This is a genomic window from Acidimicrobiales bacterium (assembly GCA_025455885.1).
In the GTDB taxonomy this organism is placed as follows: domain Bacteria; phylum Actinomycetota; class Acidimicrobiia; order Acidimicrobiales; family Acidimicrobilacustridaceae; genus Rhabdothermincola_A.
This window is the reverse complement of the sequence record JALOLR010000003.1, coordinates 172,164-272,018: the sequence shown is the minus strand read 5'-3', so window position 1 is coordinate 272,018 and position 99,855 is coordinate 172,164. Positions and strand designations below refer to the sequence as shown.

At 71.9% G+C, this 99,855-nt stretch carries 96 protein-coding genes and 1 pseudogene (1 of these 97 cut by a window edge); 26 read left to right on the top strand and 71 right to left on the bottom strand.

The annotated features are described in order from the left end of the window. Positions 1-112 precede the first annotated feature (112 nt). On the top strand, positions 113-1,603 hold the full coding sequence (locus MUE36_04335; protein MCU0310156.1) for an HNH endonuclease: 1,491 nt from the start codon (positions 113-115) through the stop codon (positions 1,601-1,603). An 81-nt stretch (positions 1,604-1,684) separates the two neighbouring features. Here the strand turns inward: MUE36_04335 and MUE36_04330 are convergent, their stop codons facing one another. From MUE36_04330 to MUE36_04305, 6 genes are read right to left on the bottom strand one after another with little or no spacing between them, the layout of a single operon-like run. Next, on the bottom strand, positions 1,685-2,149 hold the full coding sequence (locus tag MUE36_04330) for a MaoC family dehydratase (GenBank protein ID MCU0310155.1): 465 nt from the start codon (positions 2,147-2,149) through the stop codon (positions 1,685-1,687). An 11-nt stretch (positions 2,150-2,160) separates the two neighbouring features. Next, positions 2,161-3,258 carry a nitronate monooxygenase gene (locus MUE36_04325; GenBank protein MCU0310154.1) on the bottom strand — a complete coding sequence of 366 codons (1,098 nt, stop codon included), beginning with the start codon at positions 3,256-3,258 and terminating at the stop codon, positions 2,161-2,163. Between the two features lie 14 nt (positions 3,259-3,272). Next, complete coding sequence (locus MUE36_04320; GenBank protein MCU0310153.1) at positions 3,273-4,049, bottom strand: CoA-transferase; 777 nt, start codon at positions 4,047-4,049, stop codon at positions 3,273-3,275. Then, positions 4,046-4,915, bottom strand: a complete 870-nt coding sequence (locus tag MUE36_04315; protein ID MCU0310152.1) for an acyl CoA--acetate/3-ketoacid CoA transferase subunit alpha — start codon at positions 4,913-4,915, stop codon at positions 4,046-4,048. The genes MUE36_04320 and MUE36_04315 overlap by 4 nt, the downstream gene beginning before the upstream one ends. Beyond that, positions 4,915-5,712, bottom strand: a complete 798-nt coding sequence (locus tag MUE36_04310) for an enoyl-CoA hydratase family protein (protein MCU0310151.1) — start codon at positions 5,710-5,712, stop codon at positions 4,915-4,917. The genes MUE36_04315 and MUE36_04310 overlap by 1 nt, the downstream gene beginning before the upstream one ends. 52 nt (positions 5,713-5,764) lie before the next feature. Beyond that, on the bottom strand, positions 5,765-6,934 hold the full coding sequence (locus MUE36_04305) for a hypothetical protein (protein MCU0310150.1): 1,170 nt from the start codon (positions 6,932-6,934) through the stop codon (positions 5,765-5,767). Between the two features lie 685 nt (positions 6,935-7,619). Between MUE36_04305 and MUE36_04300 the strand changes: the two genes are divergently transcribed. Continuing rightward, positions 7,620-8,378: an SDR family oxidoreductase gene (locus tag MUE36_04300; GenBank protein ID MCU0310149.1), complete on the top strand. Its 759-nt coding sequence runs from the start codon at positions 7,620-7,622 to the stop codon at positions 8,376-8,378. A 21-nt stretch (positions 8,379-8,399) separates the two neighbouring features. On the opposite strand, the gene MUE36_04295 is transcribed toward MUE36_04300, so the two are convergent. Together MUE36_04295 and MUE36_04290 are read right to left on the bottom strand one after the other, a co-directional pair. After that, the gene (locus tag MUE36_04295) at positions 8,400-9,593 is read right to left on the bottom strand and encodes a cytochrome P450 (GenBank protein ID MCU0310148.1); all 1,194 of its coding nucleotides are present in this window, start codon (positions 9,591-9,593) and stop codon (positions 8,400-8,402) included. Positions 9,594-9,595: 2 nt separating this feature from the next. Next, complete coding sequence (locus tag MUE36_04290) at positions 9,596-10,438, bottom strand: SDR family oxidoreductase (protein MCU0310147.1); 843 nt, start codon at positions 10,436-10,438, stop codon at positions 9,596-9,598. A 157-nt stretch (positions 10,439-10,595) separates the two neighbouring features. On the opposite strand from MUE36_04290, the gene MUE36_04285 reads away from it, so the two are divergent. Next, positions 10,596-11,945: a phosphotransferase family protein gene (locus MUE36_04285; protein ID MCU0310146.1), complete on the top strand. Its 1,350-nt coding sequence runs from the start codon at positions 10,596-10,598 to the stop codon at positions 11,943-11,945. A gap of 69 nt (positions 11,946-12,014) precedes the next feature. Here the strand turns inward: MUE36_04285 and MUE36_04280 are convergent, their stop codons facing one another. From MUE36_04280 to MUE36_04265, 4 genes are all read right to left on the bottom strand, one after another. Continuing rightward, on the bottom strand, positions 12,015-12,848 hold the full coding sequence (locus tag MUE36_04280; GenBank protein ID MCU0310145.1) for an enoyl-CoA hydratase/isomerase family protein: 834 nt from the start codon (positions 12,846-12,848) through the stop codon (positions 12,015-12,017). Between the two features lie 31 nt (positions 12,849-12,879). Then, positions 12,880-13,470, bottom strand: coding sequence for a GNAT family N-acetyltransferase (locus tag MUE36_04275; protein MCU0310144.1), 591 nt, complete (start codon positions 13,468-13,470; stop codon positions 12,880-12,882). 46 nt (positions 13,471-13,516) lie between these two features. Beyond that, positions 13,517-14,353: a thioesterase family protein gene (locus tag MUE36_04270; GenBank protein ID MCU0310143.1), complete on the bottom strand. Its 837-nt coding sequence runs from the start codon at positions 14,351-14,353 to the stop codon at positions 13,517-13,519. Positions 14,354-14,461: 108 nt separating this feature from the next. Continuing rightward, positions 14,462-15,700 (bottom strand): phytanoyl-CoA dioxygenase family protein, encoded by a 1,239-nt coding sequence (locus MUE36_04265; protein MCU0310142.1) that lies wholly within the window; start codon positions 15,698-15,700, stop codon positions 14,462-14,464. 63 nt (positions 15,701-15,763) lie between these two features. Here MUE36_04265 and MUE36_04260 point away from each other — a divergent pair, with 63 nt between their 5' ends. Both MUE36_04260 and MUE36_04255 read left to right on the top strand, forming a co-directional pair. After that, positions 15,764-16,486, top strand: coding sequence for an IclR family transcriptional regulator (locus tag MUE36_04260; GenBank protein MCU0310141.1), 723 nt, complete (start codon positions 15,764-15,766; stop codon positions 16,484-16,486). Between the two features lie 129 nt (positions 16,487-16,615). Further along, entirely contained in the window at positions 16,616-18,271 is a 1,656-nt protein-coding gene (locus MUE36_04255; GenBank protein ID MCU0310140.1) for an HNH endonuclease, read from the top strand. Positions 18,272-18,290: 19 nt separating this feature from the next. Here MUE36_04255 and MUE36_04250 read toward each other — a convergent pair whose 3' ends face one another. From MUE36_04250 to MUE36_04200, 11 genes are all read right to left on the bottom strand, one after another. Continuing rightward, positions 18,291-19,058, bottom strand: a complete 768-nt coding sequence (locus MUE36_04250) for an SDR family oxidoreductase (protein MCU0310139.1) — start codon at positions 19,056-19,058, stop codon at positions 18,291-18,293. Continuing rightward, positions 19,055-20,239 carry an acyl-CoA dehydrogenase family protein gene (locus MUE36_04245; GenBank protein MCU0310138.1) on the bottom strand — a complete coding sequence of 395 codons (1,185 nt, stop codon included), beginning with the start codon at positions 20,237-20,239 and terminating at the stop codon, positions 19,055-19,057. Before MUE36_04245 ends, MUE36_04250 begins: the two co-directional genes overlap by 4 nt. Further along, the gene (locus tag MUE36_04240) at positions 20,239-21,147 is read right to left on the bottom strand and encodes an SDR family oxidoreductase (GenBank protein MCU0310137.1); all 909 of its coding nucleotides are present in this window, start codon (positions 21,145-21,147) and stop codon (positions 20,239-20,241) included. Before MUE36_04240 ends, MUE36_04245 begins: the two co-directional genes overlap by 1 nt. A gap of 172 nt (positions 21,148-21,319) precedes the next feature. Continuing rightward, positions 21,320-22,216 (bottom strand): amidohydrolase family protein, encoded by an 897-nt coding sequence (locus MUE36_04235; protein MCU0310136.1) that lies wholly within the window; start codon positions 22,214-22,216, stop codon positions 21,320-21,322. A 96-nt stretch (positions 22,217-22,312) separates the two neighbouring features. Continuing rightward, positions 22,313-23,812 carry an arylsulfatase gene (locus MUE36_04230; GenBank protein ID MCU0310135.1) on the bottom strand — a complete coding sequence of 500 codons (1,500 nt, stop codon included), beginning with the start codon at positions 23,810-23,812 and terminating at the stop codon, positions 22,313-22,315. Between the two features lie 126 nt (positions 23,813-23,938). Then, positions 23,939-24,121, bottom strand: a complete 183-nt coding sequence (locus MUE36_04225; GenBank protein ID MCU0310134.1) for a hypothetical protein — start codon at positions 24,119-24,121, stop codon at positions 23,939-23,941. Positions 24,122-24,179: 58 nt separating this feature from the next. After that, entirely contained in the window at positions 24,180-25,436 is a 1,257-nt protein-coding gene (locus MUE36_04220; protein ID MCU0310133.1) for a cytochrome P450, read from the bottom strand. A gap of 174 nt (positions 25,437-25,610) precedes the next feature. Beyond that, a complete protein-coding gene (locus tag MUE36_04215) occupies positions 25,611-26,534 on the bottom strand; it encodes a cyclase family protein (GenBank protein ID MCU0310132.1) in 924 nt (307 codons plus the stop codon). 38 nt (positions 26,535-26,572) lie between these two features. After that, entirely contained in the window at positions 26,573-27,328 is a 756-nt protein-coding gene (locus tag MUE36_04210; GenBank protein ID MCU0310131.1) for an SDR family oxidoreductase, read from the bottom strand. Between the two features lie 78 nt (positions 27,329-27,406). After that, positions 27,407-28,516, bottom strand: coding sequence for an alcohol dehydrogenase catalytic domain-containing protein (locus tag MUE36_04205; protein ID MCU0310130.1), 1,110 nt, complete (start codon positions 28,514-28,516; stop codon positions 27,407-27,409). 70 nt (positions 28,517-28,586) lie between these two features. Further along, on the bottom strand, positions 28,587-30,056 hold the full coding sequence (locus MUE36_04200; GenBank protein MCU0310129.1) for an aldehyde dehydrogenase family protein: 1,470 nt from the start codon (positions 30,054-30,056) through the stop codon (positions 28,587-28,589). Between the two features lie 255 nt (positions 30,057-30,311). On the opposite strand from MUE36_04200, the gene MUE36_04195 reads away from it, so the two are divergent. Continuing rightward, complete coding sequence (locus tag MUE36_04195) at positions 30,312-30,974, top strand: Crp/Fnr family transcriptional regulator (GenBank protein ID MCU0310128.1); 663 nt, start codon at positions 30,312-30,314, stop codon at positions 30,972-30,974. A 36-nt stretch (positions 30,975-31,010) separates the two neighbouring features. On the opposite strand, the gene MUE36_04190 is transcribed toward MUE36_04195, so the two are convergent. Beyond that, entirely contained in the window at positions 31,011-31,901 is an 891-nt protein-coding gene (locus MUE36_04190; protein MCU0310127.1) for a TIGR03619 family F420-dependent LLM class oxidoreductase, read from the bottom strand. 127 nt (positions 31,902-32,028) lie between these two features. Between MUE36_04190 and MUE36_04185 the strand changes: the two genes are divergently transcribed. Then, positions 32,029-33,750 (top strand): amidohydrolase family protein, encoded by a 1,722-nt coding sequence (locus tag MUE36_04185; protein MCU0310126.1) that lies wholly within the window; start codon positions 32,029-32,031, stop codon positions 33,748-33,750. Positions 33,751-33,807: 57 nt separating this feature from the next. On the opposite strand, the gene MUE36_04180 is transcribed toward MUE36_04185, so the two are convergent. From MUE36_04180 to MUE36_04160, 5 genes are all read right to left on the bottom strand, one after another. Next, positions 33,808-34,227, bottom strand: a complete 420-nt coding sequence (locus MUE36_04180; GenBank protein MCU0310125.1) for a VOC family protein — start codon at positions 34,225-34,227, stop codon at positions 33,808-33,810. Positions 34,228-34,341: 114 nt separating this feature from the next. Then, a complete protein-coding gene (locus MUE36_04175; protein ID MCU0310124.1) occupies positions 34,342-35,004 on the bottom strand; it encodes a glycosyltransferase family 2 protein in 663 nt (220 codons plus the stop codon). Then, positions 35,001-35,666: a glycosyltransferase gene (locus tag MUE36_04170; GenBank protein ID MCU0310123.1), complete on the bottom strand. Its 666-nt coding sequence runs from the start codon at positions 35,664-35,666 to the stop codon at positions 35,001-35,003. The genes MUE36_04175 and MUE36_04170 overlap by 4 nt, the downstream gene beginning before the upstream one ends. Before the next feature lie 5 nt (positions 35,667-35,671). Beyond that, positions 35,672-36,739: an NAD-dependent epimerase/dehydratase family protein gene (locus MUE36_04165; GenBank protein ID MCU0310122.1), complete on the bottom strand. Its 1,068-nt coding sequence runs from the start codon at positions 36,737-36,739 to the stop codon at positions 35,672-35,674. A 40-nt stretch (positions 36,740-36,779) separates the two neighbouring features. Further along, on the bottom strand, positions 36,780-38,051 hold the full coding sequence (locus tag MUE36_04160) for a hypothetical protein (protein ID MCU0310121.1): 1,272 nt from the start codon (positions 38,049-38,051) through the stop codon (positions 36,780-36,782). A 263-nt stretch (positions 38,052-38,314) separates the two neighbouring features. Here MUE36_04160 and MUE36_04155 point away from each other — a divergent pair, with 263 nt between their 5' ends. The 4 genes from MUE36_04155 to MUE36_04140 are packed head-to-tail and all read left to right on the top strand — an operon-like array spanning position 38,315 to position 42,269. Further along, entirely contained in the window at positions 38,315-39,448 is a 1,134-nt protein-coding gene (locus MUE36_04155; GenBank protein ID MCU0310120.1) for an acyl-CoA/acyl-ACP dehydrogenase, read from the top strand. A 40-nt stretch (positions 39,449-39,488) separates the two neighbouring features. Next, positions 39,489-40,310, top strand: coding sequence for a PhnD/SsuA/transferrin family substrate-binding protein (locus MUE36_04150; protein ID MCU0310119.1), 822 nt, complete (start codon positions 39,489-39,491; stop codon positions 40,308-40,310). A gap of 43 nt (positions 40,311-40,353) precedes the next feature. After that, positions 40,354-41,346 carry a radical SAM protein gene (locus MUE36_04145; GenBank protein ID MCU0310118.1) on the top strand — a complete coding sequence of 331 codons (993 nt, stop codon included), beginning with the start codon at positions 40,354-40,356 and terminating at the stop codon, positions 41,344-41,346. 14 nt (positions 41,347-41,360) lie between these two features. Then, positions 41,361-42,269 (top strand): hypothetical protein, encoded by a 909-nt coding sequence (locus tag MUE36_04140; protein ID MCU0310117.1) that lies wholly within the window; start codon positions 41,361-41,363, stop codon positions 42,267-42,269. A gap of 43 nt (positions 42,270-42,312) precedes the next feature. Here the strand turns inward: MUE36_04140 and MUE36_04135 are convergent, their stop codons facing one another. Beyond that, positions 42,313-42,951, bottom strand: coding sequence for a GNAT family N-acetyltransferase (locus tag MUE36_04135; GenBank protein MCU0310116.1), 639 nt, complete (start codon positions 42,949-42,951; stop codon positions 42,313-42,315). A gap of 124 nt (positions 42,952-43,075) precedes the next feature. Between MUE36_04135 and MUE36_04130 the strand changes: the two genes are divergently transcribed. Further along, entirely contained in the window at positions 43,076-44,002 is a 927-nt protein-coding gene (locus tag MUE36_04130) for a calcium/sodium antiporter (protein MCU0310115.1), read from the top strand. Positions 44,003-44,010: 8 nt separating this feature from the next. Here MUE36_04130 and MUE36_04125 read toward each other — a convergent pair whose 3' ends face one another. Further along, positions 44,011-44,721 carry a pirin family protein gene (locus MUE36_04125; protein ID MCU0310114.1) on the bottom strand — a complete coding sequence of 237 codons (711 nt, stop codon included), beginning with the start codon at positions 44,719-44,721 and terminating at the stop codon, positions 44,011-44,013. Between the two features lie 97 nt (positions 44,722-44,818). On the opposite strand from MUE36_04125, the gene MUE36_04120 reads away from it, so the two are divergent. Next, positions 44,819-45,595: a sulfite exporter TauE/SafE family protein gene (locus tag MUE36_04120; protein ID MCU0310113.1), complete on the top strand. Its 777-nt coding sequence runs from the start codon at positions 44,819-44,821 to the stop codon at positions 45,593-45,595. A gap of 125 nt (positions 45,596-45,720) precedes the next feature. On the opposite strand, the gene MUE36_04115 is transcribed toward MUE36_04120, so the two are convergent. Continuing rightward, positions 45,721-46,782: an acyl-CoA/acyl-ACP dehydrogenase gene (locus MUE36_04115; protein MCU0310112.1), complete on the bottom strand. Its 1,062-nt coding sequence runs from the start codon at positions 46,780-46,782 to the stop codon at positions 45,721-45,723. 39 nt (positions 46,783-46,821) lie between these two features. Then, positions 46,822-47,997, bottom strand: a complete 1,176-nt coding sequence (locus MUE36_04110) for an acyl-CoA dehydrogenase family protein (protein MCU0310111.1) — start codon at positions 47,995-47,997, stop codon at positions 46,822-46,824. A 125-nt stretch (positions 47,998-48,122) separates the two neighbouring features. Here MUE36_04110 and MUE36_04105 point away from each other — a divergent pair, with 125 nt between their 5' ends. Genes MUE36_04105 through MUE36_04095 form a run of 3 tightly spaced genes read left to right on the top strand, consistent with a single transcriptional unit; the run spans position 48,123 to position 50,581 of the window. Next, the gene (locus MUE36_04105) at positions 48,123-49,139 is read left to right on the top strand and encodes an alpha/beta hydrolase-fold protein (protein ID MCU0310110.1); all 1,017 of its coding nucleotides are present in this window, start codon (positions 48,123-48,125) and stop codon (positions 49,137-49,139) included. 54 nt (positions 49,140-49,193) lie between these two features. Beyond that, a complete protein-coding gene (locus tag MUE36_04100; GenBank protein ID MCU0310109.1) occupies positions 49,194-49,823 on the top strand; it encodes an SDR family oxidoreductase in 630 nt (209 codons plus the stop codon). Then, positions 49,820-50,581 carry an SDR family oxidoreductase gene (locus tag MUE36_04095; protein ID MCU0310108.1) on the top strand — a complete coding sequence of 254 codons (762 nt, stop codon included), beginning with the start codon at positions 49,820-49,822 and terminating at the stop codon, positions 50,579-50,581. The genes MUE36_04100 and MUE36_04095 overlap by 4 nt, the downstream gene beginning before the upstream one ends. A 283-nt stretch (positions 50,582-50,864) precedes the next feature. Here MUE36_04095 and MUE36_04090 read toward each other — a convergent pair whose 3' ends face one another. Further along, a complete protein-coding gene (locus MUE36_04090) occupies positions 50,865-51,254 on the bottom strand; it encodes a type II toxin-antitoxin system VapC family toxin (protein MCU0310107.1) in 390 nt (129 codons plus the stop codon). Beyond that, on the bottom strand, positions 51,251-51,481 hold the full coding sequence (locus MUE36_04085) for a hypothetical protein (GenBank protein MCU0310106.1): 231 nt from the start codon (positions 51,479-51,481) through the stop codon (positions 51,251-51,253). The genes MUE36_04090 and MUE36_04085 overlap by 4 nt, the downstream gene beginning before the upstream one ends. Positions 51,482-51,591: 110 nt before the next feature. On the opposite strand from MUE36_04085, the gene MUE36_04080 reads away from it, so the two are divergent. From MUE36_04080 to MUE36_04050, 7 genes and pseudogenes are all read left to right on the top strand, one after another. Then, positions 51,592-52,149: a CDP-alcohol phosphatidyltransferase family protein gene (locus MUE36_04080; protein ID MCU0310105.1), complete on the top strand. Its 558-nt coding sequence runs from the start codon at positions 51,592-51,594 to the stop codon at positions 52,147-52,149. Positions 52,150-52,295: 146 nt separating this feature from the next. After that, positions 52,296-53,207, top strand: coding sequence for an LLM class flavin-dependent oxidoreductase (locus tag MUE36_04075; GenBank protein MCU0310104.1), 912 nt, complete (start codon positions 52,296-52,298; stop codon positions 53,205-53,207). 198 nt (positions 53,208-53,405) lie between these two features. Next, positions 53,406-54,215: a hypothetical protein gene (locus MUE36_04070; protein ID MCU0310103.1), complete on the top strand. Its 810-nt coding sequence runs from the start codon at positions 53,406-53,408 to the stop codon at positions 54,213-54,215. Next, positions 54,212-55,141 carry an NAD(P)-dependent oxidoreductase gene (locus MUE36_04065; protein MCU0310102.1) on the top strand — a complete coding sequence of 310 codons (930 nt, stop codon included), beginning with the start codon at positions 54,212-54,214 and terminating at the stop codon, positions 55,139-55,141. The genes MUE36_04070 and MUE36_04065 overlap by 4 nt, the downstream gene beginning before the upstream one ends. A gap of 3 nt (positions 55,142-55,144) precedes the next feature. Then, positions 55,145-56,071 (top strand): NAD(P)-dependent oxidoreductase, encoded by a 927-nt coding sequence (locus MUE36_04060; GenBank protein MCU0310101.1) that lies wholly within the window; start codon positions 55,145-55,147, stop codon positions 56,069-56,071. Continuing rightward, positions 56,068-56,871, top strand: coding sequence for an SDR family NAD(P)-dependent oxidoreductase (locus tag MUE36_04055; protein ID MCU0310100.1), 804 nt, complete (start codon positions 56,068-56,070; stop codon positions 56,869-56,871). The genes MUE36_04060 and MUE36_04055 overlap by 4 nt, the downstream gene beginning before the upstream one ends. Positions 56,872-57,407: 536 nt before the next feature. Beyond that, positions 57,408-57,503 (top strand): annotated as a pseudogene (locus MUE36_04050) (polymer-forming cytoskeletal protein). 312 nt (positions 57,504-57,815) lie between these two features. On the opposite strand, the gene MUE36_04045 reads toward MUE36_04050, so the two are convergent. The 33 genes from MUE36_04045 to MUE36_03885 form a co-directional block, all read right to left on the bottom strand. Further along, positions 57,816-58,616: an SDR family oxidoreductase gene (locus MUE36_04045; protein MCU0310099.1), complete on the bottom strand. Its 801-nt coding sequence runs from the start codon at positions 58,614-58,616 to the stop codon at positions 57,816-57,818. A 2-nt stretch (positions 58,617-58,618) separates the two neighbouring features. After that, positions 58,619-59,005 (bottom strand): hypothetical protein, encoded by a 387-nt coding sequence (locus MUE36_04040; protein MCU0310098.1) that lies wholly within the window; start codon positions 59,003-59,005, stop codon positions 58,619-58,621. An 11-nt stretch (positions 59,006-59,016) separates the two neighbouring features. Then, the gene (locus tag MUE36_04035; protein MCU0310097.1) at positions 59,017-59,781 is read right to left on the bottom strand and encodes an ABC transporter ATP-binding protein; all 765 of its coding nucleotides are present in this window, start codon (positions 59,779-59,781) and stop codon (positions 59,017-59,019) included. Further along, a complete protein-coding gene (locus MUE36_04030; GenBank protein MCU0310096.1) occupies positions 59,778-60,521 on the bottom strand; it encodes an ABC transporter ATP-binding protein in 744 nt (247 codons plus the stop codon). The genes MUE36_04035 and MUE36_04030 overlap by 4 nt, the downstream gene beginning before the upstream one ends. Next, the gene (locus MUE36_04025) at positions 60,508-62,772 is read right to left on the bottom strand and encodes an ABC transporter permease (GenBank protein ID MCU0310095.1); all 2,265 of its coding nucleotides are present in this window, start codon (positions 62,770-62,772) and stop codon (positions 60,508-60,510) included. The genes MUE36_04030 and MUE36_04025 overlap by 14 nt, the downstream gene beginning before the upstream one ends. A 152-nt stretch (positions 62,773-62,924) precedes the next feature. Further along, positions 62,925-64,508: an AMP-binding protein gene (locus MUE36_04020; GenBank protein MCU0310094.1), complete on the bottom strand. Its 1,584-nt coding sequence runs from the start codon at positions 64,506-64,508 to the stop codon at positions 62,925-62,927. Between the two features lie 76 nt (positions 64,509-64,584). Then, positions 64,585-65,067, bottom strand: coding sequence for a MarR family transcriptional regulator (locus tag MUE36_04015; GenBank protein MCU0310093.1), 483 nt, complete (start codon positions 65,065-65,067; stop codon positions 64,585-64,587). Positions 65,068-65,193: 126 nt separating this feature from the next. Next, positions 65,194-66,297, bottom strand: coding sequence for a phosphotransferase family protein (locus MUE36_04010; GenBank protein MCU0310092.1), 1,104 nt, complete (start codon positions 66,295-66,297; stop codon positions 65,194-65,196). A gap of 52 nt (positions 66,298-66,349) precedes the next feature. After that, on the bottom strand, positions 66,350-67,048 hold the full coding sequence (locus MUE36_04005; GenBank protein MCU0310091.1) for a TetR family transcriptional regulator: 699 nt from the start codon (positions 67,046-67,048) through the stop codon (positions 66,350-66,352). Between the two features lie 4 nt (positions 67,049-67,052). After that, positions 67,053-68,405 (bottom strand): amidohydrolase, encoded by a 1,353-nt coding sequence (locus MUE36_04000; protein ID MCU0310090.1) that lies wholly within the window; start codon positions 68,403-68,405, stop codon positions 67,053-67,055. 15 nt (positions 68,406-68,420) lie between these two features. Next, positions 68,421-69,203, bottom strand: a complete 783-nt coding sequence (locus MUE36_03995) for an acetoacetate decarboxylase family protein (GenBank protein ID MCU0310089.1) — start codon at positions 69,201-69,203, stop codon at positions 68,421-68,423. Between the two features lie 83 nt (positions 69,204-69,286). Further along, complete coding sequence (locus tag MUE36_03990; GenBank protein MCU0310088.1) at positions 69,287-70,531, bottom strand: amidohydrolase; 1,245 nt, start codon at positions 70,529-70,531, stop codon at positions 69,287-69,289. Positions 70,532-70,635: 104 nt separating this feature from the next. Beyond that, positions 70,636-71,781 (bottom strand): acyl-CoA dehydrogenase family protein, encoded by a 1,146-nt coding sequence (locus MUE36_03985; protein MCU0310087.1) that lies wholly within the window; start codon positions 71,779-71,781, stop codon positions 70,636-70,638. A 51-nt stretch (positions 71,782-71,832) separates the two neighbouring features. After that, on the bottom strand, positions 71,833-72,867 hold the full coding sequence (locus MUE36_03980) for an acyl-CoA dehydrogenase family protein (GenBank protein ID MCU0310086.1): 1,035 nt from the start codon (positions 72,865-72,867) through the stop codon (positions 71,833-71,835). A 114-nt stretch (positions 72,868-72,981) separates the two neighbouring features. Continuing rightward, positions 72,982-73,662, bottom strand: a complete 681-nt coding sequence (locus tag MUE36_03975) for a CPBP family intramembrane metalloprotease (protein ID MCU0310085.1) — start codon at positions 73,660-73,662, stop codon at positions 72,982-72,984. Positions 73,663-73,728: 66 nt separating this feature from the next. Beyond that, on the bottom strand, positions 73,729-75,474 hold the full coding sequence (locus MUE36_03970; GenBank protein ID MCU0310084.1) for an alpha/beta-hydrolase family protein: 1,746 nt from the start codon (positions 75,472-75,474) through the stop codon (positions 73,729-73,731). After that, positions 75,471-77,072 carry an acyl-CoA synthetase gene (locus MUE36_03965; protein ID MCU0310083.1) on the bottom strand — a complete coding sequence of 534 codons (1,602 nt, stop codon included), beginning with the start codon at positions 77,070-77,072 and terminating at the stop codon, positions 75,471-75,473. Before MUE36_03965 ends, MUE36_03970 begins: the two co-directional genes overlap by 4 nt. 78 nt (positions 77,073-77,150) lie before the next feature. Next, entirely contained in the window at positions 77,151-77,930 is a 780-nt protein-coding gene (locus MUE36_03960) for an enoyl-CoA hydratase-related protein (protein MCU0310082.1), read from the bottom strand. Between the two features lie 13 nt (positions 77,931-77,943). After that, positions 77,944-78,954, bottom strand: a complete 1,011-nt coding sequence (locus tag MUE36_03955; GenBank protein ID MCU0310081.1) for an LLM class F420-dependent oxidoreductase — start codon at positions 78,952-78,954, stop codon at positions 77,944-77,946. Positions 78,955-79,061: 107 nt separating this feature from the next. Then, positions 79,062-80,183, bottom strand: a complete 1,122-nt coding sequence (locus MUE36_03950) for a cupin domain-containing protein (GenBank protein ID MCU0310080.1) — start codon at positions 80,181-80,183, stop codon at positions 79,062-79,064. 99 nt (positions 80,184-80,282) lie between these two features. Continuing rightward, positions 80,283-81,080 carry an SDR family oxidoreductase gene (locus tag MUE36_03945; protein MCU0310079.1) on the bottom strand — a complete coding sequence of 266 codons (798 nt, stop codon included), beginning with the start codon at positions 81,078-81,080 and terminating at the stop codon, positions 80,283-80,285. A 147-nt stretch (positions 81,081-81,227) separates the two neighbouring features. After that, positions 81,228-82,214 carry a glycine-rich protein gene (locus MUE36_03940; protein ID MCU0310078.1) on the bottom strand — a complete coding sequence of 329 codons (987 nt, stop codon included), beginning with the start codon at positions 82,212-82,214 and terminating at the stop codon, positions 81,228-81,230. A gap of 141 nt (positions 82,215-82,355) precedes the next feature. Next, positions 82,356-83,027, bottom strand: a complete 672-nt coding sequence (locus tag MUE36_03935; GenBank protein MCU0310077.1) for a TMEM175 family protein — start codon at positions 83,025-83,027, stop codon at positions 82,356-82,358. A gap of 109 nt (positions 83,028-83,136) precedes the next feature. Next, positions 83,137-84,345 carry an amidohydrolase gene (locus MUE36_03930; GenBank protein MCU0310076.1) on the bottom strand — a complete coding sequence of 403 codons (1,209 nt, stop codon included), beginning with the start codon at positions 84,343-84,345 and terminating at the stop codon, positions 83,137-83,139. A gap of 130 nt (positions 84,346-84,475) precedes the next feature. Beyond that, positions 84,476-85,966, bottom strand: coding sequence for a hypothetical protein (locus tag MUE36_03925; protein MCU0310075.1), 1,491 nt, complete (start codon positions 85,964-85,966; stop codon positions 84,476-84,478). Continuing rightward, positions 85,963-86,970: an alpha/beta hydrolase gene (locus tag MUE36_03920; protein MCU0310074.1), complete on the bottom strand. Its 1,008-nt coding sequence runs from the start codon at positions 86,968-86,970 to the stop codon at positions 85,963-85,965. The genes MUE36_03925 and MUE36_03920 overlap by 4 nt, the downstream gene beginning before the upstream one ends. Then, complete coding sequence (locus tag MUE36_03915) at positions 86,967-88,190, bottom strand: CoA transferase (GenBank protein ID MCU0310073.1); 1,224 nt, start codon at positions 88,188-88,190, stop codon at positions 86,967-86,969. Before MUE36_03915 ends, MUE36_03920 begins: the two co-directional genes overlap by 4 nt. 95 nt (positions 88,191-88,285) lie before the next feature. Continuing rightward, the gene (locus MUE36_03910) at positions 88,286-89,257 is read right to left on the bottom strand and encodes an alpha/beta hydrolase (protein ID MCU0310072.1); all 972 of its coding nucleotides are present in this window, start codon (positions 89,255-89,257) and stop codon (positions 88,286-88,288) included. Between the two features lie 54 nt (positions 89,258-89,311). Further along, a complete protein-coding gene (locus MUE36_03905; protein ID MCU0310071.1) occupies positions 89,312-89,719 on the bottom strand; it encodes a hypothetical protein in 408 nt (135 codons plus the stop codon). A gap of 74 nt (positions 89,720-89,793) precedes the next feature. After that, positions 89,794-91,146, bottom strand: coding sequence for a hypothetical protein (locus MUE36_03900; protein MCU0310070.1), 1,353 nt, complete (start codon positions 91,144-91,146; stop codon positions 89,794-89,796). 58 nt (positions 91,147-91,204) lie between these two features. After that, positions 91,205-91,720, bottom strand: a complete 516-nt coding sequence (locus MUE36_03895; protein MCU0310069.1) for a VOC family protein — start codon at positions 91,718-91,720, stop codon at positions 91,205-91,207. Between the two features lie 60 nt (positions 91,721-91,780). Beyond that, positions 91,781-92,131: a DUF952 domain-containing protein gene (locus MUE36_03890; GenBank protein MCU0310068.1), complete on the bottom strand. Its 351-nt coding sequence runs from the start codon at positions 92,129-92,131 to the stop codon at positions 91,781-91,783. Continuing rightward, a complete protein-coding gene (locus tag MUE36_03885) occupies positions 92,128-92,811 on the bottom strand; it encodes an SDR family oxidoreductase (protein MCU0310067.1) in 684 nt (227 codons plus the stop codon). Before MUE36_03885 ends, MUE36_03890 begins: the two co-directional genes overlap by 4 nt. A gap of 172 nt (positions 92,812-92,983) precedes the next feature. Between MUE36_03885 and MUE36_03880 the strand changes: the two genes are divergently transcribed. Together MUE36_03880 and MUE36_03875 are read left to right on the top strand one after the other, a co-directional pair. Further along, positions 92,984-93,706 (top strand): potassium channel family protein, encoded by a 723-nt coding sequence (locus MUE36_03880; protein ID MCU0310066.1) that lies wholly within the window; start codon positions 92,984-92,986, stop codon positions 93,704-93,706. Between the two features lie 29 nt (positions 93,707-93,735). Then, positions 93,736-94,629, top strand: a complete 894-nt coding sequence (locus tag MUE36_03875) for a phytanoyl-CoA dioxygenase family protein (protein MCU0310065.1) — start codon at positions 93,736-93,738, stop codon at positions 94,627-94,629. Between the two features lie 118 nt (positions 94,630-94,747). Here the strand turns inward: MUE36_03875 and MUE36_03870 are convergent, their stop codons facing one another. After that, a complete protein-coding gene (locus MUE36_03870) occupies positions 94,748-97,549 on the bottom strand; it encodes a vitamin B12-dependent ribonucleotide reductase (protein MCU0310064.1) in 2,802 nt (933 codons plus the stop codon). A gap of 638 nt (positions 97,550-98,187) precedes the next feature. On the opposite strand from MUE36_03870, the gene MUE36_03865 reads away from it, so the two are divergent. After that, positions 98,188-98,931, top strand: a complete 744-nt coding sequence (locus MUE36_03865) for a pyrimidine reductase family protein (GenBank protein MCU0310063.1) — start codon at positions 98,188-98,190, stop codon at positions 98,929-98,931. An 85-nt stretch (positions 98,932-99,016) separates the two neighbouring features. Here the strand turns inward: MUE36_03865 and nrdR are convergent, their stop codons facing one another. Together nrdR and MUE36_03855 are read right to left on the bottom strand one after the other, a co-directional pair. Continuing rightward, entirely contained in the window at positions 99,017-99,484 is a 468-nt protein-coding gene (gene nrdR, locus MUE36_03860; GenBank protein ID MCU0310062.1) for a transcriptional regulator NrdR, read from the bottom strand. Positions 99,485-99,551: 67 nt separating this feature from the next. Then, positions 99,552-99,855 carry the 3' portion of a hypothetical protein gene (locus MUE36_03855; GenBank protein MCU0310061.1) on the bottom strand. It continues 206 nt past the right edge of the window, so the window shows 304 of its 510 coding nt (coding positions 207-510); its start codon lies beyond the right edge, outside the window; its stop codon occupies positions 99,552-99,554.

Here is a 99,855-nt window from a genome sequence, read left to right as displayed (position 1 = left end):
CGGTCACACCCAGGGTCAGACCAGGCCTCCACGACGCCGAACGCATCCTCACCGACCCCAACGGGCCAGCACCGGATCCTCGATGTCACACCCCCTGCGTAGTGTTCCGTACATGAGTTCTGGGCCGGCCACCGTCACCGCTCCCGACGACAACCGGCTCCGAGTCGGGGCGGCCGTCCGACCGGCTCTGGACCTGATCGACCAGCTCCACCACGTGGTACGTGACCTCGACCCGGCCCAGCTCCCGGCCCGCGACGCGGTCGACATGGTCAGGGTCCTCGATCGCCTCGTCCGAGTGGCCGAGGCCGGCAAGGCGCTGGCCGCGGCTCGGGTCGCCGAGTCCTCGCTGTGGACTCGCGGGGGTCATCGCTCCCCCGCCCACTGGGTCGCGGCCGAGACCGGCGTACGGGTGGGCGACGCCGCCGACCTGCTCCACACCGCCGAGACGCTCGCCGGTGCTCCGAGGACGAGGGAGGCCCTCACCGACGGTCGCCTCTCTCGCCGTCAGGCCGCTGCGGTCGGCGACCTCGAGAAGGTCGCTCCGGACGACGCCCGCGACCTGATGGCCCGCGCCGGTCGGCTGTCGGTGGGAGAGCTCGAGACCGAATCGCGCCGCCTCGTCAACGCCCACACCCATGAGAACGACGGCGCCCGGATCGCCCGGCATCGACGGACCCGGAGCCTTCGCACCGGCACCGATCCCGACGGCATGGGGTGGGGGCACTGGAAGCTCCCGCCCGCCGAGCACGCCCGGCTCGTGGCTCGTCTCGAGGCGCTCCAGGGTCGCGTCTTCGTCGAGGCGCGGAGACGGGGTGACCGTGAGCCCACCCACGCCCTCGCCGCCGATGCCCTCTGTCGCCTGGCCGAACGGCGCCCTGAAGAAGGCGAGTCCACCGGCCCGGCTCGCGACGCCGAGATCACCGACGACGACCCGTCGTTCGTTCGCCAATCCCTGCGTCCGGCTGGCGCCACCACTCGGACCCGACCCCGACGTGGGGCCCGTCGCTCCGAGTCGGGGTCCACGACCGAGGAGATCCGTTCCCGGATGGAGCCCTCGACCGAGGATTGGAGCTTCGCCAAGGTCATCGTTCGCGTCGATGCCTCAGCTCTGCACCGCGGGTCGGTGGCACCGGGGGAGGTCTGCGAGATCGCGGGCCACGGGCCCATCGCGGTCGGTGATGCCTGGCGGGTCGTCGCCGGCGGCGCGCTGGTGGCCCTCCTCGACGAGCGGGGCACCGCGGTCGATCGCATCGTCCACCTGGGTCGGCGACCCACCGCACTCCAGCGCACCGCCATCGAGTGGACCACCGGAGGGACCTGCGCCATCGAGGGGTGTTCGTCCACGGCCCGCTACGAGATCGATCACGTGGCCGAGTGGGCGACGACGTCTCGCACCGAGCTGCGCCACCTCGCCGGGGTGTGCGGCCACCACCACGACCTCAAGACCCACGGGGGCTACCGCTTCAGCGACGCCCTACCCAGCGGCAAGCGCCGGCTCCTCCCGCCGGGTGCCGGGCCACCGCCTGCGGACCTCGCCCTCGACCCGATCCCGCGCCACCGCAGGGACGGTCCCGGCATCGACACCCTCTTCGACACCGGCTGATCAGCGCTGGTCGAGTGCGGGCGACCGTTCCAGACCACCCTGCGGGATCGGGGGGCCACCCGACCCGGGGCAGTCGCGTCCTCAGACCAGCCAGCGGCTGAGGGAGTCGATGACGCAGGCCGGCTTGGTGCCACCCTCGATCTCGATGGTGATGCGCACCAGCGTCTGGATGCCGCCGTTCACGTCGGTCACCTCGACCAGCTCGGCGCCGCCCCGGATGCGGTCGCCGACCTTGACCGGGGAGATGAACCGCACCTTGTCGGCGCCGTAGTTCACGCCGGCCGAGAAGCCCCTGGTCTCGACGATCTGGGGCAGGAAGAGGTTCGACAGCGACAGCGTGAGGTACCCGTGGGCGATGGGCGCCCCGAACGGGCCGTCCTTGGCCCGCTCCGGGTCGACGTGGATCCACTGGTGGTCGCCGGTGGCGTCGGCGAAGAGGTTCACGCGGTCCTGGTCGACGGTGAGCCAGTCGCTGTACCCGAGGTGGGTGCCCACGGCCGCTCGCACGGCGTCGGGCCCGTCGAGCACGGTGGTGGGGGTGGCCATGGGTCCCTTCCTCAGATCCGGTCCGGGCCGGAGCGGGTGACGACGGGGGCGCCGCTCAGGCGCTCGAGCGTGGCGCCGGCCTCGGCGATGATCCGCTCGACGAGCTCGGCGGCGCTGGGCAGGTCGTCGATCACGCCGACCACCTGGCCGGTCGGCAGGATGCCGGCGTCGAGCTGGCCGTCGACCAACGTGGCCTTGGTGAGCATCGGGGTGTTGCCGGCCATGATGACCTCGGCCCACGACAGGTCCATGCGCTTCTTCATGTCGAGGCCCTCCCGGGCCATCTGCACCCACGAGAGATCCGTGTACTTGCGGAACCTCGCGGCGTTGGCGACCGCCTTGGGCACGGCGGTGACCGGCGAGGCGGAGTCCATCTCCTCGACCAGGTCGGTGCGGATCACCCGGTGGGGGGCGCCGTCGATCTTGGTGGTGACGAGCGTGCCGGTGACCGGCGTGCCCAGGTAGGCCTTCTTGACCTCGAGGGGCACCGACGAGTCGGAGGTGAGCAGGAACCGGGTGCCCATGGCCACCCCGCCGGCGCCGTAGGCCAGCGCCGACACCAGGCCCCGACCGTCGAAGTAGCCGCCCGCCGCCACCACCGGCACACGGCCGTCGACCACGTCGACGACCTCGGGAAGCAGCAGCGAGGTGGGCACGGAACCGGTGTGCCCGCCCCCCTCGCCGCCCTGCACCAGCACGGCGTCGACGCCCCACTCCATGACCTTCTCGGCGTGGCGCTTCGCCCCGATCGACGGCATCACCTTCACCCCGTGGTCGTGGAGGTGGTCGATGAGCTCCTTCTTGGGGGCCTGCGCGAACGAGGCCACCGGGACGCCCTCGCGGATGATCAGGTCGAGGCGGGCCCGGATGTCGTCGGCGTCGGCGCGGAAGTTCACCCCGAACGGTGCCGAGGTGCGGGCCTTGACCGCGGCGACGGCTCGCACGAGCTCGTCGTAGGTCATGGTCGCCGAGGCGATGATGCCGAAGGCGCCGGCGTTGGAGGTGGCCGACACCAGGCTGGGGCCGGCCACCCATCCCATGCCGGTCTGCACGATCGGGTACCGGGACCCGAGCACGTCGAGGAGGGGGGTGTGGAGGGCGGGGTGCATCGGGGTCTCCGGTCTCAGCTCGGCAGTTCCCGTTCCCGGAAGCCCCGGGGATCGAGGACCTCGCGGAGGATCCGCAGCTCCTCGGCGGTGGGCAGCCGGGTCTCGGGCACGGTGCCGTCGATGACGAGGGTGAACCCGGTGGCGGCGACCACGTCGTCGACGGTCACCCCAGGATGCACCGAGGCGAGGCGCATGCGGTGGTCGGGGGACGCGAAGTCGAGCACCGCCAGGTTGGTCACGACCCGACGGATCTCGTGGTGGGCGCGCACCCACTCGCCGAGCTCGGCGGCGCGGTCGTAGCCCACACCCGACACGGTGTCGACCTTCTCGACGAACACCCGGTCGCTGTGTTTCGGCACGAAGTAGGTGGTGGTGTGGTTGATGGTGTTGCCGGGGCCACCGCGCACGCCGAGCAGCTGCGCCTTCGGCTTGGCCCACGGGCCGATGTTGGCGATGTTCTGGTTGCCGTGGGCGTCGATCTGGCTGGCGCCCATGATGACGTGGCGGCGACCGCCCCAGAGCGTGTCGAAGACGCTGCGGAACGGCACCCACCCCTCGATCTCCTTGTCGGTGCCGCCGATGGCCAGGTCGTTGGCCACGAAGAACGCCTCGCCGTCGCTGATGAGCAGGTCGGGCTCGGCGGTGGCCCGGGCCAGACGGGCGCCGAGCATGGGGATGGTCCCCATCCCCGACGCGAAGATCTCGCCGTCGCCGACGAAGGCGTCGGCCAGCGCGGCGACGCAGATCTCGGCCAGGGTGACCCGCTCGGTGGTGGGACTGGCATCGCTCATCGGTTCTGCACCGCCTGCTGGTAGTCGGCCTCGGAGCCGGAGAGGTAGGTGTCGACGAAGGCCGCCCACGCCTCCGGGTCGCCGGCGGCGGTGGCGTACTCCTTCTGGAATGCCTCGTCGCGCTCGTAGTCGGGCTGGCAGTTGGTGAAGTGGGCCCCGTTGGGGGCCTCGATCACGCCGTCGACCATCGACCGGTTGACCTTCATGGTGTGGAAGGTGCCGTTCTCGAGCAGCTCGGAGGTGGGGACGACCTTCTCGACCGACAGGAACCGCCGACCCGGCGTGGCGGCGGCCAGGAACAGGTCGTCGAAGTACAGGTCGGGCCCGAGGAACTGGGCGTTGCCGCGCTCGTCGGACCGGTTGAGGTGCACGAGCGCGGCGTCGAGGTGCAGCGCGGGGACCGCCAGGAGCTCCTCGCCGTCGGCGTACGGGCTGGTGACGGTGCGCAGGTCGGGCGAGTTCTTCACGACGTCGGAACCGAGTCCGGCGCGGGTCGGGAGGAAGGGCAGGCGTAGCGACGCCGCGTAGAGGCCCCACTGGAGCATCCCCTCGTCGTACTCGACGACCTCGGCGATGGTGCCGTTCTGGCGGGCGGCCCGGAAGTGGGGCTCGAGGGCGATCGAGTCGAGCGACACGAAGCCGTAGACCAGTTTGCGGACCTTGCCGGCGGCGCAGAGGAGGCCCACGTCCGGACCGCCGTAGCTGACGACGGTGAGGTCGGTGAGGTCGCTGCGCAGGAGGGCCCTGACGAGCGACATGGGCTTGCGGCGGCTGCCCCAGCCGCCGATCCCGATCGTCATGCCGTCGGCGAGGGTGGCGATCGCCTCGTCCTCGGTCATGCGCTTGGTCCTCGGCGCAGCGGCCATCAGCTCTCCTTCGGGTCGGTGTCGGTGCCGGCCGACTGGCCGGAGGCGCTCGTGTGGCCGTGCTCCACGAAGTCGTCACGCAGCTCGTCGGACACGCCGCTCAGGTTGAGCTCGAACGTGAACCCCTGCTCGAACCGGTAGCTGCGCTTGACGTCCCACAGGTCGATCCCGTTGAGGCTCTCCTTGGCGGCACGGATGACCGTGGGCGACTTGGCGGCGATGGTGCCGGCGATCTCGAGGGCGGCGGCGAGGAGCTCGTCGCGGGGCACCACGCGGGCCACCGATCCCCAGGCGTGCAGCTCGGCGGCGGTGGCGTTGGCCGAGGTGTAGACCATCTCGCGCATCTTGTGCTGGGGCACGAGGCGTGAGAGGTGGGTGGCGGCGCCGAGGGCGCCGCGGTCGACCTCGGGCAGCCCGAAGAAGGCGTCGTCGGAGGCCACGATCACGTCGGAGTTGCCGACGAGGCCGATGCCGCCCCCGACGCAGAAGCCGTGGACGGCGCTGATGACCGGCACCGGGCAGTCGTAGACGGCCGCGAAAGCGGCGAAGCAGCCCTTGTTCGCGCCGATCAGGGCGTCGAAGCCCTCGGTGTTCTGCATCTCCTTGATGTCGACACCGGCGTTGAAACCCCGGCCCTCGGCGCGCAGGACGACGGCCCGCACGGCGCGGTCGTCACCGAGGCGTCGGACCTCGTCGGCGAGCTGGAACCACTCGGCGACGGTGAGCGCGTTCACGGGCGGGCAGTCCTGGACCACCTCGGCAATGCCGTCGTCGTGGACGGTGACGTCGATCCCCATGGAGGGCGACGCTAGCCGTCGATCTGACGGTCAGTCAGATTGCGGTCGGTGGTCAGCGAGGCCCGGGGCTCGACGTGACCGGGCCTGCCGCCGGCTCGGCCGGCGGGTCGGCGGCGTCGTCGATCCCGGCCCGCAGGCGCCGCCGGTGGCCGACGGTGCACCACACCCAGAACCCGACGGCGAAGCCCACGAAGGCCAGGACGAACCAGAGGTTGGCCCAGCTCTGCTGGCCCTCGTTCGGACGCACCACGAGCTGCAGGTAGATGGCCAGCGACCCGGCCAGGAGCCCGAACCAGGCCAGGCGACTCCAGCTTGCGACCTTCTCGCCGTTGACGTAGCGGGTGGGCAGGAGTTGCACGATCACGGCCTGGAGGCCGCCGATGAAGAGCGCTGCCGCTGCGGTGTCGACGACGATGACGAGCAGGCCGGGCGATGTGCCCGAGGCGGCGTCGGCGACGATGCGGTGCACGCCGTAGGCCCCCAGCGCGACGGCGATCAGCGCCAGGCTGGCGCGGGCGTAGGCCTTCCCCTGGAGCCGGATCTCCACGGTTCCGGCGAAGATGACCCCCGCGAAGAGCCCGTACAGGACGCCCGGGGCCACGTCGAACACCCGGGAGAGCGCGAGGGAGAGGAAGGCCACACCGATGGCGATGGGGTACAACCGGTAGCGGGGGGCGAGCCCGGTCGCGCGGGCGATGGACCTGGCCGCCACCCCGTCATAGACGGCGATCATCACCCCGATGGCCACGGCCATCCCCAGCATCTGGCCCAGCGTGACGACGCTGAACCCGACGCTCGGATCGGCGAGGAGCCCGAGCACCGCGGCCACGACCGCGAAGCTGACCACCGCGGGCGGCTGAGGGAGTGCCGCCAACCACTCCCGGGCCCGACCGATGACCCCGGCGCGGGTGCTGACCTGGCGGACGAGGTGGTCGTGGTTCATCTTGAGCGCGTCGTTGAACAGCTGTGCAGCAGCCACCAGCAACAGCATGATCAGCATCCCGAGGCCCACGTTGCCGGCCACCCAGACCGGCGAGAAGTCGACGTCGTCGGAGAGCGCGGTCGCAAAGCTCGATCGGTCGTCCAGCTCCGGGACGGGTTCACCGGCCCGGGCTGGCGATCGCTCGAAGGGATCCTCGGCCACGGCCAGCTCGATCTCGCGGCTCTCGGTGATCCCCAGGACCTCTGCCTCTCCGACCGGAGCGAGGACAGGGCCGGTCACGGCCTGAACGGCGGCAACCGGCGGGAGGGGCGCCGCCTCGGGGATCGCCACGGGCAGCGGTGGCTCGGGGATGTCGGCGAGAGGCGCGGGCGACTCGAGGATCGGCTGGACGGGTGCGGGCGGCGAGGGAGGCGGAGCGGGCGGCGGGGGCGGGGGCGGGGGCGTCACGACCACCGGATCCGGACCCGGCACGGTCACCGGGGGGTCCGTCACGCATCCCCGGCCGCGCTCTCCGGGGACCGCCGGCGGGCCCGGAACCGCGGGCAGCCCGCAGGCTGCTCCGGGAGGATCGGGCATGCCACAGGGCGGCCCGGGCGGTGAGGGCTCGCAGCCCTTGCCGGGCGCAGGGAACGGCGGGGCGGCGTCGGCGACGGGAGCGAAACCGGCGAACAGCGCGGCCGTCAACATCGTCGCGATGGCCACGAGCACGATGCCCCCGAGCACCCGCGACCCCGACCGCACCTGCTGCCCCACGCTGCGACTCCTCGCGTTCCACGAACCGATCGACGCCGGCAGTTGACCAAGGCGCGAGCAGCGCGGCAAGCGACGTCAGCAAGCCTTCACCCCGCCGAAACACAGCCGGGAAAATTCTCGACGGACCGCGTCGACTGGACCGCTCAGCGCGCGATCCGCACGGGCTCCTCACCGTCGGTGCCGCCCGTGCCATTGGTCTACCGTCGGGGCCGTGGCACTCCAGATCGATCTGAGCGGCAGGGCGGTGCTGGTCACCGGCGGCACCAAAGGGGTCGGGCGCGGCATCGCGCAGCGCTTCGCCGACGCCGGCGCCGACGTCGTGGTGTGCGCCCGCCGCGAACCCGAGGTCGCGCTTCCCGACGGCTGGTCGTTCGTCCCCGCCGACCTGCGCGACGGCGAGGCGGCGTGGGCCGCGGTCGACGCCGCCCACGCCGTGCACGGCCGGCTCGACTGCGTGGTCAACAACGCCGGCGGCTCACCCCCGGCCGACTCCGCCGAGGCCTCCCCCCGGTTCTCCGAGCGCATCGTGGCGCTCAACCTCCTGGCCCCGCTCTACGTCGCCCAGCGCGCCCACCACCACATGGTGGGTCAGCCCGGCGGGGGGTCCATCGTGAACGTCGGGTCGATCGTGGCCCAGCGCCCCTCCCCCACCACCGCTGCGTACGGCGCGGCCAAGGCCGGCCTCAAGCAGCTCACCACCACCCTGGCCATGGAGTGGGCGCCGACCGTGCGGGTCAACTCGATCACCTGCGGCTACATCCTCACCGAGCAGGCCGAGCTGTTCTACGGCGAGGGGGAGCGACGTGCCGAGGTCGAGGCGCTGATCCCGCTGCGCCGACTGGCGACGCCCACCGAGATCGGTGACGTCGCGGTGTGGCTGGCGTCGGACCTGGCCTCCTACGTGACCGGCGCCGACGTGGCCGCCCACGGCGGCGGCGACCGGCCACCGGTCATCGACGACGCCGGCTGACCCGGCGCCGCCGACCCGCGGTCAGACGAGGATGCCGACCTCGGAATAGCCCCGCACCGTGCTGGTGTGCTGGCGGACCACCCGATCGGGCACGACGTCCCACTCGGGGAACCGACTCAGCGTCTCCTCGAGGGCGATCCTGCCCTCCAGCCGGGCCAGCGCAGCGCCCACGCAGAAGTGGATGCCGTGCCCGAACGACACGTGGCCGGCGAGGTCGCGGCGCACGTCGAAGCGGTCCCCGTCGGGGTAGGCGCGCTCGTCGCGCCCGGCGCTGCCGGTGAGCAAGAGCACCTTCGACTCGGCGGGGATGGTGACGCCGTGGAGGGTGACCTCCCGGGTGGTCCAGCGCCCCTGGACCGGCGAGGGGGCCTCGTAGCGCAGCAGCTCCTCGACGGCGTTGGGGATCACCGAGGGGTCGTCCAGCAGGACCCGGCGCTGGTCCGGGTACCGGGCCAGCAGCACCGCGGCGTTGCCGAGGAGGCGCATCACGGTCTCGGTGCCGGCGCTGAACAGCAACAGGGTGAAGTCGGTGATCTCCTCCTTCGTCAGGCGGCGCAGCACCCCCGACTCGTCGGTGATCTCCGCGGCGGCCAACCCCGACACCAGGTCGTCGGCCGGCTCGAGGAGGCGCCGGTCCACGAGGCCGCTGAGGTACTCGTTCAGGCGGATGCGGGCCATCAGCGAGACGTCGTTGATCATGCCGACGCCCGGCTCGATGTGGAAGGTCTCGTCGATGTTGCGACGCTGCTCCTCGCGGTCCTCCTCGGGGACGCCCACGAGGCGGGCGATCACCATCGACGGGAGCTGGGCGGCGAAGTCCTGCACGTAGTCGAACTCCGCCGCACCCACGAACGGGTCGAGCAGGTCGGCGCAGATCTCGCGGACCTCGGCCTCCATCTCCGCCATGCGCCTCGGCGTGAAGGCCCGCGAGACCAGCGCCCGCAGGATGGTGTGCTCGGGCGGGTCCATGAAGATGATGAGCCCGGTGCTCGACATGTCCGGTCCCATGATGTCGAGCACCGTCCCGTGGGCCGAGCTGAAGGTGCCCGGATCACGGTGGGCGGCCTCGACGTCGGCGTGGCGGCTCAGCGCCCAGAAGTCGTACCGGTCGTTGCGGTACACCGGCGCCTCGTCGCGGAGGCGACGCCAGACCTCGTGGGGGTGGTCGTCGAGATCGGTGTCGAAGGGGTCCCAGTACAGGTCGGCGCCGGACACGTTCAGTAGTCGCCGCGCAGGAACCCGACCACCGGCGTCGCGTCGGGGAACGAGCCGGTGATGCCGGCGCTCACGTAGCCGGCGTCGGTGACCACGGTGAGGCCGTTGATGTAGCGGGCGGCGTGGCTGCAGAGGAACACGAGCACGTCGGCCTGCTCCTCGGGGGTGGACGCCTCGATGCCGGCGGCGGCGCGGAAGTCCTGGCCGAACGAGAGCCACAGTTCGGCGTTGGCCTGGGCCAGCGGCGTGTCGGTGGGCCCGGGGAGAATGGCGTTGAGGCGGATCCCCTTCTGGAGCATCGGGAAGGACTCGCGGGCCACGTAGGCGCAGATGGCCTTCTTCGACCACATGTAGTCGGCGTGGCCGGGGTTGGCCTCGTGCCAGGCGACGGCGGCGTCGAAGTCCGGGGTGTCGAGGTACTCCTTCAGCTGGTCGAGGTCCTTCTCCCAGCCCAGGCCGGCGGCCGAGGAGATCATCCCGATGGCCGAGCCCTTCGGCATCCAGCCGTTGCCCACGACCCGGTCGATGAGGTGGCGGTGGCCGATGAAGTTGATCTTCTCGATCCCTGGGGTGCCGTCGGCGACCCCGGCGCAGGAGAACAGCGCGTGGATCGGGCCGCCGCACTCGTCGACGGCGGCGTCGATGCCGTCCTTGTCGCGCAGATCGACCCTGATCGACTTCACGCCCTCGACGTCGACCTCGACGTGGTCCATGACCACGACCTCGGCACCCAGGTCGCGGGCGACCACCGCGGTCGCGGCACCCATGCCCGTCGCACCCCCCACGACCAGCGCCCGCTTTCCATCGAACCGGAAGGCCTCGACACCCATGCTGTTGTCCCCCATGTCAGTGGGCCCGACCGGGGATGGGCTCCCCATCCGGACGGCCGAGCACGTCGTATGACGCCGACGTTAGTTCGTGCGGTGGGGGTGCGGCACTCGGGTCGTGGGCCCCTCGCCGAACACGGCGCCCCCTGCCGTCCCGGCGACGCAGACTGGTGTGATGAGCGACGATTCGATCGACGAGCCCACCGATCGGGTGCGGCGGTGGTTGGAGGACGAACTGGGGGGCACCGTCGTGGCGCTGCGCCGCCAGCCCCGGTGGCGTCCCGTGTGGTTCACCGACGTCGAGCGCGCCGGCGAACGCCTGGAGCTGGTGGTGCGCGGCGACCGCACCGACATGCCGCTCATCTTCCCCCTCGACCACGAGATGCGCCTCCAGCAGGTGCTGTACGACCACGGGATCCCGACGCCGCGGGTGCACGGCATGATCGACGAGCCGCTGGCCTACGTGATGGACCGCGTCGGCGGGCAACAGGACTTCACGGGCACCTCCGACGAGGACCGCCGGGCTGCGGTCGACGACTACCTGCAGATCCTGGCCCGGCTGCACACGCTCCCCCTCGAGCCGTTCGTCGAGGCGGGCATCATGCGGGCGGCGTCACCGGAGGAGTCGGGCACCTTCGGGCTGTCCCGCTACGAGGCCGTGTACCGCGCCACCAAGAACGGCCCGGACCCCTTCATGGAGTTCTGCCTCGGGTGGCTGCACCGTCATCCGCCGCGATCACAGGGGCGGGAGGCGGCGATCGTCTGGGACTCCGGCCAGTTCCACCAGGCCGACGGGCGCATCGTGGCCGTCCTCGACCTCGAGATCGGTCACATCGGCGACCCGATGATGGATCTCGCCGCCTGGCGCATGCGCGACACCATCGTGGGCTACGGCCCGTTCCCCGAGCTGTACGCCCGCTACGAGGAGCTGGTCGGTGCGCCGGTCGATCTCGAGGCGCTGATGCGCCACCACTTCGCGTTCACCCTCACGAACCAGCTGGCGTTGGGCCAGGCGGTGCGCCGCCCGAACGCCCAGACGGACCTCATGACCAACATGCAATGGTGCCTCGAGACGAACCTGTTCGCCACCGAGGCGCTCGCCGAGATCCTCGACGTCGAGCTGCCCACCGTCGACCAGCCCGATCCGGTGCGGTCGCGGGCCGCGACGTCGATCGACCACATGGCCGACGTGCTGCGCACGCTCTCGCCCGAGGACGAGTGGCTTCGCTACCGCCTGCGCACCCTGTTCCGCACCGCCCGTCACGCCTTGCGGGCCGACGAGGTGGGCGCCCAGCTGAGCGAGGACGACCTCGACGACCTGCAGCCGCTCCTCGGGTTCCGCCCGACCGACTGGTTCGCCGGGGAGGCCGACCTCGAGGCGTTCGTGGTGGCCGACGCCCCGAGCGGCGCCCACGACCGCGAGCTCCTCGCGCTGTTCCACCGCCGCAACCTGCGGGCCCACAGCCTGCTCGGCCCGCCGGGCAGCGCCATGGCCACGCACCTCCCCATCCAGACGTTCCGCTGACCCCGCGACAGCGTGGGGCCGGGGAGCCGTCGGCGGCGGGCTCGGCCAACCCTCGAGGGGCGGCCGGGATCAGGCGTCGCCGAGGGCCGCCACCGCCGCGTCGAGGGTGGCGACGAGATCGGTGGTCTCCCCGGCACGGGTCTGGCCGCCGGCGGCCAGGAACCGCCGCATCGGCTCCTGGTGCTGGCCGGTGACCATGAGCCGGGTGAGGGCGTCGTTCTCGACGGTGAAGGGGTCGTCGGCACCGTCGAGGGTGGCGTCGACGACGGCCTTCACCGCGGCGATCGAGCGTCGCGGGAGCCGGGCGACCCGCCGGGCGAGGTCGGCGGCGTGGTCGTGGAGGTGGGCGGCCGGGAGGAGGGCGTCGACCCATCCGAGGGCCAACGCCTCCTCGGCGGGGATGTCGCGACCGGTGAGCAACAGCTCGAGGGCCCGGGCCCGCCCGACCCGTCGGGTCCAGCGCACGGTCCCGCCGGCACCGGGCAGGATCCCGAGGAGGGTCTCGGGCTGGCCGACCACCGACCCGAACGACGCGATGCGCAGGTCCAGCGCCGAGAGGAACTCGCACCCTCCGCCCCGCGCTGCGCCGTCGAGCACGCCGATGGTGAAGAACGGGGCGCGGTGGAGCCGGTCGAAGGCCACCTGCGCGATGTTGGGCTCGATCGGGTCGTCGCCGATCTCGGGCACCGACCCGAGCAGGTGGTTGACATCACCGTGCATCAGGAAGAAGTCGGGGTCGGCGCTGTGGAAGACGACGGCCCGGACCGACTCGTCGGCTTCCGCCTCGGGGAGCCACTGCAACAGCCCGATCATGAAGTCGGCGCCGACCAGGTTCAGCGGAGGGCAGTCGATGGTGACGGTGACGACGCCGCCGTCCTGTTCGACCTTCAACGCGTCGCTCACGGTGCTCTCCTTCGTCGGGACGGGAGGGTGGTCATCGACCGGGGCGGACCATCGCCCACATCGGCGGGCTGTCGTCGACGACGAACTCGGCGGTGACCGCGAAGCCGTGCCGTGCGTAGAGCGCCGCGCTGAGCGGCGTGGTGGCCTCGAGGTAGGCGGCCTCGCCGGCGGCATCCACTGCGGCGAGCGAGTGGGCGAGCACCGCACCCCCGAGGCCCTGACCGTGAGCCTCGGTCCGCACTCCGATGGCCGGCAGGTACCAGTGCCGTTCGGGCGGATGGTGGGCGGCGGTGGCCCGGCCGAGGGCGATGGAGCGCTCGACCTGGCCCTCGACGGCCCGGGCGAAGGCGTCGCCGTGGTCGGCCCAGAACTCCTCGCTGTCCTCCCCGGGCGCGTCCGGTGGTTGCCACAGGGCGACCGCCCCGCGGTCGTCGACCACGCTGGCCCCGACCGGCAGGTAGAGGTGCTCGGCCACCAACGCGAACATCGCCCGCAGGACCCGGGGGCGGGACGCCTCGTCGGGGAACGCCCACGCCATGATCGGGTCAGGGGTGAAGGCCTCCGCCAGCACCGATGCGACGAGGTCGCAGTCGTCGGCCTGGGCCGTCCGTGGTCCGCTCACCACCGCATGATGGCAGGCCGGCCGGGCGGAGCTCCGAAAGCCGGTGTCAGATGCGGGCACGGCGGAACATGGCGGTCTGCGTCGCCGAGGCCACCAGGCTGCCGTCGCTGTTCCAGACCAGGGCCACGCCGCTGGCCAGCGATCCCCGGTTGTCGTGGCAACGCGAGTCGATGCCCAGCCACTGGCCCCGGGCCGGGACGAAGAGCTGGAGGGAGATCTGCAGCGACGGCGCCGTGAGCCGTCCCATCACCTCGGTGACGGGCGGTCCGGCCGCCATGCCGAGGGCGTCGGCGGGCACGGCCAGCATGGCCGGTACCCAGGTGCCGTCGGGCCGGAGGTGCGGGTCGGCGAAGGAGAACCAGGAGAGGTGGCGCATCGGGTCCGTCGTCTCGCCGGCGTTGCGCCAGTCGGTCTTGCGGAAGAACGCCATCGGCGCCCCCGGCTCCTCGGTGCCGATCCTCGGCATGCTCCCGTCGGGCGGGCGCAAGAACGCGTCGGGCATGGTCGCGCCCGCGACCTCCGGCCAGCCGGGCGACTCGGCCGCGCACACCACCGTGGCGACGGCGTTCGGGGAGGGGTCGGGGTCGCCGGTGACGTGGAGCACCACGTGCACCTGAGCACCGTGGCGCCCATTGCGCAGCACCGTGACGTCGAGGTCGACCGGGCCGCACGGAACTGGGCGGCAGAACGTGGTGGCGACGGTGACCAGTCGGAGGTCGTCTCGGGCCAGGACCGTCTCCGCGGCCTGCATCATGACCGCCATCACCACGCCGCCCTGGACGTAGAGGATCCCCCAGTCGTCGTCGATGCGCGCCGAGAGGTGGGCGCCGGTGTCGGTGGTGGTGACGATGGCCAGCTCGTCGAGCAGGTGGTCGGAGCTCACAGCCCGCCGACCCTACCGACCGCCGACGCCCGCGCCGGCCACCAGCCGACCCGGCCGGCGGTCACCCCCGCCCCTCCGACCGGCATCCGTTCGGATCTGCGCCGTCGGTCAGGACGCGGCCCGGTTGGCGCTGCGGCCGTCGGCGCCGACTCGGAACAGCGCGTCGTTGTAGTGGCAGCCGGCTGGTACCCACTCGAAGGTCTTGGGCAACGAGAACTTGTAGTACAGCGCCCGGCGGCCGGCACCTGGTGCGGTGGGGGGCGGGGTGGTGTGCATGGTGTCGCCGAAGTGCAGCGTGAGGTCGCCCGGCTCCGTCACCAACGCCACCGCCGGGAGGTCGCCCTCGTCGCCCCACTCGATCCAGTGCTTGGCGTAGCGGTGCGATCCGGCGAGCACCAGGAGTTGGCCGTTCTCGGGGGTGGCGTGGTCGAGCTGGATGCCGGTCTGGATGAGCGGGCACATCACCGGATGGCCACCGATGCCGTCGTCGACGTGCCAGCCGAGGTCGCCGTTGCCCTTGACCACGTCGGAGTGCTTGACGAAGACCATCGGCCCGTCGAGGCGGTCGTCGCACACCCGCATGTCGGGGTCGGCGAGGCGGGCGTACTGCAACAGACGCGGATCGAACGAGAGCTGCTGGAGGTCGTCGGAGAACCGGCCGAGGTAGTTGATGCGGGTCACGACCTCCTCGTCGGCGGCGTTGACTGACCACCACGAGAACGGATCACCAGGCGTCGAACTGGCCATGGCACGGGCGACCTCGGCGCCGTAGTGGGCCACCTGCTCGGCATCGAAGATGCGCTTCAGGTGGAGGAAGCCGGCGGCGTGGAGGAAGTGCCGCATCTCCTCGGGATCGTCGTCGGCGGTGAAGGTGCGTGAAAGGTCGAGCGGTGCACCCGACCGATCGACGAGCGTGTCCCACACGGCCGGCGAGTAGATCGACCGACCGGAGCACAGCGACTGGAACGCAGGCTCCCAGCGCTGCCACCCGGTGAGGTCGCCCCGGACCACCGTGGCGCGGCCGGTGCGGAACGCGCCGTTGGCGGTGAGCAGCTCGTCGACCCACTCCGAGAAGGTGGGGCCCGACAGCTCGACGAGCGTGACCGCACCGTCGTCGCCCGGGCTGACGGCCAACCCCTCGGAGGTGGCGTACCAGGTGTAGGTGTGATCGCCGGCGCGGAAGGCGATGGACGGCACGCCGTCCAGATCGCGGGCGACCACGTGACCGCGTCGGAGCACGTGGCCGGGCAGCGTGTGTTCGTGGAACTCCACGAAATCGTGCTGTGCGAACGACGCGTTGATGGCGTCGACCCACGGCAGCCCGGTGCCGATGACGTCGGTCCCCATGCCACCCTTCCCCGTTCGTGTCACTGTGCGACACGGCTGTTTCTCCAACGATATGGTGGTGCGGTGTCGACGGTCAAGACCATCCAGTCGGTCCGACGGGCCACCGAGGTCGTCGCGGCCATCGCCGCGCACCAGCCGGTCGGCGTGAGCGAACTGAGCCGGCTCACGACCATCGACAAGAGCGCCGTGCACCGCCTCGTCGTCACCCTGCACGGCACCGGCTGGCTCGAACCCACCGGCGACGGCCGGTGGCGGATCGCGCCGTCGCTGCCCGAGCTGCTGCGCCCGGCCGGACACGACTCGCTGGTCGGCAGGGCCCGCCCGGTGCTCGACGACGTCCGGGACCGGACCGGCGAGACCACGATGCTCGTCGTCATCGACCACGGCCGCCTGGTCGTGCTGGCCCTTTCCGACTCCCACCACAACCTCCGCATCACCGCGCCGGCGGGATCGGAGCTGCCGTTGCGCAACAGCTCGGCCCTCCGGGCCATCGCCGCGAACCTCCCACCCACCGAAGTCGACGAGCTGCGCCGACTCGACCCCTCGCTCGACGATCGCCTCTTGGCCGAGGTGCGGCGGCGGGGATGGGCCCTCAACGATCGGGAAATCGTGCCCGAGGCCGTGGTGGTCGGTGCGGCAGTGACCGACGGAGGGGGGCGGCCGCTGGCCGCCATCATCGTGGCCCTCCCCTCCACCCGGGCCGACGACGCCACGATCGAGCGCACCGGAGCCACGCTGCGCGAGGCGGTCCGTGGCCTGTCGCCGGCCGCGCTGCCGAACCCCTGACGCCTCCTCGACAACGGCTCGTCTGCCTGGCGTAGTGCGGTCGAGGCTCGTGTCGGGCTGAGGCGAAAGATCAACGAATTCCTCTGCCATCCGTTGTGTATCGAACGTGTGTATGATATCCTCAGCGGCATGACGAACGGGATCAAAGCGCTGAAGGAGGAGTTGGAGCGCCTCGACGTCGGGTCGGGTCACGCCACCGTCGACGGCGACCTCGTGCGCGAGCTGGCCGAGCTGCGCGACCGCGTCGACGCCAAGCTGGCCGAGGCGTTCGGCGGGTTCGTCGCCCACGGCGGCCACCAGGTGGAGGGATGGCGCTCGCCGGCCGGGTGGGCCGCCGCCAACCTCCCGGTCACGCGCGAGCGGGCCGGCGCCATGGCGAAGCAGGCCGACCGGCTGCGGGCCTGGCCGATCCTCGCCGGCCTGTGGTTCGACGGTCACCTCAACGGCGGCCAGGTCGACACCGTCGTGGCCCGCGTGGGCAGGGCCCACACACACCTCTACGGCGAGCACGACCATGCGGTCAGCCCGCTGCTGGTGGGGCTGTCGGTGCTCGACACGAAGATGGTCGTCGCCGACTGGGACCGCAAGGCCGACGCCGTCACCAGCGTCGACCCGACCACGGTCACGTCCGACGAGGTGGACGCCCGACTCGACCTCTCCCGGGTGGGCGACCGGGGCCGCGTCGACGGCGACCTCGACCCCGACACCACGGCCACCGTCGAGAAGGCGCTCGAGGTGTTCTCCCGTCCCCTCGACGACGGCTCCGGGCTCACCGCCGCCCAGCGGCGGGCCGAGGCGCTCGGCCGCGTGGCCCGCTTCGCCCTCGACCACCGCGCCCGGGGGCGCCGGCGCCCGGCCCGCCAGCACCCCCACGTCGACGTGGTCATCGAGCTGCGCGACCTCTACGCCGACCTGTGTGCCGGCCTCGGCATCCGCACCGCCGACGACCTCGAGCGGTTCCTCGAGTGGCGACCCACCTCCACCATCGAGGAGGCGCTCATCCGCGCCGCCTTCGACCACGCATCCGGGCGGGCCCGCACCCGCGACGGGCACGCCCTCACGCCGACCGCCGTCGCCACTGTGTTCGGCACCGGCACCCTGCTGTCACGCCTCCTCCTGGCCGACGGCCGGGTCCTCGACCAGGGGCGCGACGTGCGCTTCGTGCAGGACAACCTCCGCGACGCCATGCTCGCCCGCGACCTCGGCTGTCGCTTCCCGGGTTGCGACGCCCCGGTGGCCTGGATCGACGGGCACCACCTGCGGTCCTGGCGCCAGGGCGGGGCCACGTCGCTCGACAACGCCGCCGCCCTGTGCAGCAGCCACCACGGGGTGGTGCACTCCGCCGGTTGGGCGCTCGCCGCCGCCGACGACGGCACCCTCAGCTTCCATCGCCCCGACGGCACGACCCTCACCAGCCCGCCGCCGCGGCCGGCGCGGCCGGCCGGGCTCCCCCTCCCCCGGCCCGGCGGAACCGCCTGCCGTCCCGTCCCGCCACCCGAGCCCCACACCGGCGCCGACCGCGACCACCCGCCACCGACGAGGAGCGACGAGACGTGCGGGACGAGTGACGACGGGCAGGCGCCTTGGGTCGTGACGCTCGACGACCCCGACGAGGGGCTCCCCGTCGAGGGCCACCTCGGTCACCACCGGTTCCACATCGACTGGGACACCCGCACACCGGCCGAACGCCGCGCCGATCGGGCGGGCATGCACCGCCGGCTCGCCGACCTCACCCGCCGTGAGCCGCCGACACCCCCCTCCGCGCCACTGACCGAGGCCGCCTGACGACCGGACGGTGCCGACCTCAGGGGTGCTGGCTGCTGACGGAGACGACCTCGCCGGTCATGTAGGTCGAGTAGTCGCTCGCCAGGAACACCATCACGTTGGCGATCTCCCACGGCTCGGCGGCGCGCCCGAAGGCCTCGCGGCTCTCGAGCTCGGCCAACAGTTCGTCGGTGGTGACCTTGGCCAGGAAGGGATGCATCGCCAGCGACGGGGCCACGGCGTTGATGCGCACGCCGTGCTCGGCGGCCTCGATGGCGGCGCACCGGGTGAGGGCCATGACCCCGGCCTTCGCCGCGGCGTAGTGGGCCTGACCGTGCTGGGCCCGCCACCCGAGCACGGAGGCGTTGTTCACGATCACGCCGCCCGTCCCCTGGGCGTAGAAGTGCTGCAGCTCCGCCCTCACGCAGCGGAAGGTGCCGTTGAGCGTCACGTCGAGCACGAGGTTCCACTGGTCGTCGGTCATGTCGACGATCGGCACCTCGCCACCCAGGCCGGCGTTGTTGATGACCACGTCGAGCCCTCCCAACTCGGCGGCCGCACCCGAGATCAGGGCCCGGACGTCGTCCTCGACGGTGACGTCGCACGGGATCCCGGCGACGCCGAGGTCGGCCGCCGACTCACCGCAACGGCGCTCGTGCTTGTCGGAGATCACCACGGTGGCGCCCTCCTCCACGCAGCGCTTGGCGGCGGCGAAACCGATGCCGGTACCCGCCGCCGCGGTGACGAGCACCTTCTTGCCGGCGAGAAGGCCGTGGGGCGCGGGGTAGTCGGGCGCAGCGGGGCTCACGAGGGGTTGGGCTCCTTGGGCAGGCCCAGCACTCGCTCGCCCAGCACGTTGCGCTGGATCTCGTTGCTGCCGCCGTAGATGGTCTCGGATCGGGTGAACAGGAACAGCTTCTGGTCGAGGGTGAGCTCGTAGGGGAAGCCCTCGGCGATCATCGCCTCGGCGCCGTGGATGTCCATGGCCAGCTCGCCGAGGTCGGAGTGCCAGGTGCCCCAGAACAGCTTGGAGATCGACGCCTCGGGGCCCGGCACCCCCGAGCCCATCGAGCGCAGCCCGTTCCAGCGCATGAGCTGGAGGCCGATGTGGGCCTGCACGAGCCGCTGGCGCAGCACCGGGTCGGCAGCACGCCCATTGGCCTGGGCCAGGGCGATGAGGTGCTCGAGTTCGCGCTCGAAGCCGACCTGCTGGGCGAGGGTGGAGATGCCCCGTTCGAAGGCGAGGAGGTCCATGGCGACCCCCCAGCCCTTGCCCGGCTCACCGATGATCATGTCGGCGGCGGTGACGGCGTCGCTGAAGAAGACCTCGTTGAACTCGCCGCCGCCGGTGATCTGCTCGATGGGCCGAACCTCCACGCCGGGCTGGTCCATGGGCACGAGCAGGAACGACAGACCCTTGTGCCGGGCGGTACCGGGCTCGGTGCGGGCCACCACGAAGCACCAGTGCGAGACGTGAGCCAGCGACGTCCACACCTTCTGGCCGTTGATCACCCACTGGTCGCCGTCGAGCTCGGCCTTGGTCTGCACATTGGCCAGGTCGGAACCGGCGTTGGGCTCGCTGTAGCCCTGGCACCAGCGCTCTTCGCCCCGCAGGATGCCGGGCAGGAACCGCTCGCACTGCTCGGGCGTGCCGTGCTCGATGAGGGTGGGGCCCATGAGGTTCTCGCCCATGTGGTTCACCCGGCCCGGGGCCTGCGCCCGGGCGTACTCCTCGGCCCAGATGATCTGCTGGCCGACGGTGGCGTTGCGCCCGCCGTGCTCCACCGGCCACCCGAGGCCGATCCACCCGGCCTCGCCGAGCACACGCTCCCAGCGCTCGCGGATCTCGAAGCCGATCTCCTCGTCGCCGGGGCCACCCCGGCCCTTCAGCGAGGCGTACTCGCCGACGATGTGGTCGGCCAGCCAGGCCTTGGCCTCGGCGCGGAAGGTCTCGTCGTCCACGGTGGCGACGTCGACCGGCAGTCCCATCAGGCGTTCGGCTTCTCGCCGGCTGCGGCGGCGAGGCGGCTGGCCTCGGCCATCTGGATGGCCTTCAGCGGCTCGGTGCCCACGGTGCCGGGGAGGGACGCGGCGATCTCCTCGGGCGTCCAACGGCCGTCCTTGTACATGGCCCGCACCTCCTGCGGCTGGTCCCAGACGGCGATCTTGCCGCCGACCACCGAGTACACCTGACCGGTGACCTCGGATGCGGCATCGGAGAGCAGGTACACCACCATCGGGGCCACGTCCTCGGCGTCGCCCATCTCGGCGAGCGTCTGGGGCACGTTGGCCGACATGCGGGTGCGGGCCACCGGCGCGATGGCGTTGGCCCGCACGCCATAGCGGTGCAGGCCGGCGGCGGCCGAGTAGGTGAGCGACACGATGCCGCCCTTGGCGGCGGCGTAGTTGGCCTGGGCGGTGGAGCCCAGCGACCAGACGCCGGAGGTGAACGAGACGAGGGAGCCCCCGCCGTTCTTGCGCATCCACGCCGACGCGGCGCGGAACACGGTGAAGGTGCCCTTGAGGTGCACCCGCACGACGTCGTCCCACTCCTCCTCGCTCATGTTGAACAGCATCCGCTCGCGGAGGATGCCGGCCACGCACACCACGCCGTCGATGCGCCCGTAGGTGTCGAGAGCGGCGGTCACGATGCCCTCGCCGCCCTCCATGGTGGACACGTCGCCGGCGAGGGCCATGCCGGTACCGCCGGCGGCGGTGATCTCGGCGACCACGCCGTCGGCCACCTCGCTCGACGGCTCGGAACCGTCGGCGGCCACGCCGTAGTCGGCCACGATCACGTTGGCGCCCTCGGCGGCCGCGGCCAGGCAGACCGCCCGGCCGATCCCCCGACCACCGCCGGTCACGGCGATGGTCTTGCCCTCGAGGTAGCTGGTCATGGTGGGTCTCCTGGTGTCGGCCGGGAGCGTCGCGGCGCGAGCCGGACCGGCTGGCGCGGCATCTGACGCTCCATCAGATCAGCCGACGACAGTACCGCGCCCCGCCCGAGCCCTCCCACTCGCCGGCCGACGGAGCCGTCCGACTCATCGATCGTCGCGGCGGTGGGGCCCGCTAGAGCTTGAGGACCCTCTCGGCGTTCTGGTGGAGGAACTTGGGCCAGACCTCGTCCTTGAACGGGACGTTCTTCATCTCGGTCATGATCCGCTCGAGCGACAGGCCCATCGGGAAGTACCCGGCGTAGATGACCTTGTCGGCGCCGCGGGTGTTGGCGTAGTCGATGATGCGCGGGTCGTAGTGCTTCGGGGCGAACGCCGACGTGGAGTAGTAGAGGTTGGGCCACTTGAGCATGAGCTTGACCATGAGCTCGGTCCAGGGCTGGCAGCCGTGGCGGCTCACGTAGGTGAGCTCGGGGAAGTCGTACATGACCTCGTCGATGAGCTCGACGTGCTGCACCGCGAACTTGATGCGGGGCCCGGGGATGCCGGTGCACACGAACACGGGGATGTCGAGCTCGCAGGCCTTGGCGTAGATCGGGTACATCTTCTTGTCGTTGATGGCGACCTGCGGGAACGTGCCGGCGGGGAACATGCCGATCGAGCGCACCCCCCAGGTCTCGTAGGCCTTCACGATGGCCTCGATGCCCTTCATGCCGTCGTTGGGGTCGGCCCCGCACGACGGGATGAACCGGTCGGGGTAGCGCTTCAGCGCCTCCTCGCCCGACGACTCGACGCCCTCGCCACCGTTGCCCCCACCGACGCCGACCATCCCCCTGGCCACGCCCCAGGCGTCCATCTGCTCGAGGGTGTAGCCGACCGGGTCATCGGTCTCCTTCAGCGCCTTCTCCTTGTCGGGCGGCGCCTTGAACATGTACTCGACGGGGAACTCGAAGTCCTCCTTGGACTCCGAGTCCTTCGTCTGCTGGGTGATGAAGGCGTACTGCGCCTTCATGTCCTTGGCCGGGAACCCGATCATCGTGTCGATGACGGGCAGGCCCTCGGGCATCGCCATGGTGCACTTCCCCCTGGAGCGTGGTTGACCTGGTCAACCTAGCCGCTCACGCCCGCGCGGGCGTTTGGGCGGTGCGGCGACCGGGGGCGACGGCTGCTACGCGCTGGGGATCCCCGCCTCGAGCTTGGCCCTGACCTTCTCGAGGCTGAAGCTGGCCGGCGCCTGGCGAGGCGGGAACTCGAGCAGCGTGAGCAGCATCTCCCCCACGAACGCCTGGGCCGGCATGAGGATCCAGGCCCGGTCGAGCATCCAGTCGTAGTAGGTGTTCGACGTGATGTCGGCCCGTTCGAACGGGTCGGTGCGGAGGTTGAAGATCTTCGGGACACGCAGCACGGTGTAGGGCTCGGCCCACACCGCGAGCGTGCCGGTGGCCCGTTGCTCCAGGAACACGAGCTTCCAGTTGTCGAAGCGCAACGCGGTGAGGTCACCGTCGTCGGAGACGTAGAAGAAGTGCTTCCGAGGGCTCTCGTCGACCTCTCCCGTGAGGTAGGGGACCTGGTCGTGACCGTCGAGGTGCACCCGGTAGGTGGTGCCGTTCAACTCGGCGCCGGCCTTGAGTCGGTCGGCGATGTCGGTCGCACCCACCGCGGAGAGCAGGGTGACGAACCAGTCGTTGTGGCTGAAGATGCCGTTCAGCACCCGTCCCGCCGGGATGCGGGCCGGCCACCGCACCACCGCCGGCACCCGGTACGCCCCCTCCCAGTTCGAGTTCTTCTCGTTGCGGAACGGGGTCATGCCCGAGTCGGGCCAGGTGTTGAGGTGCGGGCCGTTGTCGGTCGAGTAGAGGACGATCGTGTTCTCGGCGACGCCGAGGCGATCGAGGGCGTCGAGCAGGTCGCCCACGATGTCGTCGTGGTCGAGCATCGTGTCGTGGTACTCGGACTGCCAGCGTCCGGCCCGGCCCTTGCTCCCCGGCTTCACGTGGGTGCGGAAGTGCATGTGGGTCGAGTTGAACCAGACGAACCACGGCGTCTCGGCCGCCTGCTGGCGCTCCATGAAGTCGACGGCCGCGTCACGGAACTCGTCGTCGCAGGTCTCCATGCGCTTGCGGGTGAGGGGCCCGGTGTCCTCGATGCGCTGTGTCCCGTCGCCGTTGGCCCACGAGCGGATGACCCCCCGCGGCCCGTAACGCTCCCGGAAGTTCGGGAAGTCCTCCGCGTCCGGGTAGTCGTCGAGCTCCGGCTCCTCCTCGGCGTTGAGGTGGTAGAGGTTCCCGAAGAACTCGTCGAACCCGTGCATCGTCGGGAGGAACTCGTCACGGTCGCCCAGGTGGTTCTTGCCGAACTGCCCGGTGGCGTAGCCCTGGGCCTTGAGGGCGGTGGCGATCGTCGGGTCCTCGGGACGCAGGCCGATGTCGGCGCCGGGCATGCCCACCTTGGTGAGTCCCGTCCGGTACGGGTTCTGCCCGGTGATGAACGCGGCGCGACCGGCGGTGCAGCTCTGCTCGCCGTAGTAGTCGGTGAAGCGCACCCCCTCGGCTGCGATCCGGTCGATGTTGGGCGTGCGGTAGCCCATCAGCCCGTCGCTGTAGCACGAGAGGTTCGAGATCCCGATGTCGTCGCCCCAGATGACGAGGATGTTGGGCTGGTCGCTCACGTCGTGCCTCCTGGCGCAGGTCGTCCACCGGATCGGTGTTCTCGGGCCGTCATCCTCCCACGACGGTCAGAGCCCGAGCGGCGACACGCCACCTCGCCCCGGACGACGCCCAAGCCGCCGGGGGGGTCAGGCACCCAGCGCGGCGAATCCCTCGTAGACCATCCATGCCGGCCAGAGCAGACCCTGGAAGAACACGAGCACGAACGCCCAGAACGAGTCGGCCTGCTGCCAGAAGTACACCCAGGCCCCGAAGACGCCCAACCCGTAGATCGCCCCGCCGCCCGCTGCCGCACCACCGTTACCGGCCATGCGACCACCATCGGCGATCGGCGGTGGGGACACCAGGGTCGAACGACCTCGCGACGGCTCAGCTCTCGGGCGTGAACACCACGGGAAGCGACTCGACACCCCGCACGAAGTTGGCCCGCGAGTACACCGGCTCGGCGCCCTCGCGCACCCGCATGTCGGGGAACCGGCGAGCGATCTCCTCGAAGACGGTGCGCACCTCGAGCCGGGCGAGGTGGATGCCCAGGCAGAAGTGGTTGCCGATCCCGAAGGCGAGGTGGTCGTTGGGCGAGCGGTCGACGAGGAACTCGTCGGGACGGTCGAAGTGCTCGGGGTCCCGGTTGGCCGACTGGTACAACATGAGGACCTTCTCGCCCTCTCGGATCAGGGGGCCGAGCATGTCGGTGTCCCGGGTGGCGGTCCGAGTGAAGTTCATGACCGGCGACACCCACCGGATCATCTCGTCGACCGCGGTGTCGAACAGCGACGGGTCCTCGACGAGGCGACGCCACTGGTCGGGGTGGTCCGAGAGCACCTTCATGGCCCCGCTCATGGCGTTGCGGGTGGTCTCGTTGCCGGCCACGACCAACAGCACGAGGAAGCCGAGGAGCTCGTCGTGGTGGATGTCCTGGTCCTCGGCGAGCACGCCCTCGGCGGACGCCGTCACCAACTTCATGACCAGGTCGTCGGGCAGCGGCGCCGCTTCGGCGCCGGCCTCGACGGCCCGCTGGTGCTCGGCCAGGAGCGCCCGCCGGGTCTCGAGCATGCCGGTGAGGTAGGTCGTGTACTCGACGAACGCCTGGGCCCCGGCGGCCATGGCCGGATCCGCCGGGTCGTCGACGGCGGAGGCCAGCATCATCGCGTCGGACCACTTCCACAGGCGGTGGCGGTCCTCGACGGGCAGGCCCATGAGCTCGGCGATGATGACGATGGGCACCGGCACCGCGATGTCGGCGACGAAGTCGCACTCGCCCCGGTGGGCGACGGCGTCGAGGGTCTCGGTGACGATCTCGCGGAGGTGGGGCTCGAGAGCCCGGATGGCCCGCGGCGTGAAGCCGCGGTTGATGAGCCGGCGCTGCTGGAGGTGACGGGGCTCGTCGAGCCCGATCAGCGACAGGTCGTAGTCCTGCTTGGGGCGCACGCCCTGCCCGGAGCAGAAGATCTCGTTGTGCAGGGAGACCTGCATCACGTCGGCGAACCGGGAGATGACCCAGAGCTCGTTCTTCGGATCCCAGTGGACCGGGTCGTTCTCGCGGAGCCATGCGTACACCGGGTACGGGTCGCCCTGGTAGAGCTCCGGGTCGAGCACGTCGATGTGGGCCGGGTCGATGACGGTCATGGGTCCCCTCGCGTTCAGCCGTGGTCGTGTGACGGTCCTGTAGTCACAGACTCATGAACCTAGAGAAGCACTGGGGGGCGAGCCAGGGTCGAAGGACCCTGCCGGGTCCGGCACGGCCGAACGACCGGCACCGCCGGCACGGCCGAACGACCAGCACCGCCGGCACGCCAGGGGCTACTTGACGGCGACGGGGTTGACCGGGGAGCCCGTGGCGTTGGTGATGGGCTGGGGCGGGGCAGAGAGGAAGAAGCTGTACTGGCCGTCGTCGGCGCAGTCGGCGGCGAGCGCCTCGAGGTCGAAGTGCTGGCCCTGGGTGAGGCCCATGTCGACGAGGTGGATGAGGTGCACCGGCAGGGGCATGTCCTCGTACTCGCTCGGGAACACCTCGAAGGTCCCGTTGTCCACGGCCACCGCAGCGATCTCGTTGCGGTGGAACCACTCGGCGCTCTGCAGCGACGGGCCCGCGGCGGTCATCGTGTAGCTCATCTTGTCGCCGGCCTTGAGCATCTGCATGGCCCCGGTGCGCAGCAGCACGATGTCGCCGGAGGCGATCTCCACCTTGGCCATCTCCGCGGCGGCGTCGAGGTCGTCGCCGGTCACGGCGTAGCCGCCCTCGAGCTTGTCGACGCCCTTCAGGCGGGCGATGTCGAGCAGCACGCCGCGCCCGGTGAGCGTGCCGACCCGCTCGATGCCGAGCACGGTGGCCCCGTCGACGGTGATCGAGTCGGCGGGGACGCCGTTGTAGAGGTGGCCCTCGTAGCTCACGTGGCTGAGGCCGTCCCAGTGGGTGCCCGCCTGGAGGCACAGGACGATCATGTCGTCGCTCGACCGGAACACCGGGTCGAGCACGCCGGGGCTGTTGATCTCGAGCATCGTGTGCTGGGGGTTCTGGCGTCGGCCGATGAACCCGAGCTGGGGTCCGTCGAAGTCGAGCGGGATGGCGAGCGAGAACGACTTGCCGCTGCGCACCGAGGCCGCGGCGTTGCGACGGGCCTCGGCGTCGATGAAGTTGAGCGTGCCGAGGCGGTCGTCGTCGCCCCACCGGCCCCAGTTGCGGACCTTGGCGGAGAGCTCACGGAAGTGGTCGTTGAGCGGCATGTCGGTTCCCCCGGGGGTGAGCGTTGGTCGGTGACGGACTAGATCGAGATGCCGCTGTCGCAGACCACGACGGCGCCGGTCATGTTGGAGGCTTCGGGGCTGGCGACGAAGGCGAAGGTGGCAGCCAGCTGCTCGGGCTTGGCCGGGGGGATGTTGTCCCGGCTCATCTTCTTCATGCGCTTCCAGTCGACGCCCTCGGGCGGCAGGAACTGCCCGTACAACGGCGTCTCCACCCCGCCCGGGGCGACGGCGTTGATGCGCAGCGGCAGGTCGTACTCGGTGGCGAGGGCCTTGGTGAGCATGATGACGCCGCCCTTGGAGGCGCAGTACGCGGCGCTCCACGGCTGGCCCATGATGCCGGCGGTCGAGGCGGTGTTGACGATCGACCCCTCGCCTCGGCCGACCATGTCGGGAAGGACCGCCCGGCACATGTGGAAGGTGCCGGTGAGGTTGATGGCGACCATCCGGGCGAAGTGCTCCGGGTCGGCGAGATGGGTCTCCTGGAAGCCCCCGATGCCGGCGACGTTGCACAGCACGTCGATGCGACCGAACTCGGCGAGCACACCGGCCACCGAGGACTCGACCGCCGTCCACGAGCTCACGTCACAGGTGGCGCTGACGGCGGTCCCCCCGTCGTCGGCGATGAGCGCCGCGGTCTCGGCGACCGCATCGGCCACCACGTCGAGGCAGGCCACCGTGGCCCCCTCGGCGGCGAGGCGCCGGGCGGTGGCCCGTCCGATGCCGGACGCCGCGCCCGTGACGACGGCGAACTGGTCGGTGAAGCGGGTGTCCATCGTCGTCCTCTCGGATGCGGCGGAGTCGGTGGGGGGCGCCCGGCGGGTGGGTGGGGAGAACCGGCGGTCAGGAGGCGGTCAGGAGAAGGTGAGCACGCCGCGGGCCACGCCGCCGCTCTCCATGTCGTGCACGGCGTCGTGGAAGCCCTCGAGGGGGTAGGTGTTGGTGACGAGCTCGTCGAGCATGAACTCGCCCCGCCGGTACAGCTCGACGATCTGCGGCATGTGCACGTGAGGGCTGTAGGACCCGGCCCGCACGCCGATGACACCGCGCTCGTTCTGCGTGAACGGCTGGTACGGCAGCTCGAACCTGGCGTCACCGCCGGGCGTGCCGATGATGACGACGTTGCCCCCCCAGTCGAGCATGTTCAGGGCGTTGAGCGTGACCTCGGGTCGGGCCACCACGTCGTACACCCAGTCGACCCCACCGGCACCGAAGGGGCCCGACAGCACCCCGTCCTCGTAGGGGACCAGCGTGCGCACCTGGTCGACGATGTCGCCGGCCCGGCCGTCGAGGAAGTCGGTGGCGCCGAACTGGCGGGCCAGGTCCTCCTTCTGCGGATCGACGTCGATGGCGATGATGCGGCTGGCGCGGCGAACCCGCAGGGCCTGGATGGCGTTGAGGCCCACCCCGCCGCAGCCGTACACGACGGCGGTCTGGCCGACCTCGACGTTGGTGCGGTACATGACGGCGCCGGCGCCGGTCATGACCCCGCAGCCGACGAGGCAGGCCGACTCGAAGGGCACGTCCTTGGGGATCTTGACGGCCTGGATGGCCCGGATCACGGTCCGCTCGGTGAACACCGAGGCGGCGGCGAAGTTCCAGCACGCCTCACCGTTGAGGGTGAAGGGCTGGGCCATGTTGCCGAGCGTCTGACGACAGCGGGTGGGCTTGCCGGCGCCGCACGCCTTGCACATCCCGCAGGCGGCGAGCGTGGAGATGATGACGTGGTCGCCGACCTCGACGTTGGTGACCCCGGTGCCCACCTGCTCGACGATGCCGGCGCCCTCGTGGCCGAGCACCGCCGGCGCCGGCCAACCGAAGGCCCCCGAGGCGGCGGTGATGTCGGAGTGGCACACCCCTGCGGCCATGATCTTGACGATCACCTCGCCCGGGCCCGCGTCGCGCACCTCGAGGCCGTCGAGGACCTCTGCGCCCTTGTCACCGGTGTAGACGATGCCCTTCATGGATCCCCCCGGGGGTGGGCCCGGCGCTCGTGCGCCCGGCGTTGGTTCGTGGTGGAGTGCGTCGTGGTCGTCAGGCCGGCCAGATGACCGACTGGAGCTCGGTGTAGGCCTCGAGGCCGTAGTCGCCCCCGTCGCGGCCGACGCCCGACAGCTTGAAGCCGCCGAAGGGCACCTCGTGGTGGCGCTGCACGGTGTTGATGCCGACGGTGCCCGAGCGGATCTGCTTGGCCAGCTCGTAGGCCCGGGGGCCGTCCTCGCAGAACACGTAGGAGAGCAGGCCGAAGTCGCTGTCGTTGGCGATGCGGACGGCCTCGTCCTCGTCGTCGAAGGGGACGACCACCACGACGGGGCCGAAGATCTCCTCGCGCACGGGGCTCATGCCGTTGTTGCAGCCGGCGAGCAGCGTCGGCGCGACGTAGTACCCGGTGTCCATGCCCGGGTCGCGCCCGTCGACCACCAGCTCGGCGCCCTCGCTGATGCCGTTCTCGATGTGGGCGAGGATGCGGTCACGCTGCACGGCGGAGATGACCGGACCGACCACGGTGTCGGCGTCGAGGGGGTCGCCGACCTTGAGGGCCTTGGCCGCCTCCGCCAGGCGGCTCACCAGCTCGTCGTAGCGGCTGCGGTGCACGATCACCCGAGTGGGGGCGGTGCAGATCTGACCGGAGTGGAACGCCCACACCGAGGCGATGCCGGTGACGGCCTTGTCGAGGTCCGCGTCCTCGGTGACGATGCAGGCCCCCTTGCCGCCGAGCTCCTGGAGCTGGCGCTTCATGGTGCGGGCGCCCGCCTCCATGATCTTGATGCCGATGGGCGTGGAGCCGGTGAAGCTCACCATGTCGACGTTGTCGTCGTCGACGAGCACCGCGCCCACGTCGGGTGCCGAGCCGGTGACGATGTTGACCACGCCGGGCGGGAAGCCGACCTCGTCGAGGATCTTGGCGAGCTCGATGACGCAGAGCGGGTCTTGCGGCGCCGGCTTCATGACGACCGTGCACCCGACGGCGAGGGCCGGCGCGATCTTGCCGACCATGTTTGTGGTGGGGAAGTTGTAAGGCGAGATGCAGGCCACGACGCCGACAGGCACCCGGTTGACGACACCGCCCATGAGCGCTCCGGGGGCGAGGGGCGTGGAGGCGATGGGCTGGGGCGGCACGCCCTTGGTCAGATCGGTCATGGCGCCACGGGCGTAGCGCTCGAAGCGGCTGATGGCCACGGGGATCTGCATGAGCGACCCCACCGAGGACGTGGCGCCGGCCTCGGCGATGACCAGCGGGATCAGCTCCGGGGTGCGCTCGGCCAGACGGGCGCCCGCGGCCCGCAGCAGCGCAGCGCGCTCCTCGGGGGCGGTGCGGCTCCACGCCGGGAACGCCTCGGCGGCGGCGGCGGCGGCCGCTCGGACGTCGTCCGCGGACGCCTCGGGCGCCTCGGCCACGACGCCTTCAGTGGCCGGGTTGACGATCTCGTAGGTGCCGTTGCCGCCGGGGGACCACTCCCCTCCGATGAGCTGTCGGTACGCGTCGGTCGTCGTCGTTGCCATGGATCTGACGATACGTCAGAGCTGCGGCGCCCGTCACAACGACGCGGACCGGGGCGCGTCGACGGCCCCGGTCCGCCACCGGGGCCGTCGATCCCTGGTTCCCGCCAGGTCGGGTCCCGGTCCGGGGGCGCTCCGGGAACGTCCTCCAGCCTCGTGGCGAAGGGCGCCGGCATCTGTGCCCGCCGACACGCGCCGGACGTGCCGGTCGGCATCGACGCCACGCCGGCAGGGCCGGGCCGCTAGGTTGCGCGGCTCATGAGCGACGCGGGCTCGCTGTTCGAGGTGGTCGGCGACGAGGAGCGCACGGCCCTGTTGAAGATCATGCGGCGGCGGCGGTTCGCCCGCGGCGAGGTGATCTTCCACCAGGGCGACCCCGGCGACGCCGTCCACGTCATCGAGAAGGGCTTCGTGAGCTTCCAGGTCGCCTCCCCGCTCGGCGACCAGGTGATCCTCAACGTGCAGCAGCCCGGTGACGTGTTCGGGCTGGGCGGCATGCTCATGCCCGATCACCACCGCATCGGATCGGCCATCGCCCTCACCCCCGTGGAGAGCCGCTCCCTGGCCTGGAGCCAGTTCGAGGAGCTCCGCCGCAGCGACCCCCGCGTGGAGCGCTTCATGTCGCACGTGCTGGCCATGCAGATGCGTCGCCTGATGGGCTACGTCCTCGAGTCGCTCTACGTCCCCGTCGAGGTGCGGGTGCTGCGCCGCGTCGACGAGCTGTGCGACATCCTCGGCCGCGTCCAGGGGCACGTCATCGAGATCCGGGTCCGCCAGGACGACATCGCGGCGATGGCCGGCACCACGCGGCCCACCGCCAACCGCGCCCTGCGCGCCGCCGAGGCGAGGGGCCTCATCCGGCTGTCGAGGGGCTGCGTCGAGGTCCTCGACCGTCCGGCGCTCGCCGCCCGGGCCCGCTGAGGCGGGGCGCGCCGAAGCCGGGCGCGCCGGGTCGCCTCAGCCGGCGAGCGGAGCGATGACGTCCTGGCCGAAGCGGGCGACCGCCGCCAGTCGGGCCTCGAGGGTGACGGCCTCGCCCTTGGCCTCGGCGTCGTAGCCGGCCAACATCGCCGGGGCGGCCAGGAATCCCGTGACCCCCCGCTCGGCGAAGCGGCGGAAGTCGTCGGGGTCGAGCGAGTAGATGCCGAGGATGCACTCGTAGCCGTCGCCGAGGTGCCGGCCGTTGGCGCGCAGATGGGCGTCGAGTCGGTCGAGGACGGCGTCGGCCTCGTCGAGGGGGTAGGCGTTGCCCACCCATCCGTCGTTGCGGGCCGAGCGGCGCAGCGCCGGCTCCGAGTGCCCGCCGATCCAGATCGGCATCGACCCCCCCGGAGGGGCGGGGGACATGGTGACCGGCGGGAACGAGTAGAACTCGCCGTCGTGGCTGACCTTCTCGCCGGTCCACAGCTTGCGGCACACCTCGAAGCCCTCGTCGGTGCGCCGTCCCCGGGTGGTGTAGTCCTCCCCGAGGATCTCGAACTCCTCGGCCATCCAGCCCACCCCCGCGCCGAGGGCGACGCGGCCCCCGGACATCACCGCCGCCGATCCGGCCAGCTTGGCCACCTCCACGGGGTTGCGCAGCGGGAAGACGTAGATGCCGTGGCTGAACCGCACCCGTTCGGTGACCGCGGCCATGGCGGCGATGGCCACCCACGAGTCGATCCACGGGGTGTCGGCGGTCCAGAACGCCTGGCCGTCGTCCTGGTAGGGGTACGCCGACGCGATGGTCTCGGGATAGAGCAGGTGGTCCGAGACGAGCAGGCCGCCGAAGCCGGCGTCCTCGCAGGCCACGGCGAGCGCCGGCAGCTCGGTCGGGTCGATGAAGGCCGTGCTGTGCCAGAACTCCATGAGCTGTCCCCCTGTGGTGCCTCGGCGGGTCGGCCGCGCGAGGTGGCGTGATGACCGCCGCAGTGTAATCTGACGATTCGTCAGAAACGTGCGCCGACGCACGCCGGCGTCAACGAAGGGGTTCGCCATGCTCGACGAGATCATCAGGGGCGGCACGGTCGTCGACGGCACCGGGGCCCCGGCCCGGGTCGCCGACGTCGGCATCCGCGACGGGCGCATCGTCGCCATCGGCGACATCGCCGAGGACGCCACCACCGTCACCGACGCCACCGGCCGCATCGTGATGCCGGGCGTGGTCGACCCCCACACCCACTACGACGCCCAGCTCATGTGGGACCCGGGCGCGTCGCCCTCGGCCAACCACGGCGTCACGACGGTGATCGCCGGCAACTGCGGCTTCACCCTCGCCCCTCTGCGCCCCGATCCCGCCGAGACCGAGTACCTCCAGGAGATGATGTCGAGGGTCGAGGGCATGCCGCTCCCGGCCCTGCGCCAGATCGACTGGGACTGGGAGACCTTCGCCGACTACCTTTCGAAGTTCGAGGGCAAGATCGCCGTCAACGCCGGGTTCCTCGTCGGGCACTGCGCGCTGCGCCGCTACGTGATGGGCGCCGACGCCGTCGGCAACGAGGCCAGCCCCGAACAGATCGAGGCGATGGTCGCCGAGCTGCGCACGGCCATCGAGGCCGGCGGGCTGGGGTTCTCGACCACGCTGTCGGGCTCGCACAGCGACGGCGACGGCCAGCCGGTGCCGAGCCGCTGGTCGACCACCGAGGAGCTCATGGCGCTGTGCACCGAGACCGGCCGGCACGAGGGCACCACCCTCGAGGGCATCGTCCCGGGGTGCCTCGACCGCTTCGAGGACCACGAGATCGAGCTGCTGGCCGAGATGAGCGCCGCCGCCAAGCGACCACTCAACTGGAACGTGCTCACCATCGACAGCCGGGAGGCCGATCGGGTACCCCGCCAGCTGTCCGCCGGCGACCGCGCCGCCGAGTTGGGCGGACGGGTCGTGGCGCTCACCATGCCGGTACTCGTGCCGATGAACATGAACTTCCTCACGTTCTGCGGCATCTGGCTGCTGCCCGGCTGGCAGGACATCCTCCAGGTCGACGTCGAGGAGCGGATCACCCGCCTCCGCGATCCCGAGGTCCGGGCCCGGATGCTCGAGGCCTCGCACTCCCAGGAAGCAGGCGTGTACCGACGACTGGCCGACTGGGACGAGTACGTCATCGGGGACACGTTCTCGCCGGAGAACGAAGGCGTCTCCAACCGCACGGTCGCCGACATCAGCGCCGAGCGGGGCACCGAGCCCTTCGACACCCTGCTCGACATCGTGACCGCCGACGAGCTGCGCACCATCCTGTGGCCGGCACCCAAGGACAAGGACGACGCCACCTGGAAGATGCGGGCCGAGGCGTGGGACGACCCCCGGGCGATGATCGGCGGGTCCGACGCCGGCGCCCACCTCGACCGCATGTGCGGCGCCACCTACCCCACCCGCTTCCTCGGCGACATGATCCGGGGTCGCAAGCTGGTGCCGCTCGAGCGGGCCGTGCAGCTCATCACCCAGGTGCCCGCCGAGCTGTTCGGCCTGCGCGACCGCGGCACCCTCGAGGTCGGCAAGGCCGCCGACATCGCGGTGATCGACCCCGAGACGGTGGGCAGCGAGAACGCCCACATGGTGGCCGACCTCCCGGGGGGGTGCGAGCGCCTCACCGCCGGCTCCTTCGGCGTGGAACGGGTGCTGGTCAACGGCACGACCGTCATCGTCGACGGTGAGGCCACCGGCGCCGTGCCCGGCACCCTGCTGAAGGCCGGGCGCGACACCTACACCGTCGAGGTCTGACCCACCCGACGCCGAAGGGGATCGACCACACCGCAGCAGCGGCGTCGACCCGCCGCGTCAGCCGGCGTCCTCGACCTCGCCGCTCAGCATCCAGGACACGCCGAAGCGGTCCACGCACGCCCCGAACAGCGGCGACCAGAAGACCGGCGCGAGCGGCATCTGCACCTCGCCGCCGTCGGCGAGGGCGTCGAACACGCGACGCACCTCGTCGAGGTCCGTGAAGCCGAGGTGCAGGGCCACGCCCTTCACCCCGCCGCCGTCGCCGGTCGGGTCGTCGGACCCCATGATCATCGTGGCCTCGTCCAGGGTGAGGGCGGCGTGCATCACGGCGTCCGGCGCCATCTCCATGCCGGGATCCTCACCGTCGGGGATCTCCGAGAACGCCATGATCTCGAGCTCGCCGCCGAGCACCTGCTGGTAGCGGGTCATGGCCTCGCGGGCGGTGCCGGAGAAGAACAGGTACGGGTGCAGCGACATGGGGCCTCCTGGGGTCGGGGTGTGTCGGTCGTCGTCGATCATGACGACGCGAGCGGCCCGAATCCATCGGTCGCCTGCGCCCCGCCCCGCATGCTCCCACGGAGGGCCGACGCGTCAGGCGCGGCGGATCTGGCGCCGCATGTCCCGCACCGCCTGGACGGTCCCCCGGACCGTCCCGGTCACCTTCGACCGGCCCTGCCGGGGGGCGTAGGGCACCACCACCTCCCCGACCGACCACTGCTCCTGGCCGGCCCGCACCAGCATCTCGAGGGGCCACCCCGAGCGGCGGTCCCGGAGTCCGAGCGACAGCAGCCTCTCCCGGTCGGCGACCCGCATCGGGCCCAGATCGGTGATCCCGAAGCCGAACCGGCGCCGCAGCCGCCGAGCCAGGTACCGGTTGGCCAGGCGGGCATGGACCGGCCACGCGCCCGGAGCCGCGTCGCGGGCCCCCAGGACCAGGTCGAACGAGCCGTCGAGGACGCCTCCGGCCACCGCCGTGAGATCGCCGGGATCGAGGGACGCGTCGCAGTCCATGAAGGCCACCCAGGGGGCCTCGGCGGCGCAGAGTCCGGCGTAGCACGCTGACCCGAAGCCCCGGCGGGGCTCCTCGACGACCCGGGCGCCCAGGCCTCGGGCGACGTCGGCCGAGCCGTCGGTCGAGCCGTTGTCGACCACGAGGGGCCGGAACCCGGGGGGCATCCGCTCGAGCACCCACGGGAGGGCGTCGCGCTCGTCGAGCACCGGCAGCACCACGTCGACCTCCGCCGGAGCGGTCACCGCGCCGGTCCGAGCCTCGCCAGCGCACGGGCGAAGCCGGTGCCGGGGGCGGCGTCGGCCACACGACGGGCGGAGACCGCGTCGTCGACGTCGGTCAGCTCGTCGATCAGCACCGTCCGACAGCCCAACTCCTCCAGTCGGGCGAGCTGGGCGGCACCGGTCGTCGACGCGCTCATCAGGACCCCCGCGAACGCGCCCGCCACCGGACGGGAGAAGCCGATCAGCCAGTACCCGCCGTCGGTCGCCGGACCGAGCACCGCTCGGGTCGAACCGCTCTCGTCGCCGGTCGAGCCGTCGCCCGGATCCAGCGCCCGCCGCGCCCGGACGAGCAGCGTGGGGGTGACCTGGGGGGTGTCCATCCCGATGACCACGACCGGGCCTCCGGGGAGACGCCGGAACCCCTCGTCCACGGCCGCTTGGAGGCGGTCACCGAAGGCGCCGTCGACCTGGGGGACGCAGCCGGTCCCGCTGCGCAGCCATGACCCGGGGCGCCCGTCGAGCACGACGAGCGGCACCGAGTCGGGCGTCGCGGACACCGCGTCCATGGTGTCGTGCAGGCAGGCCTCGGCGAGCTCGGCGGCCTGGTCAGGGGTGAACGGGGGGCACAGGCGGGTCTTGACGAAGCCCGGTCGAGGCTCCTTGGCGAGCACGCAGACGATCACCCCGGTCAGTCCCTCAGCGGCGCATGGGCGAACTCGGCCATCCCCTCGGCGAAGCCGATCCCGGCCCGGAAGCCGAGCACCTCGGCGGCCCGCACCGGGGAAGCCACGATGTGGCGGACGTCGCCGGGTCGATGGCCGCCCACCACCCGGGGCGGGGGCGGGAGCGGACCGTCGTCGCGGGCGGCGATCGCCGACACGAGGGCCTCCGCCATGTCGAGCACGGTGTGCGGCTCGCCCGAGGCCACGTTGAAGGCGCCGGCCACGTCGGGAGGGGCCTCGACGGCGACGACGTTGGCCCGCGCCACGTCGCGCACGTGCACGAAGTCGCGCCGCTGACCGCCGTCTTCGAAGACCAGCGGGGCCTCACCGCGTTCGGCCGCCGACCGGAAGATGCTCGCCACCCCCGCGTAGGGGGTGTTCCTCGGCATCCGTGGGCCGTAGACGTTGTGGTAGCGCAGCGCCACGAGCGTGCCGTCGTGGTCGGCGGCGTAGCTCTGGCAGAGGTGCTCCTGGTGGAGCTTGGTGGCGGCGTACACGTTGCGCGGCTCGAGGGGGGCGTCCTCGGGCACGTCGACCGACTCGAGGGGCCCGGCGCACGCCGGGCACGGTGGTTCGTAGACGCCGGCCGCCAGGTCCTCGGCCCGACGACGGCCGGGCCGCACCACACCGTGGGCCGGGCACCGGTAGCGACCCTCGCCGTAGACGACCATCGAGCTGGCCAGCACGATGCGCCCCGCGAACCGGTCGCGGTGCAGCGCCCGCAGGAGGTTGGCGGTCCCCAGATCGTTGTCGGCCACGTAGTCGGCGACGTCGTCGAAGTCGACCCCGAGGCCGACCATCGACGCCTGGTGGCACACGACGTCGATGCCCCGCACGAGACCGTCGAGCGCGTCGCCCTCACGGAGGTCGACCCAGTGGTAGCGCACCCCGGGCGCGAGGTGGTCGGGGTGGCGGTGGTGGGCGAGGGGATGGAGGTTGTCGATCACCGTCACCTCGTGACCCCGTTCGACGAGGAGATCGACGACCGTCGACCCGATGAAGCCCGCCCCACCGGTCACCAGGACGCGGCTCATCCGACTCGCTCCGCTACCCGGGCCCGGCCTGCGCCCGGCTTCACCAGTTGGCCCCGATGACACCGGTGAACACGACGGCGGAGCCGACCTGGACGAGCAACCACCCGGTGGCCTGGCGTCGGCTCCGCCAGAGGCACGCCGCCGCCGGGAGGACGAGCAGGGTGAACGGGAGCCAGATCCGCTCGACCTCGCCCTCGGAGAGCCCGCTCACGCCGGCCAGCACGGCCGCCGCCAGGCCTCCACCGACGATCACCCACATGCGCCGGTCGCGCAGCAGCGCCAACCCGGCCGCGGTGGCAGGACCGAGGGCCAGCGCCCAGGCCCCGAAGTTGGCGAACAGGAAGTACCCGTAGGGGCGCTCCACGTCGAGCGTGTGGTACTCGCGCAACGTGGCGTCGAGCCCGTCGAGCAGCCAGAACCCCCACCCGGCGACGGCCAGCACCACTCCTGCCGCTGCGGTGCCGGCCACCAGCAACGGTCGCCACCGACGCTGGTGCCACGCCACCGCCAGGACGGGGACCGCGGCGAGGGCCATGCCGTAGGACTGCAGCACCGCCGCCGCCGACAGCACCCCCGCCCCGACGGCGAGGAGGTCCGCCCGGTGGGTGCGAGCACTCCGGCCGGCCAGCGCCAGGAGGGCCACCGCCCACGCCACCGTCGCCATGGTCACCCCGTCGGTGGACGTCACGATCCAGGTCGCCGCCGGGGTGAGGGCCACGAAGGGAGCGCTGCGGCGGGCCCAGTCCTCCCCGGCGATCGTCCGGACGGCGACGAGCACGGCCGGCACGGCGGACAAGGAGACGACGATGACGACGACCGCCGCCCACCGCTCGCCGCCGAGGCCGATCGCCTCGAGGGCGCCGAAGAGCAACGCGAACCCCGGGGGGTGCCCGCGCAGGGCGATCGGCTCGCCGGCGAGGGTGGGCACGTAGTCGGCCAGGAACGCGCCCGGACCGGAGGCGACCCGCTGCACCGCCGCCGCGTAGTCGGCGTCGAAGTACAACCCGCGGGTCAGCCCCGACGGTCCGTCGACCAGCGCCAACCCGACCCACCACGCGACGGCGCCGGCCGTGGCCGACGCCACGACGGCGGCCCAGCGCGCCGCACCGGCGGCGCGCGGGAGCACCACCGCCAATCCGATCCCGAGCGCGACGATCGGGACCAGCGCCACGGGGACCTGCTGCCGGTAGCCCCCGAGGACCGGGGGGGTGAACAGCACCAGCTTCGTGCCCGTCGCCTCCAGGTGCAGGCCCCACGCCCGGGCGACGACGACGAACAGGACCCACACCGCGAGTGCGGCGACCGTGGGCACGACCAACCCGATCCCGGGCGCCCCGACGACCGGCGCGACGTCGCGGGCTGCGGGCCGATCGCGGGGTCCGGTCCCGGCCGGGGCGGGCGAGGCGAGCACGCCTCATTCCACCATGCACGCCTGCGAGCCGTGGCCGAACAGATCACAACAATCCCGAAATCCGGTTCCTGTCCCCTTCCGCGAAGCCGGGGCCCTCACTACGTTCGGCGGCCATCGCCCGACCCGCTTCGACGGGCCCCACCGACGACGAAGGAACGACCGCCATGGACGACGTTGCCCTCCGCGACCGCCTCGACCGGGCGCTGCCCGTGCTGGTGACCGAAGCCGACAGGGTCGACGCCGATGCGGTGTTCCCCCGGGCGTCGATCGACGCACTGACCGAGGAGGGCCTGCTCGGGCTCCTGCTGCCCGAGGACGTCGGCGGGCTCGGGGCGACGCCTGCGCAGTTCGTGACGACGATGTCGTCGGTCGCCCACGCCTGCGGATCGACGTCGATGGTGCTGCTCATGCACCTCGTGTCGAGCGCGGTCATCGACGCCACCGCGGACGGCGGGCGTGAGGACCTGCGGCGAGAGCTCGCCGAGGGTTCGGCACTGGCGACCCTGGCCTTCTCCGAGGCCGGATCGCGCAGCCACTTCTGGGCTCCGGTGTCGCAGCTCCAGCCCACCGACGGCGGATGGCTGCTCGAGGCCAGGAAGAGCTGGGTGACCTCGGCCCGGGAAGCCGACGTGTGGGTGTCGTCGGTCCGGCCCGCCGACGTCGGTGGGCCGATGGAGTCCGAGCTGTACCTCGTGCGCCGCACCCAACCGGGCGTCTCGGTGGACGGGCGCTTCGACGGGCTCGGCCTGCGGGGCAACGACTCCGCCCCGGCGAACCTCTCGGCGACCGTCACCGAGGCCGACCGCCTCGGGCCGGCGGCGAGCGGCTTCGGGCAGATGATGCAGATCGTCCTGCCGTGGTTCGCGCTCGGCAACTCGGCGGTGTCGGTCGGGTTGGCCCGGGCGGCCCTCGACCGGGCGGTGGCCCACGTCAGCGGGTCCCGCTTCGACCACCTCGACACCGCGATCGCCGACCTGCCCACCGTGCGGGCCTACGTGGCCAAGGCGTGGACTTCGCTGCGAGCCCACGAGACTCTCCTCGCCGACACCGCCCGGCGGGTGGCCGAACCCGACGAGGGGACGGTGCTCGCCGTGCTGGCCACCAAGGCGGGCTGCAACGAGATGGCGTTGTCGGTCACCGAGACCGCCCTGAGGGTCGCGGGGGGCGCGGCGTTCTCCAAGCAGGTGGGCATCGATCGGCCCTACCGTGACGCCCGGGCGGGGTTCGTGATGGCGCCCACCTCCGATGCGTTGTTCGACTTCGCCGGGCGGGCCCTGTGCGGCATGGACCTGTTCTGACGTCCCCGACCGACCCGACCGACCCGACGAGGATCCCCCGATGACCGAACCCGAACCGATGGTGGTGGGCGCCGTGGCCTACTCCCCGAACGTGGTGCCGATCTGGGAGGGGATGCGCGACTACTTCCGCGACGCCCCCGTCCCCATGGACTACGTCCTCTACTCGAACTACGAGCGTCAGGTCGACGCACTGCTCGCCGGCCACGTCGACCTCGCCTGGAACACCAACGTGGCCTGGATCCGCACGCTGCGCCGCACGGGCGGATCGGCCCGGGCCCTGGCCATGCGCGACACCGACCTGGTGTTCACGACCCTGATGATCGGGCGCAAGGGCGGAGGTCGCGACGGTCTCACCGGGGTGCGGGGCGCCCGGGTGGCGTTGGGGTCGCGTGACTCCGGCCAGGCGCGCATCCTCCCGCTGTGGTTCCTCGAACGGGAGGGCATCGGGACCGACGAGGTCGAGTTGATCCTCTTCGACAGCGACGTCGGCAAGCACGGCGACACCGGCCGCTCGGACCTCGATGCGCTCAGGGCGGTCGCCGAGGACGAGGCCGACGTCGCGGCCGTGGGCGTCAACACCTGGCAGGCCCTCTCTGCAGCGGGTGATGCGGGCATCGCCGACTTCGAGGTGATCTGGGAGTCCGAGCCCTACAACCACTGCAACTTCACGGCACTCGACAGCCTCGACGACGGTCGTGCCGAGGCCTGGGTTCGACACCTCCTCGCCATGTCCTGGGACGACCCGGACCACCGGCGGGTGCTCGAGCTCGAAGGGCTGCGGGAGTGGAAGCGCGCCGAGCTCGACGGCTATGCCTCGCTGGACGAGGCGATGACCGCCCAAGGGATCGCCGACCACTGGTGATGGCACCGCGCCCCGACCCACGCGCCGACGCGCCGCCACCGCGATGAGCTTCGAGCTCGTCAGCCGGCTCGTCGAGGAGGTCGGTGCGACCGCCGCCGGGTCGACGTGCATCGTGGCCGTCGACGGACCCGCCGAGGTCGACGTCGTGGCCGAGTGGTGCCGGGCGACCTCGAACACCGTGCTGGCCGTGCACGCCGAGGGCGTCGAGGTCCACCGCGGGCCCATCGACGATCCGATCGCCGCGCTGCCACCGGAGCGCCGGCCCGGGCACCGCCTCTGGGTGTACACGAACTTCCACTGCAACCTGGCCTGCGACTACTGCTGCGTGGCCTCGTCCCCGCGGGCCGCGCCCCGGACCGTCGGTGTGGGGGACTTCGCAGCGCTCGTCGACGCCGCGCTCGACCACGGTGTCGCCGAGCTCTACGTGACCGGCGGGGAGCCCTTCCTCCTGCTCGACCTCGACGACCGCCTCGGGCACGCCGTGGGCCGGATCCCCACCACGGTGCTGACCAACGCCATGGTCTGGACCGGCGAGCGCCGACGCCGCCTGGAGGCGCTGCCCCGCGACGGACTCACCCTCCAGATCAGCCTCGACTCGGTCGACGCCCACCTCCACGACCGCCACCGCGGCGCAGGGAGCCACGCCCGGGCCGTCGCCGGGATCCACCTCGCCCTGGAGCTCGGCTTCGACGTCCGGGTGGCGGCGACGCTCGGCGCAGACGCCGGCCCGGAGGCGGACAAGCTCGACGCCTTCTTCGACGAGCTCGGGCTCACCGATCGCCAACGGGTCGTGCGCCGAATCGCCCGACAGGGCGCCGCCAACGCGGGGCTCACGGTGTCCCGGGCGTCGCTGCTGCCCGAGGTGTGCGTCACGGCCGAGGGTGTGTGGTGGCACCCGGTGGCGGCCACCGATCCCGCCATGCGCGTCGGTGACGACTGGCGCCCGCTGGGCGCGGTGATCGAGGCGGTCACCGACGAGCTACGCGAGCACCGACTGCGGGGGGACGTGCTGGCCAGCACGTTCCCGTGCGCCTGACCGGACGGGACCACATGGCTGGATCGGACGTGGGAGTCGAGGACGACAGCTGGTGGGCCCGCCGAGACCGGGTGGCGGCCACGGTCGACCACGCCGTGCGCGACGTCGGGCCGATCGTCGTGCGATGGCTGCTCGGCCTGATGTGGCTGTCGAACGTGAACTGGAAGGTGCCGACGGAGTTCGGGGGCCTGCGCAACTTCGTGCAGGCCGGTGTCGACCACCCGGTGGTCCCCGGGTCGGCGTGGGTGTTCGAGAACGTGGTGCTGACCCAGATCTCGGCGTTCGGGTGGATGACGCTGTTCGTCGAGGTCTTCGTGGCCGCCGCGCTGCTCAGCGGACGGGCGCTGCGCACCGCCGCGGTGGTGAGCGGGCTCCAGGCGCTGGGCATCGGCCTGGCCGTGGCCAACGCCCCCGAGGAGTGGTACTGGTCGTACCTGCTGATGTTCGGGTTGAGCATCGCCGTGCTCGTCCAAGCCGGTCGCTCCCACCCGCACTCCGCCCGTTCGATGGGCGTCGTCGCCGCCGTCTACGGCGCGGCCGTCGCCGTCACCAACCTCGCGGCCGGGTTCACCGGTGACGACAACATCACCCGGACGCTGTTCACGGGGCGCAACGACATCCCCGACGAGTTCGGCGTCTCGGTGTTCCCCGGCTCCGTCGCCCTCGGGCTCGTCTTCATCGCGGTGGGCATCGGCACCTGGCTGCTGGCCGGTGCCGGCGCCGCAGCGCGACGAGCGGTGGGCGGGGGGACCATCGCGCTCGCGGCCGTGCTGTTGTTCACGTACCGGGCCGCCCCGGACACGCTGGTGATCGGACTCGGCTCCCGGGCCGTCCACTGCGCCGTGCTCGCCGCCCTCGGGCTCTCGCTGCTCCCGCACCACGCCGAACAGGGGGCCACAGCGTCGGGGCCGTCGACACGCTGAGCGGGACCGGGAACCCGTCGACACGGCGGGACCCGTTGTGCGGTCACGACGCTTCGGTGACGTCACCTCCCCCCTCTCCCGCCCCACGGCGCCGGAGCTGTCGTGGGCCCGACCCTGCGGCAGTCCTGCCGCCGGGCGACCGATCGCTCGGCTCGTCCGTCGGCGCCCGGTCAGCCGACGCCAGCCGGCGGCGCATGGCCACCCTCGGCGACACCTCGAGGCCGCCGATGCGCTCCATCTCGCGGACCGCCGCCAACTCGGGACCGAGCTCCGCCTCGTCGAGGATCGAGAACCCTCGCCGCGAGTAGTACGGGGCGTTCCACGGGACATCCCGGAAGGTCGTCAGGGTCACCCACTCCGAGCCCACGCCGCTCGCCCACGCGCACACCCGGTCGAGCAACGCCGTCCCCACTCCCCTCCCCGATGCCATCCGCGTGACACTGACCTGGTCGAGGTGTCCGTGGTCGTCGACGATCGACGCGACCGCGTACCCGATCACCTCTCCGTCGAGCTCCGCCACCCACATCGTGCCGGCGCGGACGTGACCGGCGAGCTCGTCCGCCGATGGCGGGTCGTCCTCGGCGACCGGGCCGAGACCGACCTCGTGGAACCGTCGACCGGCATCGACCTCGATCACCCGCGCCCACTCGACGTCGCCCTCGACGGCCGCTCGAACGGTCACCACTGCCCCATTGGACCACGGAGGCTCCGCTCCACGCCCGTTGCCCTCCCGGAGGCTCGCTATCCTCGGGCTCCGGAGCGCCGGGAAGCCTGGTCGGCACACGCCGAACCACGCCCGGAGGATCATGACCACCGCCGTCACCCTGCTCGCCGGCATCGCCGCCGCAGCCGCCGGAGGGGAGCTCTTCGTCCGCGGCGCGGTCGGGATCGCCGCATGGGCCCGCGTGCCGGCGGCCATCATCGCCGTCACGGTCGCCGCGTTCGCGACCTCGAGCCCGGAGTTCTTCGTGGCCCTGAGCGCGGCCGCCGACGACACGTCGGCCATCGCCTTCGGCGACGCCCTCGGCTCCAACGTCGCCAACGTCGGCCTCATCCTCGGGCTCGCACTGTTGATCCGGCCGCTGACCGCCGAACGGGCCACCGTCCGCCGCGACCTCCCGGTGGCGGTCGCCGTGCCCTTCCTGATCCTCGCGCTCGTCGCCGACGGCACCATGTCCCGCCTCGACGGCGCCGTGCTGCTCACCGTGTTCGCGATCTGGCTCGGCGTCACGGTGCGCCACGCCCGTCGCGCCCGCGCCGACTCCGTCGAGGTGCTCGGCGAACGGAAGCGAGGGCGGGCGGTGGTGGTCACGCTGGTCGGCCTCGGGCTCCTCGTCGTCGCCGGGCGGCTGATCGTCGTCGCCGCCGAGGCGATCGGCGACAGCCTCGGTCTCGACCCGTTCGTGGTCGGCGCCACGTTCGTCGCCTTCGGCACCTCGATGCCCGAGTTGGCCACCGTCCTAGCCGCCGGGCTCCGGGGCCACGAGGAGATCGGGCTCGGCGCCATCGTCGGGTCGAACATCTTCAACGGGCTCTGGATCGTGTCGGTGCTCACGATCCTGCGTCCCTTCGACGTCGCCCTCGGCGAGGTCGCGCTCAGCCTCGTGATGGGGGCGGTGAGCATCCTGTTGCTGGTCCCGAACCGCCGCCTCACCCTCGACCGCTGGCGAGGCGGCGTCCTCGTCGGCACCTATGTGCTCTTCACCGTCCTGGTCGTGGCCGGCGGGCCCTGACCACGCCCTCAGGCAGTGGCCCAGACGAGCACCTCGGCGCCGCTCGGCCCGGCGGTGAGCGACGGCGAGCCGGCGGCGGTGAGTCGTACGGCGTCCCCCTCGGCCAAGGGCCCGGCCCCTTCGAGCCCGGCCTCGCCGAGGGCCACGAAGAGGTGGACGTGCCGGGCGTCAGGCACCGCGACGGTCTCCCCCGCCTTCAACCGGCCGCCCCAGAGGACGGCATCTCGTTGGCGGATGGTGATCGCGGCGTCATGACCCTGCCCCGAGGCGATCGGCTGGAGCCCACCCCGGTCGAGCTCCGAGTTGATGTCGCGTTGCTCGTAGGACGGGTCGACGCGCTCGGTGTCGGGCGGCACCCACATCTGCACGAAGTGCACGTCCTCGCCCCGCGACGGGTTCATCTCCGAGTGCCAGATACCGGTCCCGGCGCTCATCCGCTGGGCCAACCCGGGGTACAGCTCGCCGTGATTGCCCTCGGAGTCCTTGTGCTCGAGCCGGCCCGACAGCACCCACGTCACGATCTCCATGTCCTGGTGGGGGTGGGTGCTGAACCCGGTGCCGGCGGCGACCCGGTCGTCGTTGGAGACCAACAACAGCCCGTGGCCGGTGTTGGTGGGGTCGTAGTGGCGCCCGAAGCTGAAGCTGTGGCGGCTGTCGAGCCACCCGATGCGGGTGTGGGGCCGGGTGTCCGCTCGACGGACATCGATCGCAGCGTCCATGACGGTGTCTCCTCGCGTGTCGTTCACACTCCTCAACATCGGGGCATTCCCGGACGACATCGCCCCGACGGTCGACGCGGCTGGGCGAGGATGAGGCGTGAGCCCGATCGAACTGCTCCTCGTCGCCGCCGCCGGTGCAGCCGCCGGGTTCGTCAACGCGGTCGCGGGCGGCGGGACCCTCATCTCCTTCCCGGCGCTCACCGCGGTCGGCCTGCCCATCGTGTCGGCCAACGTCACGTCGACCGTGTCGCTCTCCCCCGGCTACGTCGGCGGCGCCTACGCGCAGCGAGGCTCCGTGCGCGCCCAGCGGGACCGGCTGCGGGTCCTGGCCCCGGCCGGGGCCTTCGGCGGGCTCCTCGGCGGGCTGCTGCTGCTGGCCACCGGCGACGACCTGCTCGAGCGGCTCATCCCCTTCCTCATCCTCTTCGCCTGCGCCCTCCTCGCCGGACAGGACCGGGTTCGTTCCGTCATCGAACGCCGCCGGACCCGATCCGGGGCGGACCGGTCCGTCGCCGATCACGGCCTGACGACCGCGGCCGTGGCGATGGTCTTCCTCGCGTCGATCTACGGCGGCTACTTCGGCGCCGGACTCGGCATCGTGTTCCTCGCCGTGCTCGGCGTGTTCCTCCCCGACGACCTCACCGACGTGAACGCCCTCAAGCAGGCGATGTCGGTGGTCGTGAACGTGACCGCCAGCCTCTTCTTCGTCTTCTCGGGACGGGTGTGGTGGGGAGCTGCCGCGGTGATGGCCGTCGGGGCCCTGGTGGGCGGCAACCTCGGCGGCCGGCTCGCCGGTCGGCTCCACCCGGCGGTGTTCCGGTGGATCGTCGTCGCCATCGGCATCGTCGTGGCCATGGTCTACCTGGTGCGCTGATCCGTCGACGGGGCCCGGACGCAGATCGGTCCCGGCCGGGGCCGGGACCGATCTGGATTCCCCCTCCGTTGACCTCGGACCGGGTCCCACCACCCCCCGACGGTGGGACCCGGCCGGCGCCGGCGCTAGACCGGCGTGTCGGCGAGCAACCGGCCGAGCCTGAGCAGGCTGGGAGTCGTGCCGCCGAGGAAGAGCTCGTGGTACTTGGTCCAGAGGTAGTAGCGGTGCAGCGGGTAGTCGCGGTCGACACCCACGCCGCCGTGGAGGTGCACCGCGGCGTGCACGACGCGCTGCCCGCCCTCGGCCGCCCAGTACTTGGCGGAGGCGACCTGCTCGGCGGCCGGCTCGCCCTCGTCGATGAGCGCCACGGCCTGCCAGGCCGTGAGCCAGATGGCCTCGCTGTCGATCCGGGCGTCGGCGGCCCGCTGGGCGACGGCCTGGAACGTGGCGATCACCCGGTCGAACTGGACCCGCTCCTTCACGTAGGCGGAGGTCAGCTCGATGGCCTGCGCCGTGATCCCGGCCATCATCACGCACTGGCCGGCGAGCCCCCGCTCGACGAGGGACCGGAGGCCCTCGGGCCCGGTGAGCTTCTGGCCGGGCGCACCGGCGAGCTCGACCATGGCGTCGGGGATGTCGTCGACGGTGTCCTGGCGGGTGACGGTCACGCCGTCGGCGTCGGCGGGCACGTAGTAGAGGCCGTCGGCGGCCGACACCACGAAGGCGTCGGCGACGTGACCGAAGGGTGCGCACACCTTGACCCCAGTGAGGCGTCCGCCGTCGGCGGTCAGCGCAGGCTCCATGACGTCGCCGACCATCTCGTGGAGGGCCACGGTGACGACGCGCTCGCCGGAGGCGAGACCCGCCCACTGCTCGGCGGTGCCGTGCTCGGCGAGGAGCGGGCCGACCATGGCCATGACGGGCAGCGCCGGAACCGGGGCCACGAACCGGCCGACCTCCTCGAGCACGATGGCCGCCTCGGTGAAGCCGAGGCCGCCGCCGCCGACCGACTCGGGCAGGCCGATGCCCACCAGGCCCAGCTCGGCCATCTCGCGCCACAGCGCCAGGTCGACACCGGTGTCGCTCTCACGGACGGCGGTGAGGTGCTCGGGACCGGCCTTGTCGCTGAGGAGCCGGTTGGTGAGGCCGCGCAGCTCGTCCTGATCGGAGGTGAAGGAGAAGTCCATGGGTGCTTTCGTCCGTGCGTTCGTGGATGGTTGGACGGCTCAGCGCGCCGAGCGCGGGAAGCCGAGGCCGAACATGGCGATGAGGTCGCGCTGCAACTCGTTGGTGCCACCGCCGAAGGTGAGGATGATCGATCCCCGGATGCCGCCCTCCAGGCGACTGCGCAGGATCGACTCCGGGGCATCGGCCTTCAGGTAGCTGCGCGGCCCGAGGACCTCCATCAGGAGCCGGTAGGCCTCGAGGTAGAACTCGGTGCCGAACACCTTGACGCTCGAGGCGTCGGCCGGGTGCAGGGCGTGCTCCTCGGCCGACCACGCCACCTTCCAGTTGGCGAGGCGGAGGTACTCGAGTCGGGCGTGGACGCGAGCCAGGTTGAGCTGCACCCACTCCTGGTCGATCACCCGGCGCCCGTCGGGCAGGGTCGTCTCCTGGGCCCACTTGCGCACGTCGTTCAGGATGCCCTCGGGCATGCCGCTCGAGCACAGGGTGACCCGCTCGTGGTTCAGCTGGTTGGTGATGAGCCCCCAACCGCCGTTCTCCTCGCCGACCAGGTACTTGGCCGGCACCCGCACGTCGTCGAAGAACGTGGCGTTGATGTCGTGCTCGCCCATGAGGGTGAGGGGCTGGATGGTGATGCCGGGCGTGTCCATCGGAACGATGATCACCGAGATGCCCTTGTGCTTCTTGGCCTCGGGATCGGTGCGGACCGCCAACCAGCAGTAGTCGGCCCCACCGGCGAGGGAGGTCCACATCTTCTGGCCGTTGATGACGTACTCGTCGCCGTCACGCACCGCCCGGGTCTGCAGCGCAGCGAGGTCGGTGCCGGCCTGGGGCTCGGAGTACCCGATGCAGAAGTGGATGTCGCCGGCGAGGATCTTCGGGACGAAGAACTCCTTCTGCCAGTCGGTGCCGTAGTTCATGATCGTCGGGCCGACCGTGTTGATCGTGAGCATCGGCACCGGAGCCCCGGCCCGCATCGACTCGTCGAAGAAGACGAACTGGTCGATGGCCTTGCGCCCCTGACCACCCCACTCCTTCGGCCACCCGACGCCCGCCCAACCGTCCGCGCACATCTGCTTCCACACTCGCTTGGTGGCGTCCCCGATGCCGTGGCTGTGGGAGAGCTCCTCGACCGTCTCGTCGTCGAGCAGCTGGTCGTAGTAGGCCCGCAGCTCGCCGCGGAAGGCTTCCTGTTCCGGTGTGTACCCGATCTCCATGGGGCGAGACAGTAGCCAAAGGTGAACACGGTCACACATCCGGGGGACGATCCCGCGCCCGGCATCCGACCGGCCGGGTCGGGCCGGTTCAGGCGACCGTCAGGGTGAGCCAGGAGACTTGCTCGGTGGTCACACGCCGCACCGCCGTCATCGTCGTGCTCGCCGTGATGGTCCTGGCCTCGTGCACGGCGGACACCGCAGACCGCGACGGGGCCGAATCGACCGGAACGACGGAGCCGGCGGTGCGGGCCGCGGTGGATCCCACCGGGGAGACCAGGACCGACACCGTCTCGACGCCCGACGGCCGCACGCGGGGCTATCTCACCTACGTGCCCGCCAGCCTGGTGCCCGGGGAGCCGGCACCGCTGCTCGTCGCCCTCCACGGGGGAACGGGTCACGCTGGGCAGTTCCAGAGGAGCAGCGGCTTCGACGCCGTGGCCGAGGCCAACGGCGTCATCGTCGTCTACCCCGAGGGATTCGGCATCGATCCCGATGTGACGTTCGGACCGGCGACGCGCAGTTGGAACGGGGGCACCTGCTGTGGACCCGCCGCCCGGGCCGACGTCGACGACGTCGCGTTCATCGAGCAGGTGATCGACGAGGTGGAGCGCACCTACCCCGTGGATCCCGACCGCGTGTACGCCACCGGTCACTCCAACGGGGCGATCATGTCCTATCGCCTGGCCTGCGAGGCCGCCGATCGCGTCGCAGCGGTGGCCGTCTTCGCCGGCACCCTCTCGGTCGAGGACTGCCGGCCGGTGGAGCCCGTCTCGCTGCTGCACATCCACGGGGCCGCGGACCGGAACCTCCCGTTCGAGGGCGGGGTGGGCCCCGAGAGCCCCTTCGGGATCGACCACACCCCGGCCATGGAGGGGCTCGTCCGTCTCGCCGCCCAGAGCGGGTGCGCGGTCGACCCGACCGTGACGGCGTCAGCGACGAACCCGGAGATCACGACCACACGATGGGCGCCGTGCCTCGACGAGACCACGGTGGAGCTCGTGATGCTCGAGGGGGCGGGTCACGCATGGCCGGGGAGCGAACCTGGCACCGCAGCCGACGCCGTCGTCGGTCAGCCATACGCGGGCTACGACGCCAGCACCGAGATCGTCGCCTTCCTCCTGGCCCACCCGAGCCGACGCTGAGCCGCCCTCGACCCGGGCCCGGTCCGCCCGGCGACGTGGTTGACTGACCGGCCGATGACCACGATCGCGAGCGACGACCCACCGACGACCGGCACCCCGCTCGCGGTCGCCGTGCTCGGCGGCGGGCCGCTCGCCGGCCGGCTGCGCTCCGCCTTGACCGCGACAGGCTGCACGGTCACCGACGACCTCCGGGGCGACGGACCGCTCGGCGCCGCGGTGTTCGCGACCTGGGATCCGGCCGTGGTCGTCCCCCGACCGTTCGCGGACCTCGACGACGACGGGTTCGGGGCCGCCTGGCAGACCACGCTCGACGACGCCGTGGACATGTGCACACGGGCCCGGGAGCGCTTCGGGGCCGCAGGAGGCCGCCTCGTGATGGTGGTGCCGACGATCGCCCTCGCCGGCGGCGCCGGTTACGCCCACTGGGCGATGGCCGCCGAGGGCGTGCGCCTGCTCGCGAAGTCCGCCGCCCGCCAGTGGGGACCGGAGGGGATCACCGCCAACGTGCTCGCCGTCGGGCCCGCGGGCGTGCTCGCCGATCCCGAGGCTGCCGGCCCGGTGTCGATCGCCGCTCCGGCGCGGCCCGACGCCGATCCCGGCGAGGTGCTGGCCTTCCTGTGCAGCCCCGCCGCTGCAGCCCTGGGCGGGCAGACGCTGGTCGTCGACGGAGGGCTGTGGATGTGAGCCGCCTCCGCGATCGGGTCGCGATCGTCACGGGCGCCGGGCAGGGCGTCGGCGAGGGGATCGCCCGTCGCCTCGCCGCCGAGGGGGCGACCGTCGTGGTCGCCGCCCGTCGCGCCGCCACGGGCGAGCCAGTCGCCGAGGCCATCCGGGCGCTCGGGGGCGACGCCACGTGCGTCGTCACCGACGTCACCGACCCCGTGTCGATCGGCGCCTGCGTCGACGAGACGGTGGGGCGGTTCGGCCATCTCGACGTGGTGGTGCACAACGCGTTCTCGGGCGGCGTGGCGACCCGCCTCGAGTCGACCCCCGACGACGTGTGGTTCCAGCTCTCCTACACCACCGCGTGGGCCAGCTTCTGGTGTGCCCGCGCCGCCCACCCGCACCTGGCCGCCAGCCCCCACGGTCGCTACGTGATGCTCACGTCGCCGGCCGGCATCGAGGGCAGCGCCAACCTGCCCCTCTACGCCCCGGTCAAGGGTGCCCAGCGGGCGCTCGCCAAGAGCCTGGCCCGGGAGTGGGGCCCCGACGGCATCACCGTCAACTGCATCGCCCCGGTGGCCGAGACCCCCGCCCTCACCGACATCTTCGAACAGGTCCCCACGCTGAAGGGCTCCATCGAGGCCCGCACCCCCCTCGGCCGCATCGGGGATCCGGAGGCCGACATCGGCGGCGTCGCCGTGTTCCTGTGCAGCGACGACGCCGCCTACGTGTCCGGCCAGACCATCGTCTGCGACGGCGGCAGCTTCCTCGGGCTCTGATGATGGCGCCCTCCTCGGCTGACGCCTCGTCGGGACGCGATGCGCCTCGGTCGCTGGCGCTTCCCCTCGCCGCCCGCCCCTGAGCGTCGACCCACCCACACCACCCCCTCGGCTGACGCCTCGTCGGGACGCGATGCGCCTCGGTCGCCGGCGCTTCCCCTCGCCGCCCGCCCCTGAGCGTCGACCCACCCACCACCCCCTCGGCTGACGCCTCGTCGGGACACGGTGCGGCTCGGTCGCCGGCGCTTCCCCTCGCCGCCCGCCCCTGAGCGTCGCCCCGCGCTCAGAGCACCTCGACGGCGCAACGAAGACCGGGGGTGCCGGCGAGGCGGCGATCCCCGGTGACCAGATCGAGCTCGGTGAGCTCGGCGAGGGCGACATAGGCCGCGTCGTAGGTGGTGAGGCTGTGGCGCAGCTCCCAACAGCGATCCAGGAGCGGCCCGTGCGGCGAGCGCTCGAGTCGCAACGACCGGAGGTCCTCCATCGCGAGGGTTGCCCTTCGTTCGTCGATGTGGCCGGCGGCGACGAGACGCCGCCAGGCGGAGACCACCTCGAGGTCGATCAGATGGGGAGCGACCAGCTGTTCTCCTCGGAGCCGGCTGCGCACGAGGTCCCCGTCGGGCCCGTCGTCGGCGAGCCCGGTCACGATGACGCTGGCGTCGACGACGATCACCGTGCGTCGCGGTCAGCACGCACGGCCGACACCGCGGAGGTGAGCGGGGCCTTCCCGCCGGCGCGACCGCCGGCTCGGTCGAGCACCTCGTCGAGCGTCGGCGTCCTCGCATCGGCTTCGAGGCGGGCCAGCAGGTACTCCTGCAGCGACATGCCGGCCTGTGCGGCGCGCCGACGCAACTCGGCGTGCACCTCTTCGGGCACGTGCTTCACCTGGATGGTCGCCATCCGTCGACACTACCGCCGTTCTGGCGCCACTACATGCGATCTGGCGCCATCCTGCCCGCCCCTCCTCGGGTCACCGGAGACGGGCCGGATCGACCCCGTAGGCTCCGCCGATGGACGGTGCGGGCCGACGTCGGCTGACCGATGCGGTCACCCTGTCGAGGGTGCCGATCGCACTGTCGATGGTGCCGGCGCGGCGACGCCGCAACCTGGTGGCAGGGCTCTTCCTGCTGGGCGTGGCCACCGACCTCGTCGGCGGACCGCTCGCCCGCCGACTCGGGACGGCCTCGGCCCGCGGCGCCCGCCTCGACAGCGCGGCGGACGCCGCGTTCGTGGCTGCCTCGGCGTTCACCGCCACGGCGACGGTCGAGGCTCCGGCGAGACCGCTGGTCGGTCGGGTCGCGCTGGTGGTCGCCGCGACGAGGATCGCCGCTCTGCTCGTCACGCACCGGCGCTTCGGGACCTGGTCGGTGATGCACTCGCACCTCAACAGGGGGACGGGCCTCGGGCTCGCGGTCGTCGTCGGGGTCGCACTGGTGCGGGGGCGGATGCCGATCGTGGCACTCGGCGCGGTCGCCGCGCTGGCCGAGATCGCCGCGATCGAGGAGCTCGCCATCGTGGCCGGGGCCACCCGGTACGACCCGGACCGCACGTCGATCCTCGCCCACTGAGACCTCCCCGGGGCCGAGCCGGCTCCCGTCGTGGGACGAGGACTCGAGAGGACCACCACTCCGCGCCCCGGGGAGCCGCTCGGGGCGTGGCTCTCGCCGGGCCGGGCCTGCGGGAGGGACGCGGCTCGACGCTGTAGGTTCCGACAATGCTCATGATTCCCGACGGCACGCTCGCCTACGGCACCCAGCTCGCCATCCAGTCCCAGAGCTCGCTCTACGTCGCGGACTGGGAACGTGAGGCCGGCCCCGACGACCTGGCTCTCATCGCCCGGGCCGCCGACGCCGCCGGCTTCTTCTACGTCGCGGTGTGCGACCACATCGCCATCCCGCGCGACAAGGCCGACGCCATGGGCCTGTGGTGGCAGGACACGTTCACCACGCTCGGCTTCCTCGCCGCCCAGACCGAGCGCTGCGCGCTGCTCAGCCACGTGTACGTGCTGGCCTACCGCCACGCGCTGGTGGCCGCCAAGGGCTACGAGACGCTCGACTTCCTCTCGGGCGGGCGGGCCATCGCCGGCATCGGCGCCGGTCACGTCGAGGCTGAGTTCGACACGCTCGGCGTGCCCTTCGCGGAGCGCGGGCGGATCACCGACGAGCTCCTCCCCCGGCTCGCCGAAGCCCTCGAGAACACCTACGTCGGCGACATGGGCGCATGCCCCCGCCCCGTCCAGACCCCCCGTCCGCCCATCTGGATCGGCGGCTCCGGCAAGCCGGCCCTGCGCCGCGCGGCGCGCTACGAGGGTTGGCTCCCGCAGGGCCCCGCCACCGACGAGAGCATCGCCTACATCCGCGAGCAGCGCGACGCCGCGGGCAGGGCTGGTGAGCCGTTCGCCTTCGGCCACGTGCTCCTCCCGTTCCTCCACGTCGTGGAGGGCGCCGAGGTCCGCGAGGGCGACATCAGCGGATCGCCCACGCAGATCGCCGAGGCCATCGCCGCCAACACGCCGGCCGGCGTCAACCAGCTCCAGGTCCGCTTCCGGGCCACCTCGGCCCGGCACATGGCCGACCAGATCAGCGCCTTCGGCGAGACCGTCGCCCCCCTGCTCGCGGTCCAGTAGTCCCCACCGCGCGAGGCGGGGGTTGGCCGGTGCGGGGAGAGCCCCGCGCGCCGCGAGCCGACGGAACCCTCGAACCCGCCCTCATCGACGCACGGACGCCCCGGAGGCGAGCGAGCACGGGGCGCGCCACGTCGGACAGGACCCGCCGCCGAGCGGTCTAACGTGACGCGGCTCACAGGCCAGACGAGGGGGACGCACGTGTCGGAAGCGCCGGAGAAGGACTACCCGATCAAGGTCGGGACCTTCCTGTTCACCATGGTCGAGCCCCACCCGGGCCACGAGGTCGCCTACAACCGGTGGTACGAGCACGACCACTTCTACTCGGGATGCCTGGTCGGCCCGAACGTGTTCGCGGGGGACCGCTTCGTGGCCACCCGGCGGTTGAAGGATCTTCGTTCGACCGCCGAGAACGACATGACGCCCGACCCGCTCACCGGGTCGTACCTCGCGGTGTACTGGTGGTTGAAGGACACCGACGACGAGACGAACCGCTGGAACGTCGACAACGTGAACTGGCTGCACACCCAGGGCCGCATGTACGCCGAGCGCGACCACATCCACACGCTGCTCTACGCGATGCGCTGGAACGTGCAGAAGGACCCCACCGGATGCACGATCGATTTGGCGCTCGACCACGGCTACCCGGGTCTCGTCGTCGTGGCCGGCGACGTCGCGGAGGGCCACACCCACGACGAGGTGGACGCCTGGTTCCGCGACACCTGGATCCCCGACGCGATGGCACAGCCCTGGGGTCCCGAGCTCGTGGGCTCGGGCACCGTCATCCCGCTCGCCGACGACGCCCCGGCCGACGTGGTGCGCCCGAAGGCGGGCCCGAACCGCTTCCTGCAGCTGCACTTCCTCGACCACGACGCCGCCGAGGGGTGGGACGAGGGCTACGCCCGCCTCGGCGAGCAGATCGAGGCCAGCGGGCTCGCCCACCACGTGTGGACCGCCCCCTGGCAACAGACCAACTTCGGCACCGACGACTTCACAGGAGACCTGCGATGACCGCCCCCGAGCCGCTCACCGGCAAGCGCATCCTCGTCACGGGCGTGACCGGCCAGGTCGCCGGCCCGCTGTCGCGCAACCTCGTCGCCGCCGGCAACACCGTCTACGGCACCTCCCGGTTCGCCGATCCGGCGACCAAGGACAAGGTCGCCGCCGACGGCGTCATCCCGGTCGCCGTCGACCTCGAGACCGCGGACCTCGACGAGATCCCCGACGACCTCGACTACGTCCTGCACATGGCCGTGTCCAAGGACCAGGACTTCGACCGCGCCCTGGCCGCCAACGCCGAGGGCGTGGCCCACCTCATCGAGAAGGTCGCCGGCGTCAGGGCGTTCCTGCACTGCTCGTCGTGCGCGGTCTACGAGCCCAACGGGCACGTCGCTCACAAGGAGACCGACCCGCTCGGCGACAACCACCGGGCCATGGGCTTCCTGCCCACCTACTCGATCTCGAAGATCGCCGCGGAGTCGTCGGCCAAGTACGCGGCCAAGCGCTTCGGCGTGCCCACCGTCATCGCCCGCCTCGACGTGCCCTACGGGCCCACCCACGGGTGGATGTCCTTCCAGCTGCAGATGGCCCAGCACGGCATGAAGATCGGGGTGAGCGCCGACCGGCCCAACACCCACTGCCTGCTCCACGACGACGACCTGCTCTCGTCGCTGCCCTACCTGCTCGCCGCCGCTGACGTGCCCGCCACGATCTACAACTGGTGCAACCCGGAAATCGTGAGCATCGAGGAGTGGTGCGACGAGCTGCACCGGCTCACCGGCGTCGACTTCGAGCTCGAGGAGACCACGGCAACCATCCCGCCGAACCCGGTCGACTCCTCCAAGCTGCTGGGCCTCGGTTGGCAGCCCGAGGTGAGCTGGCGCGACGGCATCCGACGGCTCGTCGAGACCACCTACCCCGATCTGCTGAAGGTCTGACCCGTGGCCTCGCTCTCCGGCCAGAAGATCCTCGTCACCGGCCCGGCCGGGCAGATCGCCTTCCCCTTGGCCGAGTACCTGGCCGCCGACAACGAGGTGTGGGGCATCGCCCGGTTCTCCGAGGAGGGCTCCGAGCAGCGCTGCCGTGACGCCGGCATCACCACCCTGAAACTCGACCTCGGCGACGGGGACCTGTCCGCGCTGCCGACCGACTTCGACTACGTGCTGCACCTGGCCGCGTTCCAAGGCGGGGGTTGGGACTACGACCACGCCTTCGCCGTCAACGCCGAGGGCACCGGACTGCTGCTCCAGCACTGCCGATCGGCCAAGGCGGCGCTGGTGATGTCCACCCACTCCGTGTACCGGCCACCCTTCGACGGTGACCCCCACCACGTGTTCCACGAAACCGACCCCCTCGGCGAGGTGAACGCCAAGCACGCCCCGACCTACTCGATGTCCAAGATCGCCCAGGAGGCGGTCGCCCGCACCTGCGCCAAGCTCTTCGACCTGCCCATCACCATCGCCCGCATGAACGCCTCGTACGGCACCAACGGCGGTCTGCCGACCCAGCACCTCGACGCGCTGCTGGCCGGCGGGCCGGTCACCACCCGTTGGGACCCGTGCATGTACATGCCGATCCACCAGGACGACATCAACAGCCAGACCGCGGCGCTCCTCGACGCGGCCTCGGTGCCGGCGACCATCGTGAACTGGGCCGGCGATGAGCCGGTGAGCGTGCAGGAGTACTGCGCGTACATCGGCGAGCTCGGCGGGTTCGAGCCGGTGGTGCACGCCGTCGAGCAGCCCGGCACGTTGCGAGGCTCGGTGACGGACAACACCCGCCGGCTGTCGTTGACGGGGCCGTGCCGGGTGACGTGGCGCGACGGTCTGCGGCGCGTCTACGAGAACCGCACGGGGAAGCCGTCGTGAGCTGGGACGGCACCGACCAGACAGTGCTGCTCACCGGGGCGTCGTCGGGCATCGGGGCCGCCGCCGCCGTCGAGCTGGCCAGGGCAGGGGCCACCGTGTGCCTCGTGGCGCGGCGCGAGGACCGCCTGGCCGAGGTGCTCGACGAGGTGCGCCGCCACTCCCCCGGCTCGCAGATGCTGACCGCCGACCTCTCCGACCTCGACGCCCTCGACGCCGTTGCGGCGGCGGCGACCGAGCTGCTCGGCGGCCGCGTCGACGTGCTGGTCAACAACGCCGGGGCGCCCAAGCGGCGCAGCGTGGTCACGATGACCCCGGAGGACGTCGAGGGCGTGATGGCCATGAACTACTTCTCGCCCGTTCGCCTCACGCTCGCCGTGCTGCCGGCGATGGTCGAGCGGGGCACGGGCCACGTGCTCAACGTGTCATCGATGGGCGTGCACATGGCGGCGTTCAAGGTGGGGGCCTACTCGGCGTCGAAGGCCGCCCTCGAGATGTTCACCGAGTCGCTGCACGTGGAGCTGGCCCACACCGCCGTGCGGGCTCACCTGTTCGTGCCCGGCACCACGACGACGGAGTTCTCCACGCCGAAGGAGGGCAACGACCCTCCCTTCCCCGTCGATCCGGCCACCGCCGCCTCCGCCGACGAGGTGGCCGTCGCCCTCGTCGCGGCCCTCGGCGACGATCGGCTGATCACCTATGCCACCGAGCGCGACCGCGCCACTGCGACGTCGAAGCACGCCGACCCCGACGCCTTCCTGGCCCAGCTCCGCCCGGTGTTCGCGTCGATGACCGCCCCGTAGGTCGCCTCCCCGCGGGTGGTGGTCCGGCGGGCGTCGCCCTGCGCCGCCCCCATCTGCTTAGGCATGCCTCTTGAGGAGTGTTAGGGTTACCTAACACCACCGAGGAGGTCGCCGTGCCCGCAGTCCACCGCCCACCCGCCTCACCGCTGCGCCGCTCGTCACCGTCGAGTCGTCGTCCATCGGGGCCGGCGTGATCTCCGCCGGGGCCCTCGCCGCGCTCCGGGTGGCGGCGACGCTCACCCACTCCCTGCCCCGCCTCCGCACGCGGATCCGGGTCGGCTCCACCGTCGTGCTCGACGTCCGGGCGACGGCCCCCGACCAGCCGCCCCCGCACCCCTCCGAACCCGTCGTCTCGCCGTGCGCCTTCCGTCGAGCGGTGGTCGACGCCCACCAGGCCCGTCGGCAGGGGCGCCCGGCGTCGCTGCTCGACCTCGACCCGGACGTCGACCCGGGCATCGACATCGGCACACCCCCCGGGGGAACGGCCCGGCCCGGCGGCCTGTACAGGGTCCCCCTCGAGGACCGTTGGCTGTGGGCCTTCGCCACCACCCTCGACCCCGACACCGCCTTCGACCTCGGCCGCCCCGTCGTCGCCGAGGGGCTGCGCTCCGTCGACGTCGCCGCCCTCGGCGTGCGCCCCGATCGCGGGACCGGCGTCAGCCTCGCCTACGCCGAGACCGTCTCGTCGCCGGGCTCGCCGGACGAGGCCGCCCTCCTCGACCTGTTGGAGGGCCTGATGGCCCGCTGGGCGGCGCACGAGCTGGTGGCGTCGCTCGGTCACGGCAGCCATGACCGCAACCGCATGTGAGCTGTGCCGGTCCGCCCCCGAAGGGCTTCACCCCTCGTGCCACCACCGGTTCGAGACCGTCACCGCCGGCGCGGTCGACGCCCTCGCTCTCGGCGGAGCGCCGTGGTCACCACCCCCACGGTCCCGGGCAGCTCGATCAGCCGATCTCCCAGCGGGCCGGCCAGTCGTTCGTGCGCAGCGCGGCGTCGGTCCCGCCGTCGCAGAACACGATGGACCCGCAGAAGAAGCTCGACTCGGGTCCGACCAGGAAGGACAGCAACGCGGCGATCTCCTCGGGCCGTCCGGGGCGCCCGAGGGCGATGGTCTGCTCGAAGGTGTCGAGCTGGGTGTTGAGGAACTCGTCGGAACGGCCCTCATCGATCATGGGGGTGGCGATCATGCCGGGCGCGATGGCGTTGAGGCGGATGCCGGCCCCCGCCCAGTCGGCCGAGACGGCCGAGCGGCGCACCCACCGGGCCACGGCGAGCTTGGTGGCGGCGTAGGCGATGATCGAGTCGCTCCGATCGGCGACCTCGAGGGCCGTCGGCTCGTCGCCCGCCAGCAGGGCCTCGACGAGGGCGAGGTCGTAGCCCGGCGCGGTCGTGGTGGAGTTGGAGCTGATGGCCACCGCCGACGGGTTCGTACCGGCGGCCAGCAGCGGCCGGAGCCCCTCCATGACCTCCACGGTGCCGAAGTAGTTGACCGCCGCCAGCAACCGCGCCGGCCGGCCGGGGAACCCGGCGACGCCGGCGCAGGTGATCAGTCCGTCGAGCACGCCGTCACAGGCCTCGCCGACCGCAGCGACGGCCGCGGCACGCCCATCGGGGGTCCCCAGGTCGGCCTCGAGGGCCGCCCCGCGGAGGTCGACGCCGATGACACGGTGGCCGTCGGCGGTGAGGCGGGCGGCGGTGGCCGCACCGATGCCCGAACCCGATCCGGTGACCGCGACGGTGCCCATGGTCAGCGACCCTCTCGGACGGCGTCGATCATGCGCTGGGTGTTGGCCTGGCCCTCGTAGAGCTGGCGCAGCAGCCACATCCGCAGGAAGTTGGCGATGGCGTAGCGCAGGAAGAGACCGAGACCGAGCAGGGTGAGCGAGGCGAACGCCACCGCCAGCACCTGGGTCTCCTGGACGTCGAGGGCGTTGATCAGGTTGGTGGCCGACACATAGGCCGAGAACGCCCCGGCGACGCCCACGATCATCAGGAGCAGACCGATGGCGGCGTACACCCGCTCACGGGTGGCGTTGCCGGTCTTGAGCTTCATCTCGGCCACCTCGCTCTTGAACTGCTCGACGCGGTTGGCGTCGCTGGCGGGGTCGGCGGACGAAGGGGTGGTGGTTGCCATTGGTTGAGACCTCACGAGCCCAGGTAGGCGGCGGACAGTTCATCTGCGAGCTCATCGGGGGCGCCCACGCGGGTCACCCGGCCGTGGAGGACGATCGCGGCGACCTGGGCGATGCCCAGCACGGTGCGAGCGAACTGCTCGGACACCAGGATCGAGACTCCTTCCTCCGAGACCTGAGCCACGATCTCGTAGAGGTCGGCGACCACCAGCGGCGCGAGCCCCATCGACAACTCGTCGAGGAGGAGCATGGCCGGGTTGGTGCCGAGGGCGCGGGCCATGGCGAGCATCTGCTGCTCGCCGCCCGACATCGTGCCGGCGAGCTGCTTGCGCCGTTCGCCGAGGCGGGGGAACCGCTCGTAGGCGGCCGCCTCGACGTCGGCCAGCGACACGCCGGCGAAGGTGTTCATCCACAGGTTCTCGCGCACCGTGAGGTTGGGGAACACGCCCCGGCCCTCCGGCACCGTGCACATGCCGAGCCGGGCCAACTCGTCGGGTTCGGCCCCGTTGACGACCCGGCCGGCCAGTCGAACCTCCCCGGCGGTGACGCCGAGCTGGCCGGAGCAGACCTTCAAGATGGTGGACTTGCCGGCGCCGTTCGGGCCGAGCAGGGCCACGACCGACCCTTCGGGAACCGCGAGGTCGACGCCGTGAAGGACTTCGATCGCACCGTAGGCCGCCTTGACGCCGACGAGCTCCAGGATGGGCACGGTCTGCTCGGGTGCGCCGGTCGGCAGCCCGACCACGTGCTCGCCGGTGAGCGGTTCGGGCCCGGTCATGCGATCGACTCCGGGGCACCCAGGTAGGCGTCGATGACGGCCGGGTCGTTGCGTACCTCGTCGGCGGTGCCGCTGGCGATCATCCGACCGAACTCGAGCACGTGGATGGTCTCGCAGACGTCCATGACGAGCGCCATGTCGTGCTCGACGAGGCAGATGCCGAGGCCGTCCTCCCGGGCGAGCTGGAGCAGCAGGGCGCCGAACGCCTCGGTCTCCTCCTCGGTCTGGCCCGAGGCCGGCTCGTCGAGCAGGAGCAGCGTGGGGTGCAGCATGAGCGCCCGGGCCAGCTCGACGACCCGGGCCTTGCCGGTGGGGATCTCGCCGACCTCGCGATCGGCGACATCGGCCAACCCGACGAGCTCGATGATCCGCGACGCCTCGGCGGTCGCATCGAGGCGCTTGGCGCCCCGGCCCCAGCGGTTGCGGATCTCCCCGGCCACCAGGACGTTGTCGCGCACCGACAGCGACGTGAAGAGCTCGAGGCGCTGGAACGTGCGGGCGAGGCCCTGGCGGGCCCGCTTGTGGGGAGCGAGCTTCGTGACGTCGGTGCCGTTCAGCACGACCTTGCCCTCCGAGAGCGGCTGGAGACCGGTGATCACGTTGAACAGGGTCGTCTTGCCGGCGCCGTTGGGGCCGATCAGCCCGGTCACCGCCGCCGGCTCGACGGCCAGGGACACGTCGTCGAGCGCCACGTTGCCGCCGAAGCGGACCTTGACGCCGACGGTCTCAAGCAGGGGCATGGGCACGATCCTCCCGTGCGAGGGGCACCCCGTCGAGTCCGAGCACCAGGTCCATCTCGGCCAGGTCGGCGTCGGTGAAGGGCCGGTCGATGCCCACGAGCTCGGGGGCGACGGGCGCCGGCAGGTCGTGGGTGCGTCGCGCCCGCGCCGCCATCCCGAGGCCGACCACCCGCGGCACGACCAGCAGGTTCAACGCGGTCAGGATGGTGAACCACCACCCGTTGTAGAGGTCCTGCCAGGTGCCGACCCAGATGAGCACCTGGAGGGCGATCACCGTGACGACGACGGGCTTGGCCCGTTTGATCTGGTCGAGGCCCTCGACGATGTCGCTGATCGCCCCGCTCGGGTTCTTGCCCATGGTGACGCCGATCGTGGCGGGGAGCACCGTCACCACGCTCACGAAGAACCCGAAGATGGGCTCGAGGGTCACGTAGTCGTTGCCCAACTTGGTCAGCGTGTTCTGCATGGCGAGGAAGGCCGCGCCGTTCAGGATGCCGCTGAAGAGGGCCGCGGCCACGTAGCCGATGCCGCCGACGACGGTGAGCAACAGCAGCGCCAGGCTGAGGAAGATGTCGAAGCGGTCGAGGTTCACCGATCCGAGCTGGCTCGACATGAGCGCCCCGCCGATGCCGGCGATCGCGGCCGACATCATGAAGACCGACAGCTTCAGGCGCACCACGCTCATCCCGAGGGTGGCGCACGCCGCGGGGCTGTCCTTCATGGCCGACAGCCGCCGCCCGTAGCCGCTGTGGCGCAGGGCCACGAGGGCCACCCCGAGGAGGGCGAACAGCACCGTGACGAGCATCAGGAAGTCGCCGTTGTCGGTGAAGTCGAGGGGGCCGATCTCGGGTCGGGGGATGGTCAGCGAGCCGCCCTCGAAGATCGAGAAGCGCACGCCGAACAGCTCCCGCTCGCCGATCTCGGTGAGGACCATGCGGCTGACGAACACCCCGAAGGCCATGGTGGCCAAGGCCAGGTAGAGGCCGCGGAGGCGCAGCGCCGGGAGGGCGACGAGCGCACCGACCACCGCGCACACGACGCCCGCCAGGACGAAGCCGAGCAGCGTGGTGCGCGCCGAGGGCCCCGAGCCGGAGACCCCGAAGTGGTACACGATGATCGTGCCGATGGCACCGAAGGAGAGCGCCGCGAGGTTGATCTCACCGGCGTACCCGGTGAGCAGCACCAGCGAGAGCGCCACGAGGGCGAAGGTCACGCCGAAGGCGAGCGTGTTGATGGCCGTGGCCTCCATCACGACCCGCAGCGCGAACACCACGACGACGAGGACGAGGGCGCCGATCCAGGCGGTGCGCATCGTCGGCATGCGGAACCGCTCACGGGTGCGCAGCACCGTGGCTCCCCGGAGGCGGTCCTGGGGCAGCAACAGGAGGACGATGAACAACAGGATCATCGGGATGGCGGTGCGGAACGAGCCGGTCCAGGTCCACTCGGCGGCCGGGAAGTAGGCGATCACGTAGCTGCCGATCAGGCCGAGCACGATGCCGCCCACGAAGGTGCGCGGCAGGCTGCGCAGCCGACCGAACATGGCGGCCGCGAACGCGTCGATGACCAGGAGGGTGAGGGCGTTGGCACTCATGGCGGTGCCCTGGATCGGGGTGATGAGGATGCCGGCGAGCGCCGCGAGGAAGGCTCCGCCGGCCCACGAGATGGTGGCGAGGCGCTCGGGTCGGCCCCCGTTGAGCTGCAACAGGTCGGGGTCGTCGACGACGGCGCGCATGGCCACGCCCGAGCGGGTCTTCTGGAACAGGAACCGGATGCTGACGGCGATGGCGACGGCCACGACGAGGGCGATGATCTCGTGCCAGGTCACGTTGACCCCGAACAGCGAGACCTGGGCGTCGGGCCCGAAGAACTTGGGGAACAGGCGGGGCACCCGGGGCGTGGGGTTCCAGATCCAGGTGGCCAGGGCCAGCAGACCGAGCATCACGCCCACGGGCACGATGATCTTGGTGACCTCCGAGGTGCCCCGGAGGTTCTTCATGATCACCTGGTAGAGGACGGCGCCCATGAGCGGGGCGAACACGCCGAGCACGACGAGCAGCGCCAGCGGCGCCGACCACCCCCAGCCGAACCGCAGTTGCCAGTAGGTGAATGCTCCGAGCATGGCGATGGCGCCGTGCGCGAAGTTGAAGATGCCCGAGGTCGTGTAGGTGACCACCAGGCCGGAGGCGGCGATGCCGTACACGCTGCCGATGACCAGACCCAGGATGGTGAACTGCAGGAACTGCTGCACCCCGATGCCCCTTGCTCAACTCGCGGTCAGGACCGATGCACCGGTGGCGACGGTCACAGCGCAGGGACCCTACCGGCCGGCCCGGAAACCCAACAAGTTCACCGGGTTCAGCGTCGGCGGCGCAGGCGACGCCCACCGGTGGCGGGCCCGGATCAGTTCACCATGCGTCCCGATTCTCCCCAGTAGCGCGCCCGCAGCACCTTCTTGTCGGGCTTGCCGAGGGCGCTCAGCGGGATGGCGTCGACGACGTCGACCGACTTCGGTGCCTGGACGGCGCCCTTGTGCTCCTTGACGAGCTCCATGAGCTCGGCCGGGTCGAGGTCGGCGCCGGGACGCACCACGACCACGGCCTTGACCGCCTCCCCCCACTTGTCGTCGGGCACCCCGATGACGGCGACGGCGGACACCGCAGGGTGCGTGGAGATGACGTCCTCGACCTCGCGGGGGTACACGTTGAACCCGCCGGTGACGATCATGTCCTTCTTGCGGTCGACGATGTACAGGAAGCCTTCGTCGTCGGCGCGGGCCACGTCGCCGGTGTGCAGCCACCCGTGGGCGAAGGCCTCGGCGGTCTGCTCGGGCTTCCCGAGGTACCCCTTCATCACGAGCGGCCCGCGCACGCAGATCTCGCCGGGCTCACCGGGGGGCACCTCGTTGCCCTCGTCGTCGAGCAGGGCGACGTGGACCCACGGCACGGGCCGGCCGCAGCTGGCGAGGCGGCCGAGGTCCTCGGGATCGTGGTCCTCCTTGCGCAGCACGGTGATCGTCATCGGGCACTCGGCCTGACCGTAGAACTGGAAGAAGATCCGTCCCATGCGCTCGACGGCCTCCTTCAAGCGGGTGGGCGACATGGCCGCCGCGCCGTAGAAGACGGTCTCCAGGCTCGACAGGTCGTAGTCGTCGAACCGGGGATGGTCGAGCAGGACGTAGAGCATCGTCGGGACGAGCATCGTGGCGGTGATGCGCTGCTCCTCGACGGTCCGCATGAAGGTCTCGGGGTCGAAGCCGGGCAGCACGGTGAGCGAGCCGCCCCGCAGCAGGGTGGGGGTGAAGAACGCCGCGCCGGCGTGGGAGAGCGGGGTGCAGATGAGGAAGCGGGTCTCGGTGGGCCACTCCCACTCGGCCATCTGGATGGTCGTCATGGCCGCACCGCTGCGGAACGTGCTCATGATCCCCTTCGGCTTGCCGGTGGTGCCACCGGAGTAGGCGATGCCGGCGAGGTCCTCGGGGTCGACGACGGGGGCGACGAGGGGCTTCGGTTCGCAGGCCGCGGCCAGGGCGGTGAGGTCCTCACCGAACTCGGTAGGGCCGAGGGCGAGGAAGTGGCGGATGCCGGGGACGAGCCCGGCGAGCTCGCGGGCCCGGTCGGTGAAGGTGTCCGGGTCGAAGATCAGCGCCTCGGCGCCGCAGTCGGTGAGCACGTAGGCCTGGTCCTCGACCGAGCCCATGGGGTGCAGGGGCGTGCTCCGGGTGGCGTTCATCTGGTTGGCGCCCATGGTGAAGAGCACCTCGGGGCGGTTGAGCGACAGCATCGACGCCTGGGACCCGATGCCCAGGCCCTTGGCCTGCAGCGCCTGGGCGTAGCAGCTGACCGAGGCCGCCATCTCGGCGGCGGTCATGGTGCGCTCGCCGATCACCACGGCCGGGGCGTCGGGGTTCTTGGCGAGGGCGTGGACCATCAGGTCGGCGCCGAACACGGGGCGGTAGAGCATCGAGGGGTCGGTGACGTCGGTCATGCCGGCGAACCTACAGCGCGATCCGCCGGCGTCGCCCGAGTGCGTCGCCGGGCCCGCGTGCGTGGCGTCGAGACGCTCAGCTCGCCCGGGCCGGACGTCGACCGTTGACGCGGGGCGGCCGCGCGAAGTCGGCGGCGAGTCGCTCGAGCTGCACCCTCAGGGCCCGCAGGTCGCTCCCACCCCAGTCGGAGAACGTCTCGGCGATGATCTGGTCCGTCGCGTCACGGTAGGACTCGTAGGCCTCGGTGCCGCGGGAGGTGAGGGCCACGATGCCGGCGCGTCCGTCGGTGGGGTCGGCGGCCCGGTCGACGTAGCCGCTCTCGACGAGTTCACGGATCTCGCGGCTGATGAGCGGCGCCTCGAGGTCGGTGAGACGGGCGAGCGACGACAGGCGGACCGGGCCGGACTTGCGCAGCGCCGAGAGGATGGAGATGGCCGGTCGGGAGAGCGACAGCCCGGCCCGCTCGGCCCGGATCCTCGCCGCCTCCCGCCCCGTGCTGATGCGCCCGATCCGGGTGATCGCCTCCTCCACCCGCCGAAGGTCATCGAGTCTGCTCATCGCCGGCGAACCTAGCAGCGGTCGCCCCCGTGATGTGACGGATGACACGTCACGGCTGTGACCTGCGAGAACACCCCGCCACGGCCTCGTCACGGGGCCGCGCCGAGAGCGTGGCTGACACGGATGTCAGTCCCAGTAGGTGCCGTCGACCATCTGCTGGAGGAGCTTGCGGAACATGATGTGGTCGTCGGGGTCGGCCGGGGCCTCGGACTGGCCGTAGACCACCCCACGGGTGCCGGTGCGCACCGAGACGATGGCGAAGCGCAGGGCGGCGAAGACCTCGAACCACTCCAGCGCCTCGACCGGTCGACCGCTGAGCTTGGTGTAGAGGGCGGCCATGTCCTCGCGGCGCATGAAGTCGGGCAGGCCCGGGAAGCCGTAGGTCTCCGCCATGTCCTGGAAGAACTTGTGCAGGAAGATCATCCAGGCGAGGTCGACCTCGGCCGGACCGACCGAGGCCATCTCCCAGTCGAGCACCGCGGTGGGCTCGGTGCCGTCCCACAGCATGTTGCCGATGCGGGCGTCGCCCCAGTTGAGGACGCTCGGGTTCTCGAGCGTCGGGCGGTGGGCATCGAGCCAGTCGAAGGTCGCCTCGATGAGCGGGTAGGTCACCCCGTCGCGGGCCCACTCGTAGTAGTTGCGTTCGTGGCCGAGGTGCTGGTCGAGGTGGCTGTCGCCCTCGTCGGGACGCTCGAGGAACGAGAGGTCGGCGTTGTCCGGGCGCAGGTCGTGGAGTCGCACGAGCACGCTGACGGCGTTGCGCTGCATCACGGCGCGCTCGTCATCGGTCATGTCGAACACCCACCCGCCGAAGGGATAGGGCGGCACGTCGGAGGGCGCCCGGCCCTCCACGCGGCGCATGACGAGGAACTGGGACTCGAGGACGCTCTCGTCGAGCACCAGGTACGGGACCTCGGGGACGGGCACGTCGGTGCGTTCGCCGACGAGGCGCATCGCCTTGGCCTGGAGCTCGATGTCGTAGTGCTGGAAGACCGGCACCAGCGACGGCAGGGGGGCGAGGCGGGCCACGAGCCGGTCGACGGTGCCACCGTGGGCGATGTCGAAGAGCACGCTCTCGCTCGACATCCCGTTGTCGGGGGCCGACACCGACACCAAGGTGGCGTCGGGGGCGATCTCGGACTGCGCCCACTTCTCCAGGCTGACCCCCACCTCCTCGGCGTCACGGCGCCACGGGGTGTCGATCTCCATTGGTGCGTTCTCGTCGGCCATGGCGTGTGACGTTAGTCAACCCCCGGCCGGCCCCGGTCGTCGCTCTGCGCCCTCAGTCCGCGGTCGGCTCCCGCGGGACGAGGGCGTCGACGAGGGCGTTGAGCGCCACCGCGAACAGCCGATCGAAGTCGGTGGGCGCGGCGAGGGCCTCGACCAGCTCGGGGTCGTCGGCGTCGGGCGGCCAGAGGTCCCCGGCGTTCACGGCCGCCGGGCTGCGGTCGGCGGCCCGCTCCAACAGGACCGAGCCCACGACGTGGGTGGAGATGGCCCGCAGCGCCAGCGCGGCGTCCTTGCCGCGCACACCGACCGTGGCCAGCTCGGCGGCCATCACCTGCTCGACGGGCAGGAACATCGCCGGGGTGCGCCCCCGGTCGTGGGCCAGGCCGATGAGGTGCGGTCGATCGCGGAGGCGGGCGCGCAGGCTCTCGGCCAGGGAGGTGATCCGCTCCCGGGCCGTGGCGCCGCTCGGCCGCAACGTGCCCATGTCGACCACCAGGCGGTCCACCAGGGCGTCGAGGAGGGCGTCGCGGTTGCCGACGTGCCAGTAGATGGCGGTGACGGCCACGCCCAGCTCGTCGCTCAACCGACGCATGGTGAGCGCGTCGATGCCATGGTCCTCGACGAGCCCCATGGCCGTGTGCACCACGGCGTCGCGGGTGACCGGCGGCCGCGACGCCGACGACGCGTCGGCGCGCGCGGGAGCCGTCCCGGTCGTCGGCGGCGGACCGGGTCGGCGACGGGCGGCGCTCACCCCGTCAGCTCTGCATCCCGGGCAGCAGCGGGAAGTCGTGACCGGTCAGCCAGTGGCGGCCGACCTCCTTCACCGGTGCCCACCTCTCCGTGAGGTCGGCGGCGGTCCGACCCTCGCCCAGCTGCCCGAGGTCGGTCGGGGTGGGCCCGACCTTGTCGGCGATGGGCCGCAGTGCGGCGAGATCGAAGCCGAACGTGTCGGCGGCGGCCATGCCGAGCATGCGACGGGACTCGTCGATCGGGATGTCGAAGAAGGTCTTCTTCAGCCACTCGTTCGTGTTCGGCCAGGTGCCCTCGGGGTGCGGGAAGTCCGTGCCCCACAACATGTTGTCGATGCCGATCTCGTAGCGCTGACCGAGCTCGCGGCGCTTCACGTTGGCCAGCCCGGTGAAGCAGTTCCGGTCGACCATCTCGCTGGGGAGCAGATCGCCCAGGGCCGCCTTGAACGGGCTCTGGCTGAGCTTGGAGGCTCCGCGCGAGCCGAGCAGGAGACGGTCCCAGGACCACAGCAGCCCGGGGAGCCACCAGCACCCGCCCTCGGTCACCCCGAAGCGCAGGCCCGGGAAGCGGTGGAAGGCCCCCGACCACAACATGAACCACAACGGGCGCGCCGGCCACCACGTGACCTCGGTGACGTAGATGCCGAGGTGGTCGCCGTACTCGTCGCGCGACGCCGACCCCGAGTGGGTGACGATCGGCATCTGGAGCTCCTCGCACAGCGCCCACACCGGGTCGTACTTCGTGTCGTGGTAGGGCGTCTGGTTCACCCACATGGCCGGGATCATCACTGCGCCGAGGCCGTGCTCCTTGGCCCAACGGATCTCGGCGAGCACCTTGTCGACCTCGACGGTGATCGGGACGAGGGCCACGCCCTTGCGGCGCTCGGGGCTGTGCGAGCACAGCTCGGCGAGCCAGCGGTTGTGGGCCTTGGCCCCGGCCATGCCCAGCTCGGGGTCGAGGTCGCCGGAGAGGCCCAGGCCGGCGCCGAAGGGCACGCAGGTGCGGCTCTCCACCGCGTCGGCGTCGGGGTACACGACCTCGGCGGACACCCCGTCGTTGTCGAGGGCCTGGTCGCGCTTGATGGCGTCCCACCCGCCGGCGAGCTCCTCGTCGTGGTCCTCGAACCACTTCTTGGCGTAGTCGTCGTTGCGCACGCCCATCCTGGTGGCCGCCTCGACCTGTTCGTGGCGCTCGGCGAGGAACTGGTCGAACTGCGGGTGGTACCTCGATTCGAGGTACTCCCGGTACTCCTCGGTGGGCAGTCCGGCGTGGGAGTCGGCGGCGATGATCAGGTAGGGATCGTCGTCGGCGAAGGCCTGGGTGCTGCTCGGTGCGGGGGTGGTGGGGCTGGTCGACATGGGGGCCTCCTGGCCTTACTCGCCGCCGGTGACGGAGAGGTCGTCGTAGCGCTGGTGGACAAAGGGCATGAGGGCGTCGCCGTCGACGGTGCCGACGATCTCGCCGCGCTGGACCGTCGCCCGCTCGCCGAGCTCGATCGACACGATCCGTCCGACCGGGAAGTCGGCGACGGGGTCGAACTTCGACTCGCGCAGGGTCACGGTGCCGTCGACCTTGTTGAGCGCCCGCGTCTGCTCGTCGCGGTAGCAGTACACGAGCGAAGGCGGCGCGTCGAAGCCCTTGCCTGACGGGTCGAGCAGGAACTTGAAGTAGAAGTCCACCCGGTGGTCGTCGGGCGGCAGGGGCTCGTCGGGGCCGACGGTGCCGCTCACCTCGACGAACTCGACACCCATGCGGGCGAACACGCCCTTCACGGCGTCGCCGTGGCGTTCGAGGGTGATCGAACCCAGCTTCTTCGGCTCCCCGTAGGTCTCACGACCGCCCACGACGGCCTGCTCGGTGGCCATGGGCATGACCAGCGGGTAGTACCCGACCTGGTCCTCGTGACGGGCCGACACCGCGAACGTGCCCGCCCCGAACGGCGGGATGCCCCGACCCATGTCGACCGTGGCCAGGGTGACCTTGGCCAGCGCCTCGTCGGCGGGCACCAGCGGTGGCGGGAGCACCTGGGCGACGGCCTCGGCGTCGGTCTCGAACACCGCGGTGAGCACCGTGGCCCACGTGGGCGTGGTGGTGGCCTCGAGCTCGCGGTTGCGCATCTCCTCGGGTCGCTTGGCCCCGTAGCGGATCCGTCCCATCGATGTCCTCCCCTTCCTGCGCCACCCGTGGCGGCGGACGTGTGCGCCGGCGGCGCCGATCGCCGCCGGGGACTGCGGCGTGACTACTCGGCGGCGGTGGCGAAGTCGTACCCGATGAAGGCCGGGCACTTGTCGGCCTCGATCGGCACCTCGCCGGGCACCAGCGGACGATCGACGTCGGCGACGCGCGGCCCCACCTGCTGGGCGAGCGGACGGAGCGCCTCGAGGTCGAAGCCGTACAGGGCTGCCGCGTTGCCGCCGAGCATCATCGCGACCTCGTCGTGGGGCACGCCGGCGAACGAGCCCCGGATGGCCTCGAGCGAGAACGGGTAGCTGGCTTCCTTGTGCGGGTAGTCGCTGCCCCACATGATGCGGTCGACACCGACGGAGTGGCGCAGGCCGACCTCCTGGGGACGGATGAAGCTGGCCCCGAGGTGGCACTGGCGGGCCCAGTACTCACTGGGCTTCAGCGACATCGACCCGACGACCTCGCGACCCCAGACCTGCTCCTGGGAGCCGCCGGCGGCGCCCATCCGCCCCCAGAAGTAGTCGAGGCGCAGGAGCTCCTCGGGCACCCACGCCGAGCCCTGCTCGGTGAAGACGAGCTGCATGTCCGGGTGGCGCTCGAAGACGCCGCCGACGAGCAGGTGGGTGAGGGCCCGGTGGGCCCACCAGGACACCTCGAGCAGGAACACCACCGCGTCCTGCGGTGTCGGGCCCATCGGCGGGGCGGCGCTGCCGGTGTGGTGGTTGACCGGCATCCCGAGCTCCTCGCACACCTGCCAGAGCGGCTCGTAGTAGGGGTCGTAGAGCTGGGGCAGCCCGAGACCGGGGGGTGTGCCCGGCAGGAGCACGCCCCCGTGGAGCCCCACCTCGCGGGCCCAGCGAATCTCGGCGACGGAGGCCTCGATGTCGTGGAGGGTGATCTGTACGACCCCGGCGCGCCGGCCGGGCTTGTCGGCGCAGAAGTCGGCCAGCCAGCGGTTGTGGGCCTGCAGGCCCGCCCAGCGGCGGGTGTTGTCCTCGGCGGTGACGGCGGGGGGCTGCGCGGTGAGCGAGCCCTTCGGGAAGAACGGCGGGATGGTGTTCGGGAAGAGCACCTCGGCCACCTGGCCGTCGGCCTCGAGCTCGGAAGCGCGGCGGTCGCTGTTCCAGTTGCGCTCGCCGTCGGGGCCGAGCAGGTCCTCGTAGGTCACCTCGTAGTCGGCCGCCCACGCGTCGAACTCGTCGTGCCACCTCGACTCGAGGTAGGGCTTGTAGCCCTCCATGAAGGCCCCGCAGTGGCCGTCGGCGGAGATGACGACGTAGCGCTCGTCGGCGTCGGACATGGTGGGCACCTCTCGCAGACCGTGCGGCGACCCCATCGGCGCCGTCGTGACACCGGTCACCGTAGCGCTGTTACAGAGGGGTCGCCCAGTCGGGCCGCGGGTTCCTACCGGCGCGCCTTCGGCAAACCGAGGTGGCGCTCCGCGATGTTGTTGCGGTTGATCTCGGTGGTGCCGCCGTAGATCGTCGTGACCGGGGCGTGGCGGGCGTCGTACTCGATGAACCCGTGCGCCGCCGCGCCTGGCTCGTGGAACTGCAGGAGCCCGGCCGGCCCGGCGATCTCCTGGAACGCCTTGCTCGCCCGTTGGTAGGCCTCGCTGGCGAAGACCTTGGTCATGGAACCCTCGAGACCGGGCATGCCGCCGGTGGCGGCGATCCACGCAGAGCGCTGCGTGAGCAGGGTGGCGACCTGCATGTCGATGGCGCTGCGCGCCATCTGCTCGCGCACGGCCGGATCGCGGTCGAGGCCCACCTCGGCGGCCCAGTGCCGGAAGTGACGCAGCAGCGGCACTGCGGCGTTGGTGCCACCCATCACCCCCCGCTCGAAGGCGAGAGCGACGGTCATGGTGCGCCACCCGCCGTTCACCTCGCCAAGCACCGCGTCGTCGCCCACCCGCACGTCGTCGTACCAGGTGGCGTTGGTGCGCTCGGTGGCCATGGTGTGCACGGCCTCGACGGTGATCCCGGGCGTGTCCATCGGCAGGATGAACATGGTCAGGCCCTTGTGCTTGGGCAACTCGGTGTCGGTGCGGGTGAGCAGGATCAGCCAGGTGGCCTCGTGGGCCATGGTCGTCCACATCTTGGCGCCGTTGATCACCCACTCGTCACCGTCACGGACGGCCCTGGTGGTGATGCCGGCCACGTCGGAGCCGTGGTCGGGCTCGCTGTAGCCCATGCACACCAGGGCCTCGCCGGAGACGATCGACGGGATGATGCGGGCCTTCTGCTCGTCGGTGCCGACGGCGTTCACGACGCCGGCGATCATGAGCGCCACTGCGAGTCCGTCGATCGGTGCGCTGGCCTTCTCGAGCTCGTTGAACAACACCCACAACTCGATCGGGTCACCCTTGCCGAGACCGGGTACGGCCCGTTCCAGGAATCCCCGCTCGGCCAGCGCGAGGTTGAGCCGCGGTGCGTCGAAGGTGCCCGTGGCGTGCATCCGATCGACGTCTGCCGCCGTGAACGACTCGGCGACGATCTTGCGGATCGTGCGGCGGTAGTCCTCGACCTCGGGTGGCAGGGAGAAGTCCATCAGTGCTCCAGGAGGGTGGTGGTCAAGCCAGTGAGTCGGTTCATGATCGGGTCACGACCCGGAGTCGACGGCTCCGAAGAGCTGGTCGGCGAGATGGAGGCACTCGGCGGCAGGGGAACCGGCGACGAGGCGCCAGCCCCGAGCCCGGCGGTAGTAGAGCTGGATGTCGTACTCCTCCGCGAAGCCGTACCCGCCGTGGTAGTGCAGGCTCCTGTCGGTGGCCACCGCTGCGGCGTCGCCCGCGAACACGAACGCCATGGAGGCGAGCGTGGCACGGTCGCTGTAGTCGTTGTCGTCGAAGTCGACGACACCGCGCTCGGGACCGAGGCCCGCAGCCCAGGCCGCCTTGTGGGCGAGCATGCGGCCCCCGTCGACGAGGACGGGCAGATCGGCCAAGCCGTGCTGGACGGCCTGGAAGGATCCGACGGGGACGCCGAACTGCTCGCGCTCCATCACGTACTGCACCCCCATGCGCATGGCCTGCTCGGCCAGGCCCACGAGTGCGGCGGCAGTCAGGATGCGCCACTCGTCGAGGACCACGGCGAAGCCCGACGCGGGGCCCAGCACGGTGCGATCGCCATCTCGGGCGGAGCGGTCGGCGAGCGGTGCCGAGGCGTGGTTGCGCGGCCCGGTACCGGGTGGGGACTGCCGCACGGCGACGAGCTCGTCGCCCTCGACCCCGATCACGACGTCGGCCACCGCTCCGGCGGGAACCAACGTCCAACGGCCTTCGCCGTCGGCAGGGTGCAACGCGATGGTGGCGACCACCTCGCCGGCGACGAGGTCGTCGGCCGGCCAGGCCCGGGCGGCGACCATGTGCTCGACGAGCGGAACCGGCGCGATGGCCCGGCCCACGCACTCGGCGACGACGACGAGGTCGGCGAGGGCCGCACCGCCACCGCCCGCGTCGGCGCCCACACCCATCCCGGCCGCACCCAGGGCCACGACCGCCGACCACAGGTCGGGATCGAACCCCAGCGGTTCGGCCGCCCGCGCCACCGACGGCGGCGCCTCTTTCGTGAAGAAGCCGTCGAACAGCTCCCGGATCGACTCCTGGTCGTCGGTGAGTCCGAGGTCCACGCTCATCGATCGGTCACTTCCTGCTCACGCGCCGCGCCGGCTCGTCGTCTCCGACCCCCATCATCGCCGACCCACGAGGTCGCCTCCACATCGACGGCGCACCTCGAGCGACGGGCCGGGTCAACGCAGCAGGGTCCAGGCAACGACGAATGCCACACCGTTGGTGGCCAGGTGGGCGATCACCGGCGCCACCAGGCTTCGCGACCGCAGCCGGAGCCAGCAGAACACCAGACCGGCGACGAAGGTGACGGCCACCGAGCCGACGACGACCAGCACCTGACCGCCGGTGGACTCGGTGGTCCCGGCGAGCTGAGCGTTGGCGGTCATCGTGCCGAGCGTCGGCGAGATGTGCCAGACCCCGAACAGCGCCGACGAGACCAGCGTCGCCCGCCACGCCCCCCAGGCATCTCGGCCGACGCCGAGGAGGATCCCCCGGAAGGCCAGCTCCTCGGGCAGCACCGTCGCCACCAGGATGACGAACGCGACCTCGACCACCATCGTCGGCAGCGAGACGTCGGCCCGACTGTCGTCGAGGAAGCCGGACGTGGCGGGCACGATCGCCGCCAGCACCACCGCGACGAGGACGAGGAGGAACGCACCTGCTCCCCACGCCAGACCGGTGCGGGCGTCGCTCCGACGCAGCCCGAGCTGGTCGCGGGTGGCGCCGGTCCACCACGCGCCGACCGCCAACACGACGAGGAGACCGACGGCGGCGAGGTCGTCGAACGACCCGAAGGCGCCGAGCCCCCGCGTGATGTTGAACACCGCCAGGACCACGGCGGTGACCACGAAGATCGCCACGGGCCGCTCCCGGGCCGCGACCCGCGCCCGCCGCCCTACCACCGGTTCGCGGACCGCCACCCCGGCTCAGCTCGAGGAAGCGCCCTCGGCGTAGGCCGAGAGGACCGTGCGGAGCTGCTCGGTGCGAGCCGCCGACCACGCGTCGGGGGCGGCCACGAGCGTCCATGCGTCGGCCATGTTCGGGTCGTAGTTGTGGCCGTAACCGGGGGCGGCGCTGAAACCTGCCATGAGATCGAAGACCTCCTGGACCAGGGTCACCCCAGGCGCCCACAGGAGCGGCTCCGGGACACCGATGCCGGTGGGCGCGTCCATCCACGGCGGCTTGGCGGTGAGGCTCGCCGTGCTGGCCCAGGTGACCGGATCGGTGGGGTGGGTGGCGTAGACGACCGGTCGGCCGGACAGCCGACCGGGTGCCGGCGGCGCCCCGGGCGTGCCGGTGAGCGTGACCGAGTCGAACTCGGGGGCCCACACCGGTGACCCCCCGGTGCGCTCGTCGAGCACCTTGCCCCAGATCGGGTTGGCGAACGTCGGCCCCGCCCAGAGGACGGCGTCGACGGCAGCCGTGGCGGCGGCGATCGACGACTCGGCGTCGCCGGTGGCGAACGTCGCCTCCGACCCGTAGGACCCGAGGCTCAGACCGAACTGGACGAGCCGGGGCCGCTGGTCCTCGGGGAGCTGCGACCACCGGGCGATGACGGCGTCATTGAGCGCCTCGGACGACTCGGCCGCCTTGTCCAGGTCGACGAGGAAGGAGATCCAGCTCGGGAGGTAGGAGTACTGGGAGGCGACGATCGCGGTGTCGCCGGCGTTGAGGTACTCCACCGCGGCGGCCGACACCGGGTCGACCCACCCCGTGCCGGTGACGGTGGCAACGACGAGCACGGATCGGTCGAAGGCGCCGGTGCGCTCGAGTTCCTCGACGGCCAGCTGGGCCTGCGCCTCGAACCCGTCGGCCGACTGCAGGCCGGCATAGACGCGGATCGGCTCCTGGGCGGTCACCCCGGGGGCCGCGAAGGCCTGGAGGTCGGCCACGGTGGGGCCGCCGCCGGTGAAGTTGCGGCCCTCGTACCCGAGGGTGTCCCACGCCGCCTCCGACCCGGGGCCGCCCGAGCGGAGCGGGGACGTCGGTTGGGCGATGCCCGGCGGGGTCTCGTCGTCGAAGGTCGAGAAGCTCTCGTTCACCCGGTCGAGCAGCTCGCGGGCGACGACGTCGCGGGTGAGGACCACCCCGCCGACGACGACCACCACCACGGTGATCGCCACGGCCGCCCATCGAGGGACGTACCGCGTGATGCGACGGTCCAGCCGGCGCACCGCCCACGCCAGCGTGCGACCGACGACGAACAGCACCGCACCGACGAGGGCGGCGACGACCACGACCACCAGGATCTGCGCGGGCGAGATGGTGGACATCCCGATCCCCCGGCGCTGCTCGTTCTGCCAGGTCGCCCACGCCCCGAGGGCGACGACCACGACGATGCCGGCGACGGCGGCGAAGATCCGCCGTCCGTACGGGAGCACCGTCGGGACCGGACGGCCGGCCAGCCCCCAGCCGACCCGCGCCACCCACGCCAGGACCGCGCCGACGACGAGCCAGACCGAGACCGAGACCGCGGTGATGACACCCTGGGCCCAGCCGGCGCGGGGCAGGAGGGTGGGGAACACCGACACCCATCCGGCGAGCAGCCCCAGCCAGCAGGCGACCGGGGCCACCGGCGCCCGGAGGGCGTCACGCCAGCGCTGCGGCGCGGCGATCGCCTCGACGGGGCCCTGGGGCGCGGACCGGGCGGCGGTCTGCGGGAGATCGGTCACCCCGCCGACGCCGTCTCCTTGGCCCAGCGGTAGTCGGCCTTGCCCGCCGGGGAGCGCTTGATGGCCTCGACGAAGGTGACGGCCTTCGGGGTCTTGTAGCGGGCGATGGTCGAACCGCAATGAGCGGCCAGGTCGTCGACCGTCGGGCGCGCGTCGCCCCTGGGCGCCACCACGGCCACGACGCGCTCCCCCCAGCGCTCGTCCGGCACCCCCACGACGAGCGCGTCGAACACCCCGGGATGGCTCTTGAGCGCCTCCTCGACCTCCTCGGGGTACACCTTCTCGCCGCCGGTGTTGATGCACTGCGAACCCCGACCGAGGAGGGTCACGACCCCGTCGTCGTCGATGGTGGCGAAGTCGCCGGGCACCGACCAGCGGTTGCCGGCGGCATCGGTGGGAAAGGTCGCCGCGGTCTTCTTCTCGTCCTTGTAGTACCCGAGGGGGATGTGGCCGGTGCGGGCCAGCAGGCCGACGACGCCGGGGCCGACGGGCTCGAGCGCGTCGTCGAGCACGTTGAGCTCGGGTCCGACGACGAAGCGGCGCGGACCGCCCTCGGCGCTCATGCCCCCGGCGCCCGTCTCCGAAGCGCCGTAGCTGTCCATGATGGCGACGTGGGGGATCAGGGCCTTGAGCTGGTCCTGGACCGCCGGGGAGAACACGCCGCCGCCGGAGCCGATGCGGAACATGCCGGAGAGGTCGTAGGTGCGGGTCCCGTCGGCGAGGGCGTCGGCGAGCGGGCGAGCCATGGCGTCGCCCACGAGGGTGATGCCCATGCACTTCTCGCGCTCGGCGAGCTCCCACACGGCGTGGGGGTCGAGGCCGTGCTCGGTGTAGAGGGCCACACCGGCGCCGGCGAAGATCATGTTGCCCATGCCCCACTGCGCGGCGCCGTGCATGAGCGGGGCGATGAGGAGGCTGGGGCGGGCGAACTCCTCGGGCAGGGATCGCTCGACGATCTCCTCGGGGCTCGAGACCGGGTCCGGGCCGAGGCCCGACGAGAGGGCCGCGAAGAACAGGTCCTCGTGGCGCCACATCACACCCTTCGGCATCCCCGTGGTGCCGCCGGTGTAGAGGAAGTACAGGTCGTCGTTCGAGCGCTGGTTGCCGAGGGCCTCCCCCGACTGGGCCGAGACCAGGTCCTCGTAGCTGCCGGCCGCCCCTGCGTCGTGATCGGTGCCGTCCTCGAGCACGAGGGTGGTCGTCAGCTTCGGGAGCTTCGGCGCCACCTCGGCCATCACCGGCGCGAAGCCCCGCTCGAACACGACGACCTCGGCGTCGGAGTTCTCCAGCACGTACTCCAGCTCGTGTGCGACGTAGCGGTAGTTCACGTTGATCGGCACGACCCGCGCCTTGGCCGCCCCGAAGAACAGCTCGGCCCACTCGGCGCGGTTCCAGGAGTAGATCGCCACCTTCGCCCCGGGTTCGAGGCCGAGGTCGAGCAGCATCCGGGCCACCTGGTTGGTGCGCCGGTCGAACTCGGCGAAGGTGTAGCGGACGTCGCCGGCCACGAGCGCCAGGCGGTCGGGCACGCTGGCTGCGACGATCTCGAGCAGGTCACCCAGGTTGTAGGTGCGCGTCGGTGCGGCGGTGTCGGACATCGGTGGTGCTCCCCGGGTGGTGCGCAAAGGCGTCGGCTGATCGTCGGATCGAGAGGCTACGGCACGCGCCGAGCGCGCTCAGTCGGCGGCGTCGATGGCCGCGAAGTCGGGCTCGCGCTTCTCGGCGAAGGCCGCCAGCGCCTCGAGGTTCGCCGGCGCGCCCATGAGCTCGCCGAACGCCGCGTCCTCACGTGCCCGGGCGGCCTCGATCTCGGCACGGAACGGCGCCACGATCGCCGCCTTCGAGATGACCAGGGAGTCGATGGGCTTGGCGGCCAGCACGCGGGCGTGGCGGAGGGTGACCTCCATCAGCTCGTCGGGCTCGCACAGCTTCCAGGCCAGGCCCATCTCGTGGCACTCCTCGGCGGACAGCCACTCGGAGCTGAGCAGCGCCCAGGTGGCTGCCTGGCGTCCGAGCAGGCGCGGGAACGTGAAGCTGCTGGCCGCCTCCGGCGCCACCGCCAAGCTGGTGAACGGGCACTTGAGGCGGGCCTCGGTCGACATGAACACCAGGTCGGCGAAGCCCACGATGGTGGCGCCGATGCCGAGGCCGAGGCCGTTGACGGCGAGGAGCAGCGGCTTCGGGAACTCGGCGAGCCGGTCGATCATGCCCGGGAAGCCGTGACGGCCGGGGACGAAGCCGTCACCCATCCGCGCCGCCATCTCCAACAGGTCGGTGCCGGCCGAGAAGGCGCCTTCGGAGCCGGTGATCACCACGACCGCCACGGTGCGATCAGCGGCGGCGTCGATGAGGGCGTCGGTGGTGGCGTCGTAGAGCGCCTCGTTGAAGGCGTTGCGGGCCTCGGGGCGGTCGAGGGTGAGGACCCGCACCCGGTCGGTGTCGTGGATCTGCAGCACGGCGACCGGCCCCTCAGCCGTTCACGAGCTCGGCGGCCTGGCGCAGCGCGTCCGGGCCGCGAGGGGCGATCATCAGGGTGGTCACCGGGCTGTCGCGCCACGCCTCGAGGCGCTCCTTGATGCGACCGGCCGGGCCCACCAGGGAGATCTCGTCGGCGAAGGCGTCGGGCACGGCGGCGATGGCCTCGTCGCGCTTGCCCTCGAAGAAGAGGTCCTGGATGCGGTACGCCTCCTCCTCGTAGCCCATCCGGGCCATCAGCTTGGTGTGGTAGTTCTGGCCCTTGGCGCCCATGCCGCCGATGTAGAAGCCGAGCGCCGCCTTGACCGGCCACAGCCCGGTGGCCACGTCGTCGGTGACGTTGAAGGTGACGAGGGCGTTGATCTGGAAGTCGTCGCCCGCGTCGACGAGCTGGTCGGCGTAGACCTCCTGGCGGTACGGCGAGTAGTAGAGCGGCAGCCACCCGTCGGCGATCTGGGCGGTCTGGGTGACGTTCTTCGGGCCCTCGGCCCCGATGAAGATCGGGATCTGCGAGCGCAGCGGGTGGGTCATGATCTTGAGCGGCTTGCCGAGCCCGGTGGACTCGGGTCCGTTGTAGGGCATCGGGTAGAACTCGCCGTCGTTGGTGAGTGGGCCCTCGCGCAGGAACGCCTTGCGGATGATCTCGACGTACTCACGGGTGCGGGCCAACGGCTTGTTGGCGGGGCGGCCGTACCAGCCCTCGACGACCTGGGGGCCCGAGACGCCGAGGCCGAGCATCATGCGCCCGTTGGAGAGGTGGTCGAGGGTCATGGCGGCCATGGCCGTCGCGACCGGCGTGCGGGCCGAGAGCTGCACGACCCCGGTGCCGAGCTTGATTCGCTCGGTGTGGGCGGCGATCCAGGCCAGCGGGGTGAAGGCGTCGGACCCCCACGACTCGGCGGTCCACACCGAGTCGAAGCCCACCGCTTCGGCCTCGCGGGTGAGCTCGACGATGTTGTCGGGCGGCTGCGCCGTCCAGTAGCCCCACACCAGTCCCAACTTCATGTCCACTCCCCATCTGCGCCCGGTGCGGCGCTCACGATGCTGTGTCCGATCCTCGCCGCTGCACCAACCGGTCGGCAAGCGGTGCCTCCCCGAGATCGGCCCGTCCCTCAGTTCCGGGAGGGTGCGGGCGAGGTGTCCGCCCTGGGCACCCCGGGTGCCGGCGGCACGCCGATCATCACCGACACGAAGCGGGCCGGAGCGTCCCCGACGGCGCGCCACCGGTGCCAGGTGCCCCGCTGCACCACCGTGTCGCCCGGGCCGAGGAGCACGGCCCCGCCGTCCGGCAGCTCGAGCTCGACCCGACCCTCGACGATCACGCCGAGGTCGATGGTGTCCGTGCGGTGCAGCGACGGGTCGTCGGGATCGTGGTGGCCGGTGGTGCGCATGCCGGGCGCGAGGACCGCCATGCGGGCACCGAGGTCGGGGTGGCGTTCCCCGAGCGCGTCGCGGGCTGCGCCACCGGGCAGGACGACGTGGACGAACGACACCCCGTCGCCGAGCGGTCGGAGCTGGATCCAGGGCCTGACGGGGTCACCTCCCTGGAGCGGGGATCGCAGCGGGCCGCCGGTGGACCAGAGCGCCCCGTAGCCCATCGCTCCGCCTGCGAAGGCGAAGGTGCCTGGCGCTTCGCCGTCGACGACCACGACGCTGTGTCCCGCGGCGTCGAGGCCGGTCACGACCCGGCGGGGTCCGACGCCGGCTGGTGCGACCGTGCCTCTCGGCGCCAGATCGGCGGCCGGCCACGTGCCCGGTGACGGCCGCAGCATCACGACCGAGTACGTCGTGGGACGTCCGTCGAGGACCCGCCAGCGGTGGGCGGTGCCCCGCTGCACCACGACGTCGCCGGGCCCCAGGTGCACCCGACCCTCGTCGAGCTCGAGCTCCACCCGACCGTCGAGCACGGTCATCAGGTCGAGGGTGTCAGTGGTGTGCATGCCCCGCCGCCCACCCGACGCCGCTTCGTCACCGGCCACGCCGAGGAACTGGGCCTCGACCGGCAGGGCCGGATCAGGGGCCGGGAGGCGGATGATCCTCCAGGTCGCCCCGCCGGGGGGCGGTTCGAGGGTGAAGGCGTCGTCCAGGGCGTCGGCACCGTCGTGCACCGTGGCCGGCGATCCGGTGAGGGCCCAGAGGTTGGCCACCCCGGTGCCGTCGGGCGCGGTCACCAGCCCCGGGGGCGGTCCGTCGGCGACGAACGTCGATCGACCGTCCGCATCGAGCGCGGTCACCACCCGTCGTACGGCGAACTCCCCCACTGGCCCCCCTCGGGCTCGTCGGCCCGGAGACCTTCCCACGATCCGCTCCGGACGTCGTGCGGACGAGCGGGGTCAGTCGCCCAGGTCGGGCACCCAGACAGCGCCGTTGATGTGGCTGCCGCCGTCGGCGAAGAGGGTGTTGCCGGTGATGTACCGGCTGTCCTCGCCGGCGAGGAAGAAGGCCACCGGCGCGATGTCGTCCTCGGGGTCGCCGAGGCGGCCCATGGGGTTGGCGGCCTCCGACTCGCGGGCCACGTCCGGCGCCATCTCCTCGAACATCTTGAACGCCGCGGTCTTGGCCCCGGGGCAGATCACGTTGGCGGTGATCCCGAACGCCGCCCACTCCCGCGCCGCAGTGCGGGTGATGGTGCGCAGCGCCTCCTTGGTGGCGTTGTAGTGCACCGATCCCATGTGGGCGTTCACGCCGTTCAGGGAGCAGATGTTGATCACCCGGCCGTAGCCCGCGGCACGCATGTGCGGGAACGCCGACTGCATGGCCCAGAGCGGGCCCATGGCGTTCATGTGCCAGGCGTGGTCCATGGCGTCGTCGGGCATCTGGTCGACCCGCTTGAGGCCGGCACGGTCGCCACCCCAGGCGTTGTTGACGAGGATGTCGATCGCGCCCCACCGTTCCACGGCGAGGGCCACCATGGCCTCGTTGTCCGGCTTGAGGGTGGCGTCGGTGTGCAGGAACTCGGCGTCGACGCCGAACTCGGCGGTCAGCTCGTCGGCGACGGCCGCACCCTTCACGTCGTCGATCTCGGCGACCACGACCCGGGCGCCCTCCCGGGCGAAGCGCCGGGCGATGCCGTGGCCGATGCCGTCCCCGGCGCCGGTGATGACCGCCACCCTGTCCTGCAACCGTCCCATGGGATCCCCCTCGCGTGTCCGGGTCCCCACGGCCCGGGTTCCCGCAGAGTAGTTGAGCGGGTCAACGACATCGGCCCGGGACGCGCCGGAGGCCCGCTCTGAGCGGGCCTCCGACTCGTCGGGCTCTCGTTCGGAACGCTGCGGGGCTCAGCCGGTGAAGCGGGGCGTCGCCACCGTCGCCTGTGCCGCCGGGGCCGGCGTCGTCGGGGGCGCCGGAGGGGCGGGGTCCTCACAGCCCCCGGCCTGGGGATCGTACGTGATGCTCAGGGCGCCGTCGCCGCTCACCACGGCGGTCTCGAACGTGGCGTCGCTCGGGCCGAAGCCGGAGCCGCCGCCACCACCACCGGCCGCGCCTTCCTCGTCGCCGTCGCCGGCGCCACCGCCACCGCCGTACCAGCCGCCGCCCCCACCGCCGCCACCGTCGTTGGCGCTCTCGACGTCGTCGCCGCCGCCCTCGCCGCCGATGCCGAAGGTGCCGTCACCACCGGGGCCGAAGCCAGGGGGAAGGACGCCGCCGGCGCCGCCGGCGCCCTGGGTCCCGCCGCCGCCGCCCTGGCCGTCGTTGTCACCGCTCGTGCCGTCGGAGCCGGCCACACCTTCGAGACCGCCGCCACCACCACCCGAGCCGGCTCCGTCGTCGAAGTCACCCCCGGCGCCGCCACCGCCGCCGGCGACCACCACCCGGGCGTCGAGCCCGTCACCGCCCTGGCGGACGTCGGTGGCGCCCCCACCGCCCCCTCCACCGTCGTTCCCGTCGAGGGCGGGGAATCCGCCGTCGGCCCCGCCGTTGAAGCCTCCTGCCCCGGGCCCGGTGTTCAGGTCGGACTCGCCGCCCTCACCGCCGACGGTGACGAGCAACGACTCGCCCGGACTGACCGTCAGGATCGCGGTCGTACGGCCGCCGAGGCCACCCGTCACCGCAGAGGACTCCGCGGGGCCGCCGCCCTGCGCGCCCTCGGCGACGACGGTGACCGAGCAGATGCCGTCGGGGACCACCCACTCCTCTGCAACGCCGGTGAAGGCGAAGTCCACCGAGACGGGTTCGGCACCGGCAACGCCCGGGGCGGCGAGGACGAGCCCGCTCACCCCCAACGTCAACGCAGCTCCTGTCGACCAGATCTTCTTCGCTCTCATGTGACGACCTCTCTCAGGCGCGACGACTGCAGTGGAACGCGGGAAAGGCTAGTGGCCAGGGAACGAGCGGCGCGGTGATTCCTCGGGGGCGCTGCATCGACCCTCTGACGACCGTTCTCCCGCGCAGGTCCGACGGGGAGGTCAGTCCGCCGGTGTCTCGCCGCCGCGCCGCCAGCGGCGACGAGGGGACTCGCGTCGCAGGCCAGCCTCCGGGTCACCGCCCCGGGCGGTCAACACCACGCTCAACGCGATGGCCAGGTAGCCGAACGCCGCCACCTGGGGTGCGAGGACAGCCAGCAGGATCACCACGACGTAGAACCCGAGACGAGGCGCGGCGTTGCGGGCGAGCAGCTTCACCTCCTCGGGTTCGACCTCCGGCTCGAGGAGCTCCGGGTCGGCGGCGACGACGCGCCACATCGCCGCGGAGATCACCGAGATCACGAGCAGCACGAGCCCGTAGAACACGACGGCGGCCCGCTCGGCATCGGGTTCGACGATCGATTCGGCCACCAACTTCGTCGGGAACGGCAGGAAGCTGACGGTCATCAACAGCAGCAGGTTCAACTGGACCAGACGCCGATTGACGAAGGCCAGCCGGGCGAAGATCCCGTGGTGGGCGAGCCAGATCCCCCCGATGGTCAGGAAGCTGGTGACATAGGCGAGGTAGGAGGGCCACTGCGCGGCGATGCCCCGCCAGAGGTTGGAGAAGTCCTCGGCCGGGACCGACAGCTCGAGGACGAGCAGGGTGATGGCGATGGCCAGCACGCCGTCGCTGAAGGCCTCGGTCCTGCTCGTCGACCACTTGGTGCGCATCCGTCCTCCCTCCTCGCAGAGGAGGAGTGTCCCGGGTGGGCCGCGCCGGGGAGGGTGCAACCCGGGTCGCGTTCGGGTGCACCCGACGGCGGGCCGGCCGGGCCCGGCGCTACTCGGTGATGCCGTGGTAGCGGTCGAGGTGGTACAGGTCGATGGCGTTGGCGCGGAAGAAACGCTGGATCTCGTGGTCGTTGAGGCCGGCCTTGGCGGCGATGCGCTCGGCCACGTCCTTGGAGTGCGGGAAGGTCGAGTCGGCGTGGGGGTAGTCCACCTCGAAGGTGAGCCGGTCGATGCCGATGACGTCGCGGTTGGCCATGGCCGTCTCGTCGTCGAAGATGCAGTACCAGACGTTGCTCTTCATGTAGGTCGACGGCGGGTTGGGGAGCTTCGACCCGAACCCGGTGTCGTCGAGCAACCGCTCCTCCCAGATCTTGTCGGCCCGCTCGAGCACGTAGGGCAGCCAGCCGGCCTGGCCCTCGCTGTACGCCACCCGCAGGTCGGGGAACCGGTCGAACACGCCGGCGAACGTGTAGTCGAGCACCGACCCCATGGCGTTCTGGAAGGTCAGCGTCGAGCTGATGATGAAGGGGGCGTCGGGAGCGGTCGACGGCATCTTCGACGACGAGCCGATGTGCATGTTGACGACCGTGTCGGTCTCCTCGCACACCCGGAAGAGCGGATCCCAGTGGCCCGAGTGCACCGACGGGAGGCCGAGGGGGACGGGGTTCTCGGAGAACGTGATGTTGTGGCTGCCCCGCTCCGCGCAGCGCAGCACCTCGGCCACGGCGAGGTCGACGTCCCACAGCGGGATCATGGTGAGGGGGATGAGGCGGTCCTTGCCCGCCCCGGCGCACCACTCCTCGATCATCCAGTCGTTGTAGGCCTGCACGCAGAGCAGGGCGAGCTCCTTGTCGTCGCGCTCGAGGAAGGTCTGGCCGCAGAAGCGCGGGAGGACGTTGGGGAAGCAGATGGAGGCCTCGACGTGGTTGGCGTCCATGTCGGCGAGCCGCGCGGTCTGGTCGTAGCAACCGAGGCGGATCTGGTCGAAGGTGGTGGGCTCGTTCTTCACGACCTCGGCGCCCACGGCGGCCGACAGTCGGGTGAACGGGTACTTGAGGTCGTCGTAGTACCAGACGTCGCACTCGACGCCGTCCTCGACGCCGGTCTCGAAGGAGTAGCCGCCGACGAGGCTCATGCGCACCTTCTCGCGCACCACCCGGGGGGCCCGGTCAAGGTACTTCGCCGGTAAACGGTCCTGCCAGAGGTTCGGGGGCTCCACGACGTGGTCGTCGACCGAGATGATCCGAGGGATGTCCATGTCGTCCTCCGTGTCCACACCCGGCGGCCCCGGGATCTGACGGACCGTCAGTTTGGCACCCCTCGCCGGCCGAGGCGACGTCGGCGCCCGGAAAGCCCCTCCCCCGGCGAAGGTCGCCGACGAGGGGGCGTCAACGCCCGGGGACGAACTCCCCCGGGGCCACGAGGCGCACCGCGTGGCCGACGTGGTCGCCGCGCAGCAGGAGCGTGGCGACGGCCTGATCGGCGCACCGGGCGACGCTGCGCCGGCCGTCGTCGGTCTCGACGACGGCGATGGCGGTGAGACCGTCCGGCCGGCCGGGCACGACGGTGTAGCCCACCACGGTGGCCGGGCCCGTGGCGTCGGGGTCGACCGGGCGTCTCGGCGACACCTCGGCCGCCGCCTCGGACACGTCGTGGGCCACGAACGGGGTGACGGGGTCCGCGGAGGACCAGACCGTCACTCCGGGCTTGGTCAACAGCCCGCTCACGGCCGTGGTGAGGCCGACGGTGCCGACGGGATCGGAGCGGAGGCGCTCGACCATGGCCACGGCCCCCTGGAGCACGTAGTTGTCGTAGGGACCGCCGCCGAAGGTCATGCCGCCGGTGAGGGTGAGGTCGCGATCGAGGTCGAGGCCGAGCTCGGCGGCGGTGACCTGCACGGCGGCCGGGAAGCACGAGTAGAGGTCGACCGGCCCGACGTCGGCGAGGGACCGGCCGGCGAGCCCGAGGGCCCGTTCGCCGCAGATGCCCATGGCCGGCCACCGGTGCGGCTCGGCGCGCTCGGAGAGCGGGACGACCAGGTTGGACTCGACCATCGCCAGGGGGAAGACCCACTGCTCCCGTGGTACGCCGAGGCGCTCGGCGACGGCGACGGTGGTGAACACCAGCGCCGCCGCCTGGTCGACGTTCCACTGCGAGACCATCCACTTCGGGTAGGGCGCGGCGATCAGCCGATTGGTGTCGGACACCTCGGTGATCTCCGCGGCGGACAACCCGCGACGGTCCCAGGCCGAGGGGGTGGCGGCGGCGATCGCCGCGAAGCGCTCCCACAGCCGACCGAGGAACGCCTGGTGCTCGTCCGCCCCGTGGTCGGCGTGGTGGCGCAGACAGCTCTCGATGATCGCGTACTGGTGGGCGGCGGTGGTGAGGTCGCGTTCGACCTCGACGGCGTTGACGACCATGTCGGTCGGGCGCAGCACGTCGTCGGGGTCCGTCGCCAGGGCGAGCGGCGGAGGCTCCGGTACCGGCGTCGCCGACTTCGCGGCCACCACGCCCGACCAGCGGTTCTCGCCACCCGTCACCAGGGCCGCCTGCACCGAGCCCTCGGCCACCGCACGGGCGGCGCGAGCCATCAGCGAGTGCTGCAACACCCCCAGCTCCCCCATCACCGACCGCGCCTGCGGCGCCCCGACCGCCGCGGCCACCGCCCGCCCAGGGTCGGACTCGGGCCAGGTGCCGTGAGGGACCAGTACCTCGCCGATCGCCGCCCCCAACTCACGGGCCGCGCCCGTGCCGGCCAGAGCGGCCCGGGTGGCGTCGAGCATCAGCGCCGTGGCCGACGAGGCCTCGAAGCCGTCGCCGGGGTGTCGGGTCACCGCCGCCGCGGCGACCACCACGGGGGTCGACGGATCGAGGGTCACCGGCCCGCCCCCGGCCAGGGACGTCCGGCCCGGGCGGCCAGGCCCGCGAAGAACATGGTCACCGTCGGGTTGAACAGGTCGGCCCGCTCCCACTGCAGGAAGTGGCCGGCGCCGGGCAGGACGAGGGGACCGACCCGGTCGGTGAACGCCACCTCGCAGCAGTGGAGGAAGTCCGCGCCGACGACGTGGTCGTCCGCGCCGTAGAGCAGCAGCGTCGGGATGTCGACGGCCTGGCCGAGGAGGGGCGCCTCGGCCATCCCCCGGCCGTGGCCGAGCTGGTAGACGGCCCACCCGGCTCGCAGGCGGGCTTCCTCGGCCCACGGCTCGGTGTGGAAGGCGATGTCGTCGTCGGAGAAGGTCCCCGGCGAGGCCCACAGCCGCGGCCCGTACATGGCCGCCACCCAGCTGCGCCGGGCCTCGGGCGAGGACAGCTCGGCGGCCAGCTCGTCGGGGGCCTGGCCCTGTCGGCGCCGGTAGTCGCCGGTGGGCCCGTCGCCGATGGCGGTGATCGACCCGATGTCGATCCCGGCGGCCACGAACTCGTCGATCAGCATCGGCGGGACGGTGTCGAAGAAGCACAGACCGTCCACGTCGCCGTCGAAGCGCAGCGCCATGTCGACGGCGACCACCCCGCCGACGTCGCCGGCGGCGATGCCGTAGGCGTCGTGGCCGAGCACGTCGTGGACGAGCGTCCGCAGATCACGCGAGTAGGTGACGATGTCGTAGGTGTCGTCGACGGAGAGGTCCGAGTCGCCGTGGCCCCGCAGATCGGGGACGATCACCTCGAACCCGGCCGCCGCCAGCGGTTCGATGTTGCGCCACCAGATCCGCTTGGTCTCGGGGTAGCCGTGCACGAGCAGCAAGGGGTACCCGCCCACGCCCTCGCGCACGTAGGCCAGCTCGAGGCCGTCGGCCACCTCGGCACGGTGGACGTCGAAGGCGTCGGCGGGCGGCGTGGCGGGCTGCGCCGGGCGCAGGCGGGGGTCGTAGCCGGTGACGGTCACCGGTCGACCTCGGCCAGGGACACGACGCCGGCCGCCGCCAACGCGTCGACCGAGGCGGGATCGCGCCCGAGCTCGGCGAGCACCTCGCGGGTGTGCTCGCCGAGGAGCGGGGCGGGCCCGCGGGGAGCCCACGGGGTGCCGTAGAAGTCCGACGGGCTGGCCACCCGGAGCGCCCCACCGTCGCGCTCGGGGACCTCCACGAACGTGCCGGCGGCGTGCATCTGGGGGTCGACGAGCACGTCGTCGATGGTGTTCACCGGCGCCCAGAACATGTCCGGCTCGGTGTCGAAGGCCTCGGCCCACTCGTCGAGGGTCCGGGTGGCGAAGACCTCGTCGAGCAGACCGATGAGCTCCGCGGCGTTCTGGCGGCGCCCCACGGCGGTCGAGAAGCGCTCGTCGGAGAGCCACTCGGGATGGCCGACGACGCGGGCCAGCGGAGGCCAGTGGCGCTCGGCCTCCTGGCCGATGAGCCAGAACGCCCGGCCGTCCCCGGCGGTGTAGTTGTTCATGGCCGGGTTGCCCATCGTCTCGCGGCGACCGATGCCGATGTGAGCGCCCCAGCCGAGGGTGATGGAGAGGTCGAAGCCCACGGTGTAGGCGCCCTGGCGGACCAACGAGGTGGACACCAGCTGGCCCTCCCCGGTGCGCTCGCGGGCGAAGAGCGCGGCGCACACCGCACCTGCCGCCGAGCTGCCGGTGGGGTGGTCACCCATCCCGCCCCGCTGGAACGGCAGCGGACCGTCGGGGGTGCGCAGCAGGTCGGCCACGCCGGACCGGGCCCAGAACCCCCCGATGTCGTAGGCCGGTCGGCCGGCGTCGGCGCCGTCCATCCCGTAGCCGGTGATGAGCTGGTACACGAGACGGGGACACCGGGCCAGGACGGCTGTCGGATCGAGGCCGAAGCGCTCGAGTGCCGAGGTCCGCAGGTTCGTCACGAACACGTCGGCGGTGTCGAGCAGCTCGAGGGCCACGTCGCGCCCCTCTTGTGTGCGCAGGTCGACGGCGACGCTGCGCTTGGCCCGGTTGTCCATCTCGAAGACGGGGTTGTCGGGCATCTCCTCGCCGAAGAGCCGCTGGTAGGTGCGGGCCGGGTCGCCACCGACGGGCGGCTCGAGCTTCACCACGTCCGCACCCCAGTCGGCCAGGATGCCGGCGCAGGCCGGCCCGGCGACCCACATCCCCAGCTCCACGACCTTCACGCCTTCGAGTGGACCCGACACCGTGCTCCTCTCCCGGGACCCCCTGGCCCCGGTCGGAGAGCCTCGCGCGACCCGGCTACGCCGACGTCGCGGGCCTGGGGCTCGGAACGAGGCCGTCAGGCTCGCGGCGGACGAGCGAGGATCCCTCGGATCCAGTCGTCGAGGGCCTGTTGCCATGCCGTGGTCATCGCACACGGGAACGCCTGGAACCCGTGGGGCATGTCGGGAGCGACGAAGAGCTCGGCCTCGCTGCCCGCCGCCACCCAGCGCGTGGCCATGAAGAGGGTGTCGTCGAGGAGGTGGTCGGCGGTGCCCACCGAGAAGAACGCGGGCGGCAGGCCGTGCAGGTCGGCCGCCACCGGCGAGATGGCCGGGCCGCGACGCTCGTCGAGCGTGGTGCCCGGCAGGTAGCAGCGCACCATCGTGTCGTTGGCGTCCGGGCTGAGCATGTCGGGCCCGTCGCTGGCCCGCATCCCGCGCTGGCTGGGCGAGTGGGACCAGTCGAACACCCCATACACGAGGTTCACCCCGTCGACCCGGTCGGCGGCGCCCAACTCGTCGCGCACCCGCAACAACACGGCGGCGGCCATGTAGCCCCCCGCGGACTCCCCGCCCATCAGCAGGCGGGCGGTCCCGAACTCCTCGGCGGCGTGCTCGATCAACCACGCGGCGACGGCGAGGCCGTCGTCGGGACCGGCCGGGTAGGGGTGCTCGGGTGCCAGGCGGTAGTCGACCGACACCACCGCCAGCGAGTGGTCGCGGCACAGCGCGGCGTTGCCGGCGTCGTTCATGATCGGCGCGCCCAGGTACATGGCGCCGCCGTGGAAGTGCAGGTACACCGCGGCGGCGGGGCCCTCGGGGACGAACACCCGGCAGGGGACGCCGGCGATCTCGCGATCGACGCCCCCGGCGTCGGGAGCGGGGAACGTGCGGGCGAAGGACTCGCGAGCGAACAGGGCTCGTTCGTGGAGCCCCGCCGGTGGCTCCCCGGCACCGGCGAGCGAGGCGGCGACCACCTCCATACCGGCGGCGACCACCTGGCGGGACTCGGCGCGCATGGCGTCGATCTCGTCGGACCAGAGCTGCATCTCTCCCCCTCCAACGGCGCCGGTCGGCGCCGCGGACGGAGGGTAGCTCCGGGGTCAGCCGAGGAGCTCGGAGAGGTCGCGCACGATGAGCACGACCAGCAGCCCGATGACCATCACGTTGAGGCCGGAGATCCAGTAGCGGTAGCGGTGCCCCGAGCGCATGAAGCGCCGGATGCTGGCGACGTTGAATCCGATGGCCACGACGCCGACGGTGAGGCCCACCACCGGCCCGACGCCCTTGGCCACGCCGAGCAGCGGCAGCACCCACGGGAACAGGATGTAGGTGAGCAGGCACCGCACGGCCGAGACGAGGACCGACATGCTGAACGCCTTGGTGACGGCCGCGTTCGGGTCGACGGGCGCCGCCGTGCCCGCGGGAGCAGAGGCGCCCGCCGGGGCGACCGGCCCGATCGCGGTCATGTCGTCGGCGTCCGGCGAGGTGAGTGGTCGGCTCTGGGTCACGGTGCTCCATCTTCTCGCGGCACGCCGGGCACGGACGAATCCGGGCCCGTGGCCACGCTATCGACCGCCCGGCGTCACTCGTCGGCGGTCGGACCCGCTGCGCCCTCCGGCGGATCCTCGACGGTCACCGCCGTGGGCTGTTCGACGGTGGGGGTCGCCGACGGTGGCTGCTCGACGGTCGGCGACGAGGGTGCCGCCGCCGTCGACGTCGCCGGGTCCGGCGCGCCGACGGCGGAGGCACCGGCGGTGGCGAGCACCTGGATCACCGCCAGCACGACGAGGGTCACGACGACCAGCACGAGGAGGCTCCCGGGGGTGACCCGCTCGAAGGAGAACAGCACCAGGGCGGCGCCCACCAGGACCGCGATGTGGAACGCCTTGCGGTAGCGGGCCACGAAGCCGGTGACGGGCCCGGCCGGCTCGGCCTTCGCCACCTCGGTGCCGGCCCGACCGATGGCGGCGGCGACCACCGCCCGGGTGCGGGCGGCCAGAGCGGTCGGGCCGAGGACGGCGGCACCGATCATCAACAGGATGCCGACCAGGAGCATCGCCCGGGTGCCGACCCGGGGGAAGGTCACCAGCAGGTCGTAGATCGAGGCGGCGGCGGGCTCGGGCAGGGCGGGGATCACCGAGTCGAGGTAGAAGGACCGCCCGACCAGGAGCGCCAGGAGGTGCACGACCATGGCGATGGTCAGGGCGAGGCCGACGCGGAAGACGCCGCGGCGACGATCGAGCGCCAGGGCGATGGAGGCGCCGAAGAGGGCGATCACGAGGAGCGGGAGCACGAAGCCCAACACGTCGAGGAGCTCCACGAAACTCTGGGCACTGGCCAGCGCGTCGGACTGGTAGAGGGTGATCTCGAGGGGGTCGCTGCTGGCCGGGGGCAGGAACTGGGCCAGGCCGGTCTGGGAGATCCGCTCGCGCACCGCGTCGCGCAGCGAGCTCAGGTCGAGGGTGACCGTACCGTCCTGCACGTCGACCACCCGGGTGTCGCCGGTCAGGACGTTGACGACCTCCTCGTGCGCGATCGCCAGGGCCTGGCGCCAGAGCTGGGCGAACTGGTCGCTGGCCACGACCCGTGAGGTGGCCTCGGTGATCAGCCCGTCGCCGGCGCTGGCGAGCGTCCCGTCGAGGAACTGCAGCTCGGGGGGGAGGGCGCCCTCCAGGCGCGTGGAGAGGTCGGCCTGCTCGATCAGCGCCGTGGAGACCCGCTCGGCGACCAGGGCCTGCACGTCGGGGTCGTCGGCCAGAGGACCCAGCTGGGCGACGAACTGGTCGGTCTCGAGCACCGTCCGTTTGATCCACAGGGCGTCGACGGCGAGGGGCGACAGCACCGCACCGACCACCACGAGGATGACGGCGAGGCGGCGGCGCCAAGCGGGCCCGGGCCGGGTCGGCTCTTGGGGGTCGTTCGTCGACGTGTCCATCGCCGCCCAGCATCGCGCCCATCGGCCCACCGCACCGGTGATGCCCGGCGATGAACGGTCAGACGGCGGGGAGGGACACGCCGACCCCACCGCGGGTCGACCCGCCGTAGCGGGCGATCTCGGCGTCGAGATCCAGCGGGCGGGTCTGGAGGCCCTGGGCCCTGATCTCGTCGGTGAGGAGGTGGGCGGGCAGGAGCCAGCTCACCTCGAACTCGAGACCGTCGGGGTCGCGTGCGTAGAGGGCCTTGGTGGTGACGTGATCGGACGACCCGACGAGCGCCCCGTGCTCGGCCAACCGGTCGCGGTGGCGGGCCAGCTCGTCGAGGGTGTCGACCTCCCACGCCAGGTGGTAGAGCCCGACGGTGGTGCGCCCCGCACCGGACGGTCCGGCCCCGGCCCCGATCTGGAAGAGGCCGAGGTCGTGGTCGTTGGTCGAGTCGGGGGCCTGGAGGAAGGCGGCCTGGCCGGGCACGGCGACCACCACCCGGAAGCCGAGGACGTCGGTGTAGAACGCCTGGCTGACGGCCACGTCGCGGACGTAGAGCACGGCGTGGTTGAGACGGTGGATGGCCATGGGAGCTCCCGACGTGACGGTGAAAGTATTTGCGTACGCAAGAACTCTAGCGAGTGGTGGTCAGGTCCGCGCCCGGAGGAAGGTCGCGAGCGGGGTGACTGCAACGACGGCGTCGGGATCGAGCGGCCCGTAGAGGTGCGGGAAGAGCTCGGTGCCCCCCGAGGTGTTCTCGAGCACGAGGGGCGCACCGAGACGCGCGGTCTCGATGGTCACGACCACGACGCCGGCCCGCGCCGGGTGGTAGCGCTCCACCACCCCGGCGACCTGGTGGGCCAGCGCGCAGTGCACGAACCCGACCTCGTCGAGGGTCTGGCCGATCGTGGAACGTCGCCAGGGCTCCCCCGAGGCCACGACCGCCTCCCACTCGCCGGCGTCGGCGAGGTGGTAGACGAGCTCAGGCCGCTCGGTCACGGGAACTGGGCGGCGGCGACCGTCGCCTCCCCCGCCTCCACCGCCGCGACGATCCGGGCCGCCACGGTGTCGGGGTCGAGGCCCGCGGAAAGCTTCGGCGCCCGACCGGCGAGGGGCCGGTCGGCCAGCCCCGTCTCGGTGTGGGGCGGACGGACGTCGCAGACGTGGATCCCCGACCGGCGGAGCTCCCTGGCCAGGGCGACGTCGGCCGCGGTGAGCGCCGCCTTCGTCGCCGCATAGGCGGCCATGCCGGGGAGCGGCTGCTCGGCGACGACGGCGCTCAGGTTGACGACGAAGCCCTTCGTGGCCGCGAGGGCGGGAATGGCCCGACGCAGCAGCCACAACGGGCCGACGACGTTGGTGAGGAAGAGCTCCTCGATCACGACGTCGTCGGTCTCGACGAGGGGGCCGAAGGCCACCACCCCGGAGGCCACCACCAGCCCGTCGAGGCGACCGTGGCGGTCGAGGGCCGCGGCCACCAGCGCGTCGCCGGCATCGACGTCGCGCACGTCGAGGGCGACGGTGCTCGCGCCGGCCGGCACCTCGAAGCGCTCCGGGTGGCGCCCGGCGAGAACCAGCTCGGCACCCCGCTCGGCGAGTCGCCGCGCGATCGGTGCGCCCAACCCTCCCCCGGCACCGACCACGGCGACGACGGCACCGTGGAGTCGTCGCGCGCTCACGCGACACCGGTCCCTTCGAGAGCCGGGGTCCGGACGACGGCCCGCAGGGGTGGTCCGACGATCATCACGGGCGACGGTAGCGGGAGGCCCGACCGGCCACGGCACCGGGATCGAGGTACCGACGGCGCGCACCGCGTACCGTCGAGGGGACGACCCCGCCACGAGGACCCGCATGACGCCACCGGACACGTCGTCCCCGGACGATCCACCCCCGCCCGAGCCCGCCCCCGACCGCCGCGGTGACGCCCGCGACGGGTCCGGGAGCACGACGAGCGAGCGTCTCACGGGGCTCCGCCCGGACCTGGACCGACGGGCCCGCAACCGGCTGCTGTTGAAGGTGGCACTGCGCATCGCGGCGACCACCGCGGTGCTGATCGCCATCTACGCGCTGCTACCCCTGAGCGCCGACGGGAAGACCCCCGGTGCCCTCGTCCTCTTCGCGGGGGTGGCGGCGATCGTCGTCGTCACCGTCCGCCAGATCGAGCGCATCCTCGTGTCCCCCCACCCGATCGCCAGCGGCGCCGAGGCGGTGGCCACGATCCTTCCCATGTTCATCGTGGTGTTCGCCTACGTGTACGTGTGGCTCTCGAGCAGCGACCCGCAGGCGTTCAGCCAACCGGTGGGTCGAGTCGACGGCATCTACTTCGTGGTGACCGTTCTGTCGACGGTCGGCTTCGGCGACATCACCCCGGTCAGCACGCAGGCCCGCATGATCGTGACCGCCCAGATGATCCTGGGGCTGGTCCTGATCGGGTTCGTCGCCCGGCTGGTCGTCAACGCGTCCCAGGTGGGGCTGCAGCGCCGCCGCGAGGAGATCGCCGCCGAGCGACGGGGACGGACGGGAGACGGCCCCGCGCCCTCACCACCCGGGCCGGCTCCGCAGCCGGAGCGGTGAGCACCAACGGCTGCTGACAGACTCCGGGCATGCCGACCCCGCTCCCCGACGCGCCGCTGCGACCCGTCACCGACGCCGAGGTCGACGCCTTCTGGCGCGACGGCGTGGTGTGCCTTCGCGGGGTCATGCCCGAGGAATGGCTGGAGGCGATGGCCGATCCGGTCGAGGACGCCCTCGGCGGATCCTCGACCGCCGACCTGACCGGGATGGGTGAGGCCCTGGCCGAGGCCGGGGACCGTGACGGCACCGTGGACGAGGCGGTGCGCACCCCGGTCCGGGGACGGTTCCGGGCCGGCACCGACCACTGGCTCGAGCTGCCGGCCTTCGCCGACTTCGCCCTCCGCTCGCCGTTGGGTCCGATCGTCGCCCGGCTGTTGCGCACCGAGAAGGTGCACCTGTACGAGGACAGCCTCCTGGTCAAGGAGCCCGGGACCCGGGAGGCGACCGCCTTCCACCAGGACATGGCGTACTTCCACCTCACCGGAGATCAGGTGTGCACCACGTGGGTCCCGCTCGACCCCGTGACCGCCGAGAGCGGTGCGGTGCGCTTCGTGGTGGGCTCCCACCTCGACCGGACGCCCTACCGGCCGAACCTCTTCGTCACCACGACGTCGATCCCCGGCACCGCCGGGGTCGAGGTCCCCGACGAGGCCCACCTGGTGTCCGGCGGGGCACGGATCGTGAGCTTCGACACCGAACCCGGTGACGTGACCGTGCACCACGCCCGGACGATCCACGGCGCCTACGCCAACGCCAGCGCCACCCGCCGCCGCCGGGCCATCAGCGTCCGCTACGCCGGCGACGACGCCCGGTTCGCCGTGACGCCCGGCGCGCCCACCAAGGGCCATCACGGGTCGCTGCACGACGGCGACGAGCTGACCGACGTGTGCCCGCTCGCCTGGCCGGCCGGCGAGCGCGCCTGAGCCCTCGACCCCGGGCCCGGACCGCCCGGACGCGGACCGACCCGGCGGCGCCGGACGATCGGCACCCCCGGGTCGGCTCGGACGGACCGGGCGTCGGTGGCCCCGACGGCCCGTGAGCTCAGCTGCAGCCGCTGGTGGTCCCGCAGCTGGGGCAGGCGTGGCAGCTGCCGGAGCGCTGCATCACGACGCCGCACTGCATGCACAGCGGGGCGTCGTGGCTCACCGTGTGGGTCTCGCGCACGACCCGGGTCTGGGTCTCGGCGATGAGGGTCGACACCGACTCGATCGACGGCGGGTCGGCCGGGAGCTCGGACCCCTGGCGGGTCTCGACGATGGTCTCCTCGACGCCCGGCAGGGTGGGCTGCATCCGCTCGGCGGTGCTCAGGATGTTGAGCTCGGCCCGCTCCTCCACCGAGAGGTACTCGAGAGCGAGGCGACGGAACAGGTAGTCCATCAACGAGTTGGCGATGCGGATGTCGGGGTCGTCGGTCATGCCGGCCGGCTCGAAGCGCATGCCGGTGAAGGCGTCGACGAAGCTGCGCAGCGGCACCCCGTACTGCAGGCCGTGGCTGACCGAGATGGCGAAGGCGTCCATGATGCCGGCGAGGGTGGAGCCCTGCTTGGAGACCCGCACGAAGATCTCGCCCGGCCGGCCGTCCTCGTACTCGCCGACGGTCACGAAGCCCTTGCAGTCCGCGACCCGGAACTCAAAGGTCTTCGAGGTGCGGGTGCGGGGCAGCTTCTGGCGGATCGGCTCGTAGACGATCTTCTCGACGATCCGCTCGACGACCTCCGTGGCCGCCTCGACCGTGCCGGCGTCGGCTCGGTCGTCGTCCTTCTGCGACGGCGACAGCGGCTGGGCGACCTTGCAGTTGTCACGGTAGATGGCCACCGCCTTGATGCCGAGGCGCCAGGCGTCGATGTGGAGCTGCTCCACCTCTTCCAGGGTCGCCTCCTCGGGGAGGTTCACCGTCTTGGAGATGGCCCCGGAGATGAAGGGCTGCACGGCGCCCATCATCCGGACGTGGCCCGAGTAGTGGATGGTGTTGTCGCCCATCGAGCACGCGAACACCGGGAGGTGCTCGGCGGCCACGTGGGGCGCACCGATGATCGACATGTTCTCGTCGATGTAGGCCACGATCTCGGCGACCTGATCGGGGGTGTAGCCGAGGCGGCGGAGGGCCCGGGGAACGGTCTGGTTGACGATCGACATCGTGCCGCCGCCGACCAGCTTCTTCATCTTGACCAGGCCGAGGTCTGGCTCCACACCGGTGGTGTCGCAATCCATCATCAGCCCGATGGTGCCGGTCGGGGCGAGCACGGAGGCCTGGGAGTTGCGCACCCCGACCTCTCCGGCGAGCTCGCACGCGTCGTCCCACGCCTGCTGGGCGGCCGAGAGCAGATCGTGGGGCACCAGCTCCTCGTCGATCTCGGCGGCGGCACTGCGGTGCTGGTCGAGGACGCGGAGCATGTGCTCGGCGTTCTCGGTGTAGCCGGCGAAGGGGCCCATGCGGGCCGCGGTGCGAGCGGAGGTGGCGTAGGCGTGACCGGTCATGAGCGACGTGACGGCCGCGGCCAGCGAGCGGCCCTCGTCGGAGTCGTAGGGCAGACCGAGTGCCATGAGCATGGCGCCGATGTTGGCGTAGCCGATCCCGAGCTGGCGGAAGCGGTGCGAGGTCTCCCCGATGGCCTCGGTCGGGTAGTCGGCGTTGCCCACCAGGATCTCCTGGGCGGTGAACACGCACTCGACGGCGGCCTTGAAGCCGTCCACGTCGAAGGTCCCGTCGTCGTCGAGGAACGTGAGCAGGTTCATGCTGGCGAGGTTGCAGGCCGAGTTGTCGAGGTGCATGTACTCCGAGCACGGGTTCGAGCCGTTGATCCGACCGGTGTTGGCCGCGGTGTGCCAACGGTTGATGGTGGAGTCGAACTGCATGCCGGGGTCCGCGCACTCCCAGGCGGCCTGGGAGATCTGGCGCATGAGGTCGCGGGCCTTGACGGTCTTGATGATCTCGCCGTCGATGACGCCGCGGAGATGCCAGTCGGCGTCGTCGACGACGGCCTGCATGAAGTCGTCGGTGACCCGGACCGAGTTGTTGGCGTTCTGGTACTGGATCGAGGTGATGTCGGCGCCGTCGAGGGTCATGTCGAACCCGGCGGCCTCGAGGGCGCGGGCCTTGCGCTCCTCACGTGACTTGCACCAGATGAACTCCTCGATGTCGGGGTGGTCGACGTCGAGGATGACCATCTTGGCGGCCCGACGGGTCTTGCCACCCGACTTGATGGTGCCCGCCGAGGCGTCGGCGCCGCGCATGAAGCTCACCGGGCCCGACGCGGTGCCGCCCCCCTTGAGGAGCTCCTTGGACGAGCGGATGCGGCTCAGGTTGATGCCCGCCCCGGAGCCGCCCTTGAAGATGGTTCCCTCCTCGACGTACCAGTTGAGGATCGAGTCCATCGTGTCGTCGACGGAGAGGATGAAGCAGGCCGAGGCCTGCTGGGGCACGCCCTTGACACCGATGTTGAACCACACCGGCGAGTTGAACGCCGCCCGCTGGGTGATGATGAGGTACTTGAGCTCGTCGGAGAACGCCTCGGCCTCGGCGTCGTCGACGAAGTAGCCGTCCTTCAGCCCCCAGGCCGTGATCGTGTCGACGACCCGGTCGGCCACCTGCTTGAGCGACCACTCCCGCTCGGGCGTGCCGAGCGTGCCGCGGAAGTACTTCTGGGCGACGATGTTGGTGGCGTTGAGGGACCACCCGGCGGGGAACTCGACCCCGAGCTGCTCGAAGGCGATCTCGCCGGTCTTCCAGTTCGAGATGCGGGCGTCGCGGCGCTCCCACTCGACCATGTCGTAGGGGTGGGTCCCCTCGACGGTGAAACGGCGGCGAATGCCGATGCCGGCCTGCTCGGGTGCGATGGCCATCGTGCTCCTTCGGGGCGTGGTGGGTGTCGGGTGCTGCGTCGGGTGTGAGGTGGTGAGAGGCGGTGTCGGGGACTTCGGGGAATCGTGGGGTGCGGTGGGCTCGAGGTGGTGAGATCCGCCCCCGTTGGTCGTCCGAGGGGCCGTGGCGCCTGGATGGAGCCCTTCACCCCCGCCGTGGTCGTATCGGGTACAACACAAGATCTTGTGGTGTTCATGCCCCCCACAGGCCGGGAGCCACAAGATGTCGGAGGATTACACCAGAGTAATTACGCCCTTGTCAACGATTCCGGCGAAGATTCGCGAGCGACTCCACGGGCGGTTCCTCGGGGCCCTCCTCCGCGACGGCGGCGACGGGAAGGTGGGGCTGCGACGCGGACGTCAGGTAGAGCGAGTCCCCCCGGGGGCCGCTCAAGGCGTCGTCCTGCCAGACACGTGTGTCAAGACGCCGGCCACCATCCGTCGCCCACGTCGCAGCCCTGTACCCACGAGGGGACACGCTACGAAACCGCCCCTGTGGAGCGTAAGGGGAACAACGCTGTGAATTCCCGGTGGACGAACCGTGAACGTATCCACAGGGCAGGGGACGACCGACCGACGCGGAGCGGGGGACGCCGGCGTCGGTGGCCTACGGTGCGGCGATGCGTGAGCTGTGGCCCGAACCGGGCGAGGACCTCGACGCCGACGCCGTGGTGGCCGGCGACGAGCGCCCGACGCCACCGGGTCGGCCCTGGGTGGCGGTGAACATGATCGCCAGCGTGGACGGCGCGACCGCACTCGCCGGCGTCTCCGGGGGCCTGGGCGGCCCGGCCGACAGGGCGATGTTCCGGGCGCTGCGCGGGATCGCCGACGTCGTCGTCGTGGGGGCGGCGACGGTGCGCGCCGAGCACTACGGCCCGCCCCGGCCGAGCGACACGATCCGCGCCGCCCGCGTGGCGCGAGGGCAGCGACCCACCCCCCGCATCGCGGTGGTGTCGGGCCGGATGGACCTCGACCCGGCCCAGGGGCTCTTCGCCGAGGCCGAGGAGCGCCCGCTGGTCTTCACCGGCGCCCGGGCCGACGCGGCGCGGAGCGAAGCGATGGCCGGGGTGGCGACGATCGTGCGCGCCGAGCAGGCCGAGGTCGACCTCGCGACGATGCTGGCCGTGCTCGCCGACCATGGAGCGACGGTGGTGCTGTGTGAGGGAGGCCCCTCGCTGAACGGCCAGATGGTTGCGGAGGGGCTGGTGGACGAGTGGTGCACGACGGTGGCGCCGATGCTCGTGGCCGGACCCTCGAGCCGGCCCGCGCACGGCGCCGCCGGCAGCGGTGCGACCCCGCTGCGCCTGCGACGGGTGGTCGCCGACGACGACGGCACGCTGCTCCTGCGCTACACGAGGGCCTGAGCCGACCCGCCGCCGACCACGCCACCACCCCCGACCCGGATGCCGACCCCGAGTCGGGTGGTGCCGAGCCGGGGCGCAGACGGGCTCAGTGACGCTTGGGAGCGGTGGACTTGGTGAGGAGGCGGATCTCGCGGGAGAAGTCCGCGGCGTCGTCGAAGCCCTTGTAGACGCTGGCGAAGCGGACGTAGGTGACCTGGTCGAGGTCACGGAGGCGCTCGAGGACGGCGACACCGAGCTGCTCGCTGGTGAGCTCGCCCCCCGACTGGCGCACGAGGTTCTCGAGATCCGTACAGAGCTCCTCGACGGCCTCGAGGGTGACCGGCCGGCCCTTGGCGGCCGCCACGACGCCGCTCGAGATCTTGGTCCGGTCGAACGGGACACGGTCACCGGAGCGCTTGACCACGACGAGAGGGACCTCCTCGAGGCGCTCGAAGGTCGTGAAGCGCTGCCCGCAGTCCAGGCACTCGCGGCGGCGACGGATCGACTGGCCGTCGTCGGCCTGGCGCGAGTCGACGACCTTGTCGTCGAGGTGAGAGCACGAGGGACACCGCACAGCGTGGACGCTAGCGGCGCCGTCGCGGCCCCCGTCATGACGATGCCTCCGTCCCCGGCGAACGGGCTCAGGCCAGGCCGGTCACGTCGATGCGCTGACCGACGGCCAGGACGGGCCCGCCCGCCCGTGCCGCGAGGCGGTCGACCAGGGGGCGGACGTCGCCCGAGGGCTGCAGGGTGCGGGCGATGCTCCACAGCGTGTCGCCCGGAGCGACGACGACGTGGTCGGCGACCGCCGATGCGGCTGTCGGCGCACCGGCGGACGCCTCGACCGGAGCAGAGGGGGAAGCCCCCCCTGCGGCCGGCGAGGACTGGGCGGTCGACGCCGGCCCGGAGGCGGCAGCGTCGGCGCCGAGGAGGTGGGCGAGCCCC

Coding starts and splice junctions, on each gene's coding strand:
- MUE36_04125 (MCU0310114.1), bottom strand. CDS start 44,721: ATGGACGCTGCGATCGATGTCCGTCGAGCGGACACCCGGCCCCACACC.
- MUE36_04035 (MCU0310097.1), bottom strand. CDS start 59,781: ATGACCGGGCCCGAACCGCTCACCGGCGAGCACGTGGTCGGGCTGCCG.
- MUE36_04290 (MCU0310147.1), bottom strand. CDS start 10,438: ATGGGGGACAACAGCATGGGTGTCGAGGCCTTCCGGTTCGATGGAAAG.
- MUE36_04335 (MCU0310156.1), top strand. CDS start 113: ATGAGTTCTGGGCCGGCCACCGTCACCGCTCCCGACGACAACCGGCTC.
- MUE36_03945 (MCU0310079.1), bottom strand. CDS start 81,080: ATGGGACGGTTGCAGGACAGGGTGGCGGTCATCACCGGCGCCGGGGAC.
- MUE36_04150 (MCU0310119.1), top strand. CDS start 39,489: ATGACCGAACCCGAACCGATGGTGGTGGGCGCCGTGGCCTACTCCCCG.
- MUE36_04020 (MCU0310094.1), bottom strand. CDS start 64,508: ATGACCGACGTCACCGACCCCTCGATGCTCTACCGCCCCGTGTTCGGC.
- MUE36_04030 (MCU0310096.1), bottom strand. CDS start 60,521: ATGCCCCTGCTTGAGACCGTCGGCGTCAAGGTCCGCTTCGGCGGCAAC.
- MUE36_04285 (MCU0310146.1), top strand. CDS start 10,596: ATGAGCGACGATTCGATCGACGAGCCCACCGATCGGGTGCGGCGGTGG.
- MUE36_04220 (MCU0310133.1), bottom strand. CDS start 25,436: ATGACCGTCATCGACCCGGCCCACATCGACGTGCTCGACCCGGAGCTC.
- MUE36_04255 (MCU0310140.1), top strand. CDS start 16,616: ATGACGAACGGGATCAAAGCGCTGAAGGAGGAGTTGGAGCGCCTCGAC.
- MUE36_04210 (MCU0310131.1), bottom strand. CDS start 27,328: ATGGACACCCGCTTCACCGACCAGTTCGCCGTCGTCACGGGCGCGGCG.
- MUE36_04010 (MCU0310092.1), bottom strand. CDS start 66,297: ATGGCCGACGAGAACGCACCAATGGAGATCGACACCCCGTGGCGCCGT.
- MUE36_04080 (MCU0310105.1), top strand. CDS start 51,592: ATGGACGGTGCGGGCCGACGTCGGCTGACCGATGCGGTCACCCTGTCG.
- MUE36_04310 (MCU0310151.1), bottom strand. CDS start 5,712: ATGGGGATCGACGTCACCGTCCACGACGACGGCATTGCCGAGGTGGTC.
- MUE36_04180 (MCU0310125.1), bottom strand. CDS start 34,227: ATGTCGCTGCACCCGTACCTGTTCTTCTCCGGCACCGCCCGCGAGGCC.
- MUE36_04315 (MCU0310152.1), bottom strand. CDS start 4,915: ATGGCCGCTGCGCCGAGGACCAAGCGCATGACCGAGGACGAGGCGATC.
- MUE36_04195 (MCU0310128.1), top strand. CDS start 30,312: ATGAGCGACGCGGGCTCGCTGTTCGAGGTGGTCGGCGACGAGGAGCGC.
- MUE36_04115 (MCU0310112.1), bottom strand. CDS start 46,782: ATGGACTTCTCCTTCACCTCCGATCAGGACGAGCTGCGCGGCCTCACC.
- MUE36_03965 (MCU0310083.1), bottom strand. CDS start 77,072: ATGTCCGACACCGCCGCACCGACGCGCACCTACAACCTGGGTGACCTG.
- MUE36_04045 (MCU0310099.1), bottom strand. CDS start 58,616: ATGGGCACCGTCGCGGTCACCGGATCGGGTTCGGGCATCGGTGCGGCC.
- MUE36_04240 (MCU0310137.1), bottom strand. CDS start 21,147: ATGACCAGCTACCTCGAGGGCAAGACCATCGCCGTGACCGGCGGTGGT.
- MUE36_04325 (MCU0310154.1), bottom strand. CDS start 3,258: ATGCACCCCGCCCTCCACACCCCCCTCCTCGACGTGCTCGGGTCCCGG.
- MUE36_04015 (MCU0310093.1), bottom strand. CDS start 65,067: ATGAGCAGACTCGATGACCTTCGGCGGGTGGAGGAGGCGATCACCCGG.
- MUE36_04320 (MCU0310153.1), bottom strand. CDS start 4,049: ATGAGCGATGCCAGTCCCACCACCGAGCGGGTCACCCTGGCCGAGATC.
- MUE36_03865 (MCU0310063.1), top strand. CDS start 98,188: ATGCGTGAGCTGTGGCCCGAACCGGGCGAGGACCTCGACGCCGACGCC.
- MUE36_03990 (MCU0310088.1), bottom strand. CDS start 70,531: ATGTCCGACGCCGACGAGCGCTACGTCGTCATCTCCGCCGACGGCCAC.
- MUE36_04265 (MCU0310142.1), bottom strand. CDS start 15,700: ATGGGGACCGACGTCATCGGCACCGGGCTGCCGTGGGTCGACGCCATC.
- MUE36_04235 (MCU0310136.1), bottom strand. CDS start 22,216: ATGGCGATGCCCGAGGGCCTGCCCGTCATCGACACGATGATCGGGTTC.
- MUE36_03910 (MCU0310072.1), bottom strand. CDS start 89,257: ATGCAGCTCTGGTCCGACGAGATCGACGCCATGCGCGCCGAGTCCCGC.
- MUE36_04165 (MCU0310122.1), bottom strand. CDS start 36,739: ATGAGCCGCGTCCTGGTGACCGGTGGGGCGGGCTTCATCGGGTCGACG.
- MUE36_04330 (MCU0310155.1), bottom strand. CDS start 2,149: ATGGCCACCCCCACCACCGTGCTCGACGGGCCCGACGCCGTGCGAGCG.
- MUE36_04140 (MCU0310117.1), top strand. CDS start 41,361: ATGGCTGGATCGGACGTGGGAGTCGAGGACGACAGCTGGTGGGCCCGC.
- MUE36_03940 (MCU0310078.1), bottom strand. CDS start 82,214: ATGAGAGCGAAGAAGATCTGGTCGACAGGAGCTGCGTTGACGTTGGGG.
- MUE36_03875 (MCU0310065.1), top strand. CDS start 93,736: ATGCCGACCCCGCTCCCCGACGCGCCGCTGCGACCCGTCACCGACGCC.
- MUE36_04110 (MCU0310111.1), bottom strand. CDS start 47,997: ATGGAGATCGGGTACACACCGGAACAGGAAGCCTTCCGCGGCGAGCTG.
- MUE36_04185 (MCU0310126.1), top strand. CDS start 32,029: ATGCTCGACGAGATCATCAGGGGCGGCACGGTCGTCGACGGCACCGGG.
- MUE36_03985 (MCU0310087.1), bottom strand. CDS start 71,781: ATGGACTTCTCCCTGCCACCCGAGGTCGAGGACTACCGCCGCACGATC.
- MUE36_04155 (MCU0310120.1), top strand. CDS start 38,315: ATGGACGACGTTGCCCTCCGCGACCGCCTCGACCGGGCGCTGCCCGTG.
- MUE36_04205 (MCU0310130.1), bottom strand. CDS start 28,516: ATGAAGGGCATCGTCTACACCGGTGACAAGGGCGCAGAGGTCCTCGAC.
- MUE36_04040 (MCU0310098.1), bottom strand. CDS start 59,005: ATGGCAACCACCACCCCTTCGTCCGCCGACCCCGCCAGCGACGCCAAC.
- MUE36_04215 (MCU0310132.1), bottom strand. CDS start 26,534: ATGCCGCTCAACGACCACTTCCGTGAGCTCTCCGCCAAGGTCCGCAAC.
- MUE36_04000 (MCU0310090.1), bottom strand. CDS start 68,405: ATGTCGACCAGCCCCACCACCCCCGCACCGAGCAGCACCCAGGCCTTC.
- MUE36_03930 (MCU0310076.1), bottom strand. CDS start 84,345: ATGGACATCCCTCGGATCATCTCGGTCGACGACCACGTCGTGGAGCCC.
- MUE36_04190 (MCU0310127.1), bottom strand. CDS start 31,901: ATGGAGTTCTGGCACAGCACGGCCTTCATCGACCCGACCGAGCTGCCG.
- MUE36_03995 (MCU0310089.1), bottom strand. CDS start 69,203: ATGGGACGGATCCGCTACGGGGCCAAGCGACCCGAGGAGATGCGCAAC.
- MUE36_03955 (MCU0310081.1), bottom strand. CDS start 78,954: ATGAAGTTGGGACTGGTGTGGGGCTACTGGACGGCGCAGCCGCCCGAC.
- MUE36_04075 (MCU0310104.1), top strand. CDS start 52,296: ATGCTCATGATTCCCGACGGCACGCTCGCCTACGGCACCCAGCTCGCC.
- MUE36_04100 (MCU0310109.1), top strand. CDS start 49,194: ATGACCACGATCGCGAGCGACGACCCACCGACGACCGGCACCCCGCTC.
- MUE36_04065 (MCU0310102.1), top strand. CDS start 54,212: ATGACCGCCCCCGAGCCGCTCACCGGCAAGCGCATCCTCGTCACGGGC.
- MUE36_04245 (MCU0310138.1), bottom strand. CDS start 20,239: ATGGGACTGCCGGTCGACGTCGCCACCGTGGACGACGAGACCTTCCGC.
- MUE36_03895 (MCU0310069.1), bottom strand. CDS start 91,720: ATGGCCATCCACCGTCTCAACCACGCCGTGCTCTACGTCCGCGACGTG.
- MUE36_03900 (MCU0310070.1), bottom strand. CDS start 91,146: ATGGACACGTCGACGAACGACCCCCAAGAGCCGACCCGGCCCGGGCCC.
- MUE36_04200 (MCU0310129.1), bottom strand. CDS start 30,056: ATGGCAACGACGACGACCGACGCGTACCGACAGCTCATCGGAGGGGAG.
- MUE36_03880 (MCU0310066.1), top strand. CDS start 92,984: ATGACGCCACCGGACACGTCGTCCCCGGACGATCCACCCCCGCCCGAG.
- MUE36_04130 (MCU0310115.1), top strand. CDS start 43,076: ATGACCACCGCCGTCACCCTGCTCGCCGGCATCGCCGCCGCAGCCGCC.
- MUE36_04085 (MCU0310106.1), bottom strand. CDS start 51,481: ATGGCGACCATCCAGGTGAAGCACGTGCCCGAAGAGGTGCACGCCGAG.
- MUE36_04225 (MCU0310134.1), bottom strand. CDS start 24,121: ATGGCCGGTAACGGTGGTGCGGCAGCGGGCGGCGGGGCGATCTACGGG.
- MUE36_03980 (MCU0310086.1), bottom strand. CDS start 72,867: ATGAGCGTGGACCTCGGACTCACCGACGACCAGGAGTCGATCCGGGAG.
- MUE36_04145 (MCU0310118.1), top strand. CDS start 40,354: ATGAGCTTCGAGCTCGTCAGCCGGCTCGTCGAGGAGGTCGGTGCGACC.
- MUE36_03935 (MCU0310077.1), bottom strand. CDS start 83,027: ATGCGCACCAAGTGGTCGACGAGCAGGACCGAGGCCTTCAGCGACGGC.
- MUE36_03870 (MCU0310064.1), bottom strand. CDS start 97,549: ATGGCCATCGCACCCGAGCAGGCCGGCATCGGCATTCGCCGCCGTTTC.